Genomic DNA, 98,346 nt, shown 5'->3' on the forward strand with positions numbered 1-98,346 from the left:
TCTAACACACAAGGCACGCCCTGTTCAGCCGCACTCACGGCAATACGTTTACCTGTCGCTGGGGAACCGACAAACACCACTTTACGAATGTTGGCCTGCTTGATGGCCATTTGCCCAGCCGTGTGACCATAGCCAGCAATAACATTAATCAGTCCGCTTGGCACGCCAGCTTGATGAGCAAGTGCCGCCACTAAAATAGACGATACCGGAGTCAATTCAGAAGGTTTTAAAATCACAGCGTTACCCGCCGCAATGGCCGGAGCAAGTTGCCAACCACAGGTAAAGATAGGGGCATTCCATGGGGTAATTTGTAATACGGTGCCTAATGGTTCATAGGTTACATAATTCAGATGTGTGGTAGGAACCGGAATCACTTCCCCATGAAGTTTGTCGGCCCAGCCAGCATAATATTCAAACATCTCGGCGACTTTAAGCACTTCCACCTTGGCATCACGAATAGGTTTGTTGGAAGAATAACATTCGACTAGGGCCAGATTGTCCAATTGCTCGCGAATTTTGTATCCGATGCGATACATAATTTGACCACGAGCTTGCGCAGTCATCGCCCACCATGTTTTTTTGGCCTCACTGGCGGCCGCATCCGCAGCTTTTATAATGGCCTCATCGGCATCTGGATACTGTAAGCGCTCACTGCCGTCATGGGCGTTGTAAATAGTGATGCTTCCCCCTGAGCCAAAGACAAATTCTCCATTCACCAAGCTGGGAATGCTGTCTGTTTCAGGCCAGTACTGTTGAATAATGCTCTGATATTCGGTTTTCATGTATAAAAAGCCCTTTAGCTAAATAAATCAGGGTTGGTGTATTGTGTAATGCAGCAAAAATCTTGAGTATCGGCAATCTGCTCATGGCTGTTTTGCCATAATGTGGCTGTTTGTTTGGTCATCGGCAGATCAAGCTGTAAGTCAGCAGCAAGGCTCGCTGCCAAACCTATGTCTTTTCTCATCAGCCCCATGGTAAATCCTGAGTTGTAAGCTTTGTTCATCACCCAGTTAGGAAACATGGCTTGGCTGGCGCCACTGCGACCAGAACCCGCATTAATGGCTTGCAATACTTTTTCAGGATCCACTCCGGCTTTTTCTGCCAAGGTTAATGCTTCGGCGGTGGTAATAAGGTGGGCGGCCGCGAGCATGTTATTGGCAATTTTGGCAATGTTTCCAGCACCCACGTCCCCCACATGCACCCTGACACTGCTCATGGCTTCTAATACAGGCAGCACAGACTGATAAAGCGTTTCGTTACCGCCAATAACCATACTCATGGTGCCAGCAGCAGCACCGGCTGGACCTCCCGAAACTGGCGCATCTAAAAAGCCAATGTTTCGCAAGGCGAAAGCCTCTGCCACCAAACGACTGGTTTCAGGCACAGACGTCGTGGTATCAATCACCACGCTGTCTGGTGCTAATAATTGGGCTAATCCCTGTTCCCCAAGACAGACGGCTTCAACATGTTCTGCTTTGGGTAAAGACAAAATCACCACAGAGCTCTTGTTGGCCAGATCTTGTAATCCACTAACACTTTGCATGCCTTGCGCTGTTGCTTTCTGACGGGCTTGTTCTGACAGGTCAAAGCCGATCACGGTGAAGCCTTTTTTCACCAGTGTCGCACCCATGTTGCAACCCATGTTGCCTAGACCAATAATGCCAATAATTTGACTCATGTTAATCCTATTAACGATTGAGATAATTTAATGAGACAGCCTTGGAGGCTCTTTTAAACCTCCAAGTCACATTGCTTATAGCACCATTTAGACACCTAATAAGGCGTTAGCAACCATCACAGAACCCACGTAGGTTCCGGTAAAGACCAGAATGGAAATGATGGCTATTTTGAAGCCAGAACGTTTAAATAAATCGACTTCCATTTTGGTAATAGCCAGTGCTGCATACGCTAGAATTGGTGTCACCATTGCCAAAAAACTGATATTTTTAAGCTCTGTCAAAATGATTTCGGACACTGGCGAAATAGGGATGGTGACTAAAACACTCACTAAAGAAACCCAGGCGACGGCAGGAAAGCCGATAGGAATCAATTTCGCCAATATCAAACCAAAGATCACCATGACATAAATAATGAGCATGGCGGGTAGGGTTTTGATAGGGTCGATACCTGTTCCAGCCCAGTTACTGATCAGGCTGACCACTGAAATAACAGCCAAGGCAATCAGATTCTCCCGAAACGTTAATTGTGTTTCTGGCTGGTTTTCAACGCTATTATCAATATTAGAATTCATCTTACTCCGCCCCTTTTATTGTCAGGTTATTGTTTTTTTCACCCGATAATTTCTTGTAAAACCATTCCGAAAAAGGCAATGCAATAAAGATCGCAACATACAATCCCGTCGCATTAGTCAATAGATTACTCGCTCCTGCAAACGCCAGCAGTTCGTCTTTCATTTCAGGATAAGCTGAAGCCAAGGTACCAGAGCAAGCGGCGGTCATACTGCCACTGCCAACACCACAGGCCATGGCCAATGCTTTCGGATCAAACCACCCTGTTGTTGCCAGAAAACCGGCCATTAATGAGAAATAAATCGTCCCGAACATGGTGCCCATGACATAGACTCCCATGACGCCAATCCCTTCGTGACTTTTGAGGCCGTAACGATCTGAGATCAAAGCAATGTTCGGTTCACGGGCAATAGAGTAAGTCGCGCCAATGGCTTCACGTCCCATTTTGAACACCAGAACCGCAATCGGCATGGCGATCAACATGGTGCCGAGATTGCCCAATTCTTGGAGTATCATCGCCGCACCCGCTTCCGCTATTTTAGGAAGCGCTGGGCCAATTAAGGTTCCAAACTTGGCAATAAACGGCAAAATACCAATGACAATTAGTGGCGCGGCAATCGACGCGTTTTTCTTGGTCAGGATTTTTGCTGAAAACTTGGTAATGTTTGGGTTCACAAACAAACACAAGGCAAAAGCATAAAACAGGGGTAAAAAAAGCAGTTTTGCATTAGCGATGGGAATGCTCTGAATTCCAATCCATTCAGATAGAACAGAAATAACAACCACAATTAAATGCAGTCGCCAATTCAACAGCAAACTCAGTGGGGAGGATGGGTTCTTCATTCAAGGCTCCAAGGTAAGTAAATGGCCTTTTTATGGAACGCCTTTATATGTTGCTTTGGTATTTTTAGATGTTGCCTTTCTGGCAACACCAATATCATTGAAGCACTAAAATAATATCCGCCGCCCTCTTCTTAATAAGCACCCAATAAGAGCGTCTTCGCTTCAAAATTGGGCATGCTATTTTATTTTGTTGTATTTTCACCAATATGCACTCTGAAAGATCGCACTATTTTTGTACGTCGAGTGAAAAATCACACAAAATTTCAATACTAGAAGGAATAAAGACCCCCTTATTGATAAAGAATAAACTCTATTAATACAAAAACTTATTCCAAAAGAATCTAAGAAACGACATGTCAGTTCAGACATTAAATAGAGTATGCCATTCCTAGGAGGGGACGCTCACTTCAAGCTTAGGGTTTCTCGTTTACATGGTGATTATGGCTCATTCGCCATGTCGATTCTTTCTTGTATGGGTGGATGTGTACTGAATAAGCTCTCAAACCAGGTTTCCTTATGATGGCGTACGTGCGCTTCTCCTAGCACTTGCATCGCTTCGATAAACCCATTTGACGATCCTGCAAGTTGTTTGAGGCTTTGTATTGCAAAGTCATCCGCTTCTTTTTCCATCTCGCGAGAGAAAGCACTATTCACTACGCCTGTTCCTAAGCCAATAAAAGATTCATTAAGGGTTTCTAAGTCATTTAATATTAATGACGTCAATATCGTTGTATAAAATGACTGCATCAGAGCCCTTGTGTTGTGTCGAAAAATCACATGGCCTGTTTCATGTAATAATACAGCCTGTATAGCTTGCTGATTGGACAGCATTTTCTTCACCAGTGAATCTGTCATCACAATAGTGCGATTACTTAATGTAAACGCATTATTTTGAAATATCTCAGAACGTCGAAAAAGTAACTTGAAAGACGCTTGATGTGGTACATTCAATTTTTTTAAATTATCGTGCCAGGCCTTTTTAATCTCATTTTGCATCACTTTTGATAAATTCGACTCGGACAAATCCACTCTTTCAAGCAAAAAAAGGGTTTTATCCCCCACCAATTCATCTATTGAGACAGGAATAAAGGGCGTTGTTACACGAGAAAGTAGAGTCGGACCGTATAAGTATAATGATGCGATAATAATGGGAAGAGTTATCACACATAGTACAAGAGCCTTATAGCGATTCTCAATCCATTCCAGCCACTTACCTTTTCGATATGAGTGACTCCATTCTAGTAAGGCGGTTTTGGACGATATATCGGGGTTGAAGACTGAACCATCTTCGAACTGAAATGAAATAGGCAATCCCATAATATTTGGGGACAAGGTAAAATCACCCTGCTGATATTCTTTGGATATATCAGCTTCGGAACATTCTAGATAAATGACGCCTTTTTCTCTGCAAGATAATAATGCTGCATAGGCTTTACTTTGCCGGGGCAGAAAAAATGCCCCGGCAAAGATTAAAGGTTGATCCATTAAAAGGAGTTCTCAGCAATGCCCAAGTCAAAAAGGTCATTTAACTCTTCTCCTAATGCACTGGCATCTGATTTGGCGTTACTCACAATATCTTCAATACCAACTTCAATCTGATATTGTGTGTTTTCACACATATAACGTCTTTGTCTCATTACCGCAATAGGGGCACCTAGACCCAACGTGAATACAACAATCAAAAAGTTTGTCATCACTAAAACAAACATACCTGTTATGGAGACTGTCGTATCAAATTTTGCAACATTAGGTAAGGTTATATTGTGTGTGAGTTGCTTCCATAGAAGAGCAGAAGTCACAATATTGGCTAACATAAAGCCTCCTGCCATAATGAAAATCAATAACCAAATCCTACCTTCTATACCAGCCCCACTACTCATTACAGATATAGCCAGAATAATAACCGGTATTATAATGGCAGCAGCAAGACCAAAAACCTTGTAAAATTCAACTGTCTTAAAATGAGATTTGAAATTAATTTTTCCATATTGCTTATTGTCAAACAAATACTCAAACTGTTTTTTTATCACCAAAGGCAGCGCCAAATACAAGGTAAACACACTCAAGACGGGATAAATAATAAAGGTTAAAAGGCCCCCTTTCTTCTGTCCAGAAAAGTCAAATCTAACATTTCGATAACTCATCATTCGATTAGAGAATTTCAAGTTTTGCACTATAATCCACGGGAGGAAGCACAATAGAACAACAGAAAAAAGCAATATCGTTTCTGGAAAAAAAAATGTAATAGAAAAATATATAAGCAATAGAATAAAGGCGATTATACGACTCTTCAATATTTTTATCGGATCTCCATGGTAACCAAAAGCATGTCCATCAACACGAGTATGGCCATAAAGGTACTGTTTATTACGTACCATCGCCCATGGACTATAAATACCTAATGTTATTACGGTTAAAAAAAAGTTAACTAAACAAAGACGAAAGTATTCACCATTTTTTCCAGAAAACTCAACCTCACGAAAAGTTTTATTCACTACACCATTTCCTTATATGTCTAAAATTCGTTAATTAATTGATATTTTAGTCAAAATAACTCAAATATCAATTAATTAACAAGATGAATAATTGAGTCTTCTATGTGGAATCGTTTGCTATAGACTAATGTTATACAAAGTACTTGAGGGAAATTTGAATAAGTCATGATCATCTGTTTCTATAAAAAACGCAGGAGAAAGACGTATATGGATGCCCGTCATTAAAGCAACACTGGAGTCGTCATACGAGTTAAAAACTATCTAGAAGCTTTTGCCCCTTCCTCAGTATCTTCCAAATTTAAAATATTGAAAATGTTGTCTTCCAGCCAAGACACCAATTCAATCACATGATCCGCCACCTGTAAGCCAGTCGGCGTCAGGTTGTATTCCACTTTTGGAGGCACAACGGGATAAGACGTGCGTTGCACAAAGTTATCCTGCTCAAGGGTTTGCAGAGTCTGCGCCAGCATCTTCTCACTGACCCCTTCAATCGTCCGGCGTAGATCACTGAAACGGTGTCGTTCACCATCTTTTAGCACCATAAAAATCAATACCGCCCAACGGCTGGTAACGTGTTTTAAGATTTCTCTGGATGGACACTTGTTGGATAAAACATTACCACGGGTAAACTCAATGACTTTGCCCCCTTCTGTTTGTACTTTAAAACCACTCATACTTACCTACTTGCATGTACTTACTAAAAGTTTGTTTATTGTATTGTAATGGTATTTTTTCTGTAGTCCAAATGGAATGTGTTGCTAGGACGAAAAGGCATTCTTAAAGGCGTCAAATAACCATTGTGAAGCAGGACCAGGCTCAACACCTTTTTTGAACACCAAATCCACGGGGACAGACCAAGGTTTGTGGTCAAACGCCGCGTCCATTTTTACCCATCGACCTTGTGCAATCTTCGACTGAACCAGAGATACTGGCACATACGCCCAACCAATTTGGCGCTCTATGAGCTGCAGTACCGCATAATAGCTGGAGCACCACCACACATTGGGGGTCATGCTAATCAAAATTTGTGACTCTTGTTTTGCAAGACCACGTACTGAAATTTGTCGATATGGCGCCAAATCAGACTCTGATTGAATAGACTGTGACGCCAAGGGATAATCCGCATGACAAACCGGGATAAAGTCCACGCCACCCACGTAACAAAAATCGATTTGTTTATTGATATCGACTTCCGAGAACATGATGCCCAAATCAGAGTCACCGTTCGCCACCGCTTCCGTAATGTCTACCGAGGCCATAGACAACACGTCCAGTTGCACAAAAGGAAATGCCTCAGCGAACGCCTCTAAAACATCAACAACTTGAGCTTCCAATAGCGCATCATCTACCGCAAGGGTTAGTGCACTTTCTTCATGACGAATGATGGATTCAGCGATTTTTTCAAACTCATGGGATTGTGCTAATAACGCTTTGGCGCTCCTGACTAAACGCTCACCTTCAGGGGTCAATCGAGGGCTGCGAAAAGAGCGATCAAACAATTCGACGCCTAAATCCAATTCCAAGTTACTGATGCCGTGACTGACCGCAGACTGCACCTTGCCCAATTTCCTTGCACACGCGGAAAAGGAGCCTAGCTCTGCAGACAACACCAGCATGTTTATTTGTTCTAGATTTAACATATGAATAATTTCTATAGTTACTAACTTTTAATCATCTTAGTTGTTGATAGTATGCACGGCAAATAGTCTCTGTTTTGAGGGAGCATTGTCATGAGTTGGTTGTATTTATTATTAGCAGGTTTTACCGAAATCGGCTGGCCAATCGGCCTAAAAATTGCGCAGTCAAGTGAATCACGTTTGTTAGGCATCAGCATTGCGGTGGTCTTTTTGTTAATTAGCGGCAGTTTGCTGTGGATGGCCCAAAAAGACATCCCTATGGGAACGGCTTATGCCGTCTGGACAGGCATTGGTGCGGCGGGGACTTTTTTGGTTGGGGTCTGGTTTTATGGTGACCCGACGTCATTAATGCGTTACATGGGCGTGCTCTTGATCATCCTTGGAGTGGCCTTACTTAAGTTCGCCGCTTGAGCGTATAATGACGACTTTGCGCTCGCAATCAGCAACATTAAGGACATCCATGAAAACAATAAAACAATTAATGAGGCATGATGCTTGGTTCTTGTTACTGTTTATTTTTCTGATTGCCTTGTGTTTACGCGGTCCCGTCACCGGTTTACCGCCTTTGCTGGATCGCATCAGTCAACAACTGCAATTAAACAGTTCACAATCTGGGCTATTAGTTAGTATTCCCCTATTAGCTTTTGCCGTATTTGCACCTGTTGCATCATGGCTGACGCGCTTTTTTCGCATCGAAAAAATTCTCGCCACTGGCGTGGGATTGATCGCTCTTGGCATGTTGATCCGCGCCATGGGTTCTATTAGTAGTCTCTATTTGGGCGCACTTTTGATTGGCGCAGGCATTGCCATTGGGAATGTGCTGTTACCAAGTTTATTAAAACGCGAATTTCCTCAGTTCGTTGTACAACTGACCGCCATTTACGTGTTGATGATGGGCGTCGGCGGTTTTGTCATGTCGAGCTTTGCTGTGCCGTTAAGCGACGTCGCTAATCAGGCTCAACTCCCCTTCAGTGGATGGTCTTTTGCCTTAGCATGTCAGACTGTGATTATCTTGCCCGCGATACTGGTTTGGTTCTGTTGCCGTATCACGCAACATCATCAGCCTAAAAACACCCGAGGCGAAACCAACGGCAGCCTATGGCGCCGCCTGTCATCATGGCAGGTAGCGGGTTTTCTGGCGGTCAATTCTTTGTTTAATTATATTGTGGTGGCGTGGATTCCTGCCATTTTGGTCAGCCATGGTTATACCGACACCACGGCAGGCTTGTATCAAGGCTATTTACAATTAGCCGGCGCTTTGCCTTCGCTTATTTTGGCACCCTTTATTCAGTATTTGGGCAGTCACAGACGTTTATGTCTGTTTGCTACCAGCCTAACGGTCATCAGCATTCTAGGCTGGCTCTATGTGCCAACGTTATCTGGTTTTTGGTCATTGAGCTACGGCTTTGGCATCAGCATGGGGTTTATTTTGGGGTTGTCTTTCATTGGCATGAGAACCGATACACCAAAACAAGCAGCGAGTTTATCCGGCATGTCGCAATTATTCGGTTACACCTTAGCGGCTCTAGGACCGGTTCTGATTGGTGCTTTGTATGACTGGCAACAATCATGGCATCCACCCCTGTATGTGCTCTTAATGATTGGTTTGATTTGGATGACCTTGGGGTGGTTTGCTAGCCCTAAAACCTTGTCTAGCAAGGCTTAAGTTTTAGGAATGGCTTGCTCAACAAGCCGTTACAGAGCGTTATCAAGTGCAGGCTGTTGGTTACGCCAGCTAGAAATTTTCTCTAATGCCATGTTGAGCTAAACGGTTATTTTTCGATCTGCAAAGGGATAATAATCTGAAAACGGGTTCCCACACCCAATTCAGACTCTAGGTTTAGTCGTCCCGCCATCAGTTTATAAACCCATTGATGCACCAGATATAAGCCGAGTCCATTGTGTTGTCGGTCTCGCCCAGTGGTTTTAAAAGGATCAAACACCGTACCTAAGATCTCGGTGGCGATACCAAAGCCATCATCTTGCACCACCAGCTCTAAGTCTGTTCCAACTCGATGGGCGGTAATGCGAATCTGACCGGCTTCCTTTTCATGAAACGCATATTCCAACGCATTATCGATAAGATTTTGAACAATTTGCGACATCACTCCTGGATATCCCTGCATTTCGATACGCTCAGGGCATTCTGACATAACAGCCACTTTCGGACGCTTTGTCAGACGTGGCCGATACGTAAACAGTAAATCATCCAGTACATCATTGAAGAAAAAAGGCTGAACATCTTGAACAGCACGGTCCGACGCAATTCGTTTAAAGTTTGATACCGCCTCTAACGCCCGCTGCAGATTTTTCTCGGCAATGCTTAATGAGACTTCCATTCTCTCGACATTGTCAGCCGTCATTTGTGCTTGATCGATTAGTTGTCGACTCGACGAGAGTGCCAACTTTACGCCACCTAGCGGCGTATGAATTTCATGGGCTAACCCTGACACCATCATACCCAACGAGGATAATTTACTGGTTTCAACCAATTCATCCTGCAACTCCACTAGCCTTTTATTCATGTCGTGCAGTTTTTGGTTGGCTTGTTCCGTTTGACGCTTTTCGCGCTTGAGCTGTTTTAACAGTCGCTTACTGGTAAATTGTGCTTGCAAATGGCGCCAGCCCCACCAAGCTAACAAGAAATAAACGATGCTAGCTAACAACACAACACCACTCTTCAACATGAAATGCCAACGCGCAAACATTGTCGGCTCGGAATGGGCAACAAGGTAAATGAAAGGCACATCTCTTGGCTGTAAACTGTCCTCTTCATCTAAATAAAAACGCATAAAGCTCCATAAACGCCCTTGCCCCCAATAGCGTTTTAAATCAACGGCTTCCGACTTGATGCTGCGCCACACATCAGGAAACCGACTTGACATCCGAACGCCTTGCTCGGTCGGCCGTAACACATGTCCCCACTCTAATGATTGATCATCCGACATGAGCCAACCGCCTTGTTTATCAAGCACTTCTAAATGCACTAAGTCGCTATTCAACTGTTTGAGCCGATCAAACATATTAGCCAAATTATAATTCACCACAAGCAACCCCGAATCACGACCAGAGATACGCACCACACCACGTACGGTCGGCTGAAAAGGCCGAACCACTTCTCCGTTATCAACATTGAGGTCCAGTGGGGAAACATAAACGTCATCTGGTTTAATTGGCGCTTGTTTGATGTAAGGTCGGCCTTGTTTATTCTGCAGTTGAGCCTCTGACACACGGGACACGATGCCTTCTTGTGAATTTACCCTGACCTGTTCCATACCATCTGCGGACATCCAACGAACCTGAGAGATTAATTCAGAGGTCGCGGCAAATAACCGAAATTCATTAGCGATTGCGGCCTTCCAATCGTATTCGTTTGAGAGTTCACTTTGTAGCTTCAGGCGAGCAATAACACTATTACGAAGCAACAGTGTGCTCTTTTTGATGTGCCCCACTTCACGACTAAAAGCACTGCTGCTTCTGGTCAACAACTCTGTTTCGCTCCAGACCAATTGGCTTTCTTTTTGTTGCCAAAAAAATCGATAGCTGATCACACTAATAGAAACCACCACCAGCAATAACAATACTAAAGCCGCCATTAATTGCTGCGTTTCCGTCAGCCATTTTTGCCGAATTGACGGTGGTTTTTCTGTCATGGTTTCACCCAAACCATCACCTCAGACAAAGGCATAGGCTTAGCAAACAAGTATCCTTGCCCATGTTCACAGCCCAACGTCAACAAGTGCGCTTTCTGTTGTTCTGTCTCAATGCCTTCGGCAATCACATCCAAGCCTAGAGAGTGACCCAGTTCGATAATCATTTTTAATATTTTCCAGTCTTTTTCTGAGTCCTCCATTCGCCAAACAAAACTGTGGTCAATCTTGATGGTAGAGACAGATAAGGTCGACAAATAAGTCAATGACGAATATCCCGTGCCAAAATCATCGATATTCACCCTCACCCCAATCTCTTTCAAGGTATCAAGGTGACGATTAATGGTGGTTTTTTCTTTAATAAATTGAGATTCCGTAATTTCCAATTCAATTAAATTATTATCAATATTTTCTTCGCGTAAAATAGCGGAAAATTGTTCAAAATAATTCGGACGGGAAATTTCATTCCCCGCTACGTTTACCGAGATCGGCACACTTATACCAATGCTTTTCAGTTCATTAATGGCTTTACAAGTTTTACGCAAAATTTGTCGATCCAATTTGTCGACTAAACCACAGCTTTCCGCCAAGGCAATGAACTGCTCTGGTGAGACAAAATTACCACTTTTATTTTTCCAGCGAGCCAAGGCCTCAAAACCAATCAAGGTCTGATCAAGCAAAGCTACCTTTGGCTGAAAATAGACATCAATGTCATCCTGTAAAATAACCTCTCGAAGCTCTTTCAGGAGCTCATATCGACCAAACATGGCAGATGCCAACTCTTCCGAGAAAGCTAAGAAAGACACCCCTTCATACTTCGCACGTTCCAGGGTACTTTTACCGACACTCACTAACTGTTCAGCTTCGTAATTCGGGAAATCGGCAAAATTCACCAAACTAATGGTTAAATCTAAAGAATGAATGGCGTCTTCCACCGTCACACTGGGGTGAATCACCTGCTCTAAATTGGCCTCGTGATAGTCTTTACTGTCATAAATCACCATCACAATCGTATCCCGCTCAAATAACGCCACATCCACCGAGTTATCAAAGAAGTCACATAAATATTCGTACAAAGATAAGGTCAGTTGATCACAATATTTTGTGCCCAACACCGACTCGGTGTAAGCCAAATCCTCCACATGCAGCATTAACAGCTTGGCCTTTTCTCGCTCCCAAGCAAACATGTGCCGAATTTCACGCACTAACCAGCTCTTATTGTGTATCCCCGAGATGGGTTCAATGTAAGCCAACTCAGACAACTTGCTGTTTAATGCAACATTGCGAAAACCGACGCTGATGTTTTCGCACAACACTTGCAACAAATTAACCTCATTGATGGTTAAATTTCGGTTAAATTTGACGATGACTATGTAATCCCGGCCTTCAAACTCTTTGTTTGAAAAATACAGCACTGAAAAGCCGTCTAAGAAAGCGTGTTTCTTAGTCAAGCTCGTTTGACATGCCGCTTCGATTAAGGTCTCATCTTTAATGGCTGTCGATGCCAATTGATGAACATAGGACGAATACTCTCCGTTCGCAGCCACAATAAGCGCATCTTCAATTTTTTCGTGTTCAGAGTTAACAAAGCAAGCCATACCACCCTGAACAATTTTTAGCAGACGGCTGATTTCTTCTAATATGGCGCGGGCATACTCCAACATGTCTTTTTTTGAAGACAAGCGCTGACACGAAAACAGCAAAAGCCGCATACTGTGACGGGCTTCTTGCATGACTAACAAATGCTCCCAAGTACGGATAGTACTCACAACGATGGTCTGCAAGTGCACCTGAGTGAGGTCAGACTTACACCAGCAATCCTCTATGTCGTATTGACCGATTAGATTATCGGTTGGCTTCATGCCGGGGTGGCCCGTTAACAACACAATGCGCACCAGGTCATTACCAATCACTTCCCGGATCGTGCCGACTAACCCCAGACCGGCTTGATCTGTTTCCATCGAAAGATCCAGGAAAATCAACGCAATATCCGGATTTTTCGCAATAACTACCGCCGCCTCGCTAGCCGACGACGCCTTCAAAAATTCAACCCTTTTACCATCATATTGGAGGGTACTTAGGCTGTTCATTAACGCCATTTGATAATCCGCATCATCTTCGACGGATAACACTTTGCAAACTTCTTTGGGAATGGGCATTAACATTGTCGAGTCAAAATGAGAGGGGGAATCCATTGCCTTGCTTCCTTAGAACTTGATTAGCTTCGCTATAACACTTTTTTGAAGCTTAGTCTCATTTTTATTTTTTTCCTTATAAATCCTCAGTTTCTCGTCATAAAAGCCAGAATAAAGACCGCTCTAATGAACGCGTCTGGCCATTTTTAATGGTCAAGTCTAAGTCACTTTGAGAAGTAATCCCCTACCCTTCCTACAGCAAAACTGTGGTATACTAAACGGCTCACATTTGATTATTGTTGGCGGATTTAAAAAGATCTCATGGGCGAACACAAAGGCAACTTATTTATCTTATCGGCTCCGTCAGGAGCAGGTAAATCATCCTTATATAAAGCCTTGTTAAAACAAGACGATAAGGTTCGAATCTCGATTTCCCATACGACTCGTGCAGCACGAGAAGGTGAAGAGCATGGGCGAGAGTACTACTTCACCGATGTTGAGGCCTTTTTAGACATGATCGCTGAAGACGCTTTTTTTGAGCACGCACAAGTCTTCGATAATTATTACGGTACATCGAAAGCGTCGATTTTCGATAGGCTGGAACAGGGTCTAGACGTCATTCTAGAAATCGATTGGCAAGGCGCTCGACAAGTTCGCCACTTGTACCCAAATGCCATTGGTATCTTTATTTTGCCGCCATCTCTCGCAGCACTTGAAGAACGTTTAAAAGGTCGTGCAACGGACTCAGAAGACGTTATTCAACGCCGTATGGCAAAAGCCGTTGATGAAATGTCTCACTATCATGAATATGACTTTGTCATCGTCAATGATGATTTTGACAGCGCCTTAACTGAAATGGCGGCCATTTTTGCCGCCATGCGTGCTAAAACCCCGAAAATACAAGAAAAATATGGCAATCTCATCAATGATCTCTTGTCTTTATGAGAAGCCGTTAAGTAAAATTACCCTTGGATAAACAGATAAACTAAACACAGAGGTCAAAATGGCTCGAGTTACCGTAGAAGATTGCTTAGAAAATGTTGATAACCGCTTTGAACTAGTCATGGTGGCATCGAAACGTGCCCGCCAACTAGCAACAGGTGGCGAAGACGCTCAAGTCGCTTTAGAAGGCGATAAGTTTACGGTTGTTGCTTTGCGTGAAATCGCTGAAGATCTAATCAACGCCAAAAATGTAGACTTGCAACAACGTCCAGTTCACGAGTTTTAAGCTCTATGAATGGTATCGCTCATAACTCAACAGTCGCACCTCTTATTTGCCTTTGTGAGGTGAGCGATGAATACCATTGAAGGATTAGCACAAGGGTTAAGCCAATACTTACCCTACGAGCAAGTTGCCAAAGTTAAGCGAGCGTATTATTACGCTGAGCAAGCCCACGATGGGCAAAAGCGAAAAAGTGGCGAGCCTTATGTCACACATCCGCTTGCCGTAGCCAAAATTTTGTCCGAACTGCGGATGGATTGTGATGGTTTATCAGCGGCACTTTTGCACGATGTGATTGAAGACACAGGCATTAGCCGAGAAGCACTGGCTGCGCAATTTGGCGAAGAAGTTGCTAGCTTGGTGGATGGCGTGAGCAAATTGACTCACCTTGAGTTCAACAACCAGCTCGAAAAACAAGCTCACAACTTTCAAAAAATGGCCATGGCCATGGCAGATGACATTCGTGTCATTTTGGTCAAACTGGCCGACCGCTTGCACAACATGCGCACTCTTGATGCCATGCCAGCCCATAAGAAACGTCGCATTGCGAAAGAAACCTTAGACATTTATGCGCCCATCGCAAACCGACTGGGCATGTATAATGTCAGAGTCGATCTTGAATCCTTAGCGTTTCAGGCGTATTACCCAATGCGGGCGCAAATGCTGCAACGTGCTATCCACAAAAAGTACGGCCAACAGCGCATTAAAGACACGCAAAAACTGGAAGACACCATTCGGTCTGAATTGGCAGCAGACTACATTGAAGCCAAAATCAGCGTGCGTGAGAAACACATTTACAGCATTTATCAGAAAATGGATAAAAAACGTCGTTCCCTCGACGAGATTATGGACGTCATGGGCGTACGCATCGTCACTGATCGTCATGACAGCTGTTATCGCATTTTAGGCGTCATTCACGCGTTATTTAAGCCAATCGAAGGTCGCTTTAAAGACTACATTGCCGTCCCTAAATCCAATGGCTATCAATCCTTGCATACCACAGTACTAGGCACCAATGGCATTCCAATGGAAATCCAAATCCGTACCGAAGAAATGGATTTGGTTGCCAACAATGGTATTGCCGCCCATTGGGCTTATAAGGTCAATGGCACTTCTTCAGCGCCAAGCAATCATGATAGAGCGACAAAGTGGGTAAAAAGTCTGCTGGAAATCCAACAAAAAACGCGCAACCCAGTCGAGTTCGTTGATAATGTTAAGAGCGATCTTTTCCCAGACGAAGTGTATGTCTTCACGCCAAACGGTCAAATCATTGAGTTGCCTTCTGGCGCTACTCCGGTTGACTTTGCTTATGGCGTACACACAGAAATTGGTAATTCTTGTATTTCATGTCGCATTAACCGCCGTTTGGCACCACTTAGTACTCAGCTGGAAAGTGGTCAGACGGTGGAAATCATCACAGCGAAAAACGCCCAGCCGAATGTGGCCTGGCTGAGCTTTGCGATTACAGGTAAAGCACGAACCAATATCCGCCATTACTTGAAAGACAAACAAAGAGAAAATGCCATCTCGATTGGCCATCGTTTATTGACTCGCTCTTTGAACGCCTTCCAGAGCAATATTGAAGAACTGACCCAAGAGCAAATTGGACTCGTGCTTCAAAATCATCAGCTCGACAGCCTGGATGATTTACTAGAATCCATCGGTAAAGGTCGACACGTAGGTTACCTAGTGGCTCGTGAGCTCTTCCCGAACATTGATGAAGAGTCTCTAATTACGCCGAAATCCTTCAAGGTCAATGGCTCTGAAGGCATGCTAATTTCCTATGCAAAATGTTGTGCGCCCATACCGGGTGATCCTATTGTGGGTTATGTTCAAGTAGATAAAGGCATTGTCATTCACCATCTTAATTGCCCCAATGTACAAGATCATTTATCCAGCCCTGAACGCTTTATTCATATGTCTTGGGGTAAAGAGATCGAAGAAGAGCTGCACATCAGCTTGATTGTTACCTACATCAATGAACGCGGCGCCGTTGCTAAGATCGCCAGTTCCATCAGCGATACCGACTTCCAAGTGTCAAATTTAGACATCATTGAACGAGGTCGAGTCAGCCGATTACGCCTTAACATCACCATTTCAAGTCGTGTTGGTTTAGCGGATGTGATGCGTCGAATCAAAGCCGTTCGCTGTGTTGAAAAAGTGTCACGAGAGACCATCGTTGGGCGTTAAATACGCCTAACCTTTCTTTAGTTATAAAGGATACTACTATGTCAAAACACGTTATTCACACTGAAAACGCCCCGGCCGCTATTGGCCCATACTCGCAAGCCGTTCGTGCTGGCAACACAGTTTACCTATCAGGTCAGATTCCTTTGGTTCCAGAAACCATGGAAGTCATCAGTGAAGACATCGTTGAGCAAACCACTCAGGTTTTCAAAAACCTAAGTGCGGTATGCGAAGCGGCTGGCGGCTCTTTGGAAAAGGTTGTGAAGTTCAACATCTTCATGACCGACTTGAACAACTTTGCAACCGTCAACGACGTTATGACGCAATTTGTTAAAGAACCTTACCCGGCTCGCGCAGCCATGGGGGTTCGCGCTCTACCAAAAGGCGTGCAAGTGGAAATTGAAGGCATCATGGTGCTGGAAGACTAAGCTCTTCTGAGCATAAAAAAGAGGCATTTTGCCTCTTTTTTATGCCAATACATTGCTCTCTATCCCTCAAGACTCTGTTGAAAATCGATCAGTAGTTTGCGATAACCAGCAACATAACTTGGGTAAGCAAGTTGCCAGCCTTGATTACGTAAATAGTCCGCCAGAATGCGTTTACCTGACTGTGGCGCTAAGCCTTCTTGTAGGTTAGCTTTGATCGCTACTTTAAGGCTAGTCGCAAGCCAAAGCTTTACTTCCCACATAGACACGGGCGTTTGATCCGTCACAATCACATGAGCAGGCATATCTTGGTCTGTGAGTATCAGCTCTGCCAGCAGCAATAAGGCCGCGACCACATCATCACGATGCACGCGATTCGTCCAACTGTTAGCCCCCCATGCTTGCTCCTTCATCACCTTCTTCATTAACGCAAAACGACTAGGCCCATAAATACCAGAGCATCTTGCTGATACGCAGGTGAATGTCTGCTGTAACAAGGTTTCCGTTTCTATTAATACCTTGGCAGTGACTGAATTTGGCTGAGCGGGACTTTGTTCATCAATCCATTCACCCTGGTTTTGACCGTAAACACTGGTGCTGGAAACAAACACAAGCTTTACTGGACTTATCGAATGTTGATAGCGACGCACTAACACTTGTGCGGTTTCATAATACGCTTGCCGATAGCCCGCTTCACTTCGCTCATTTGGCGTCATGATTAAGAATATCAGCGCCACGTCTGGCAAAACATCATCAGACAATTCTCGCAAGTCTCCCGTAATGCCTTCAACGCCTTCAGGAAACTCAGTACCACTTCGACGGATGCCCGTTACTTGATGACCCTGTGACACTAAATCCTTGGCCAGACCCGTTCCAAGATCACCGCAACCTGCAATCAGTACTTTTGCCATTGAGTCTCTCCTAACAATGTATTGGTCTAGTTTATTGATCTATTAACAGCTTGCCTTAGTTTGCAAAGGTGATGATAGTAAGGAACTGAACACCACAAAATGTCCGTAACAAAAATGAACGAGTATACTTTATTAAATCATGTATTATCATAGTTATTAGTAATAATGGCCTATCAGGCAAGGTGCACCATGACATTAACGGAATTAAAATACATTGTAATGTTGGCTGAAGAAAAGCACTTCGGTCGTGCGGCTGATCGTTGTTATGTTTCACAACCAACTCTGAGCGTCGCCGTTAAGAAACTGGAAGAAGAGCTCGGTACAGCCATCTTTGAACGCAGTAAAAGCTCCGTATACATCACCCCAGTAGGCGAACAAATCATCACTCAAGCCAAGCGAGTGTTGGATCAAGCGAACATGATCAAAGAGTTAGCCAATGCAGGCAAGAACCAGCTGACCGGGCCACTTAAAGTCGGTGCAATTTACACCATCGCACCCTATTTGTTTCCAGTGATGATCCCATCCTTGAGACATATCACGTCTGGTATGCCGCTTATCATAGAAGAAGATCTGACCGAAAACCTGCGCCCTAAACTTCGCAATGGCGAACTGGATGCCATTATCGTCGCCTTGCCTTTCCAGGAGCCAGACGTCGTGACTCAACCTATTTATGAGGAAGAGTTCGTAGTCCTCATGCCGAAAAACCATTCTTGGACACAATTAGACAGCATTAATACCGATCAGCTCTCTAGCGACAACCTTCTCTTGCTGGGTAAAGGGCACTGTTTTAGCGAACAAGTATTAGAAGCCTGCCCCCTTTTAACGGACAATGACGTCAATAATGGCCGTACTGTGGTAAATGGCAGTTCATTAGAAACTATTCGTTATATGGTGTCCTCTGGGCTTGGGGTGACGGTATTGCCAAAATCGGCCGTGACCAACATTGACCACACTATGCTGGCAGTACGACCCTTTGCTGACCCGGTTCCAAAGCGAACAGTTGCCTTAGCGTGGCGCGCCAGCTTTCCTCGCCCTAAAGCCATTGAGTCGGTCAGTCAGTCCATTCGCGACGCCTGCAAACAACTCGATTTATAAGCAGTATAGTAAGATGATAGATGGATTAGACACACAGGATGTCCGAGAATTAAAAGGCGTGGGAGAGGCAATGGCGGAGAAACTCGCTAAAATGCATCTTCATACCGTACAGGATTTGCTCTTCCATCTTCCCATTCGCTATCAAGATAGGACCCGGATTGTGCCCATTGGGCAACTTGGGTTTGGTGACGAAGCGGTCATTGAAGGCCAAGTCATAAGCTGCGAAGTCAAAATGGGCAAGAGGCGCAGTTTATTATGTCGCCTCAAAGATCACTCTGGCAGTGTCTGTCTCCGCTTCTTTCACTTTTCAGCCGCGCAAAAAAAGCAGCTGGAATCCGGTAATCGAGTACGCTGTTTTGGCGAAATTCGTCGTGGGAGTGCCGGTTTTGAAATGTACCACCCTGAATATAAACTGATTGAAGAGAATGCCGCGCCTCTAGAATCGTCTCAACTAACGCCTATTTACCCACTGACGGAAGGTTTGACCCAAACCAAAATTCGGCAACTATGTGAACAAGCATTAGAGCGGCTTACACCTTACAACTTGCAAGAATGGTTACCTGACGAGCTGCGTAACCAATTTAGTTTACCTTCTCTGAATGAGGCCATTCAATTTCTGCATCATCCGTCACGAGATGCAGATCTGGAATCGCTCAAGCAAGGACATCATCCTGCACAATATCGATTGTCGTTCGAAGAGTTAATGGCACATCAGTTATCTTTAATTGGTAAGCGGGTAAAAGCCAAACAAGACAAGAGTGTCAAAGTCTCCGAGGCTGGGGCGCTTAGCGAACAACTGTTAGCACAATTACCTTTCACGCCCACTCAAGCCCAGCAGCGCGTATTCAGTGAAATCCTTAAGGATTTATCGACGGGGCACCCCATGCTACGTCTTGTACAAGGCGACGTGGGGTCAGGTAAAACACTCGTAGCAGCCCTAGCGGCGGCGGCTGTAGTGCAAGCCGGTTACCAAGTGGCCGTGATGGCGCCAACTGAAATTCTTGCTGAGCAACATTATGCGAACTTCACTCAGTGGTTTCAGCCACTCGGCTTACAGGTCGCTTGGATGACCGGCAAACTCAAGGGCAAAACCCGAGAACAAGAGCTCAAGCTCATTGCCTCAGGGCAAGCACAGATTGTGGTCGGTACCCACGCGTTATTTCAAGAAACCGTTGAGTTTGACCGTTTAGCGCTGGCCATCATAGATGAACAGCATAGATTCGGGGTACATCAACGCATGGCCTTGCGAGAAAAAGGCATGAAACAAGGCGTTCAGCCTCACCAGCTCATCATGACAGCGACGCCCATTCCTCGGACACTGGCCATGTCAGCTTATGCCGATTTGGATTGTTCTATTATCGATGAACTCCCGCCTGGTCGCACGCCCGTCAACACCATAGTCGTGTCGGATCAACGTCGCCAAGAAGTGATTGAACGAGTAAAAAGCGCCTGTCAGGAGGGCAAACAGGCTTACTGGGTATGTACTTTAATTGAAGAGTCCGAAGCCCTACAATGCCAAGCCGCCGAAGATACTGCTTTGCTATTGCAAGAGCAGTTGTTTGGTTTGCGCATTGGTCTAGTTCATGGTCGCTTAAAAGCACAAGAAAAAGCCGATATTATGGCGCAATTTAAAGCAGGCGAAATTCAACTGCTCGTCGCCACCACCGTTATTGAAGTGGGTGTGGACGTACCAAATGCCAGCTTGATGGTTATTGAAAATCCAGAACGCCTCGGTTTGGCTCAGCTGCATCAATTGCGAGGCCGTGTTGGACGAGGACAAGCTGCCAGTCATTGCGTCCTGCTCTACAAAGCCCCTCTTGGACAACAGGGTAAAGCACGCTTATCGACTATGAGAGAAACCAGTGATGGTTTCAAAATCGCGGAAAAGGATTTAGAGCTAAGAGGGCCAGGAGAGCTTTTAGGCACCCGACAAACAGGTTTATGGGAGTTCAAAGTAGCCGATTTGCAGAGAGATAAAGCCTTGTTAGACGATGTGCAACGTGCCGCAGGATTATTGCATCAGAACTTCCCTGATCACATACCACCTTTATTAAGCAGATGGCTGCCGAATCATGACCAATATTTAAATGTCTGACGTTTAAGGGATATTGACGACCGTGGTGCTCTTCACTTCTTCCATCGCCACATAAGTTCGAGACTCACGCACATGAGGTAAGGTCAGCAAGGTTTCACCCAGTAACAATCGATAAGAGTCCATATTCGATACACGTGCTTTCAATAAATATTCAAAATCCCCTGCAATCAAGTGACACTCTAAAATTTCTGGGATTTCAGAAACAGCGGTTTTGAATTCATTAAAGCCTTCAGGGGAAGTGGTTTTCAGTCTGATCTCAACAAACACCAATAAACCCGCATCCACTTTTTTCGGATTGACCAGAGCGCAATAGCCAGTAATATAGCCATTTCGCTCCAATCGACGAACACGTTCCAAGCAAGGAGTCGCACTCAAACCAACACGACTCGCCAACTCCACATTGGATAAACGACCGTTTATTTGTAACTCACGTAGAATTTTTTTGTCCAATCGATCAAGTGGTTTTGTTGAGTTATCCATTTGATATGGATCTCCTTACTAAACATCTAAGAATCGCTAAGTTTACCATGTAGAGGGTAATTTTGGGAAAGCGCTTTATCCATTATATTTTGTATGGACTTTGTTTTCACAAAAAAAGCACCAAAACAAAGCGTCGAACATATGCACGCACAAATATGGACTAAAGAATTATCAATACGCCCTAAAAAAGAGCAAAATGAAAAACATCCTAAAGCTTAACGTCTTGTTTTATTTAAACTAAATATTATCTAACTAAATTAGACCATCTTCTTCAACTAGACCATTTATCGTCAAACAAAGTGCAATAAATAAGTACATTAAGCCATGTTTTTAATATTTTATTCTTGACTATGACCCAAAAGAGTAATTCTATAGGGGCATGTGATGATCCTTTAGAGGAATCGTCTGCATATGTAAGACAACAAGAATAATTGAATGTTGGCATCAACTTTGCTTCTAAAACCATAGATTTCAAATTGAATCTATCGAAATTCTGCAAAATTACAACATACATATAAAATCGCCTGGGAGGCTCAATATAATGAAATCCAATGTAGGTAAATTACTGTCTACTGCTGCTATTGCTGCAACAATCAGCACTGGTGCAGCCGCTGCTACCTTAGATGACGTAAAAGCAAAAGGCTTCATCCAATGTGGTGTGAGCCAAGGTGTTCCTGGTTTCTCTAATGCAGATGTAAACGGTAACTGGACAGGTATCGACGTTGATGCTTGTCGCGCTACTGCTGCTGCCATCTTTGGTGATGCACAAGCCGTTAAATTCACTCCTCTTTCTGCAAAAGAACGTTTCACTGCCCTTCAGTCTGGCGAGATTGACATGCTGTCTCGTAACACGACTTGGACTTACACTCGTGATACGTCTCTAGGTCTAGATTTTACTGCGGTAAACTTCTATGACGGTCAAGGTTTCATGGCTCGTAAAGATCTAGGCGTTGAATCTGCTCTGGATCTTGACGGTGCAACCGTTTGTACTGAACAAGGTACAACCACTGAATTGAACATGGCGGATTTCTTCCGTAAGCATAAAATGAACTATGTTCCTGTTATCGTACAGAAAGCGGACGAAGCACTAGCAGCATACGCTTCTGGTCGTTGTGACGTTTTCACAACAGATAAATCAGGTCTTGCGGCTCACCGTTCTAAACTTGCGGATCCAAGCGCTCACGTTATCCTTGCAGAAACGATCTCTAAAGAGCCTCTAGGTCCTGTTGTTCGTCACGGCGACAACCAATGGAAAGACATCGTAACTTGGGCTATGTTCGTTCAGGTAAACGCTGAAGAAATGGGCATCAGCTCTAAAAACGTTGCTAAAATCAAGTCTGAGTCAAACGATCCAGGTATCCGTCGTCTACTAGGCGCTGAAGGTAACATGGGTGAGTCTCTAGGACTTGGGGCTGATTGGGCTTACAACATCATCGCTGAAGTAGGTAACTACGGTGAAGTGTTTGAGCGTAACGTAGGGCCAAATACACCTGTCGGTCTTCCACGTGGTATTAACAATCTATGGACTGAAGGTGGTGTTATGTACGCGCCACCAGTACGTTAATACCTAAAGCGACTTGCTTCGGGTATTTATCCAGCGACTCATAGGAGTCGCTGGATTTCTCCCCCCTTCCTTACACATCTGACGAGCATTTCAACTGCCTGAAACAAGATGAGCGATAAAAATAGTTCAAGTATTAAAAATTTTTTGAATGATGCAGGCAATCGAGCCCTCATTTTTCAAGTTGTGCTTCTAGCCGTGGTGGTTTTCGTAGGTTATTACTTATTTACTAACTTACAAGCCAACCTGGCAAATCAAGGTATTTCGACTGGTTTTGCATTTTTAAATCAACCAGCTGGATTTCCCGTTCTTATTCACCTAATTGAGTATACCGAGGCCAACACCTACGGAAGAGCATTTGTTGTTGCTCTGATTAATACCGTTGTAATCTCTTTAATGGGGATCGCGTTGGCGACTATTATTGGTGTTGTGATGGGCTTAGCCCGTCTTTCTAATAACTGGTTGGTCGCACGATTAGCAACAGTTTACGTTGAAACATTACGTAATATCCCTTTATTGCTACAAATGTTTTTCTGGTATTTTGCGGTTCTAGCAACCTTGCCTATACCTAAGAACAGCATCATTTTTGGTGATTTCTTCTTAAACAAACGTGGTATCTATTCTCCCAACCCAATCACCCAAGACGGGTTTGGCATTGTGATCGCAGGTTTTATCCTATCCATCATTGCATCCATTGCTTTGGTTGTTTGGGCTAAAAAGCGTCAAACCAGAACAGGACTCTGGTTTCCAGCTTATTGGGCGTCTTTCGGCACCATCATAGGAATTACCTTCCTAGCATTAGTGGTTTCTGGATTCCCTATTGAGTTTGACCTGCCACAAAAGAGTCGTTTTAACGTCACAGGGGGCATGGTTCTTCCACCCGAGTTTGTGGCGGTATTAGTGGCACTGTCTACTTATACAGGCGCCTTCATTGCTGAGATCGTTCGTGCAGGCATATTGTCCGTAAACTGGGGACAAACCGAAGCGGCGCGTTCTTTAGGCCTAAAAGACAGCCTAACGCAGCGCTTAATTGTCTTGCCTCAAGCATTGCGAGTGATTATTCCACCTCTTACTAGCCAATTTCTAAACTTAGCGAAAAACTCATCATTGGGTGCGGCTATCGCTTACCCTGAATTGGTAGCTGTTGTTATGGGTACGACGCTGAACCAAACAGGTCAAGCCATTGAGAACATCGGTCTATGTATGTTGGTTTACGGTACATTGAGCTTATCTATCTCAATGTTTATGAACTGGTATAACAAAAAAATGTCACTAATAGAGCGCTAGGAGGAAGAACATGGCTATTGAATTCAAACCATCACCAAGCCTTCCACCACCAGTGAATTCTGTTGGTGCGGTGGCGTGGGTTCGTCACAATTTATTGTCGTCCCCACTGAACGTATTTTTAACCCTGTTTAGCTTTTATATTTTATATTTGCTGATCCCACCCGTTATCGAATGGGGCATTGTCGGAGCAACCTTTTCGGGTGCATCAAAAGCCGACTGTACTGGTGACGGTGCTTGCTGGGCATTCGTTGGGGTCTATTTTGAACAGTTTATGTATGGACTGTACCCATCAGAAGAAACATGGCGCATTAACTTAACCTTGATTCTATTGGTGATTCTATTAGGTACATACGCTGTTAAAACAGTGAATAAACTATACTTATCCCTAGTGATTTTGGTGGTTTATCCTGTTATTGCTTACTTCCTGTTTTCAGGTGGCGTATTTGGTCTAGAAGTCGTTGAAACGTCTTTGTGGGGTGGCTTGTTCTTAACCACTCTGTTAGGCGTCGTCGGCATTGTGGCTTCCTTTCCTCTTGGGGTTTTGTTGGCGCTTGGTCGTCAATCCAAAATGCCAATAGCAAAGTCGGTTTGTATCGTCTTCATTGAAACGATTCGAGCGGTGCCGCTGATTACCATCCTGTTTATGGCATCCGTAATGATTCCTCTGTTCTTGCCTGAAGGTATGAACTTCAACAAGTTATTACGAGTTCTGATCGGTATTACCTTGTTCTCAGCAGCCTATATGGCCGAAGTTATTCGTGGTGGCTTACAAGCTATCCCGAAAGGTCAATATGAAGCCGCTGATGCGATGGGATTAACTTACTGGCAGTCGATGATCTTGGTCATCTTGCCGCAAGCATTAAAATTAGTCATTCCAGGAATCGTCAACACATTCATTGGTTTATTTAAAGACACCACACTGGTTTACATTGTGGGAATGTTTGATCTACTCGGTCGTATCCAAGCCGCAACTCATGATGCTAACTGGCTCGGAATGACCATTGAAGGATATGCCTTTGCCGGTTTTATTTATTGGGCTGCATGTTTTGGCATGTCTCGCTACAGTATGAGAATCGAGCGTAAATTAGAAACTGGGCACAAGCGAAATTAGTTAAGAATTTGAGGTCTTTATAATGACAAATACCAATATGGCCCGTGCCCAACTAGCGCAGGGCGAAGAAGCAATTATCGAGTTTAATGATGTTAATAAATGGTACGGTGACTTTCACGTACTAAAAAACATCAACTTCAGCATAAAGAAAGGCGAGCGTATCGTTGTTTGTGGGCCTTCTGGTTCAGGCAAGTCCACCATGACACGTTGCATAAACCGCTTGGAAGAACACCAGAAAGGTACGATTCTAGTCGATGGCGTCGAAATGAACGACAACTTGAAGAACATCGAAGCGATCCGTAAGGACGTTGGTATGGTGTTCCAACACTTCAATTTGTTCCCGCATTTGAGCATTCTAGAGAACCTAACCTTGGCACCAATCTGGGTTCGTAAAATGCCGAAGAAACAAGCCGAAGAAATGGCCATGCATTACTTGGAACGTGTGAAAATCGCTAACCAAGCCTTAAAGTATCCAGGCCAGCTTTCTGGTGGTCAGCAACAACGTGTAGCGATTGCACGTGGCTTGTGCATGCAACCACGTATCATGTTGTTTGATGAACCCACTTCAGCACTTGATCCAGAAATGATCAAAGAAGTATTGGACGTTATGGTTCAGTTAGCAGAAGAAGGCATGACCATGGTTTGTGTTACTCACGAAATGGGCTTCGCGAAAACCGTTGCTGACCGAGTGGTATTCATGGACGCGGGTGAAATTGTTGAAGCCAACAAACCAAACGAGTTCTTTGACAATCCACAGCATGATCGTACTCAGATGTTCTTAAGCCAGATTTTGAATCACTGATTCGATATTTGTCTTTAAAATCTGTTATATTTGAAAAGCCCCTGTAATAGGGGCTTTTTTAGTTTATTAATTCTTGTTCTAACAGAGAAAAATATGGAAATATCAGCCGAACAACAGCCCTATAAGCGACTGCGAGTGGTACACCTAGCAGACCATACAGGCCGTTTGCAGGTAATTTTTCCTGAACAACATATGTTAGACATTGCCGCGGTTTCTCGAATTACCAAGCGACGCTTCGAACCCATCACTAACTTCAATAGTGAGGGTGACCCACTGATCAAACCCAATAGTGTGTCGAGCATCATAGAATCCAGCCTATTAGCCGAACCTAAAGTACTGATCCGATTAAAGTCGGACGGCCCGTATCATGACATCAGCTCAGATGAATTGAAAACCATGTTTAGCGGTCCGTTAAATCGCTTCGAAGACATTTCTCTAGACATCGACAAGATCAAACGACCAACCGATAACCATGAAAATGATGAAGAACAAATACTAGAAGCTCTTGGCCGTTTTCAATCGATTCGCCTCAAACAACGTCTTGAAGAAACATTAGAAATTCCGCCGTTACCCGCCTCTTCACATCGTATTATTCGTTTGTCTGCGGATCAAACCGCTGGCACGGATGAATTGTGCGAGGTGATTGCACTGGACCCAAGTTTAGCGGCGCAGGTTATCAGTTGGGCTTCCTCTCCTTATTATGGCGCTCCTGGAACGATTGAGTCAGTCGAAGACGCCATCATTCGAGTGTTGGGGTTTGATATGGTGATGAACCTAGCATTGGGCTTATCTATGGGTAATGCCTTCCACGCACCCGACAATGGCCCAAGACATTATGAAAATTTTTGGCTGGATTCGGTTTCCAATGCCGTATTAATGGAAACCTTAGTAAAAGCCATGCCCAATGAAAAACGTCCTAAACTTGGCCATGCTTATCTTTCCGGACTTTTGCAAAACTTCGGTTATTTGGCCATCAGTAGCATTTTACCACCACATTTCTCAATCTTATCTCGATATTATGAAGCCAATGCTCACTTACCCAGCGAACTGATCGAAATGCAAATCCTACATTTCACCAAAGAGCAGCTAGGTTCTTGGCTATTACGTTATTGGAGCTTACCAGACAACATTTGGACAGCCATTCGCTACAGTAAAAAGCCACACTATTATGGTGAGCATGCTACTTTAGCCAAACTTCTCTATGTTTCTCACCAACTTCGTAATGGCTTGGATATAGATCTCTCGGTATTGGTCGAAGTGGGCTTAGACATAGAACAGGCTGAGGCTTGCCGAGAACAGATGTACCAGTCTTCTCATGAGTTGCATAAAATGGTCTCCCTTATCAATACAATGAATGCCTAACACGTTATGACTCGTCTTAACGCGCTTGTTACCAAGCAATTTGACTACCGTTGGCAACCCGCTCATTGTGTTAGTAAAACCAAAGTACCTAAATATTTATGGCATTGGCTGACCACAGATAAGTCATTAACCAGTAAATTACAGTGCATTGGCCAACTCAGTGTTGAGGTGATTGAGGATAAGTGGGGCACGGCCAGCCTCCGAGAAAGGTGCAAGCTCAAATTAAAGCCAAGAGAAGCAGTACGCGTCCGAACAGTCCTATTAAAGTTGGATGGACAAACCGTCATCTACGCTCGATCCATTATTCCCGCCCGCTCATTACTCGGACACTGGCGTCAAGTACCTCATTTAAAGAACAAACCATTAGGCGGTTACCTTTTCCAGCATCGCACCCTCACCCGCAGCCCGATTGAAATCACGGAATTACCTGCGGCTATGTTCCCAGATCAACCTCATTGTGTTTGGGCAAGACGCTCCGTATTTCATCAATACGGTGCTGGGATCTTGGTAAATGAAGCGATCTTTGACACAATCTCTCATTTCAAATCGCCCTTTGGATTGCTATGAACAAGCTAAAAGATTACGCCGAACTCACCCGCTTTAATCGCCCGATCGGATCATTACTCTTAATGTGGCCTACCTTATGGGCTCTTTGGCTCGCGGCGGATGGTCAGCCGGACTGGTCTCTGTTGGTGATTTTCGTCTTAGGGGTATTTAGCATGCGATCAGCAGGCTGCGTAATCAATGATTATGCGGATCGAAAAGTGGATGGCCATGTTGATCGAACAAAGAACCGCCCGCTTCCCTCTGGTCGAGTATCAGAGAAAGAAGCCCTAGCTCTGTTTGCTGGCTTATCCATGCTCAGCTTCTTTTTGGTGTTATTAACGGACCTGCAAACCATATTACTGTCATTCGTCGGTTTGGGGTTAGCGGCTCTGTACCCATTTATGAAACGCTATACCCATCTGCCTCAACTTTTTCTCGGTCTTGCCTTTTCTTGGGCCATTCCTATGGCTTACAGTGCTCAAGGGGGCAGTTTAAGCGACCCGATTCTATGGATGCTGTTTCTCGCAAATTGCTTCTGGACCATCGCTTATGACACTTACTATGCAATGACAGACCGACCTGACGACTTAAAAGTCGGCATCAAATCTACCGCTATCCTTTTCGGTCAGTCCGACCTCATGGTCATTGTGTGTTTACAAGCTTTAACCTTATCCCTTTTGACATGGATCGGCTTCTTCGCCACACTAGGCTGGCCCTATTTTCTGGCTTTGTCTATTTGTATCTGGTTGTTTTATAAGCAATACCAACAAGCGAAGGACAGAGACAGGCAAGCTTGTTTTCGCTCTTTTCTCGAAAATAACCGCATTGGCTGCTGTGTCTTTATCGGTTTAGTTATCAGCTATTTTGCTTAATATGTGGCAAACTTATGACAGTTTAACTAAATTGTCATAATTGCTCGCTTTAATAAAAACCGTTCCTGAGATGAGGGTAGATCCTGTGACCGGTAAAAAAGTTTTAATTATTGATGATGAATCTTCCATTCGCGAGATGATTGCGATTGCCTTAGAGATGGCTGGCTATGAGTACATGGAAGCCGAAAATATTCAGCAAGCTCACGAAATTATCGTGGACCATCGACCAGATTTGATCTTGGTTGATTGGATGATGCCTGGTGGTAGTGGTATCGAGTTAACTCGCCGCATCAAGAAAGACAGCACGACAGCCGAAATTCCGGTTATCATGCTGACGGCCAAAAGCGAAGAAGACAACAAAATTCAAGGCTTAGAAGTCGGGGCGGATGACTACATCACCAAACCTTTTTCGCCGCGCGAACTCGTTGCTCGTCTCAAAGCGGTATTACGCCGAGCCACACCACAAGGCATAGATGAACCAATCGAAGTGGAAGGCCTCACTCTGGACCCAATTAGCCAACGAGTCACCATTGGTGCCCGTCCGCTAGACATGGGACCAACAGAATATCGTTTACTCAAGTTTTTAATGACTCACCAAGAACGAGCCTATTCAAGAGCACAGCTGTTGGATCAAGTATGGGGAGGCAATGTGTATGTCGAAGAACGTACCGTTGATGTACACATTCGTCGTCTGCGCAAGGCCATTGGCGACACTCATGACTTCTTGATTCAAACCGTGCGAGGCACAGGCTACCGTTTCTCAGCAAAAAGGTCAGTATGAAAACCATTTGGCGGAACACCATCCTTTCTTGGTTAGCAGGTTTTGCTGCCTGTGCCGTGATTGGCTATATTCTTGGTCATTTTTTGGGTGTTCTGCTGCTGTATACCTTAGGGACCTTGTACTGGCAGTTATACCAACTTTATCAATTCCATAACTGGCTACGTCATTCAGGACGTGCCGCTCCACCAGAATCGAGTGGTATCTGGGGAGAAGTCTTTGATGCTGTATACCGCCTGCAAAAGAAGCAGAGAAAATCCAAACGTCGTATGCGACAAGCTTTAACTCGGATTGAAAGCTCCACCAGTGCGCTCAAAGAAGGCGTGATTATGGCGGATAACCAAGGTAACCTCGAATGGTGGAACAACTCAGCGGCTCATTTCTTGGGTTTAATGCGACCTGTTGACCGTGGGCAGGTCATTACTAACATCGTTCGTAGTCCAGAATTCTTCCGCTATTTTACGCAAAAGCGTTTTGGTGAACCTCTGGTCATTAAGTCTCCAGCAAAAGACGGTGTCTATTTAGAAGTTCAAACCACCTTATATGATAAAAACGATCACCTCATCTTCGTTCGTGATGTGACTCGTCTACACCTATTAGAACAGATGCGTAAAGACTTTGTTGCCAATGCCTCCCATGAGCTTAAAACGCCTCTAACGGTGATTAAAGGCTATGTTGAAACCTTAGACATGTTTAAAGACAACCTGCCCAAAAGCATGCAAAAAGGCATAGTAAACATGGCTGAGCAATCTGTCCGGATGGAACAGCTCATCGAAGATTTGTTGCTGTTATCCCGCCTTGAGAGCGATGACAAGCGCGAAGAAAATCAATGGCATCGTGTATCGGACATCGTAGAGTCGATTCTGAAAACCACCACAGCCATCATGACCGACCAACACAAGTTGGCCACTTATATATCAGAAGACGCCAGAATTTATGGCTCTTATAAAGAGTTATACAGTGCTTTTTCCAACTTAATTGTGAATGCCGTCAAGTATTCACCTGACGGCGGTGAAATCAATATTAAGTGGGAATCCAGTGAACTGAATGGCATTTTTTCAGTAAAAGATCAGGGGTTGGGCATTGATCCAAGACACGTCCCTCGACTCACTGAGCGTTTTTTCCGTGTTGATAAAGGACGAGGTTCAAAAACGGGGGGCACTGGCTTAGGACTTGCCATCGTTAAACACGTTCTCTTGCATCACGAAGCCAAGCTACAGATTCGCAGCCTGCCTGGCACTGGCAGTACCTTCTCGTGTCACTTTCCTGCCAGTCGAGTGCGCAAAGACGCCGTCAGTCAATCCACCAGCACCCTCACCGAATAAAAAAAGGCGCAACAACTATGTTGAGCGCCTTCTTTAAAGTGATGCCTTTTATAACAGGACACGGAATCACAAAACGTCAGCTATAGAGAGTCAAACAAGCTCTTGATGAAGGCTTCTTTTTCCGCGTCTTGATCAATTAAACGCAAGCCTACCGTTAAAAACGTCGAATCATGTTTCTTTTCTGTCGTCGCCACAGATTGCACATAATAATTCAGGCGATTTATGGTGTTTTTATGTTCTAAATCCAACACCGCTTGCCCTAACACCTGTGGTACTACGTCATCACTCTTAATCAGCATAGAGGCTTCTTGCTTACTGAATTGAATCACCATGCAACGAAACTGCTTGTTTTCAAAACGCACTAAGGTTGGAATTTTAACGTCCTTAACACTGACTTCCGGTTCACTAGGATTCACTATCTTAGGTGTTTGCGCCGCTTTAGCCGCGCCGCTTCCTCCCCCCATCAAAACATCGATGGAGGCCGCCGCAATTCCCTGTGGCGAACCACTCGCTGCTCTGGGTTTTTGCGCCGTCAGTTTGCCCGCCAACTTGTGTTTCTTGGCCGCACCTAACACCTTATTAACCAGCTGTTCACCCGAAAAAGGTTTACCCAAATAATCCGTGACGCCAGCTTGTACGGCTTCTACCACATGGTCTTTGTCGCCCCGACTGGTAATCATTACAAAGGGGACATCGTCTTTTTGATACTTGGGCTGCTCGCGGCACCATTTTAACAACTCAACGCCTGTCATTTCAGGCATTTCCCAATCGCATAGCACCATATCAAACTGAACTTTGTTCATTAATTGCTGAGCCTTACGGCCATTTACAGCGTCTTCAATCTCAACGGCTGGAAACTGCTTACGTAATGTTCTGCGAATTAAATCTCGTGTGAACGAGGCATCGTCCACGACTAATATTTTAAGCGACATTATTTCATTCCATTATGAGAGTTTAACAACGCAGAGAAATCTCCATTCTCTACCCTAAAGATGGATACCCATAATAAAGTCGCTGCCACTACAGCTATTGGCATCACAAACAAATTAAACAGTGGAATGGTCAAAGACACCATCACTATGCCACCAAACGTCCAACACAATAGTGGCTGAGTCCTAAGGGCCATTCGCATCTCGTAAAACGACACCTTGTTATTATCAAAAGCATAGTCCATATATTGCAGAGCCAGCATCCAAGCGGAAAACAATAACAGCAAAAATGGTGCAATAACATTAACTAATGGGATGAAAGACAGCACCAGAAGAAGTAAGAAACGCGGTACAAAATACAGCACCTTTTGCATTTCCCGTTGCAAACTACGACCAATCACCGCCAAAATCACACTGGCGCTTAAGCTTTCATCAAACACTTTTCCTGTGGTCTTTTCTTCTACTTTTTCCGCTAAAAAAGCCATAAATGGGGCCGCTAATATATTGACTCCTATCGAAAAACTATAGAACAGCAATACCGCGATAATCGCCCCAAAAATTAAGTCTATCAGCCAGCTAATAAAAGACATCCAATCCGGCAAATACCCCATTACCCAATTGAGTATGTCTTGAAAATAACTAAATGCCACCATGTAAATAAGCCCAATCAACAAAAAATTGGCTAATAACGGCGCCAAAATAAACAGCCTTAATTCTTTTGAAGCAATCAATGGCAAGGCCTTCAAAAAAGCACCCGCTGCTTTAAATGGTTGTGTAATCACAATAAATTAAACCCTATCAATCTTTCCTAACAAATCCGTTTGAGAATATCACGAGGCCCTTCACGTCTCCACATTTACTAGACGTATAAGGCAATACGGAATTTCGATTGTGCCCTTTTGTTAATTCATGAACTATGGAAGCTTCAGGGCGAATCTGAATCGTGCAATTCAAGCGCCTCACAATAACAGAGCACATCAAACAGCTCACCAACAAAGGGAACGATATGACTATCTCAAAAACGCTCATCGCCAGTGCCGTATTAACCGCCTCTATTAGCGCATTCCAAGTACAGGCCGCAGACGTACCTGCAGGTGTTGTCTTAGCAGACAAACAAGAATTGGTTCGTGGTGGTGGTTCAGAGCCTGCCACACTTGACCCACAGAAAATTGAAGGCACACCAGGCTCGATTCGTTCAAGAGACCTGTTTGAAGGTCTGTATAACCAAGACGGTGATGGCAATCAAATACCTGGTGTCGCGACAAGTTACGATGTAAACGCGGACAACACACAATACACTTTCCACCTTCGTAAAGACGCAAAATGGTCTAATGGCGACCCTGTTACCGCAGAAGATTTCGTTTACGCTTTCACTCGCGCAGTCGACCCAAAACTGGCTTCACCATACGCTTGGTTCATGGAAATCCCCTCCATTGTGAATGCCTCTAAAATCATTGCCGGTGAAGCGGATCCATCCAGTTTGGGCGTCAAAGCCATTGATGATTATACTTTCCAAGTGACGCTAGAACGCCCTGTGCCATACTTTGTGAAAATGACGTCTCACCAAACTATGTTCCCTGTGCCGAAAAAAGTAGTTGAAAAATGGGGTGATGATTGGATCAAACCAGAACACCTTGTGTCCAACGGTGCGTACAAAATGAACGAGTGGGTTGTCAATGAAAAGATGGTTTTCTCTCGTAACACCAACTATTGGAACGATGAAAAAACCGTTATCGATAAGGTTACTTATTTGCCTATTGAATCACCAAATGCTGAGCTCAAGCGTTTTCAAGCTGGTCAGATGGACCTAAGCTACGAGCTGCCAAACGATCACTTCAAGCAATTGAAGCGTGAGATTCCTGATCAAGTGGTCATCACACCTTATTTGGGTACCTACTACTATCAGTTTAATACCACCAAAGCGCCTTACAACGACGTACGCGTCCGTAAAGCCCTATCTTATGCTATCGACCGTGATGTGATTACCAAATACGTCACAGGCGTTGGTGAAATCCCTGCGTATTCATTCACCCCAGAAGTGGTCAATGACTTTAACCCTGCTACACCGGATTACGCGACTTGGACTCAGAAACAGCGTAATCAAAAAGCGCAAGCCTTGCTAGAAGAAGCAGGCTTCGATAAGAGCAACCCTCTGTCCTTCAAACTACTGTACAACACCAACGAAAACCATAAGAAAATCGCCATTGCGATTGCCTCAATGTGGAAGAAAACCTTAGGGGTGAAAGTCACTTTAGAAAACCAAGAGTGGAAAACCTACCTAGAAACCAAAAAGCATCAGCAGTTTGATGTGGCCCGTGCTGGTTGGATTGGTGATTACAATGAAGCATCAACCATGCTCGACCTTCTAACAACCACTCATGGTAATAACGACGGTAAGTACAGCAATGCAAACTACGACAAACTGCTACACGATGCTCGTACCATGCAAGACCCTGCGCCAAACTACAACAAGGCGGAAGAGATTGCGATCGAGCAAGACATGGCGGTAGCACCCATTTACCAGTACGTGAACAAACGTCTTGTAAAACCTTATGTGGGTGGCTATGCACCTAACCCAGAAGATAACGTATACGCGCGTGATATGTACATCATCAAACATTAAGACACTCGTTTAATTCCGCGTTGTCTGTTGAAACCCATGCCCAACGACACACTGTCGTTGGGCATCTTTTGAACTCTCTACAGGTTCCAAATATTAGCCGTCTGTTGGCGAGTCTAATAATCCGGTAATAACTATGTTTACATTTATCTCAAAGCGCATGTTAGAAGCGATTCCAACCTTATTGGTATTGATCACGATATCCTTCTTCCTGATGCACGCCGCTCCCGGCAGCCCCTTTTCCAGTGAACGCACTCTTCCTCCCGAAGTGTTAGCAAACATCAACGCTAAATACCATTTAGATGAACCCGTCATTAATCAGTATTTCTATTACCTAGGCGGTTTATTGCAAGGGGATTTGGGACCCTCTTTTCGTTATAAAGATTTCACCATTAACGAGTTAATTGCACAAAGCTTTCCCGTCTCCGCAGAAATAGGCATCTGGTCGTTTCTGGTTGCTCTGATACTTGGGGTAGGTTGCGGCATTATCGCCGCCTTAAGACAAAATTCATGGGTAGATTACTCAGTCATGGCGTTTGCCAACCTTGGTATTGTGTTGCCAAATTTTGTTTTGGCTCCACTGTGTATCCTATTTTTCTCTATTTATAACCATTGGTTACCGGCTGGTGGCTGGAATGGTGGGGCATGGCCTTACCTGATCATGCCAGTGATCGCCATGTCCACCAGCTATATCGCACAAATCGCCCGTATTACTCGCGGCAGTATGATTGAAACCATGCATTCGAATTTCATTCGCACAGCACACGCTAAGGGCTTGCCAAAGCATCGCATCATTTTCCAACATGCTCTACGCCCTACCATGCTGCCAGTTATCTCCTACCTGGGCCCTGCTTTCGTCGGTATTGTCACCGGCTCGGTGATTGTGGATGTGTACTTTGGCACCGGCGGTATCGGCCAACATTTCATTAATGGCGCACTAAATCGCGATTACTCCATGGTCATGGGCGTCACCATTTTAGTGGGCACATTGACCATATTGTTCAATGCGGTTGTTGATATTTTATACGCTGTTATTGACCCTAAAATTCGTTATTAAGGCCAACCGAATATGATAACTACACAAGATAAAATCCAGGCCGTTGAACAGTTCGCCGAACAAGTCACGGAAATTGAAGGTCGAAGCTTATGGCAAGACGCACGTCGACGCTTTTTTTCTAACCATGCGGCAGTCACTAGCTTAATCTTATTGACCCTCATTACCGCCGTGGCATTACTTGGCCCGTTATTCAGTCAATGGAATTACGATGATATTGACTGGGAAGCCTTATCCGACATCTCAGTGCTTGGCCGTCCGAACATTGAAAACGGCCATTACTTTGGCACAGATACCTTAGGCCGTGACATTTTTGTTCGAACCTTACAAGGTGGGCAAATTTCCTTACTCGTCGGCATCATGGGCAGTGCGGTAGCCATTGTCATTGGCACACTTTATGGTGCAGCATCAGGCTACATAGGCGGTCGTGTTGATAGCGTCATGATGCGTTTTTTAGAAATCCTTAACTCCTTTCCCTTTATGTTTTTCGTCATCATCTTGATGACCCTGTTTGGTCGACACATTTTCCTCATCTTCATTGCCATTGGCGCAATTTCATGGCTCGACATGGCAAGGATTGTACGCGGACAAACCCTGAGTCTGAAAAACAAAGAATACATTGAAGCGGCTTATGCCTGCGGAGTCTCAACACCTAAAATCATTTTGCGACACATAGTGCCAAATGTATTGGGCATAGTCGTGGTTTACGCCACCCTGTTGGTGCCGAATATGATTTTGCTTGAATCCTTTATCAGCTTCCTTGGTTTGGGTGTACAGGAACCCATGACCAGTTGGGGTGCCCTAATCTCAGAAGGCGCTCAGAACATGGAAATTGCAGTTTGGCAGTTGGCTTGGCCATTAGCCTTTCTTGTCGTGACATTGTTTTGCTTTAACTTCCTCGGCGACGGCTTACGAGACGCGCTTGATCCTAAAGACCGCTAAGGAGGCAATATGAATTTATTAGAAGTCGATAATTTACAAGTAAACTTTAAAACACCCGATGGCTTTGTCACGGCAGTCAATAATTTAAACTTCAATCTGGCTCAAGGGGAAACCTTAGGGATCGTTGGTGAATCTGGATCAGGCAAAAGCCAAACCGCTTTTGCTTTAATGGGGCTACTGGCCAAAAATGGGGTCATTGAAGGCCAGGCACGCTTTGAGGGACAAAACATTTTGTCCCTCAGCGATCAGCAAATGAATCGGATTCGATCAAAGGAAATCGCCATGATTTTCCAAGATCCGATGACGTCTCTCAACCCCTACATGAAAGTCGGCAAACAGCTGATGGAAGTCTTGATGCTCCACAAGGGGATGTCTAAGGCAGAAGCGTTTGAAGCCTCCGTTCAAATGCTCGATGCGGTGAAAATGCCAGAAGCTCGAAAACGTATGAACATGTACCCTCATGAGTTCTCAGGGGGCATGCGCCAGCGAGTCATGATTGCCATGGCCTTGCTCTGCCAACCGAAATTACTGATTGCCGATGAACCCACAACGGCGTTGGACGTGACGGTACAAGCACAAATTTTAACCCTATTAAACGAGCTGAAAAAGGACTTCAACACCGCCATCGTCATGATCACCCATGATCTAGGCGTGGTTGCTGGGCTGTGTGATAAGGTGTTGGTCATGTACGCCGGTCAAACGATGGAATATGGCTCAACGGAAGATGTTTTCTATCAACCGACTCACCCTTATACCAAAGGCTTATTACAAGCCATCCCAAGATTGGATACCGAAGGTGAAATACTGACGACCATTCCTGGTAACCCTCCCAACCTTCTGAACTTACCTTCTGGCTGCCCGTTCCATTCTCGCTGTGAATTTGCAGAAGAGCGTTGTATTAAAGAGGCTCCCACATTGGAAGAGTATCAAGTCGGAAAATTAAGAGCCTGTCATAAATCAGTCGATTGGGGAATGGCATCATGAGCTTACAAACGAACAAAACACCCTTAATGGAAGTCAGCGATTTAAAAGTCCATTTTGCCATTAAATCGGATAATGCTTGGCCTTGGAGCAAAGCCAAGGCCCTAAAAGCCGTTGATGGTGTCAATTTATCCATTTTTGAAGGGGAAACCCTTGGCGTCGTTGGCGAGTCGGGGTGCGGTAAATCCACCCTAGCAAGAGCGTTATTACGCCTTGTTCCAATTACACAGGGCAATGTAGTGTGGCTAGGTCAGGACCTCACGGAACTGGATAAAAAGCAAATGCGTAATAAACGCCAAGAGCTACAGATGATCTTTCAAGACCCTCTGGCATCGCTGGATCCTCGTATGACCGTTGGGGATATCATTGCAGAACCTTTGCATACCTTTCAACCACATCTATCAAAACAACAGGTGAAGGATCAAGTTCGTCAAATGATGGCCCGTGTTGGCTTACTCCCGAACGTCATTAATCGTTATCCCCATGAATTTTCTGGTGGCCAGTGTCAGCGTATCGGCATTGCTCGAGCGCTCATTCTAAAACCCAAATTGGTGGTCTGTGACGAACCCGTTTCGGCACTGGATGTATCCATTCAAGCGCAAGTGGTTAACCTATTAAAAGAACTGCAAAAAGAGATGGGCCTGTCACTGGTGTTTATTGCCCATGATTTGAGTGTGGTGAAACACATTTCAGATCGAGTCTTGGTGATGTACCTCGGCAATGCCGTTGAGCTGGCAGACAAAAAGTCTTTATACGATAACCCTCAACACCCTTATACCAAGGCGTTGTTATCTGCTGTGCCAGTGCCAGATCCAAAACTAGAACGTAGTAAAAACATCCAACTGCTGACAGGAGATTTGCCCTCCCCCATCAGTCCACCATCAGGCTGTGTCTTCCGCACCCGTTGCCCTCATGCCAATGAACAATGTTCGGAACACAAACCACAGTTGCACTTCATTGCGGATGGCAGCCAACATCAAGCCGCCTGCTCTAGGCTGTTGGAATTAGCTTAAAAACTGTTCAATACTGGTTACCATGGAAGGTGGCCAAGTTCCTCCAACCCTCAAAAACCATGACTCGAACTGGCTTTTAAATGGCATTCTTGATAAGTTGATCATTGTGTTAATCATTTTCACTTAATGTCACTTTTCACCTGTTCGTAAGAGGCCAAACATGAACTCAGTCATCTCCACACTTCTGATTTTCGTTGGCCTTACCTCCTTACCAAGCTTAGCTTTAGAACAACCTAGTCAGAGAGTCATATTAACGGTCGAGGGCAATCTGGAAAACGCCAATACCAAACAAGCGGCCAACTTCGATCTGTCCATGTTAGAAGCCTTACCACAATACTCTGTCACCACGAAAAATCCTTGGACAAAAGGCGTTCATTCTTACCGAGGTTTTTCAGCAGTCGACTTGATGGAAAAACTCAAGGCAAAAGGGACAATACTAGAAGTCACCGCGCTTAATAAATACATAACCAAAGTCCCTGTTGACGACTTCCAAACCAACGGTGCCATCTTCGCTACCCATCGTGACGGGGAACCTATGAGTGTGCGTAATCTTGGCCCCATCATGGTCATTTACCCATTTGATCAAAATCCAGATTTAAAGTCCGAAGTTTACTATGGTCGCTCCATTTGGCAGATCAGACACATCAAAATCGCTCCATTAGCTGAGTAAGGAAGCTTACAATGTTAAAGGGACATGGTTGGTTATCACAATTCAAACAAAGGATGATGTACGGTTTTATCATTCTGATCATTATCATTACCATCGCGCTCTTCGGCATCATTACTTACACCAGCGACAGCGCCAAAGAAAATAGCCGACGAGTATTTGAAAGTGCGCTCTGGAACACCTTACAATTACAAGTACAGACCTACCGCCTGCTTAATTATCTGGTTCTTTTGAAAGCGCCAGACTTACCACTCAATGGCCAAGCTTATTTCGAATACGATTTGCTCATGAGCCGCATCGACTTACTCAGAGATGGGGAAGTTGGTACCCTAGTTAGGGAGTTTGAAGGCGGGCGAACCACGCGGCTATTAAACATCATGAACGGTGAACTGGAACTGCTTAGCTTTCATATCAGCAAGTTGGAAGAAGATGACTTAAGTTACTTACCCAGCCTCATTGACCGCATACAAAAACTGGACCCTCAATTAAATGAGTTTGTTGGCTTGGTGAATAACGGCAGTAATGCCTTCATCAATAGGCAGCATCAGATCCAACAGACCAAGCTTCATTACATTCAGCTGTTATCCATTGCCTTATTGGCCTGCTTACTCTGCTTGTGCTTTTTTATGGCGAAAAGCTTTTCACAATTGAGGTTTGCTCACGCACGCAACAAACAACTCAAAGCTGACATGCAAAATTCACGCAGTGACAAAGCGGATTTATTAGGCTTTATTAACCAGCAAGTCCGTCCTCCTATCAATGCCATATTGGGCACTGCAAAAACACTCAATCAGTCATCTCATAGTGTTCCTGAACCTTTAACCAAACACATTGAAGAATCCGGTCAGCAATTATTACATACCATCGAAATGCTCTCTGACTTGTCTCTCTTAGAAGCGCAAAAGCTCAGCCTCCAACCCTCAACGAATGAGTTGAAAACACAAATGGAAGTCTTTCTTGAGTTAACAGAAGCACAAATGTCCCGAAAAAACCTAGCCTGTGCCTTATACATTGATTCAGCATTACCTGACTCTGTGCACCTAGATTTTGGCCGCTTCAAAGAGATTGTCTTAGCCTTGTTACAAAATGCGATTGCTCATTGCCCTGCAGGCAGCATCAGTATTCAATTGCGACCTTCGGCCTTAGCAGCACCAACCGTCCTGCTGCCAGACGGTACCTACGAAACACGCGTTATGCAGTTGGCTATACGAGACACCGGCTTAGGAATGCCTCTCAACCTTCAGCAAAGTCTGCGAGTTAACCCCAATTTACCAAACCAAGCAGACAGTCCAGATGCCAATACAGTCGGTTTAAATCTGGCCTTATGCCACCAGCTCATCTATTTGATGAAAGGCGAAATGCACTTTTCCTGTGTCGAGAATGAAGGCTGTGAATTCTGGGTCGATTTGCCTTTTTATGTGCCGGCAGAGCAAGAGCATCCAACGGACATTGTGCCAATCACAAAAACGTCTCAACCTCAAAAAACAGCACTGATTCTTGAACAAGACATGAACCTAGCCAAAATCATTGAGTTACAGCTAACCAGCTTTAACATCAAGGTTAGCCTAGTCCAAGAGGAAGATGGACACAGTCCATTGGATCAATTCGACCTCATCCTATTGGGACAATTTTCAGGTTTCGACAGTCATTTAGAAGAACGTCTACTAGACTGCTTAAAGGCTGGTACAACTCTGTGGAGTTATCAAACGGCAGAGTTTAAAAATTCCTCTCTAGACTGTAAAGCACTCACATTTCCTCTGACACAAAGGAAGCTATTACCTCTGATTGAGGCTTTATTTTTAGGTCAAACAAAACAGAAGGACAACAAATGATAGACAAGGCCTACTTGGACTCCCTGACAGAGTTGCTGGGGAAAAGTACCGTCGATCAGATTCGTCTAGAATATGTGCAAGACAGTACCAATAAGTTAAATCAATTAATGAGTGCGTGGGGAAATCGAGATTTCGAAGAACTACAACAACTCAGCCACTCCCTGAAATCGGCCAGTCTAAACATGGCCGCCAAGCAATTTGCCCAGCAATGTGAAATCATTGAGAAATCCGCTAAGAAAGAAGACGAAACGCCTATCCAAACGGTTATTGAAAGCCTGTCAGACCTCCATAGAGAGACCTTAATGGCTCTGTCTGGTTATTTTTCGATGCTCAAATAGCATCGACTACGACATTCACTAACGGCTGATTCACTGACGACTAACTATATGGACCACTGAATTTTAGTTGCCTGTAAAAAAGTCGCCAGCAGTGTTTGAATGCCAATCTGATCGACTTCAGAAAAACGATTCACCTTAGGGCTGTCAATATCAAACACCCCTAGCAGAGCATCACCGACAATCAGAGGCACGACCAGTTCAGACGCTGACGCGACATCACAGGCAATGTGACCTTCAAATTCATGTACATTGGCAATTCGTTGGGTTGTAGCTGTCATCGCGGCTTTACCACACACACCTCGCCCAAAAGGAATGCGTGTACAAGCCACTTTGCCAACATACGGACCAAGAACTAATTCGTTTTTACGCGCAAAATAAAAGCCCGCCCAATTCAAGTCGTCAAGCGTTTGCATAATAAACGCCGAAAACTGTGCAGAATTGCATATGAAATCTGTCTCACCAGCCAATAAAGCGGCTAACTGCTCATTAAGGCTTTGATAATAACATTCTGAGGATTCAGAGAAGGGAGTATCTGGGGTAAACATCTGCGCCCAACCAATCAAAAAGAAAAGCAGATGGTAGCAAATGCCGCCGCAGAGCTAAATGTTCTAGAAGAGATAAACTCTGGTCCCCGTGACAGGGAACCAGAGTCACGCAGACTTAAGCGTCTTTTACTTCACCCGCCAAGTCATTCACATTGACGTGACGAACATCGACTCCTTTCACCATAAAGATCAAATGCTGACAGGTATGACGGGCATGGTCGCCAATGCGCTCAAGAGAGCGAAGCACCCAAATAACATTGATCACACGAGAAATACTGCGCGGATCTTCCATCATATAAGTTACCAAAGAACGCAACGCCGTGTTGTATTCTTGGTCAACCGCACGGTCTTGTTTGGCCACCTTAATGGCCGTATCGATATCAAGACGCGCATACGCATCCAATGCATCGTGAATCATTCGCGACACCATTTGACCAATACGATTAATCTCCACGTAACCTCGTGGTGACTCGCCTTCGTTGATCAAATTTAGGGTCAAATTGGCAATTTTCTTCGCTTCATCACCCATACGCTCCAATTCACTAACGGCCTTACTGATCGATAAAATCATGCGTAAGTCCGATGCCGCAGGTTGACGCTTAGCCAATATGCGTGTGCACTCTTCATCAATCAATCCATCCAACTGATTCACGGTTGCATCTTTGTCTTTAACGTCTTCCGCCAGCGAGCCATTGGAGTCCAACAAGGCTTGAATCGAATCTTGAACCTGATTTTCTACCACACCACCCATAGTCAAAAAATGCTGGCGAAGCTGTTCAAGTTCATTATTAAACTGCTGAGAAATATGATCTGTAGTTAATTCTTGCATGATAAATCCTCCACCTAGCCGTAGCGTCCTGTGATGTAATCTTCCGTTTGTTGCTTACTTGGGTTAGTAAACAGCGTATTGGTATCACCAAACTCAATCAAATCGCCCAAGTACATAAATGCAGTGTAATCCGATACACGCGCCGCTTGTTGCATGTTGTGCGTTACGATGGCGATGGTGAAGTCATTTTTCAATTCATGAATCAACTCTTCTATCTTCAAGGTTGAGATAGGGTCCAAAGCCGAGGCAGGCTCATCCAACAAGAGTACTTCAGGTTTCACAGCGACAGTACGGGCAATCACCAAACGTTGCTGCTGACCACCAGACATGCCCAATGCACTTTCGTGCAAACGATCTTTTACTTCGTCCCACAGCGCCGCTGAGCGCAATGCCCATTCAACCGTTTCATCCAATACACGCTTTTTGTTAATGCCTTGAATACGAAGACCATATGCCACATTCTCATAAATGCTTTTTGGGAATGGGTTTGGCTTTTGGAATACCATACCAACACGACGGCGCAATTCCGCGACATCCGTACCTTTCGCATAAATATTTTGATCGTGTAGATTAATCTCACCAGTAATACGGCAGCTGTCTACTAGATCATTCATGCGGTTGAAACAACGCAACAAGGTGGATTTACCACACCCTGAAGGTCCGATGAAAGCGGTCACTTTCTTCTCAGGGATGATCATATCAATCCCTTTTAAAGCTTCTTTTTCACCGTAGAAAAGGTGCAAGTCATTCACCGAAAGACAAACTGATTCATCTTCAATACGCAAAGCCTGTTGGCTGCGTTGCATCGCTGAAATATCAATTGAGTGTGTTTTTACGTCGCTCATAATAATCTCTTCTCCGCCGCTTACATTTCCAGCGATTTGTATTTTTCACGTAGGTGGTTACGAATAGTTACTGCTGCTAAGTTCAACAGTGCAATCACCACTACCAACAATAGGGCCGTTGCGTACACTAATGGACGTGCCGCTTCCACGTTCGGGCTTTGGAAACCCACATCATAAATGTGGAAACCAAGGTGCATAAATTTCTGATCCAAATGGATGTATGGGTAATTACCGTCTAAAGGTAATGACGGTGCCAGTTTCACCACACCAACCAACATCAATGGTGCCACTTCACCCGCTGCACGAGCCACGGCCAAGATTACCCCAGTCATAATCGCTGGGCTGGCCATTGGCAAAATAACACGCCATAAGGTTTCGGCTTTCGTCGCGCCTAAAGCCAAACTGCCTTCACGCACATTACGTGGAATACGTGACAAACCTTCTTCTGTTGCCACAATGACCACAGGTACCGTTAACAGCGCCAACGTAATGGATGCCCACATCAGGCCACCCGTGCCAAAGGTTGGCGAAGGCAAGGCTTCAGGGAAAAAGGCTTGGTCAATGCCAGACCCTAGGAAGTAGATAAAGAAGCCCAGACCGAAAACACCATATACAATCGATGGTACACCCGCCAAATTGTTTACCGCGATTCGAATAATACGAGTCAGCACACCTTGCTTTGCATATTCTCGCAAGTAAACCGCCGCGACAACACCAAATGGTGTCACTAATACTGTCATCAACAATACCATCATCACCGTACCGAAGATCGCGGGGAAAACGCCCCCTTCGGTATTGGCTTCACGTGGCTCCGCCGACAAGAACTCACCTAGCTTAGCAAAGTAAAATGCCATCTTCTGACCGAAGTTCATTGCATTCGCACGGTAAGCTCGAACAATTTTCGCAACGGGAAGCTCATGAACCGTTCCGTCCATTGCTTGGACCACAAAGCTGTCACGATTAATTTTCGCGTACAGATCAATCAAGCTTTGTTGCAGCTGCTTGTACTCTTCGTCATATTGGCTTCGCTCGGCGGCCAAGTCTGCCACAGCGGCAGGTGTAAGCTCACCGTTCAATTCCAAACGACGCTGCTCTAAACGAATACGCTCTAGGCCGTAGTTAATCTTACCTATGTCGCCTTTTTCGATTTCATGAATCTCATCGAAAATCTCTGTCGCACGATCAATACTGCTTTCAAATGCGGCCCAAGTTGCTAACGCGGACTCAGTGGGTGTCATATCATTGGTTTCAGACACCACCTGGCCATCTTGTTTCACTGACTTCAAATAGCCGTACAAGTTACCCCATTCATGACGCTCAGCCGTGAACAACATCTCTGGGCGCGTTACCTCGGTTAGGTACTCATCGATCACCCAACGGAAGTCAGACCCATAAATGTCACGGTTACCTGTTTTCATCAAGGTACGTTGCATGAGTTTATGATGATCGGGAATATCAATGCCCGCTTCACGCAATTGAGCGGCAGGCACCTCAACGCTTTCAACACGTTCTGCGACTATGTTGTAAGCTTGGTTGCCCGGCAACTCATAATGCGCTTCCACCACATCGGCAGGCCAGAAGTGGCCAAGGCCACGCACCGCAATCAATAACAACAAGCCAATCACCATAATAACGGAAATGGCTACTGCGCCCGCATTAAGCCAAACCCAAGGATCTCCGGATTTAACCCATTCAGATACGGACTTTTTCTTCATTTTCATATCAGTACTCATTATAGCGACCCGTATTTTTTGCGTAGGTGCTGACGCACGGTTTCAGCGACTGTGTTCACCACAAAGGTAAAGATAAAGAGCACAAACGCCGCCAAGAACAAGATACGATAGTGTGAGCTACCCACCTCAGATTCCGGTACTTCCACTGCTAAGTTCGCTGCCAAAGTACGCATACCCTCAAAGATATTCATGTCCATAATTGGGGTATTACCCGTTGCCATTAGTACGATCATCGTTTCACCAACAGCACGACCCATACCTATCATTACGGCAGAAAAAATACCTGGGCTGGCGGTTGGTAGCACCACTCGAACCATGGTCTGCCAGTAAGTTGCACCCAAGGCCAAAGACCCTTGGGTCAACGCTTTTGGTACGCTGAAGATCGCATCTTCAGTAATCGAGAAAATAGTCGGGATAACCGCGAAGCCCATTGCGAAACCCACCACCAAGGCATTACGTTGGTCGAAGGTAATACCAAGGTCATTGGTAATCCAACCTCGAATATTGCCATCAAAGAAGCTCAACTCAATTGCAGGACTCAATGCCAAACAGCCCCAAGCTAGGAAGACAATGACAGGAATCAGCAACAATGGCTGCCAACCCTCAGGAACTAACCAACGAATGGCTTGAGGTAAACGTGACCAAAGGTAAGCGAATAGCAAAATACCCAAAGGTAACACCACCAGCACACTAAAGGTCGCGGCAAGATTTTCTTCCAAGAAAGGCGCAAAGAACAAACCGGCTAAGAAGCCCAAGATAACGGTTGGCAAAGCTTCCATCAGCTCGATTATAGGTTTGACCTTACGACGCAAGGCTGGCGCCATGAAATAGGCAGTATAGATAGCACCACAAATGGCCAATGGCACCGCCATTAACATGGCGTAAAACGCCGCCTTTAGTGTTCCAAAGGCCAAAGGCATCAAACTGTATTTGGGTTCGAAGTCGTTATTGGCCGCCGAAGACTGCCAAGTATAGGTTGGCTCTTGATAGCCTTCATACCAAACCTTGCCCCAAATGGACGACCAAGAGACTTCTGGGTGCTCATTATCGACATAAAAAAAGTGCAAACCTTTACCGTCTTCCAGTAATAAGCCATTTGCACGTGGCGCAAAGCTGATCAATTTCGCCGTCCCATCGCTCAATTTCTCGTCGATTACCTGACGAGTAGAGGTGGCGTTGTATATTGCTACTATTCCACGATCATCTAGCGTGGCAAAACCTTTACGGCGTTGCTCCATGGCGACATTCACTAGCGCTACTGGTTGTTTAATATCGCGGATAAAGGTCAGCTTTTCTTCATTCGTGTCATTGTTACGAACATTAAACCATTGACTCACGCGACCAGTTGAGTCTGCCACCATGATAGATGACTGACCTAGCAAGTAGCTCATTGATACCAATTTGGCATCATCTTCAAATAGAGCAATATTGTCTTTCAGAGCAATATTATCAAAGTCACGTAAGTCAAATTCACTTAGTTGACCTAAGCGCGTTGCGACATAAAGATAACGCTGATTGCCACTAATAAGCATGCTCGTAACATCAGCAACAAAGGGCAAGGCTCCGCTTTGCTCGCTTAGCTCAACTTCTTCAGAAATAAAATTAACTTCTTTCGTTACCTTAGTAATCGCACTCTTAGCATCTCCAATGGCTGCCAAGATGAAACTGTCATCACCGTCTCTAAAAGACAACTGGCGAATCGGAAAATCAGCAACATCAATCGCGTCTTTACCATATGGGTATTCGACGGCAGGGGTAATTTTACGTTTGCCATCTGGATAGGTAATTCGATAAACATGTTTCGAAATGATGACTTTACCGTCTTCGTAAGCAAAAGCCAGCAAATGACTGGTATCAGATTCCACTGCAAAAGCCGTTACTTTTTCAGAACGAGGGTTTTCGACGGTTTTAATAACGCTGCCGTCGGCCACTGAAAAGAACACTATGCTGCCATTACTGGCAACGCGCATACCAACTTCAGCTTGTTCTTCCGTGGTCAAATAGACGCTTTCACCTTGATCCGCCGCGGGTAAACTATAGTTCGCTTCTGGTTCAATGGATGCGCTTGAGAACAAAGGCGCAACCTCATAAAGTAAGTAGAAGCAGATCAAAAGAACAGCGAGAATGACACTGCTGCCTCCGACTGCGATACCCATTCCAGCCATACGGTCTTTCAGGGCGCGAATTTTACGATGACGCTTTAATGCTGGTGTATCAAAATCCAGCTCCGGCATCTGATGGTCAGTTGATTTAGTCATCCGCATTCATCTTTTTGTGTGACATTTTTGTGACAGCTTATAAAACAGAGAAAAGTAGGAGAGCGTTTCTGCCCTCCTACTTTTTATTCTCATTTCGTAAGCTCGTTATCGCGACAGCTTACTTAATACCTAGTGTTTTTAGGTACTTGTTGGCAACATTCGCAGGTAGTGGAACGTAGCCGTCTTTTACAACCACTTGTTGTCCCATTTTAGAAAGTACCATTTTCACAAACTCACGCTCAAGTGGAGCAAGTGGCTTGTTCGGTGCTTTGTTTACGTAAACGTATAGGAAGCGAGACAGTGGGTATTTACCTGTCGCGGCATTCTCAACCGTTGCAGGTATAAAAGTACCACCTTCTTTCTTCGTCAAAGGTACAGCACGTACTGAAGAGGTTTTGTAACCGATACCAGAGTAACCAATACCGTTAAGAGACGTTGAAACAGACTGAACAACAGAAGCCGAACCAGGCTGCTCGTTTACGCTGTTTTTATAATCGCCTTTGAAAAGAGCGTGCTTCTTAAAGTAACCGTAAGTACCAGATACTGAGTTACGGCCAAAGATTTGAATATCACGGTTTGCCCAAGCACCCGTTAGACCAGCTTTGCCCCAGTTAGTGATGTCTTCTTTGTGTCCACCTTTACGAGTAGAAGAAAAAATCGCATCGACTTCAGGAAGAGACAAACCTTTAATTGGGTTATCTTTATGTACGAAAACCGCTAGTGCATCGATAGCAACTGGAATCGCTGTTGGCTTGTAACCGTATTTCTTTTCAAATGCCGCTACTTCTTTGTCTTTCATTTTACGAGACATAGGACCGAAGTTAGACGTACCTTCTGTCAAAGCTGGTGGCGCAGTTGAAGAACCAGCTGCTTGAATTTGGATGTTAACATTTGGGTATAGGCGCTTGTAATCCTCAGCCCACAATGTCATCAAGTTTGCCAATGTGTCAGAACCAACGCTTGAAATGTTACCAGAAACGCCACTTGCTTTACTGTAAGACATCAAATTTGCATCAACATCTGCAACAGCGTTAACGGAAACGCCCATTGCTGCTGTTATTGCTAGACCTGCAACTAGTTTTTTCATCACATAAACCTCAGTGGTTGTAATCAAAATATTTATGAGCAACTGCCCATAGCTCGTTCGATGCTGTTCACTATAAAAGGCAAATATGACAAAAATGTTAAAGAATGAAATATTTCAAAATTTTTCACGACAAACCGTCAATAACCATTAAGGACTCAATGAAAAAAAGCATAGTCCAGTTTTTGATAAACTCAATCGACACTAAACCACTCACTTTATATTGAGTATTCCTCATTCCTAGACGTAAAAAGACCGTTCATATTCCAAAGCGATACGTTATCCAATAGACTAACTGTCGGATTTTTCCTGTGGGGGAAGCATCCGACAATAATGATTAAAAACTGTGGGTACTTTAATGTTTAACAAACTAATCTGCTTGGCTGAGGCCATTTCCCAATACACGGGGAAATGCGTTGCTTGGCTCACATTAATGATGATGCTACTGACTTGCCTCATCGTGCTACTACGCTATGGTTTTGGTATTGGCTCCATTGCATTGCAAGAATCGGTTCTCTATTTTCATGCTCTGGTCTTTATGTTGGGCGCGGCTTATACCTTTAAAGAAGACGAACACGTTCGAGTGGACGTATTTTACCGCGACTTCTCTGAGACAAAGAAAGCTTGGGTCAATCTTATTGGCGGGCTTTTCTTCCTGTTGCCTTTTACCTTATATACCGCTTACTTGAGCTTGGACTATGTTGGCGCCTCTTGGCGAGTATTCGAAACCTCCCAAGAACCCGGTGGCTTACCTTTCGTTTATCTGCTTAAAACACTGATTCCTTTAATGATGGTTAGCCTCATCATTCAAGGCATGGCCGATATTTTAAAAAATCTTGGCGTTATTACTGCCGCCCGCTCTGCTCAGAGGACTTAACCCATGGCTGAATTTTTACCTTTATGGCTGTTTGCTGGCGTCTGTGTCTGCTTATTATTTGGCTACCCAGTGGCTTTTTCTCTCGGCGGTACCGCCTTAATCTTCGCTGCTGTTGGTTCGTTATTTGGCACGTTCGATGGTGTCTTCCTAGAAGCCTTACCAAACCGTTTGTTCGGCATTGTCCGTAACGAAACCCTCATCGCCGTGCCCTTGTTTGTGTTAATGGGCGTGTTACTGGAAAAATCCAAACTTGCTGAACGACTTTTGGAATCCATGGCCATGCTGTTTGGCTCCATGCGTGGTGGCTTGGGTATTTCCGTTATTCTTGTGGGCATGCTGTTAGCCGCCAGTACAGGCATTGTAGGGGCTACCGTGGTCACCATGGGGATGATTTCATTACCTACCATGTTACGCCGTGGTTATGACCCAGCGCTTGCAACCGGTACCATTTGTGCAACCGGCACACTCGGACAAATCATTCCACCGTCTATTGCCTTAGTGCTACTAGGCGACGTAATGTCCAACGCCTTTCAAAAGGCCCAGCTTGAGATGGGCATTTTCTCACCTAAAACCATTTCGGTCGGCGACTTATTTGTTGGAGCCTTGATTCCAGGCCTCATTCTCGTGGTGTTCTATATCTTGTACGTCATCATTGTCGCTTGGCTACAACCTCATAAAGCACCAGCGGTGCCACGTGAAGAATTGCACAGTGGTTCAAATGAGCCATTAGTACTGCAACTGTTCAAAGGCTTATTACCCCCTCTCATTCTTATTTTTGCTGTGTTGGGCTCCATCCTAACCGGCGTAGCAACACCGACTGAAGCCGCAGGCGTTGGTGCCCTAGGCGCAGCACTACTGGCTTGGGCGAGTGGTAAATTGAGTCTTAAAACACTAAAAGAAGCAGTGCATTCCACCACCAAAGTCACCTGCATGGTCTTTATGATCTTGATTGGTGCCTCGTTATTTTCATTGGTATTCCGAGGCTTTGGCGGCGAAGAACTCATTCAAGACTTCTTCTCTCAACTGCCTGGTGGTGTTGTTGGTGCCATGATTGTGGTGATGTTATTGATGTTCTTCCTAGGCTTCATCCTAGACTTCATCGAAATCACCTTTGTTGTTGTGCCGATCGTTGCCCCTGTGTTGTTAGCCATGGGGCTCGATCCTGTATGGCTTGGTATTATGATGGCCATTAACCTACAAACGTCTTTCTTAACACCGCCATTTGGTTTTGCACTCTTCTATTTACGTGGTGTTGCGCCACCAGAAGTGAAAACACAATCCATTTACAAAGGGGTATTGCCGTTTATCATCATCCAGCTTGTTGTCTTGCTGATGCTGTCAATCTGGCCAGACCTTGCTACTTGGTTACCTGAACAAGTCTACGCAGACTGAGGATAGTTTTATGAAAGCAATGCAAATTCAAGAATATGGTCCTGCCAGCGCTCTTGCTTTGACAGAGGCTCAACAACCCACTCTAGCGGCCGACCAGATTTTGGTGAAAGTCGGTGCTGCAGGCGTGAACCCTGTCGATACCTACATTCGTTCAGGCACCAATAATTACACTGCAAATTTCCCTCATACTCCTGGATCTGATGGGGCTGGCATAATCTCAGCAGTCGGTAATGAGGTAACTGAATTTACGGTAGGACAACGAGTTTACTTTAGCCGTAATTTAAGCGGTTCTTCGGCAGAATACTGTGTCTGCGCAACGACACATACCTACCCATTAGCGGATGCATTGAGTTTCGAAGAAGGCGCGTGTGTTGGCATTCCTTATACCACGGCACATCGCGCTTTGTTTGGTCGAGCCAATGGGAAAACTGGGGATAAGGTGCTAGTACACGGTGCCACAGGTGCGGTTGGTCTCGCTACTGTTCAGCTGGCCCTTTCAGCTGGTATGGAAGTCGTCGCCAGTGCCGGTAGTCAAGCTGGTGTCGACTTACTGCGTGCGCAGGGTGTCGAAACCGTTATTATGCACAATGAAACTGACCATTTAGCGCCTTTTCAGTCTTTGCCAACCGGGTTTGATGTCATCATTGAAATGCTGGCCAACCATAACCTTGATCAAGATCTGAAAGCCCTCACCTTCGGTGGTCGCGTCGCTGTGGTCGGTAATCGAGGCACAGTCGAAATTAACCCTCGTGATTTGATGGCTCGAGATGCCGCCGTTTTTGGTGTCGCGTTAGCAAACGTCAAACCAGCCGAATTGGCATTGATTGCTAAAGCGCTCAAACCTTTGTTTGAAAAAGGTGTGCTGAAGCCTGTGATTCGTCAAACCTATGAGTTAACCGCGTTAGCGCAAGCCCATGAAGATGTTCTCAAGTCGGGCGCATTGGGGAACCTTGTCATTCGAATAGACTGATTTTGCTGACGCAAACACCATAACGGCGTGATCAATTGATCACGCCGTTTTTATTTTTTGTCGTTTTTCCGACGGAAAAGGGTAAAAAAATACGCCATCTCCCAAAAAAAACCCTCTGTCAAAGCCAATCCAACAGGGCTATACTTCCTTTTTTTACTTTAACCCTATAGGTGAATTTTGACCTCATCTGAATCCGATGTATTTAGCCTCCCAAATGAAGCGAATGCCCATGATCATGATTACCATCAATTGGTGATTGTGCTAGACGGCAATACGGACTTCGATATTCAGGGAAAAGGCAAAGAGTTGCATTCAGGCGAAGGCTGTATTTTACCCTCAGCCAATTCACATGCTTTCGCAGGTCTGGGTGAAAACCGCATCATGGTTGTTAACCTGCCGATACCACCACAAAAAAGCATTACCGATGAAGAGTACGAAATCGTCTCTCGTATTTTTGATCAAGCCGCCTATTTTGAACTCAGCCCACGTCTACAAATTCTGGCCTCAGCCTTATCAGGAGAATTACAACAGTACCCGGATGACCCAATTTTAGCCCGTGCCTGTGGTAATACCTTACTCAGCGCAATCCGCCATCAGGTAAACAGCAAAGATGTGCGTACCCGTGGCAACCAGTTAGACATAGACAAACTGGACCAATTTATCGAGCTTAACCTCTCTCGCAAAGTACACATTGATCAACTGGCTAATTTTTGTTTCCTCAGTGTCAGCCAATTCCACGAACGCTTTAAAGATCGAACTGGCATGACGCCTCATCAATATTTGATGCGTAAACGCTTAGAACGCGCCCAAACCTTATTACAAGAAGGCTTTCCACCGATTCAAGTGGCTGAAATGTGTGGTTTCTCTAGTCAAAGTGCGATGACTAATATTTTTTCACAAACTCTCGGCATCACACCACTGCGCTATCAAAAGCAATTCAGCGTTCGATAATAGACAAACTGTCTTTTTCTTCTATCTTTAAGAAAGTGACAGGCAGGTTTCTTTTCTCCTTTATTTCCCTCATAAAAAACCGAACTTGTAGGCAACATACCCTATCGTCGCCCATGAGCCGGATTTTCTTATAAAAAAAAACGACTTTTTCGAAAGACAGTTTCCCCCTTCTGTCACTAAAGTGTGCCCATTATCCAGACATGCGCTTTGCTGACTTAGACCAACAAACCTAACGTAAAGCGTAATGTGCTCTATCACAATGTGCGGCCGTCAAAATAATACGAGATTTATTGCTGCCCGCGGGAGAAAACAACCATGTTTAAAGCGATTGAGGTATTACAACCTAACTTCATTCAAAAGCCACTCAATGAGTTGTGGCAGCTCATATCCCCTCTTTATAAAGCGGACGAAGAAAGCTGGTTAAAAGAACTTTTGCCTTTGGCGAAACCAACGCAAACAGAGCTTGCAAGCCATACTGATACGGCTTCTAAGCTGATCGCGGAAGTGCGTAAAGATGACGACAGTATGTCCATGATAGATGCACTACTATTGGAATACAGTCTGGATACGAAAGAAGGTATTTTGTTGATGTGCCTTGCCGAAGCATTGATGCGTGTGCCTGATAAAGAAACCGCCGACGCTTTCATCAAAGACAGATTAAGCGTGGCGGACTGGGCCTCTCACGCGCAGAATTCAGATTCCTTTTTTGTCAATGCGTCAACCTGGGGACTGCTGCTCACCGGTAAAATCGTCACTATGGACGAACGCCAAGACGGTACGCCTGCAAACCTTGTTAATCGCATGGTTAACCGGGTTTCTGAGCCAGTGATTCGTAAAGCCATGAACCAAGCCATGAAAATCATGGGACATCAGTTCGTACTAGGTCGCAGCATCAAAGAAGCCCTATCTCGCGGTAAAGGCTATCGCGATAAAGGCTATACCTATTCTTTCGATATGTTGGGCGAAGCGGCTTTAACCGCTGACGATGCCCAAAAATACTTACGTTCATACGAACAAGCTGTTGAATCCGTTGGTCAAGACACTTACAACAAAGGTCATCGCCCAACCATCTCGATTAAACTATCGGCCCTTCACCCTCGTTATGAAGTGGGTAACGAAGAGCGAGTGATGAGCGAACTGTTTGAAAGCGTCAAAGGCTTAATCGCCAAAGCTCGCTCACTTAACGTCGGCATCACCATAGACGCAGAAGAAGCGGACCGTTTAGAACTCTCTCTACATTTATTCGAAAAGCTGTACCGTGATAACGTTTCACAAGGTTGGGGGCTATTTGGATTGGTGGTTCAGGCTTACTCCAAACGCGCTCTCCCCATACTCGCTTGGCTCGCTGCTTTAGCCAAAGAGCAAGGTGATCGCATTCCAGTACGTTTAGTAAAAGGAGCTTATTGGGACTCTGAAATCAAACTTTGCCAACAACGTGGCATTAACGGTTACCCAGTATACACCCGTAAAGAAGCCACCGATGTTTCCTACCTTGCTTGTGCGCACTTCCTATTGAGTGAACACACTCGTGCGAACATTTTCCCACAGTTTGCCAGCCATAACGCGCATACCATTGCGACCATCAGTTGCTTGGCCAAGCAACTTGGCGCCAAAAATGACGAATTCGAATTCCAACGTCTACACGGTATGGGCGATGCACTATACAACCACTTAATCAAAGAAAATGATCTGTGTGTGCGTATTTATGCCCCAGTAGGAAGCCATAAAGACTTGCTACCTTACCTAGTGCGTCGCTTACTGGAAAATGGCGCAAACAGCTCTTTCGTACACCGCTTGATTGATGCCAGTTATCCAATCGAAGACCTAGTACATCATCCAGTAACAACACTAGAAAGTCGTCAGTCTCTAGCCAACCCTCACATTAATTTGCCTAGCAAATTGTTTGCGGATCGAAAAAACTCGTTTGGACCAAACATTGAGATTGAATCGGAGTGGCGACCTTTCAAAGCGCAAATCGATACCTTTATGGGACAAGATACGCAATGGCGAGCTTACCCAATTGTCGGTGGTGAAAAAGTCAAAACGGATCAGACTCACGCCATCAAAAGTCCATACGACCACAGTCAAGCCGTTGGTGACATTGATTGGGCAGACCAAACAACGGTGGCTAAAGCCATTGGTTTAGCGCAAGCCGCCTTCCCTGCCTGGTCTGCACGACCCACCTCAGAACGAGCTGATTGCCTAGACAAGATGGCCGACCTCATGGAAGAGAATTACCCAGAATTGATGGCGCTTTGTCATCGTGAAGCGGGTAAAACCATTCAGGACAGCATTGACGAAGTCCGTGAAGCCGTAGACTTCTGTCGCTACTATGCGCAACAAGCCCGCAGCCATTTTGCTGAACCACACAAGTACACTGACTTCCTTGGCCAAGATAAACGGGCGCAATGGAAAGGCCATGGTGTGTTTACTTGCATCAGCCCTTGGAACTTCCCATTGGCCATCTTCACAGGCCAAGTGGTAGCGGCGCTCGTAGTCGGTAACACAGTCATTGCTAAACCTGCAGAACAAACCAGTTTAATCGCGGTACGTGCAATCGAATTGCTGCATCAAGCTGGCGTGCCAGGCAATGTTTTACACCTGTTACCAGGTGACGGTGCCAGCGTAGGTGCCCCTTTAACTAATGATCAACGCATTGCTGGATTGGCTTTCACAGGCTCTACTGGTACCGCGCAATTGATCAACCGCACCCTAGCAGCACGTAATGTTCCACCTGTGCCTGTGATTGCTGAGACCGGCGGTCAAAATGCCATGATCATTGACTCTACCTCTTTGCCAGAGCAAGTGGTACGCGATGCAGTACGTTCGGCCTTTGCTTCAGCTGGTCAGCGTTGTTCTGCTTTACGTGTGATGTTTGTTCAAAAAGACATTGCCGATCGCGTGATTCCTATGATCAAAGGCGCTATGCAAGAACAAAGCGTTGGCTTGCCTTACCTGCACAGTACCGATGTGGGCCCTGTGATTGATCAAAAAGCACAGACCATGTTGCTTGAGCACATTAAACACATGACCAAGGTTGGCAAACTGATCGCACAAGCGGAATTACCGGACCTTACTAACAAGGGCACCTTTGTGCCACCAACGGCCTTTGAAATCGACAGCATTGACCAACTAACCGATGAAAAATTCGGCCCTATTTTGCATGTCGTACGCTACCAAGCACGCGATCTGAACACCATCATCGACACCATCAACCAATCTGGTTTTGGATTGACCATGGGCGTACACAGTCGTAACGAAACCACGTGTGCTCGAATTGCGAATCGTGCTCGTGTCGGCAACCTCTACATCAACCGTGACCAAGTCGGTGCCGTCGTTGGTGTACAACCCTTTGGCGGCCAAGGCTTATCTGGTACTGGACCAAAAGCCGGTGGACCTCACTATCTTCAACGTTTCGCGACAGAACAAGACCTTTAAGGGAGACAGACATGACAATCGTAAAACCTATTCAAATTCAGGTCGCGCAAGCTGTGTTGGAAAAATGGGATATGTTAGGCGTTCATGGCCGTGCGGAAAAATTGCTGCAAAGCCTATATACCTTTACCGTTGAACAAAAACAAATGGCCACATGGCAGATCGAAAATGCCCGCAAAGAAATCGCTGAAACACGCAGCATGCCAGGACCAACTGGTGAAAGTAACGAACTTTCCAACCAAGGACGAGGTGCTTTCCTGTGCTATTCCGAGATAACGTCTGATAAGGCTAACGTTGGCTTGGTTGGACAAATTTTCACGGCGCTAATCGCTGGCAATACCGTTATTACGGTTGGTTCAGAAGGTCAACAAATCATGGATTATATTGTGCCTTTTGTCCCTGAAGGGGTCATTCAGAACATTGCAGAGTCCGCTAAAGATTCGCTCATTGAAGCTGACGATTTAGCTGGTGTGGCCGTGTTGTGTGAACCATCACACACCATGGAATTAAACCAAACGCTCGCCGCCAAATCTGGGCTTATTTGCCAGTTAGTTGCAGAGACAGATAGTGAAAAGCTGTCTACCATCGCCAAGCCACATTACATACTACGCTTCGTGACAGAACGCACCGTGTCGAACAACACCACAGCGGTTGGTGGTAATGCGACCCTATTAGAACTGGGCAGCATGAACGACTAATCCTCGATCTAATAGAAATACGCTATAAGAGGCTTCCTTGGTAACAAAAAAGCCTCTTTTTTTATCCGCTTTTATTCACCTTTAATAGATAACAAGGCGCTTTCCCATGCCTTGATAAAACGTCGGCGTTTTGAATCATCAAGATACACCATCAAGGCCGGTCCTAAAGGAATTGGGTGAAAGTTAATACTCTGATCCCGTAAAGCGTTGATGTTTGGATTCAACGCCATCAATTCACTCTTCGAGGCGAGAACTTGTTGTCCTTCTGTTGAAATTAAAAAGCTTAAAAATCGCTGCGCATTAGAGGCATGTTTTGCTTGCTTTGAAATATAAGCAACGCGGCTAACCACCAAAGCATAGTCTTGCGGGATCACCACTCCAATACGACTATCTTGCTTTTCTCTAGCCAGAGAATATGAGCCTAGCATGTTGTAACCAAAGATTAATTTTCCAGAAGATATATCATCTAAAAGCTTTGCCGTACGACCATAAACCTGAGTATGAGCTCGTCCTAAGCTTTCTTGTAAACGACCACTGATACTAGAGGTAACCTCATCTTGAGTGGCAACAAAGTAACCTAACCCAGAACGGCGAGCATCATAGGATCCAACTTTATGAGCAAAAAAGTCATCATCATTACGCATCGCTTCCGCTAAGGACTCATGGGTGAGAGGAATGAGCTTATTTTTAAACGTTGCTTTGTTATAAACAAACACAATAGGCTCATAGGTGAAACCAATTGCCTCATTACGCCAATTAGCCCAACTAGGTAAATCATTAACAGCTGAATCCATAATAGGCTGAGCATAACCGTCATTAACCAAATGAACCTGTAAATCCATTGCCGAACTAATCACCACATCAGGTTGTTCTCGCAAAGACTTGGCTTTTATTGCGTGATAAAGATCTTGTGTATCAAACTCACGATAAACCACCTTGATATCCGGATATTTATCTTTAAAAGCCACGAGCACCGGAGAGATAGCTCTCAAATCCGTAGCGCTATAGATATCTAATCGCCCGACTTCCTGTAATGAGGTTTCTGCCAGACTCTTTGTATAAGGCACCATAATGATAAGAGCTAAAAAACATAATCGATTAATCATGCACTACTCCCCACCAATAAATGGATTCTGGCTCTGAGCCCTCCTATGGGGCTATCCTCCAAGAAAAAATCACCGCCATGAGCATCAGCCACGCTGGCAACAATCGACAAGCCAAGACCAGAACCATTAACACTATCTGATAGTCGTTCAAAGCGAACCAGCACCTTCTCTCTTAACGACTTAGGAATGCCAACACCAGCATCATCAACGATAATGTCTACCCGCCCTTTATTATTATGCAAACTTAACTCAATTTGATTATCTTCAGGACCATAAAGAACAGCATTATCCAAAAGATTACGAACCGCCTCTCTTAAACTAATGGAATCGCCCATAAACAACGGAATGTCTCCGTCAGATTGGTAGGAGAAATCAATAGAACGATGGGCATTATCACGCACGCATTCCGTTAATAACTGCTTCATTTCTGTTTCTATATTTACTTTTTTTGTGATTTTTGTATCCCCTCTATGAACCACCATTGCATGGGCAAGCAGCTGATTAGTTAAGCGCGTGAGACGTACATGCTCTTCTCGTATTCGATGTAAATGCTCAGGTAACTCCTCTAAATTGCGACTTTGACTCGCAATATCTAACTGCGCCTGAGTTGAACTTTGCACTGTACGAATTTGATGACTCGCATCCGCAATAAATGTCTTCATAGAATTTAGGTTAGCAAGTAATTGTTTTTGGTAGTTGTTGATCGCTTTTACCAAAGGAGCAACTTCTTGAATGGGAGTTGCCTCCATTTGCTCAGCCAATAAAGGCGAGTATGAAGCAAGACTTTTTGAAATAGAGCTGAGGGGTTCAAGTGCTCGATTAATGGCGAACCAAAGCACTAACATGACAAACACCATAATGCCAAAAAGCACGACCAGACTGCGATAAAGAATGTCATTCATCATCTCATAACGCGCTTTTAATGTTTGTGCTAAAACCACCGTTACCCAACCAGAGACAGCCGGTTCCGAAAGCCTCTTACGGCGAATAACGACTCTTACATCTTCCGCTAAATAATGATCATTATAAAAGGATAAAGGAGTCGCCATAGCCTTGATTTTTTTGGGTATGGGCATGTTTTCATAACCGGTAATAAGCTCCCCCTTGATGCCTAATACCTGATAAAACACCTTATCTTTATTCGCTAACTGCATCATTTCAAAAGCCGCATAAGGCAAATCTAGATCCACCTGATCACCATAAACATGTAAACCTTCCATGATCGATAAACTGGCACTATTTAACAAGCGATCATAGGAATAATCCGCTGCTTGGCGAGCATAATGCCAAACACCTATGCTTAAAATAATAAAAATAGAAAGCAATAATAACGAGGTGCGAGTTAGCATTCGTAAACGCAGGGAGTAACTTTTCTCAATCATCAACATGAGCAAGATACCCCAAACCACGAATGGTTTTGATAATGAGTGACGAACCATCCAAATGCTTTCTTAAACGGGTCAGGGTTTGCTCTATGGCATTGGGCGTATAAGCTTCATCATAATGATAAAGTCGATTGGAGATATCATCCTTAGTTAAAACTCGATCTAGGTTATGCAAAAACAGATCTAATAATTGCCTTTCTCTAGGTCGTAAATCCAGCAGTTTACCTTCCACAAAAGCTGAATGAGTGGCTAGGTTGTAGTGTAGATTTCCACACTGTACTTCATTACTCACCTCCCCCCTCTCACGTCGATAAAGCGCTCGACAACGGGCAGCTAACTCACGAAAATCAAAAGGTTTTGCTAAATAATCGTCAGCGCCAAAATCCAATGAACTGACTCTATCATCCACCTCAGTTCGAGCCGTTAACATCAAAACAGAAAGACGATTTCCACTGGCCCTTAAACTCTGCAACAGCTGAAAACCACTTTTTCCTGGTAAATTAATATCCAAAATCAACAAATCGAAATCCGCAAACGACAAGCTATTTTCAGCTTGTTCAACAGAGTTAACCCAATCAATAGGCTCCCCTAAATTGCGAAAATAGACCTGAATAGACTCGGCTAACCCCTGATTATCTTCAATCAATAACATACGCATGTCGGGTACCTTATTTATTCTTTCCTTGTCAGCTTGGTGTCAGTTAAGAAGTGTAAGTTTGTTCTTCACTGTACTAGCAAGTACAGAAAAATAACAAAAAATAATTGGAGTACAAAATATGACTAAATCTATCCGAGCGTTATTACTCGCAAGCGGTCTATCTATCGCCCTTAGCGCAAGTGCTTTTGAAGCAAATAAACCCACTTGTATTGCTCCTGCCAAACCTGGCGGTGGATTTGATTTAACCTGTCGAATTATTGCGAGTGGATTTACTGATGCAGGCCTTACCAAAGTTCCTATGGCGGTTACGTTTATGCCTGGTGGCGTTGGTGCTGTGGCTTACAACTACATTAATTCTAGCAACCCTGATGATCCGAATAAGTTAGTTGCGTTCAGCTCTGGCTCATTACTTAACATAGCACAAGGGAAATTCGGTAAAAATCTTGATGAAAACAATGCTCGTTGGGTAGGCACTGCTGGGGTGGATTATGGTGCCATTTTAGTAAAAGCCGATGCGCCATGGAATACCTTGGGCGAACTGGTCAATGACATCAAAATAGACCCAAGCAAATTCGTTTTTGGTGCAGGTGGTGGTGTCGGCAGCCAAGACTGGATGAAGGCCGCGATTATCATGAAGTCTTCAGGTATCGATCCGAAGAAAATGCGTTATGTTGCCTATGAAGGCGGTGGTGAAGCGCTAGCCGCACTGTTAGGAGGGCATATTAAGGTGTTCCCTGGCGATGTTGGTGAAATGGAAGGTTTGGTGAATTCAGGCAAAGTCAAAGTTCTTGCCATTATGTCTCCAGAGCGTTTAAAAGGTAAATTCTCTCAGTACCCTACCGCCATTGAGCAAGGTTTTAATGCCGAATGGACCATTCTTCGTGGTTACTATTTAGGGCCAAAAGTATCAGATGACGCTTACCATTATTGGGCAGAGCAATTCCAGAAAGCTTACCAAAATCCTGCTTTCGATAAGGCTGTTATCAAGAAAGGCTTAGTCCCTTTGCATCTATCTGGTATGACATTAAACAGCTACATAAAAGAGCGTGTAGTCTACATGCGTGGTCTCGCCGTTGAAGCTGGTTTGATCAAGCAATAGGACGATAATATGTTTGACCGCATTTTTGCGGGTGCATTATTGGTACTGTCTGGGCTTATTGCCTGGACAGCTTTCCATTTCGATGTCCCGTTTCAGTATGAACCTCTAGGGCCAAAAGCCTTCCCTATTATCTTATCTATTGTTTTAGCTACATCTTGTGTTTGGATGATAGTAAAACCCGACAAAAACTCTTGGTATCCAACCAAAGAAATTCTAATCAAAATAGTCATTGGTCTTATGATAATGGTGTTGTATGCAACTCTATTTGATGAAATGGGCTTTATCATTTCCACAACCATAGTAGGTGCCATTTTTAGCTGGTTATTTGGTGAAAAGCCTCTTAGAGCCTTCTTGTATGCCCTAGCCCTAAGCTTAATCAGCTATTTCTTATTAGCCGATTTAATGGAGCTTAATGTCCCAACCGGCTTACTTTTCGGAGACTTATAATGGACGTTTTACATTACTTATCAATAGGCTTCTCTGTCGCTCTAACACCGCTTAATTTAGGCTTGGTTTTAGCTGGATGTTTTATCGGCACACTAATTGGTTCATTACCTGGTATAGGGCCAATCAATGGCGTAGCCATTTTGTTGCCATTAGCCTATTCCATTGGTTTACCACCAGAGTCTGCCTTGATTTTATTGGCAGGTGTTTATTATGGCGCAGAATATGGCGGCCGAATTTCAAGTATTTTGCTCAATGTTCCAGGGGACGCAGGCGCAATCATGACAACATTAGATGGTTACCCTATGGCCAAACATGGCGAAGGTGGTCGAGCACTTGCTTTATCGGCCGTTTCGTCTTTCTTTGGTAGCATGGGAGCCTTACTGTTAATGGTCATTTTTGCACCTCTACTCAGCAAATTAGCAATTCAGTTCGGTCCTTCTGAATATGTTTGGTTGATGCTTTTTGCCTTCACTTGCTTAGCAACCATGGTGGGTAAACGCCCAATCAAAACCGTCGTTGGTGTGGTCATTGGCCTGCTTTTCGCGACGATTGGGATTGATTCTGGCACTGGTATTTTACGCTTCACTATGGGGATCCCAAATTTATTCGACGGTGTGGATTTTCTGGTTGTTGTGATTGGTATGTTCGCCATCAGCGAAGTGCTCATCTTATTAGAAAGCTGGGCACGCAATGATTTGAAACTTACCCCTGTTGGAAAAAGTTTTATTAGCTTTTCAGACATCATAGCTGTGAAATGGGTGATCTTCCGCTCAACACTGTCAGGTTTTTTAATCGGTGTGTTGCCAGGAACTGGGGCATCTATTGCCAGTGCGGTTGCCTACGGTACTGAAAAACGTTTTGCAGAAGGTAAAGACGAGCATTTTGGTACCGGTGATATTCGTGGCCTTGCTGCACCAGAAGCCGCAAACAATGCATCAGCAGCAGGCTCTATGGTGCCTATGCTAACCTTAGGGATTCCTGGCAGCGGCACAACAGCCATCCTGTTAGGTGCCTTATTAATGTTTAACATCACCCCTGGTCCTCTATTGTTTGAACAACAGCCCAATATTGCATGGGGTCTGATCGCTTCTATGTTCATTGGTAACATCGCTTTATTGGTAATGAACTTGCCACTAATTGGCTTGTTTGTTCGACTACTGTCTATCAAGCAGTCTTACCTTGTACCTATTATTGTGATGCTAACCTTCGTCGGGATCTATTCCATTCATGGTGATACATTCGATCTATTCTTCATGATTGTATTAGGTCTTTTTGCCTTCATCTTACGCAAATTAGGCTTTTCTTTAGCTCCCATTATTTTGGGATTAGTATTAGGGGAAGTGTTAGAAGAAAACTTACGAAGAGCCTTGTCTATCAGTGGCGGTGATTGGTCTATCTTATTAAATAGCATCATGACTTATGTCTTAGCTTTTGCAACCGTTGCCGCACTTACGGCACCAAGAATACTAAAAGCTTTTAAACATTAAGTTTTACTAGATTCGTCACTAAAAAAACCTTCATGATCAATCTGACCATGAAGGTTTTTTTTATTTCATAATACTCAGCATAAAGTATTAATTAAGCTATTAAAATTCAACTAGTTAAGCTCACGAGCATTAATATAAGCTCGTTCAGAGACTTGGTGCCACGCTCTTACTTTACGGTTAAAGGCACTAAAAGAGTCATACACTTTTTGACTCATAGGGTCTGCCGCCGCGACTTCTTCTAATGTTTCAATGGACGCTTTCTTTAAAGCGGATAAAACTTCATCTGGAAAGCGCTTCAAAATAACCTGATGATCGTTTACTAAGGTTTCTAACGCTGCATTATTTCGCGCGGTAAATTCATCCAACATCACCGCATTGGCCTGACGAGTTGCCGCCCGGACAATCAATTGCAGGTCTTTCGGCAAAGCGTCAAATGCCTCTTTGTTATACAAGGCTTCCATAGTAGAACCCGGTTCATGCCAACCAGGGAAATAGTTATATTTTGCAGCCTTATATAAACCAAATGCTAAATCATTGTACGGACCCACCCACTCTGTTGCGTCAATTGCCCCCGTCTGTAAGGAAGTAAATATTTCCCCACCAGGCAAATTGACCGGAATTCCGCCCACCTTCTTCAAAACTTCCCCGCCCAAACCGGGTAAGCGCATTTTTAGTCCCTTAAAATCCTCCAATGAATTGATTTCTTTGTTGAACCAACCACCCATTTGTACACCAGTGTTACCCGCTGCCATTGGAATTAGATTAAAGGGGGCGTAAATTTCTTCCCACAACGGCAAACCACCGCCATAGTGAAGCCATGAATTCATTTCTTGTGCAGTAAAGCCAAACGGTACCGCGGAGAAAAATTGTGAAGCTGGTACTTTTCCTTTCCAATAAAAGGCACCGCCGTGTCCCATCTGAGCGGTACCACGAGATACCGCATCAAACACTTCTAATGCCGGAACCAACTCACCTGCGGCATATACTTTTACGGTTAAACGCCCGTTAGACATCTCCGTAATACTTTTTGCCAAGCCTTCCGCACCCGTCCCCAAACCGGGGAAGTTTTTCGGCCAAGTCGTCACCATTTTCCAGTGAATGACGTCTACTTTTGATTCTGACTTAACGGTTTTTTTAGCCTCTTCAGAACCACCACAAGCGACCAATATCACGCTTGTTGCGGCAATTAATAAGCCTCTAACTAAGTTTTTTGCTACGTCCATTTATAAAACCTTTTTATTCTGTTTAACCTTTAAATATTACATTGCGTATGACGACCATGAGTGAATGAAAACGTCCCCAAAGAAAAAGCTCTGTTATCTTGGATAACAGAGCTTTCATACCTTCATCTAAACGATTTACATCATCAGAATAGTTTAATCAATCTCACGAGCATTGATGTAAGCACGTTCAGATACTTCGTGCCATGCTCTTACTTTGCTGCCAAAGTCTTTGAAGGAGTCGTAAACTTTCTTACTCAACGGATCCGCTGCAGCCACTTCTTCTAGAGTTTCCGCCGATGCTTTCTTCAAGGCAGACAGCACGTCTTCAGGGAAGGGTTTCAAAGAAACGTTGTGGTCATTCACCAAGGTTTGCAACGCAGAGTTGTTCAAGGCGGTGAATTCATCCAACATTTCTGCATTTGCTTGGCGAGTTGCCGCACGGACAATCAACTGCAGATCTGTCGGCAATGCTTCGAACGCTTCTTTGTTGTAAATAGCTTCCATAGTGGAACCTGGCTCATGCCAACCTGGGTAGTAATAGTATTTCGCCGCTTTGTACAAACCAAAGGCTAAATCATTGTATGGACCAACAAATTCGGTCGCATCAATGGCACCTGTTTGCAATGAAGTGAAGATTTCGCCACCAGGCAAGTTAACTGGAATACCACCAACTTTCTTCAAGACTTCACCACCCAAACCAGGGATACGCATTTTCAGGCCTTGAAAGTCATCCAGTGAATTGATTTCTTTGTTGAACCACCCACCCATTTGTACACCTGTGTTACCTGCGGCCATTGGGATTAGATTAAAAGGTGCATAAACTTCTTCCCACAGGGCCAAACCGCCACCATGGTGAATCCAAGAGTTGATTTCTTGCGCGGTGAAACCAAAGGGAACCGCTGTAAAGAACTGTGCCGCAGGGGCTTTACCTTTCCAGTAGTACGCTGCGCCATGACCCATTTGCGCCGTACCACGAGACACAGCATCAAACACTTCTAGTGCTGGCACCAATTCACCTGCCGCATAGACTTTAATGTTGATACGGCCATTGGACATTTCATTAATGCTTTTCGCTAGGTTTTCAGCACCCGTTCCCAGACCAGGGAAATTTTTCGGCCAAGTTGTGACCATTTTCCAGTTAATCACTTCCGCTTTGGTTTCCGTTTTCGCGGTTTCTTCCGCTTTTTCAGAACCACCACAGGCCACTAAAGTAGCCGTTGTTAAGCCGAGCAATGCCAGTTTGCTCCAGGTTTTTATTTTACTCATTCGTTATCCCTCAAGAGGCTAGTTTCACTTATTTTTATAAGACTTAGCTTTGAAAATATTCTATATGTGCAACTCTAATCACACTCTTGAGCGTCTGTAGCTCGCTCAAGAATAGACACATTTTTTGCACTAAGTGATTGGGATAGTATGAATTGCTGAGCCAGCCCTCAAGATCTTTTTGTTATTTATTGAGGATTTAGATGATTTTTTCGACATAAAACAAAAAAACGCCTTCCTCAATAGAGAAAAGCGTTTTTGTTTATTGCTTCGCTTGTTGGCGAAAAACGCCAGCCTAAATCAATATTTATTCAGCAGCACGAGCATTAATAAACGCTCGCTCAGACACATCGTGCCAAGCGCTGACAGAACCTAAAAAGGTTTTAAAGGAATCATACACCTTCTGGCTTTGTGGATCCTGTGCTGCAACTTCCGCGATTGTTTCATAAGACGCTTTTTTAAGCGCTGACAATAAATCTGCTGGATAAGCTTTTAACACCACATGATGTTCATTAATCAAGGTTTGCAAAGCGGCATTATTACGCGCCGTGAATTCATTGATCATGTCCAAGTTAGCTTGTTTAACCGCTGTGCGAGCGATTGCTTGCAAGTCTTCAGGAAGGGCTTCAAAGGCGTCTTTATTGAAAATTGCTTCTACTGCAGAGCCTGGCTCATGCCAACCTGGATAGTAGTAGTATTTAGCCGCTTTATACAAACCAAAAGCTAGGTCGTTATAGGGTCCAACCCATTCAGTGGCATCGATGGTCCCCGTTTGCAGTGCCGTAAAGACTTCACCACCAGGCAAGTTAACTGGCATGGCACCGACCTTCTTCAAGACTTCGCCTCCTAAGCCAGGCATGCGCATTTTCAAGCCCTGAAAGTCCGCCAGAGAATTGATCTCTTTATTAAACCAGCCGCCCATTTGCACACCAGGATTGCCGGCCGCCATTGGAATCAAGTTGAATGGTGCATATAACTCATCCCACAATTCTTGACCGCCACCGTAGGCCACCCAAGAATTGAATTCTTGTGCGGTTAAACCAAAAGGTACCGTGGTAAAGAACTGCGCCGCTGGCACTTTGCCTTTCCAGTAATAAGAAGCGCCATGACCCATTTGTGCTGTACCACGAGATACCGCATCAAACACTTCTAATGCAGGTACTAATTCACCCGCCGCATAGACTTTGATGTCCAATCGACCATTCGACATCAGCTTAATGTTGTCAGCCAGTGCTTGTGCACCTGTGCCCAAACCTGGGTAGTTTTTTGGCCAAGTGGTGACCATTTTCCAATGAATGGTCTCCGCTTTCTGTTCTGCTTGCGCTGTGTCTTCTGCTTTTTCAGAGCCGCCACAAGCGACTAAAAGAAGGGCGAATAAACCAGCGAACGCTAATTTGCCCATTACCATTAATTTACGCATTATTTTCCCTTAGGAAGCCAGTTACTTAATTATGATGAGATGCTGTCTGTGACATGTCAGTGCGATAAAACGATCGCCAAACATTGAGATAGGTTAAATCAATTGTGCACCCTAAATGCAGTCATCGATTGTATTTTTTATTATAAGATCAGACAGAAAAATGCCCTTTTCATGCAAAAAACACGAAAAGGGCGACAGATAATAAGAAGTGTAGGAATTTTGCTCAACCTTTTTTGAGTAAAAAGTCAGAATTAAAGCAAATTCACTAAAACTGAGTAGAATAGTGCCAAGAGACACGTTGTCCCGTCTCAGCCGATTGCTCAGCCAAACACAGTAAATAGATCAACTGACAAGCTTGTGTCATGGACACAGGCGCATCCGCTTGTCCCAAAATAGCTTGTCTTAATTGAGCGTAAAACGCTGCGTATTGTCCCGCTGTCGAGGCTTCCGCTATGGTTTCAATATCATCCTGAGTATGCGCGATGAAACGCGTGTTCTTCTGTTGTTGAGCCTGTGAGGGAAAATCTTCTTGCCAAGGCATTTGACCGGCTTTCAAAGCGTCCTCTTGTGGGTCTAAACCAAAACATTGCCAACTGCCTTTGCTAAACCTCGCATTAAAGCGACGCATGTCACCCGCTTCAAATGGGGTTGAGGCCAAGCGAACCCTTTTATCCTCATAACCCAATTCAACTTCGAACCAATCATGGGTTTGACTCGCCTCACGCAAGCTATCAATGCTGGCATGCAACCATTTTGGAGGACCAAACAGAAACAAGGCCTGATCCAATAAATGCGGTCCCAAATCCCAAAAAATGCCCGTCCCCACACCAGGTTGTTCACGCCAACGGGATTGAGGAAATGGACGAAAACGATCAAAACGAGAATCTAGATGCTTTAATTCACCCAGTTCACCACTGTCAATAAGGGACTTTAAGCGCAATAAATCCCCATCAAAACGACGATTCTGATACACACAGAATACCAAACCTTTTTGTTTAGAAAGGGTACAGAGAGACTCTATTTGCTCAACACTAGTGACAGATGGTTTTTCCAATAATACATGCTTGCCATTTTCCATAGCCTGTTTGGCTTGATCAAAGTGCAACAGATTCGGTGTCGTAATCACCACTAAATCCACATCTGACGCCGTAAAGACGTCTTCTGCCGCGGTTACAACCGTCACTTCTGGCCAAGCAGCTTTTACATCGGCCACTTTGGCACTGCAGACAGAGACTAAAGACATGTACGGATCGTTTGTCACAAAAGGGGCATGAAATACCTGTCCAGACAAACCGTAACCAATTAAGCCTACTCGAATCATCACGACTCTCCCTTACTTTTATTTTTGTTATGCCATTAAGTTTACAGGGGTTAGAAAAGGTTTGCTGAATTGAACAGTGAAGAAAGGAATGAGCAAAGCATACTCATTCCTAATAAAAAGTATCAGGTTAACAATGCTACATCATCACTTTTTATCTAATTGCCGCTTTTCCCATTCAGGGCCAAACCAATTCATGTGACCAAATGCATCTAAGCCACGAATAGCTAAGCTAACACCAAGGCCAAGCATGGGCCAAACCGCCCACATATAAGCTGTACTAGTAAAAATATTAATAGCAAACAACAGACAAATAATGACACCATATCGAATCGCACGCTTATAAAAGTGAGTCATTTTATTCACTCTTATTTGAGCGATTTTTTCTTCCAAATTTTCGGATTGTTCATTTTGATGCTCAGTCTGAATGGTCATTTCCTTTTCTCCTTGAAGATAGTTTATGGACACATCAAAAACGGCAGCTAAGGATTTTAATGACTCTAAACCGGGAGGATTTCCCTTTTCAATTCTCTGAATAGTACGAACACTTAATCCAGATAACTGTGAAAGCTGATCTTGGGACCAACCTCTTTGCAATCTAAGTGTTTTTACTATCATATTTAAATCCCGCTCAACGTTTTTCATCAGACTAAATACTCATTCAAAAAAATGTCACGACATTTAGGCGACAAAAAGGTGACAGTTGTTTATTTTCAATAAGTTACATTACTTCCAATTTGGCGAAAGACAATACCAACCACTTACTGCCTTCGCCATCAAAGTTAACCTGTACACGAGCTTGTGGTCCTTGACCTTCGTAGTTCACCACTAAACCTTCACCAAATACCGGATGTTTTACACGATCGCCCATGCTGACATTCACTTCTGGTGCTTGATAACGGTTTAATACGCTACTGTTTTGCAGCTTCTCTTTCTCTGATTGGTAATCAGGACGCTGTAAGGAAACTGGGCGACTGACCTGAGATCGTAAACGCACTTCTTGCAAACATTCCGGAGGTATTTCCTTAATGAAACGAGAAGGACTGTTAAAGGATTCACTGCCGAACAAGCGACGAGATTCAGCATAAGTAATGTAAAGCTTTTCCATCGCTCGGGTAACACCAACGTAGCACAAGCGACGTTCTTCTTCTAAACGACCAGGCTCTTCAAATGACATCTTACTTGGGAAGACGTTTTCTTCTACACCCGTTAAGAATACCAAAGGAAACTCCAAACCTTTTGCCGAGTGCAAAGTCATTAGCTGCACCGCATCTTGATATTCGTCCGCCTGCTGATCACCTGCATCCAATACCGCTTGATCTAAAAAGGCCATCAGAGGCGAGCTAAACTCTTCGTCTTCGTCATTCCAACTAAAACCACCAGCGGCTCCCACCAGTTCTTTTAAGTTTTCAATGCGCGCTTCGCCTTTTTCACCCTTTTCCTTTTCGTGGAAAGGGATGAGACCCGCTTCCTCTATAATCTGTTCGAAAATATCATTGAGATTCAAATCTGGCTGCTGGACGGTCGTGCTTAAACCTTCAATCAGATGCAGGAAGGTTTTGATGGCATTGGTCGCTCGGGCTGGCATCAGAGACTGTCGCACCACTTCTTGCGCGGCTTGCCACATAGAACAACCTTGGTCACGAGCGATTTCTCTTAAGGTACCAATACTGCGTTCACCAATACCACGAGGGGGGACATTCACCACTCGTTCCATGGCACCATCGTCATTCGGATCCAGCGCTAAACGAGCATAGGCCAAGGCATTTTTAATTTCTAGACGGTCGTAGAATCTGTGCCCACCATAAATACGATAAGCAATCTGTTCCCTTACAAGGCATTCTTCAATCACACGAGATTGAGCATTGGAACGATATAGAATCGCCATGTCCGTGAGCGATGTCCCTTTATCTCGCCATTCTTTAATGATGCCCAAAATGAAGCGCGCCTCATCTTGCTCATTAAAACCAGCGTAGACAGAAATTGGCTCTCCTTCACCGCTGTCGGTCCACAGCTCTTTGCCTAATCGATCATCATTGTGTTGAATCAGACCATTGGCCGCGTTCAGGATATGACCAGTGGAACGGTAGTTTTGCTCCAAACGAATGGTCTGAACATCATCAAAGTGTTTACTAAAGTTATGGATATTTTCGATCTTCGCGCCTCGCCAGCCATAGATAGACTGATCGTCATCCCCAACAGCGGTGATCGTACCTTGATCGCCAACCATGACGCGTAACCAAGCATATTGAATGGTATTGGTGTCTTGAAATTCGTCCACCAGCACATGACGGAATCGCTCTTGATAATGACGCAATAGCGCTGGCGTACTGAGCATCAATTCGTGAGCACGCAACAGCAACTCACCAAAATCCAATAATCCGCCTCGTTCACAAGCTTCTTCATAATGATAATAGAGTTCGCGCATGCCCTTTGTGAAAGGGTCATGACTGTCTGGCACATGAGCGGCACGACGACCCTCGTCTTTTTGTCCGTTAATAAACCACGCCACTTGTTTGGGTGGCCAACGAGTATCATCAATGCTTAATTCTCGCATGATTCGCTTAATCAACCGCAGTTGATCATCGCTGTCCATGATCTGAAAGTTTTCTTTCAAGCCCGCATCACGCCAATGAGCCCGTAACAAACGGTGTGCTAGTCCGTGAAAGGTTCCCACCCACATGCCTTGCGGTGGTACCCCTACCAGCTCTTCAATCCGCCCTTGCATTTCACGAGCCGCTTTATTGGTAAAGGTCACCGCCATTAAACTGTATGGAGAAAGTTCATAAGCGTGCATCAGCCAAGCGATGCGATGTACTAATACTCGAGTTTTTCCTGATCCAGCCCCAGCTAACACCAAGCTATTTTGCAATGGTGCCGCAACGGCTTCGCGTTGCTTGTCATTCAATGAATCCAGGATAAAAGAAACGTCCATTACCGTCCGCCGTGATTAAATTAATGTGTTTGTCATAAAAAACGCGTAAAAAATAGATTGATTTTTGACCGATTTACGTTTTTTATAAAGCTGTAAATAAGTTGTCTGTCTATTTTGACTTTTTTCAACGATCGATGACAGTGCTCTGTGCATTTCTACGTCATCGAAAGGCTAGAAAGGGGGTTACGATGAGCAATTTGTCTGAAACACTAACGGAAGTGAAGACGGATATCCTTCACGCTTCGATTAGTTTGGAGAATGAAAAAAAACAGCGAAATCAAAAAGATGATGCCGCTAGAATGCTGAAAGCCAGACGTGCTATTGAACAGCATTTAGAGCAAAAGCGCTTGTATCATGATATTTCTAATGGTTGGGACGACTGAATTAGTCACCACTCTCACCTAACATATCTAGCCCTAGCCTAATCCAGGCACAGCGTGCTAGACGTTTTCAACCAAGCCGATTTAGGACTTGGAGCAGCCTGCTTTACCATAAAAAACCAAACTCTAACGCTAAATGACATTTTGATACAGTAATTCCCCCTGCTTTTTGACCCCATTTATAGCGGTTACTCATATCTTCGAGTACCATATGTCTGATTTTCAATATCTTCTAATCCATAATAAAAAAGAAAATAACCCTCTTGGGGAGTTAACATGTTTGAACATATCCAAGCTGCTCCAGCGGACCCAATTTTAGGTCTGAACGACGCTTACAAAAAAGATCCCAACCCAAACAAAATTAACCTTGGTGTTGGAGTGTACAAGGATGAACTAGGCCATACGCCTATTCTAAAGGCTGTAAAGCAAGCAGAAGAGCGTTTGTTGCTCCAGGAAAAATCAAAAAACTACTTAAGTATTGAAGGTAGACCCAACTACCGCAGTGCCGTACAAACCTTATTGTTTGGTAAAGATCACCAGATTATTAGCAAGCAACTTGCTCAGACTGCCCATACTCCTGGCGGTACTGGTGCCCTTCGCGTTGCGGCTGAATTTATTAAAAAGCATCTTCCTGAAGCGACGATTTGGGTCAGCAATCCAACATGGGCAAACCACCAATCCGTTTTCCAATCCGTTGGCTTAGAAGTCGGCAGCTACTCGTATTACAACGCCGACAGTAAAACATTAGACTTTGAAGCCATGTTAGCCAGCTTATCGCAAGTACCTGAAGGCGATGTGGTGTTATTTCATGGCTGTTGTCACAACCCAACCGGCATAGATCCAACACCTGAACAATGGTACCAGTTAGCAAAACTATGCAGTAAGCAAGGCTTCTTAGCACTGTTTGACTTTGCTTACCAAGGTTTCGGACAAAGTTTAAATGACGATGCTCAAGGCCTAAGAACCTTCTTGGACCATGTACCGGAGATGTTGATTGCCAGTTCCTTTTCTAAGAACTTTGGTTTATACAATGAACGTGTTGGAGCGTTAACCATTGTTTGTGAAACCAGCGATCAAGCCGAGTCGGCTTTCACTCAGATCAAGCGTTGTATTCGCACCAATTACTCTAACCCCCCTTCTCATGGTTCAGCAGTCGTGGCCGAAATTTTAAACGATGCTGAGCTATATGCTTTATGGGAAAGCGAACTGGACACCATGCGCACACGTATTCACGAAATGCGCAGCCTTTTTGTGAATACCTTAAGAGCAAAAGGCGTCAATCAGGATTTCTCTTTCATTTCGCAGCAACAAGGCATGTTCTCGTTCTCCGGCCTAACGCCAGATCAAGTGGCTCAATTGCGTAATGAATTTGGCATTTACATCGTCGGTTCAGGGCGTATCAATGTCGCAGGTATGACTCACGACAACATGGCACCGCTTTGTGAAGCCATTGCGAGCGTGATAAAAGGTTAAGTCTTTTATCACGCTAAAAAGCGGTGATGAGGGATTCCGCCTGATCACCGCTTTTTTGTTTCTCTTGTGACCCATATTTGCTAACTTGAGCCATTCTTTCGGAACAAAGGCGTAAAATGGGGAGACCAACATGACCGCCACTCTTATTTATTGTTATGACCCTATGTGCAGCTGGTGTTGGGGCTTTCGTCCAACGTGGAGCAAACTGCAGAAGTCATTGCAAGGCTTGGTCGACACAAATCAAATCACCATTCAGCCCATGCTAGGTGGCTTGGCAGTGGATTCAGATCAACCCATGCCCGATGCCATGCGACATAAGTTAGAAGACACTTGGCAGCAGATTCAATCCAGTTTGGGAACCGAGTTTAATTTCGATTTTTGGCGCAACGCACAACCAAGGCGTTCAACCTATCCAGCTTGTCGCGCCTGTTACGTGGCGCGAGACGTTGGGCTTGAAGAAGAAATGTATCATGCCATTCAGCAGGCATATTATTTAGAGGCTAAAAACCCCTCTAATCTGAATACCTTAATCGAATGTGCTGAACACATAGGATTAAAAGCAGATGGGTTTCAGAAAGCCATGATGCATGTAGAAAAAGAACGCTTGCTGGAAGCGGAAATAGAGCAAGCAAGGCACTTAAACCTAAACTCTTTTCCATCTCTGGCTCTGCTGAAAGGCGATCAATTAATTTCCATTCCGTTGGACTATCAAGACCACCTCAGCATGCTAGCACAGATAAAAAAGGCGCTGTCATAGCGCCTTAATATCAAATGCCATTAACCAAAATCATGATTAATTAAATCCAACATAGGATTGTATAGTGGTTCTGGTGTTTTTCTTTCTTCATCTTCTGCACTCTTATTCTGAGACGTCTTAACCTCTGCATGCTCTGATGCTTGATCATCTGTTGCTTCGACAAGGTCTGCAGTAGACAAGTCTTCTTTATCCAAGGCTTCCTGTGGTGTTGCTGGGGTTGTTTCAACATTCGTGTCAGAAACCACTTCAGAAGACGCTAAGTCAGACACCAATAAGTAGTCTTTTAAACGACTGACTAAAGGCTCAACATCAGCCACAGTCACATTCAATGCAAGCCAATGAGCTGCGTCTTGCTCTGGGCTCAATAAATCTCCAGGGACAATGGCATGACGAAAGCTCGCAATCAGAGTCGGCATGGTCTCTTTATTGACAGGCTTGGCTAAACGCATCCACAGTGCCATACCACCTTTACTGGTAACCAGACTGATCTGGTCTCCTAGTTGCTCATCCAAATAAGCTTTAAGTCGTTCAGAATTCGCCCAAACGTCCCTTGCTCGACGCATAACAGACGCTTTACTATTGATCTTAAGCATGTCGCTGAGGCAAGCCTGCTGCACATCATTCAAGGCCATGTCGGCCGCCAAAAAAGCCCCGTCCAATAGTTCGTGATGACGACCCGGTAAACACCAAGCCATTGTCATCTCAGAGGCCTTGTTCTCGACACCGCCAATGTAAACAATGTGATCAGATTGATCTAACGACTTATAAGTCAGCAATGGCCCACTGCGATAAGCCAAATGTGAACACAAGTCCCATTCAATAACCGGTAACTGTGTTTCTTCGATAATGGCCAGCCAACGTCGCAAGCTCAAATTGCTGATTAATTGCCCCGTCGGGAAAGAAAATTGCCCAGGCAGCACAATCAGACGAATCGGCTCCTCTCTCAAGCAACGAATCGCCAAATCCAGGTCAACACCTCGATCCCCAGCGGTGATGGTAATCACTCGCCGTCCTAGACTTTGTAGTGTGCTCGTCAGCCTAGGATCACAAGGGGTTATCACCAACACAGAATCGCCTTTCTCTGTCAGTGTTTGAATGCTTTGAGTCAACATTGCCAATGGGGAACGCCCTAACCAAAGCTGGGAAGCTCTTGATTTAATCCCCATGTCTTTCAAATAGTCATTCACCACTTCTCTGACCGCCAAATGCCCCTTGCCCAATACAGGCAGAGCGCTGTCTTCTTGTTTGGCAGAGGCTTGACCATAACCACTCGCTTGATCGACTAGGGCACCATGATGCGCTAAGCATGCCCAAGCAGATTTCGTCTCTTGGCCTTCTAAAACATATTGAGACTCTCCGGCAAGCAATAAAGCAGGTTTTACATCACTTCGATGACAAACAAAATAACCAGATTTAGGACGTGACTCGATCCAACCGTCTTTCACTAACAATTCATAGCCATGAATCACGGTATTCAAACTTAGCTCAAGCTGCTTAGACAAAGCACGCAGTGACGGCATTTTGTCACCAGGGCTCAGTACGTCTTGCGACACTTGCTCCAAAAACCAGTCCACGACACCTTTATATAGAAAATCCGCCACCGCTTTGTACCTTCTTAAGCTAATTTGTTTATAACTGTTATCAATCATTATCCCTGTCTAAAAAAAACGCAAGTAAAAGGCCATTATTTCCTGATTTTTATAGCGGTTAAGGTACAATTTCTCTGCTTTTCTTTTTCTCTCGACTTGCTTGAAGTAACGAATTTATGGCCTTTGATCCTTTATCTCTTCGATCTCAATTCCCTATCTTGACCCAACAAGCCAACGGTAACCCGTTAATCTATTTGGATAATGCCGCGACCACACAAAAACCGCTCAGCGTCATCAATGGCATTCAAGAATATTACTTAACCGCCAATGCCAATGTTCACCGTGGTGCACACTTCCTAAGTGACCGCGCTACCAATCAATTCGAGCTGGCGAGAAAACAAGTAGCAGACTTTATTAAAGCCCCACAAGACAGCCATATTATTTGGACTAAAGGAACCACCGAATCCATCAACCTAGTGGCGTATGGCTTGGAGCACTTGATACAACAAGGGGACGAGATACTCATTACCAGTCTTGAACATCACGCTAATCTAGTTCCCTGGCAACAACTGGCTTTTCGAACGGGAGCACGTTTACGTGTATTACCATTAACATCAGATGCCCAGTGGCAAGAAGAATTTGCCCATTACTTTACTGAACGCACTAAGATCTTCGCAGCGACTCAAGTCTCCAACGCCATTGGTGTACAGACTCCTCTCATTAAAATGCTGCAACACGCCCAAAAACAAGGAGCATTTACGTTAATTGATGGCGCTCAAGCCGTGGCTCATTATCCAGTAAATGTGGCGGAACTGGATTGTGATTTTTACGTCTTTTCAGGCCATAAAATGTACGGTCCTACAGGCATCGGCGTATTGTATGGTAAGCATCACGCGTTAGAAGTATTAATGCCTTACCAAACTGGCGGTGAGATGGTCTCTCATGTGTCTTATCAAGCGACAGAGTTCAACGTATTACCCTATCGTTTAGAAGCAGGGACACCACACATTGAAGGCGCGATTGGCCTTGCTTTAGCCTGTGAATTCTTGACTCAACAAGACAGAGAAGCATTGCTCACATGGGAGCAAGCCCTAACCAATCTGGTTTACCTTCGCCTGCAAAAAGAAGCCAATTTGGAAATCTATTCACCTGAAACCAACAGTACATTAATCTCATTATCTGTACCTAATAGCCACATTATGGATTTAAATCAATATTTAGACAGTCAAGGCATTGGGGTTCGAGCAGGAAGCCACTGCGCTCATCCTTTGATGGCACAACTGGGCGTCACAGGCACCTTACGAGCTTCCTTTGCTTGTTATAATACCCTTGATGAAGCGGAACGCTTTTGTGACGTATTGCTTAACGCCATAGACTTATTAAACGATGAGTAACCAGTGATGATGGATTATTTAGACATAAAACAACAGCTACAAGCTTGTCGTAGCAAAGAAGACACCTTCAAGACCTTAGTCACCTTAAGTAAAAGTTTATCTCGCTTATCAGCCGAAGAAAAAACCGAGGAGCATAAGGTCAAAGGCTGCGAGAGCAGCGTTTGGTTGATAGTCGAAGAACGTCAAGGCCTTCGCTATTTCAAAGCAGACAGTGACGCCAAACTGATGCGCGGTGTCCTCCTAGCCATATTAAGTTTGGTCGATGGAAAAAACACCAATGATCTACAAAAAATGGATTTAACTCATCAACTAACCGAGCTTAACTTAAGCAGCTACCTGACCAGTTCACGAAGCAATGGGGTTTTAGGAATTTTAAAACGCATTCAAGCTTAATCTGTCTTTAACACTTAGCCAGTTTTGCCAACACTCGTGACACAGCCACAAAACCAAAGGTCGCGGTGACTACTGTACTGGCACCAAAGCCAGTATCACAATTCATCTTGGTTTCTGTATCCCCTTTTTGACGAGACTCACACACTGTTCCATCAGTCTGTGGGTATTTGAGCTGCTCAAGAGAGTAGACACACTCAATCTCGAAGCGGCGTTTAGTATTACGAGGAAAGTTATAATGGCGGCGCAGAAAGTTTCTGAGCTTTGCTGCCAGTGGGTCTTGTTCCGTACGGGACAGATCGGCAATCTGGATCTGTGTTGGGTCAAGTTGGCCACCAGCGCCACCAACCGTGATGATTTTTTGCTTATTACGCTTACACCAAGCCACCAGAGCGGCTTTAGGCTTGAGGCTATCGATCGCATCAATAACGTAATCAAATGGCTCAGAGAGCAGTTCAGAGAGATTTTCAGGGGTAATGAAGTCTTCAACACACGTTACTTGGCAAGCAGGGTTAATCAATTGAATGCGTTCTTTCATCGCTTCGACTTTCGCCTTACCAATGTTGCCATCCAATGCATGAATTTGGCGATTGGTGTTGGTGACACACACATCGTCCATGTCGATCAAAGTAATACAACCAATACCTGAGCGAGCGAGTGCTTCAGCGGCCCAAGAACCCACACCGCCAATACCAATCACACACACGTGGGCCTGCTGAAATGTTTCGTAAGCTTGGTTACCGTATAATCGGCGAATGCCTCCAAACCTTTGATCATCTGTCACTTTTCTCTCCATACAGGACAATTTGCCTGCGCATATTGGTCATTCAGTGTATTCTTAACGCCATTCGTAAACGATTTAGGTAAACCTTTTATCATGAGTCAAGACGCTTTCGAGCAGCTGGGTTTAACGTCTAGGGAAACTCAGCTGTATCAAACTTTATTAAAGCTCGGCCCTTCTTCAATCCGTGATATTGCAGAGCACAGTGGTGTCAATCGCGGCAGTGCTTATGAATCCTTAAAGCAGTTGCAAAGCAAGGGAGTTGTAAGCTATTTCCCCAAAGGCAAGCGGCGCTTTTTTTCCGCTGAAAGCCCAGATATTTTACTCGACCTTGCAGAAGAAAAACGCCAACGATTAGACAAAACCATCGAATCGTTGAAAAACACCATTATCCCAAATTTACATCAACAACAGCCAGATTATCATCAAACAAATGTACGTTATTATGAAGGAGATGATGGTATTGAGTGGGTATTAAGGGACATTTTAAACGTGGTATCGGATCAAGACCATAAAGAATATTGTGTCTTTTCATCCAAGCCCATAAGACCGTATTTGTACCGCCCTTTTCCAAATTATACTAAGCAGCGAATTAAGCTTGGTATCAATGTAAAGGTGATTGCCTTAGGGGATGGAGGTGAAGATGCTGAACTGTCCGAACGTAAATGGATTAAAACAGAAGGCGCAGTTGACGCCAGTTACATCGCCATTTATCCACCCAAATGTGCCATTATTTCTTTGGCCAGTAACAACTTTCCATCGGCTGTCGTACTGGAGTCACAAGACATCGCCAAAGCTCAACAGATCATTTTCGATACTTTGTGGAAAATGCTTTAGGGTTAAACACAGAACTTTCGTTTTGCTCACAAGCCCCATTTAAAGGCATAAAAAAAGCAGCCCCAAGGCTGCTTTTTTTGACGCTTACTCAACCGTTTCGCTTATTTGTGCTCACGGAACTGTTGAAGTGTACGCAGACGAGCAACGGCTTCCGCCAACTCAGCTGTCGCACGAGTGTAGTCAACATCAGGTTTTTGATTCGCTAAAAGCTCTTTGGCATGTGCCTGAGCTTTTAGTGCTGCCTCTTCGTCCAGATCATTGGCACGAGTGGCGGTGTTAGCCAAAACAGTAACGCGGTGTGGCTGAACTTCTAAAAAGCCGCCAGACACAAAGATAAACTCTTCATCACCGTTTTCTTTAACCACACGAACAGGACCTGGTTGCAGAGTCGTCAACAATGGCGCGTGACCAGGCATAATGCCTAGATCGCCATAGCTGCCTGCAGCCACAAGAGACTGAACCGTACCGGAAAAGATCTCTTGCTCAGCGCTTACGATATCGCAGTGTACTGTGATAGCCATAAGTTGCCTCTCTTAATCATGCTTAGCAAAAGTGCTCAAACAGCACTCTTGCTAGGCGTAATGGTTAAAGTTTCTTAGCTTTCTCGACCGCTTCGTCGATGCTACCAATCATATAGAAGGCTTGCTCTGGAAGCTCATCGTACTCACCATCAAGAATGCCTTTAAAACCACGAATGGTTTCTTTCAAAGAAACATACTTACCTGGTGCGCCAGTGAAGACTTCCGCTACGAAGAAAGGCTGAGACAAGAAACGTTGGATTTTACGAGAACGGTTAACCGTTTGCTTATCTTCTTCAGATAACTCGTCCATACCCAAAATTGCAATGATGTCTTTTAGCTCTTTATAGCGTTGCAATACCATTTGAACACCACGTGCTACGTCATAATGCTCTTGACCAATAACCAATGGGTCAAGCTGACGAGAAGTAGAGTCTAGAGGGTCAATCGCTGGGTAAATACCCAAAGCAGCGATATCACGAGACAATACAACAGTCGCGTCCAAGTGAGAGAAAGTCGTCGCTGGAGACGGGTCAGTCAAGTCATCGGCTGGTACGTATACCGCTTGTACCGATGTGATAGAACCTGTCTTAGTTGACGTAATACGCTCTTGTAGTACACCCATCTCTTCAGCAAGAGTTGGCTGGTAACCTACCGCAGATGGCATACGACCTAGCAATGCAGATACCTCAGTACCGGCAAGCGTGTAACGGTAGATGTTATCTACGAAGAAAAGTACGTCACGACCTTCATCACGGAATTTCTCCGCCATGGTCAAACCAGTCAAAGCAACACGTAAACGGTTACCTGGTGGCTCATTCATTTGGCCGTATACTAGAGATACTTTATCGATTACGTTCGAATCCGTCATCTCATGGTAGAAGTCGTTACCCTCACGAGTACGCTCACCAACACCAGCAAATACTGAGTAACCGCTGTGCTCGATCGCGATGTTACGGATAAGTTCCATCATGTTTACGGTTTTACCAACACCGGCACCACCAAACAGACCAACTTTACCACCCTTAGCAAAAGGACATACAAGGTCGATAACCTTGATACCCGTCTCTAGCAATTCATTGCCAGACGCTTGCTCATCGTAAGAAGGAGCTGAACGGTGGATAGACCAACGTGCTTCTTCGCCGATTGGGCCTTTTTCATCAATTGGGTTACCTAGAACGTCCATAATACGTCCTAGTGTTTGAGTACCAACAGGGACAGAAACAGGTTGGCCAGTATTGGTTACTACCAAACCACGCTTCATGCCATCAGTGGAACCCATGGCGATGGTACGAACAACACCGTCGCCTAGTTGTTGTTGAACTTCCAACACCAACTCTTTTCCCTCGATTGTGAGGGCGTCGTATACTTTTGGCACATTATCACGTGGGAATTCCACGTCGATAACCGCACCGATAATCTGTACGATTTGTCCGCTACTCATGTTCGGATCCTCTTAATACCTAATACCTTAAACCGCTGCCGCGCCGCTGACTATCTCAGAAATTTCCTGAGTAATCGCTGCTTGACGAGCCTTGTTGTACACCAGCTGTAATTCATCAATGATATCACCAGCGTTGTCCGTTGCATTTTTCATCGCAAGCATACGAGCTGCTTGTTCACATGCAATGTTCTCAACCACTGATTGATACACTTGAGATTCAATATAGCGAACCAATAACTCGTTCAAAATTTCAACGGCTTCAGGCTCATAGATGTAATCCCAGTGGTGCTGTAACTCTGTATTCTCTTCCGCTTTTAATGGTAAAAGCTGTTCAACTGTTGGCTTCTGAGTCATGGTATTCACGAACTCGTTAGAGACCACAAACAATTGATCAATTCGACCATCATCAAATGCGTCTAACATGACCTTCACACTACCAACTAAATCGTCGGCTTTAGGTGCATCACCTAAACCTGTGTAGGCGGCTGTTACATTTCCGCCGTAGTTGCGAAAGAATGAAACGGCTTTTGAGCCAATAGCACAGATGTCAATTTCAACACCTGAATCAGCAAACTGTTTCATATCTTTGATAGCCGCTTTAAACACGTTTACGTTTAAGCCACCACACAAACCACGATCAGAAGAGATTACGATATAACCAACACGCTTCGCCTCACGCTCGGTAAGGTAACGGTGTTTATACTCAGGATTCGCGTTGGCCAAATGACCAACAACTTGGCGAATTCGTTCCGCATACGGACGAGAAGCGGCCATACGATCCTGAGCTTTACGCGTCTTACTAGCGGCCACTTTTTCCATGGCACGAGTAATTTTACGCGTATTGTTAATGCTCGAAATCTGAGTACGTATCTCTTTTCCGACTGCCATAATAGAACTGCCCTTGTGAGAATGTTATTTCACAAACTGCAAGAAGATGGTGACAAGATCAAAGACTTGTCACCAACAACATTACCAAGTTTGTGTCGCTTTAAACTTCTCGATTGCCGCTTTAAATGTCGCTTCAATCTCGCCGTTAAAATTACCTGTTTTGTTAATGTCAGCCATTAGATCAGCGTGTTCGCTGTTCATGTAGCTCAACAAAGAACTTTCAAAACCGGCAATCTTGCTTGTTTCAACATCTTCAAGGTAGCCATCATTAGCAGCGTAAAGAACAACACCCATATCAGCAACAGGCATTGGAGAGAACTGCTTCTGTTTCATCAGTTCAGTTACCTGCTTACCGTGTTCTAACTGCTTACGAGTTGCTTCGTCTAGGTCAGATGCGAACTGAGCGAACGCCGCCAATTCACGATACTGAGCCAAAGCAAGACGAATACCGCCACCAAGTTTCTTAACGATCTTAGTTTGCGCTGCACCACCTACACGAGAAACGGAAATACCGGCGTTCATCGCTGGACGAATACCAGAGTTGAACAAACTCGTTTCAAGGAAAATCTGACCATCTGTGATGGAGATTACGTTAGTTGGTACGAACGCAGATACGTCACCACCTTGTGTCTCGATGATAGGCAAAGCAGTCAAAGATCCAGTTTGGCCTTTTACTTCACCGTTAGTGAACTTCTCAACATAGTCTGCACTAACACGAGAAGCACGCTCAAGAAGACGAGAGTGAAGATAGAAAACATCACCTGGGTAAGCTTCACGACCTGGTGGACGACGAAGTAGCAAAGAGATTTGACGGTAAGCCCAAGCTTGCTTGGTCAAATCATCATAAATGATCAATGCATCTTCACCGCGGTCACGGAAGTATTCACCCATTGAACAACCGGTGTATGGCGCAAGGAACAGCATAGACGCAGGATCAGAAGCACCAGCTGCAACCACAGTGGTGTATTCCATCGCGCCAGCTTCTTCAAGCTTACGTACAACGTTTGCAATAGTAGATTGTTTTTGACCAATCGCGACGTACACACATTTAATGCCACTGTGTTTCTGAGCAATAATGGTGTCGATCGCCAAAGCCGTTTTACCAACCTGACGGTCACCGATGATCAACTCACGTTGACCACGACCTACCGGTACCATGGCATCAATTGCCTTGTAACCCGTTTGGATTGGTTGATCAACTGACTGACGGTCGATTACGCCAGGCGCAACTTTCTCGACTTTGTCAGTTAGTTTTGCGTCAACTGCGCCTTTGCCGTCAATAGGATTACCTAAAGCGTCAACTACGCGGCCTAGCAATTCAGGTCCTACTGGAACTTCTAAAATACGACCTGTACATTTTACTTTTTGACCTTCAACTAGGTCTTGGTAGTTACCCAATACAACCGCACCTACAGAGTCACGCTCTAGGTTCAAGGCCATACCGTAAACACCACCAGGGAATTCAATCATTTCCCCGTACATAACATCTGCCAGACCGTGGATCAGAACGATACCGTCTGCCACGCTGACAATTGTGCCCTCATTCTGGGCATCAGAAGAAACATCGAGGTTCTCGATGCGCTTCTTGATAATCTCGCTGATCTCAGATGGATTCAGTTGCTGCATGCTAAATTCCTCAACCCTGGTTTCGACTTAACGGAACACTAGGAGTTTATCGCCTCGGACAGTTTCGCTAATTTACCGCGTACTGAACCGTCGATGATTAAGTCACCGGTACGGATAACCACGCCACCAATTAGGCTTACGTCTGTTTCACTGGTTAAGTTGACAGTACGGTCCAACTTTTTACTCAATGAATCCGCTAATGCTTGTGTTTGTTCTGCTGATAAATCAAAAGCAGTTGTAAATTCAACATTTACGGCTTTCTCATAATTCAGTTTAAACAAAACAAAAAGTTCTGAAATAGCTGGAAGAAGCGCTAAACGCTTGTTCTCAGCAAGGGCTAGCAAAAATGCTTTTCCTTGCTCTGTTGCTACTTCTGCACAAACATCGGCTAGAGCGTTTGCCTTTTCTTCCGCACTAAAAGCGGGATTTTCAAGTGCTTGATGAAGCTTAGGTTCGGTTGTCACAGCAGCCAATATGCCAAGCATATCCGCCCATTGTGCAATCTGGCCTTGCTCTTTCGCTACTTCAAAAGCCGCTTTGGCATACGGTCGCGCGACTGTTTTTAATTCAGCCATTAGACCCTCGCTTAAAGCTCTTTGGCGAGCTGTTCAACGATCTCGCTATGTGCTTTTTCGTCAATGGTGGCTCCCAAAATTTTCTCGGCGCCGGCAAATGCTAGAGCAGAAACCTGAGCACGCAATGCTTCTTTAGCACGCAATGCATCTTGCTCTATTTCAGCTTGAGCCGCTTCACGCAGACGTTTACCGTCAGCGATTACTTGCTCTTTTGCCTCGTCGATCATTTGGTTCGCACGTTTGTTGGCTTGTTCAATAATCTCGGCCGCGTTCTCTTTGCTGTCACGTAAAATCTTATCGGCTTGTTCTTGAGCCAATTCAAGATCACGTGAGGCACGATTCGCTGCTTCCAAACCGTCTGCAATTTTCTTGCTACGCTCTTCAAGCGCAGCAATCACTGGTGGCCACACAAATTTCATGCAGAACCAGACGAAAATGGCAAACGAGATAGCTTGGCCTACAAGTGTGAGATTTAAATTCACGCTAATACCCTCGCTTTTAGTCGTTTAAAATTTATTTCTGCAAAGTTTTGCAGAATATTAACCAGCGACCAAAGCAACAAAAGGATTCGCGAACGTGAAGAAAAGTGCAATACCAACACCGATCATAGTTACGGCATCTAGAAGACCCGCTACGATGAACATTTTAACTTGTAGCATTGGAACCATCTCTGGTTGACGCGCAGCGCCTTCCAAGAATTTTCCACCTAAGATACCGAAACCAATCGCAGTACCTAGGGCACCTAGACCGATCAGAAGGGCTACAGCAATCGCAGTAAGACCAACTACAGTTTCCATTTTAACTCCTACATTTTCACAGTTTTAGATTTAAAAAATTATTACTTTAAGAACACACTTTTAGTGATCTTCGTGCGCCATACTCAGGTAGACGATAGTCAACATCATAAAGATGAAAGCTTGAAGCACGATGACCAAAATATGGAAGATTGCCCATGGAACAGAGAGCGCCCATTGTAGACCCCATGGTAAAAGAGCAATCAGAATGAAGATCAATTCACCAGCATACAAGTTACCAAATAGTCGTAGTGCTAGTGATACTGGCTTCGCAAGTAGACCAACGCCTTCCAACAAGAAGTTAAAAGGAATCATCCACTTACCAAATGGTTGCAAGGTTAATTCGCCAACAAAGCCACTGATCCCTTTTACTTTAATACTGTAAAAAACAATCAATACGAAGACAGACAAAGACATACCTAGAGTGGCATTCAAGTCGGTTGTTGGTACAAATTTAAAGTAGACATAATGCGGATCCGCACCAAATACATTCACCCCGATAAACTGAGCAACAGCCGGTAAGAAATCCACCGGAACCAAGTCCATCAAGTTCAACAAGAATACCCACACAAAGATGGTTAACGCCAAAGGCGCTATCACTTTACTCTTTCCGTGGAAGGTTTCTTTAACACTGCCATCTACGAACTCAACCATTAGTTCTACAAAATTTTGTAGACCTGTTGGTGTATCGGTCGACGCCTTTTTCGCTGCGATACGGAACAACCATAAAAACAATAGACCCAAAGCAGCCGAAACGGCCAATGTGTCTAAATGGATGGCCCAAAATCCCATCTCAGCGGCTTCTTTCGCACTATGAGCAAATCCCCATGTCCCATCAGGGTGTTGACCAAAGGTCAAGTTCTGAAGGTGGTGCTTTATATAAGATGCAGCACTTGGACTTTCAATCCCCATACTAATACCCACACTCTCTCAATGATTAAAATTCTTTTTATGCCCACAAATTTTATGCGTTTCGCAATAAAATAGGGCTGAGCCAGTGACTCAATATAGCGATCCCAAAACCTGCGAAAAAAGCCCCCGCAGACAAGGGTTTTATCAGTAGAAAAACCAGCGACAACAAACACACTGTCATAGCCAATTTACTTGCTTCTCCACGATAAAATGTTCTGACCATTTCTTTCGCCGGCTGCGTGCCTTTTTTACCAAACATCCGCCATGCCATAAACATGCTCGGGATAATGCTGGACAGAGCCCCCAGAATAAAAGAGTACCCATACAAACCACCGGCAATAAAAAAAATTCCCAGCGCAGTAAAAATAGAAAGAAATACTTGTAACAGCAAGAAACGCAACACCGCTTTCTTTTTTGCGCTAAGGATTTCACTAGCGCGACGCGGTTTTTGATTCCCCATTTCTAAACTCTCTATATCGCACTACAAAAGTGCAACCAATGTGGCGATTTATAAAATTCGAGGCATTATAGGGGTAATAGCGACGGGGTTCAACTTAAAGTGATCGGCTAAATCACTTTAAAAGGCTCAGATTTTGAATACAAAAATACACATTCCCAGAAACTCATCCCTTTTGCTCTAATAACTCGCTAATTAAGAGCTCCAAGTGTTCAGGGTTACGATACTCAATGACTAACTTGCCTTTTCCTTTCGCACTTGGCTGAATTTTTACCGCGGCATTGATTTTTTGGCTAATACGCTCAGCTTCTGCACTCAAATCAGGCAGAGTAGGCTTACTTTCAGTCGAGTTATCACTACTGACCTGATAATTCTTAGCCAATCTTTCCGTTTCTCGAACCGACAAAGATTTCGTCACCACCTGTGACGCAGCCTGAATTTGTTTATCGTGCTCTAATGGTAACAAAGCACGAGCATGACCCATTTCAATATCACCATGCTCCAACAGGCGTCTAACCTCTGGCGTCAAACCAAGTAAACGCAATAGATTAGCGACCGCAGAACGAGACTTACCGACAGTATCCGCGACTTCTTGTTGCGTTAAATGGAAATCTTCAACCAATCGCTGTAAAGCCAAGGCTTCTTCTACTGGGTTTAAGTCTTCACGTTGAATGTTTTCAATCAACGCCAGCACCACCGCATCAGCGTCTTCCACATGACGCACAATCACTGGCACTTGCTCTAAACCGGCTAATTTCGCCGCACGCCAGCGACGCTCACCAGCAATAATTTCATATTGATCTGTCCCGCCACCACTGATTGGACGTACCACAATAGGCTGCATAATGCCTTGAGTGCGAATGGAAGCCGCAAGATCTTCAAGTTGCGCGGTATTCATGTCACGACGAGGTTGGAACTTACCCTTAGACAGCCAATCAACAGGTAAATAAGTCAGCCCTTTAATCTGATCTTCTGCCGAGTCATTATCTATGTCTTTGGTCACACTCGTTTGAGGTGCCAATAACGCATCTAAACCTCGACCTAGGCCTCTTTTTTTCATCGTCATTTCATTAACCTTAATTGCAATTAAAGCAGGTATGATTTCAACCTAATTACGCCGCTCGTTTACGAATAAATTCACCAGCGAGCGCCAAATACGCGATGGCACCACGAGACTGCTTTTCATAATGCAGTACTGGTAGACCATAGCTGGGTGACTCAGCCAATCGAATGTTTCTTGGGATCACAGTGTCATACACCTTATTACCAAAGTATTTATGCAACTGTACCGACACATCATGAGTCAAACTAGGACGGGGATCATACATGGTTCGTAGGATACCTTCGACCTCTAAAGAAGGGTTTAATGCTTGGGTAATGCGCTCTATGGTTTGCAACAATGCTGTTAACCCCTCAAGCGCATAATATTCACACTGCACCGGAATCAACACCCCTTGTGATGCAGCCAAGGCATTAACAGTCAGCATATTCAAGGCTGGCGGACAATCCAACAAGATGTAGTCAAAGTCATTGTCCACTTCGTAAAGGCCAGCTCGCAAGCGAGTTTCCTTGCTGGGCAAATCCAACAGAGCTACCTCCGCACCAGTCAAGTCTCCGTTCGCAGGCAACACCCAGTAATCACCAGGTGAGCATTTTTTCATAACGTCTTTCACGCCATGGGAGCCCACCAGCACATCATAGACACTGGTGTCTAATTCTTCTTTGATGAGGCCACTGCCTGTTGTCGCGTTTCCTTGTGGATCCAAATCAATAAGTAGTACTCGACGCTTCATAGCCGTCAGAGAGGCAGCCAAATTGACACATGTTGTCGTCTTGCCTACGCCACCTTTTTGATTCGTCACTGCGATGATTCTAGCCATGCTTTATCCTTTACGCGCCATTACAACCATATGGCGCTCTGCCTGAACACTTGGCACGGAAAGAGGATCTATCGAAAGTACTTCTACCTCTTTCGGCAGTGCCGCTATTTCCTCATTAGGGAATACACCCTTCATAGCTAAAAAGTTACCCGATTGTTTGGGTAGAGGCAAAGTCCAATTGATCATGTCTTCTATTGAAGCAAAGGCTCGAGAAATAACATGATCGTATTCACCCTGATGCGGATGTTTTTCAACTCGCTCATTAGCTACCGTGACATTCGCAACGTCTAATTCCATTTTAACTTGGGTCAAAAAACGGGTTTTTTTGCCATTACTGTCTAACAAAGTGAATGCTTTGTCAGGATAACATATAGCAAGCACCATACCAGGTAAACCAGGTCCGGTTCCCACATCGATGATTTTTTCACCTTGGATGTAGGGTAAGGTCGCTAAACTGTCGAACAAATGCAAAGAAATCATTTGTTCGACATCACGAATAGCGGTCAAGTTATAGGCTTTATTCCATTTTTCCAACATTGCAAGGTAACTTACAAGGCGTTGAATAGTGTCATCGGATAAAGCAGCGCCCATTTGTTGGGCGCCTTTTTGGATGGTATCAAAGTGCGTCACAATCGATCCGTTTAAATTGGCAAATTTCGACTGCTGATTTTAGGCACTTTTCTTAGCAATGGCACGCTTTTTCAAATGAATTAACAATAAGGACACCGCAGCAGGCGTCACACCTTGAATTCTAGAGGCAGCAGCAAGACTTTCGGGGCGCGCTTCGTTCAATTTTTGTTTGATCTCATTCGATAAACCTTCCATTTGACTGTAATCCAGATCCGCCGGCAATGGCGTATTTTCTTGGCGACGTAAACGCTCAATGTCTTCCGCCTGACGAGCAATATAACCGGCGTATTTGACGGTAATTTGAACTTGCTCAGAGACTTGTTCATCAACACTCTGCTCAGGACTATTTTTTAGATTCGCAATGTCCTGATAGACAATTCCTGGACGTTTTAACAAATCCAACAAGTTGTATTCATGACTAATCGGCGTCTCCAACTTAGGATTAATGGCCTCTGCTTCCACAGAGTTCGGCACAATCCAGCTGGATTTTAAACGCTGAGTTTCTTGTTCAATGGCTTCACGTTTATGACAAAATGCCGCCCAACGCTCATCTGAAACCAAACCAAGTTCACGACCTTTTTCGGTTAAACGCATGTCTGCATTGTCTTCACGTAGAATAAGACGATATTCCGCACGGCTGGTGAACATACGATACGGTTCTTTGGTGCCCATGGTAATCAAATCATCAACCAAAACCCCAAGATAAGCTTCATCTCGTCGAGGTGTCCAAGGGTCTTTTTCTTGTGCTAATAACGCTGCATTGGCCCCAGCTAGCAAACCCTGGGCCCCTGCTTCTTCATAGCCTGTGGTGCCATTAATTTGACCGGCAAAAAACAGCCCTGACATGTGCTTGGTTTCAAGTGAGTATTTCAATCCTTGTGGATTAAAGTAATCGTACTCGATGGCATAACCTGGTCGCGTTATATGAGCATTTTCCATGCCTTTCATTGAACGAACCAACTCAATTTGTACGTCAAATGGCAGTGACGTCGAAATCCCATTAGGATACAACTCATGAGTTGTTAAACCTTCAGGCTCAATGAAAATTTGATGCGAATTTTTATCCGCAAAGCGCACAATTTTATCTTCAATTGACGGACAATAACGTGGTCCAACCCCTTCAATCACACCTGTGTACATAGGTGAACGATCCATGCCACTACGAATAATATCGTGAGTACGTTCGTTCGTATGCGTAATGAAACACTCAATTTGACGAGGGTGTAGATCTCGACTCCCCATGTAAGACATAACCGGCGTAATGTCATCGCCTGGTTGAGGCTGCATTTGGGTAAAATCAACAGATCGAGCGTCAATTCTAGGTGGCGTTCCTGTTTTAAGTCGATCCACTTGGAAAGGTAAAGCTCGCAGTTTTTCAGCTAAACCGATGGAAGGAGGATCACCCGCCCGACCACCAGCATGATTTTGTAGACCAATATGGATCACACCACCAAGAAATGTTCCTGCGGTTAACACAACCGTTTTACTGTTAAAACGAATGCCTGTTTGGGTGATGACGCCACGGGCTGCACCCTCTTCAACAATAAGATCTTCAACCGATTGTTGAAACAACCAAAGGTTTTCTTGATTTTCAAGTTGGTGACGAATGGCCGCTTTATACAAGATACGATCGGCTTGGGCACGAGTCGCTCGCACTGCCGGACCTTTGCGGGAATTTAACGTTCGAAATTGGATGCCTGCTTGGTCTGTCGCCAGTGCCATTGCACCGTCTAAAGCATCAATTTCCTTGACTAAGTGGGACTTCCCAATACCACCAATGGCAGGGTTACAGGACATTTGTCCTAAAGTTTCAATGTTGTGTGAAAGCAGAAGGGTTTTCACCCCCATACGAGCAGCAGCCAAAGCGGCTTCAGTGCCAGCATGTCCGCCACCCACCACAATCACATCAAAGCGGCTTGGGAAATCCACGGGAACCTCGATATTACTAGTAAGTAGAACAAATGAATAAAAAACGATCAATTTCGGATAAGGGCGCTTAGTATAAAGGCTAATTTTTAAAAAGAAAGAGATGCACGACGGCTTTATCCGGTCATCAATATTATTAAATAAAGAAGTATATATAGTGTTTTTTATTAATGTTATGTCTATATAGCAAGCCAAAATCTGTTTATAAATAATAAAAATCCATAAATTTCATGATGTTATGAACATAACAACTTGTTTAAATAGGGTTCTTTTTCCTGTTATGTGGATAACCCATTCTTGTGCATAAGTAAGGGAGTTATACAGAAGGGATTTTATATTCCTTTTTTGTTAAAAACTGTGCAAAACTTCTTTTCAACCTATCACCAAAGTTATCAACAGTCCTTTTAAAGATGAAATTTTCAATTAACTTTATGATTTATATAAAAAAAATGTATTTTTATGCGGCTTTTTTAGAAAAAATAAAAGAAAACAATCCACAGAAATAAATTGAAAATAAAGTCATAATCTTTGTTAGAACACTTTTTTACTGTTGATAAATACAGTGAATTCGTCTGATCGTCTTCGCTCTTTATTCACATTTGAATTTTATAGACGACTAGTCTATTTTAATGACATTGAATTAATAGGTTGGTGTCATGGTTGAACTGAATACAAGACGGCCTCGTGGTCGACCCAAGAGTGAATCGTCCGTTTTGGAAGATAGCAAATTGGCGTTACTGCGTGCTGGTATGGCCATGTTGACGGAAAAAGGCTTTACGGTCAGTGGCATTGAACCCATTCTTAAGTCTGTTGGGGTGCCAAAAGGTTCTTTTTATCATTACTTTTCTAACAAAGAAGCGTTTGGCTTAGAAGTATTAAAGGCTTATCAGCAATATTTTGAGAGTAAGCTTGATTATTTTCTGCTGAATGAGGAAATACCTTATCAACAGCGGCTTGTGCAATTTTCACAAGATGCTTGTGATGGCATGGCTCGTCATCACTTTAAACGAGGTTGTTTGGTGGGAAATCTTGAACAAGAGTCAGTGCTCTTATCTGAGTCTTTTAACCAGCAAATTCAAGCTTGTTATCAGAGTTGGCAAGACAAGTTAGCTCAGTATTTACTGGCCGGAAAAGAGAGCGGGGTATTAATGTTTAAAGACGATGCCAGTCAATTGGCACAAATTTTTTGGTTGGGCTGGGAAGGAGCCGTTCATAGAGCTCGATTGTTAAAATCGTGTCAGCCATTAGAAAGCTACATGACGTTTTATCTAGCAAACATTTTGACGTCAGAATAATTGGTGAGTGAACCAGATGAATGTCATCTGGTTTTTTTAACTATTTAATTAGACGACTGGTCTAAAAGGAGTAATACATGTTTAAAAGCCTTATTATCGAACAGACAGAATCAGGTCAGCAGCAATGTACATTGACAAATTTAACTGATGACCAGCTGCCCAATGGTGATGTATTGGTAGAGGTGCTCTACAGCACATTGAATTATAAAGATGCTTTGGCCATTACCGGAAAAGGTCGTATTGCACGCAGTTACCCAATGGTCCCTGGCATTGATCTAGTTGGGCGTGTCGTCAATTCTGATAGTGATGGTTTTCAACCAGGTGAGTTGGTGTTGCTTAATGGCTTTGGTGTGGGTGAAGCGCATTGGGGCGGATTATCTCAAAAAGCCCGACTTAAGAGTGATTGGTTGATTCCACTACCTGAAAAGATGACGCCACAGCAGGCTATGATGGTAGGAACGGCGGGATATACCGCCATGTTGTCAGTCCTCGCGCTACAAAAACAAGGTGTCGTACCAGAGTCAGGTGACATTTTAGTAACGGGTGCAAACGGTGGCGTGGGAAGTTTTGCCATTCGTTTATTAAGCCGTCTTGGTTACCGAGTGGTGGCTTCCACGGGGCGAATGAGTCAAGAAACTTATCTGAAATCGTTAGGGGCTGCTGAGATTATTGATCGAGCGAGCTTATCGGAAAGTGGCAAACCCTTACAAAAAGAGCGCTGGGCTGGTGTGGTGGATTGTGTTGGTAGTCATACCTTAGCCAATGCCTGTGCTTCTACCCAATATGGTGGAGTTGTGACCGCGTGTGGTTTAGCTCAAGGGATGGATTTACCGGCGTCAGTGGCCCCCTTTATTCTTCGTGGTGTGAGTTTAATTGGCATAGACAGTGTTATGCGTCCTATTGCTGATCGCTTAGAAGCTTGGAAAATCTTGAGTGAATTACTGGAAGACAGTGATTACCAAGAGATTTGTGAAGAAATTTCGTTAGACGAAGCCATTGAAACGGCCTATAAATTGCTTGATGGAAAAGTACGTGGTCGTGTGTTGGTGAATCTGACCGAAGACTAATATGTCATCTTGCTGAATTACAAGGATAGCTATGAAAGTCATAATTGCACCGGATTCCTTCAAAGAAAGTCTCACGGCAATGCAGGTTGCCAATGCCATAGAAATGGGTTTTCGGCAAATTTTTCCTCAAGCCGAATACATCAAATTACCCATGGCGGATGGCGGTGAGGGAACCGTGCAATCTATGGTGGATGCGACACAGGGAGAAATGGTTTTTCTTGAAGTGACAGGGCCTTTGGGTGAAAAAGTTGAAGCACATTATGGCATTTTAGGTAGTACTGATGAGCAATTAACGACAACAGCGGTTATTGAAATGGCGTCTGCGTCAGGCTTGCATTTGGTGCCTCGTGATCAGCGGGACCCTTACATTACGACGAGTTATGGTACTGGCGAACTGATCAAAGATGCGTTGGATCGCGGCATCAAGCACATTATTCTTGGTTTAGGTGGCAGTGCAACCAATGATGCTGGTTTAGGCATGGCACAAGCTTTGGGCATGCATTTTTTGGATGCCGCTGGTAAACCCCTAGGTGCCGGTGGTTTGGCTTTGATGGATCTAGAGACGGTGGATGTCAGTCAAGGTCACCCTAAATTGGCGCAATGTCAGATAGAAGTCGCTTGTGATGTGACCAATCCCTTGTGTGGGGATAATGGCGCATCGGCGATTTTTGGTCCACAAAAAGGCGCTACCCAAGATATGATTAATAAATTGGATACGGCGCTCGGTCATTTTGCTGATGTGATGGTCAAATCGGGCTTTGCTGATCAACGAGATGTCCCTGGTGTTGGCGCGGCGGGTGGTATGGGGTTTGCCATGAGAAGTCTGTTAAACGCGGAATTAAAACCAGGCATCGACATTGTTATGGACAGCGTGGGGTTTGCAAACAAAATCAAAGACGCGGATTTGGTGATCACCGGTGAAGGTCGAATCGATGGCCAAACGGTGTTCGGTAAGACGCCTATGGGGGTCTTACAGCAGGCCAACATGGCTGATGTGCCGGTTATTGGCATTGCGGGTTGTTTTGGTGAGGAGGCTGAGGTGATATTGGCACACGGAATGAAGGCCATTTTCCCGATTATTCCTGGATTGGCGGAGTTAGACCAAGTGCTAGCGGACGCTGAGCGCAATGTGACCGCCACAGCGCGTAATGTGGCGGCATGTCTGCAATTAGATAAAATGGTCTAGTACTATTTACCGATACAGAAAGAGCCAAAAATGCGGCCGAGTAAATCATCACTGGTGAAAGCACCAGTGATTTCGCTCAGCGCTTGTTGTGCCTCTTTTAAATCTTCGGCCAATAACTCCCCTGCCCCATAACCGTGTAATTGCTCATTACCCGCTTCGAGGAAACGATTGGCTTTGTTTAAAGCTTCTATGTGGCGACGACGAGCAATAAAGCCGCCCTCAGTCGTGCTATCAAAGCCCATCACGGTTTTTAAATGGTCTGTTAGGTGCTGAATCCCATCGCCAGTTTTGGCTGATAACGAGATCACAGGTACGCCTTGGTGATCCTCTAAACCAATCTGATCCTTTGTTAAATCCACTTTATTACGAATCACGGTAATGGCATTTTGGTTGCCCAGTTTGGCCATAAATTCTGGCCAAATTTCCTTTGGGTCTTTACTGTCGATAGATTGGCTATCTACCATCATCAAAATACGGTCGGCTTTTTGAATCTCATCCCAAGCTCGTTGAATGCCGATGCGCTCCACTTCATCTGGGCTGTCTCGTAAGCCGGCTGTATCGATAATGTGCAAAGGCATGCCATCTAGGTGAATGTGTTCACGCAACACATCGCGAGTGGTACCTTCAATATTGGTGACGATGGCGGACTCTTTACCGGATAAGGCATTGAGCAAACTGGATTTGCCAGCATTAGGTCGACCTGCAATGACCACGTTCATACCTTCGCGAATTAAAGCGCCTTGATTGGCTTCTTTCAGGACATCAGCAAGTTTTGTCTGGATTTCATCTAATTCACTGGCAACCTTGCCATCGCCGATAAAATCAATTTCTTCTTCGGGAAAATCAATGGCCGCCTCAACGTAAATTCGCAAGTGAATTAACGCCTCAACTAATTCATCCACGCGCTTAGAGAAAGCACCTTGTAAGGAGCGTAAAGCACATTTTGCAGCTTGTTCCGAGGTACTGTCGATTAAATCGGCAATGGCTTCCGCTTGCGTTAAATCCATTTTATCGTTCATGAAAGCACGTTCAGAAAATTCTCCTGGACGTGCTAATCGTGCGCCTAAACTCACGCAATGGCTTAGTAACATGTCCATAATCACCGGGCCACCATGGCCTTGCAGTTCAAACACATCTTCGCCCGTAAAGGAGTTTGGCCCTGGGAAGTAAATGGCTAAGCCCATATCGAGCTGTTCGCCATCAGCTTGTTTAAAAGGCACATAATGGGCATAACGTGGTGTAGGCTCAAAACCAATAATCTGTTTGGCAATGGCAAGGCTTCTGGGACCAGATAAACGAATAATCCCAACGCCACCTCGGCCTGGCGCGGTAGCTTGAGCGGCAATCGTGTCTTGGTCGGTGACGTATTGGAAATCGGTCATAATAGTGCTCGATACAGAATAAAGGGTTAACGATATTGTCTGCTAGACAGTGAAGTAAGACAATCTAAACGTAAAAAAGGCCTCCATTCGGAAGCCTTTTTAGTGCATCAGAAAGTCATTTCTAACCTAGTCTTCTCTTTCGATACGTTTAGTGATGACGTACTGTTGAAGGATAGACAAGGTGTTGTTGGTCACCCAGTAAAGAACCAAACCAGCCGGGAACCATAAGAAGAAGATCGAAAATGCCACTGGCATAATCTTCATAATTCTTGCTTGCATTGGATCTGGTGGTGTTGGGTTCAGAGCTTGCTGAACAAACATACTGATGCCCATCAAAATTGGCAAAATAAAGAATGGGTCCATCACAGATAAGTCGTCAATCCAAAGGATGAATGGCGCCTGACGTAATTCAACCGATTCCATTAATACCCAGTACAAGGCAAGGAACACAGGCATTTGTACCAAGATTGGTAGACAGCCACCCAATGGATTGATTTTCTCTTTCTTATACAGCTCCATCATGGCTTGCGACATTTTCTGACGATCGTCGCCATGTTTGTCTTTCAATTTGGCAATTTCAGGGCCAAATTTACGCATTTTAGCCATGGAACGATAACTGGTCGCAGACAACTTAAAGAAGATGGCTTTCACACACACCACCACAAGAATAATGGCGACACCCCAGTTGATCACAAAAGACTGGATCAAGGTCAGAAGCCAAAACAGTGGTTTTGCAAGCCACCATAACCAACCGTAATCAACGGTTAAGTCTAGGTTTTCTGCGGTTGCCTCAAGTTGTCCTTGTAACTTAGGACCAACATAAAAAGTTGAGCTCATAGTACCTTGTTTGCCGGCTGGAATTTCAACAGCTGAGCCGGTAAAACCAATGATGTTATAACCATTGTTAGTACGTGCTTGTAAGGTCACTTTTTGACCCTGTTCAGGGATCCAAGCTGAGACAAAATAATGCTGTAGTAACGCAACCCAACCTTGAGTAGTGGTCACTTTAACGGGTTCTTCTTCCATATCTGAGAAAGAAACCTTGCTGTATTTGGTTTCTTCGTCAGAAATGGCACCACCTAAGTAAGGTTGTAAGCCCATGCTGGTCGCTTTACTTGGATCTGGTGAATTATCACGCTTGATCTGAGCAAATAAATTACCACGCCAAGTATTGGCTGAGGTGTTATCCACTGTGATGAGCTGACGAATACGGTACGTCCCTTTCATAAAGCGGAAGGTTTTTGTGTATTTGACACCGTTTTTATCGGTGTAATACAGGTTCACATCCAGTGAGTCCTTGCCATCGGCTAATTGATAAGAGGTTTGTTCAGACTGGTATACTGGACGACCTTCTGTTGAGGCGTCTGGCCCATTTCGTCCAATTAACCCTGTCTGTGTGACATAGGTTCTTTCTGGACCATCTTCGAGGATAACAAATGGATCAGGTTGCCCTAATTCTTTTTTGTATTCCAATAAAGCGGCTTCAACTAAATCCCCTCCAACTGGGTTGATGGCCACCCGCAATGTATCTGTGGTGACTTCAATCAACTTTCCTGGAGCAATGGTGCTGATGCTTTGAGGAATTTCGCTGCTTGCTTCCGCGTTGTTTTGAGTTGCTAGAGGCAAATCATCATTTAATTGAGAGTTTGTCTCATTTTGAGATTGAGTGCTTTGAGCCACACTTTGGGTCGATTGTTGACCGTAATCTTGGTTCCACTGTAAAAACAGTAGGTAACCACTGATAAAAAGCGCGCCCCATAAAAAGTAACGTCTGAAATCCATGGTATTCAACTAATTTGTTTGGTTAGACAAAAGTAGGTTCACTGAACCTTTAGAAAAATCACGCGCTATTAAACCAGCCTTTGGCAGTTTTTTCAGCCTATTTCTGCTTAGAATGCGAGCGTTTTTTCATTTGGGAAGGGTTTTTCGCTTTTTTAGCCAATTGTGACCAAGCCTTATCAAGTCGTGGTCTTAACGTTTCATTGTCAATTTCTTTAATGCCATTGCGTGCTAAGAAGACAATGTCTAATCCGGCAAGAGGCAGTTTATGATGACGAAAAGATTCTCGTACCAAGCGCTTGATACGGTTTCGACCTACGGCGGTTTTATCGGTTTTTTTAGACACAATAAGACCTAATCTAGCGTGGTCATCATCACGTTTGTAAGCCAATAAAAGAAATTCGCCAGCAAAGACTTTTGCAGAAGTGTCGTTAAAAACGGATTGATAATCCCCGGCATTCAGGAGCCTGACTTGCCGGGGAAAACAATAATCGGTCATCAGCGTGTTTATGCGCTTAGAGCCTTACGGCCGCGAGCACGACGACGAGCGATAACTTGACGTCCGCCTTTAGTTGCCATGCGGGCACGGAAACCGTGGTTACGTTTGCGTTTCAATACGCTAGGTTGAAAAGTTCTTTTCATTTTAGTTTCTCTCACTGAAGCAGTGTTTCAGTTTTGAGGGTTAGCGGTCGCCAAGCCTCAGCATTTGATTGTCAAATCAGGGCGCGGATTTTAGAGCCTTTCCATAGTAAGTTCAATGCTTTGCTGGTTTTTTATTGCTAAAAATTTAACCACAAAAGCATTAAAGTGGTTATGCACAGCTTAGTACAGCTAAAGTGGATAAGATTTTTAGAAAATCTTATTTTTATGCACAAAATAAAAGTTTTAATAAATAAAATTTTTATAAAACATACGCTTAAAATTACTTTTTTCTGTGTAAAAGGTAAAAATAATCTTTTATTTATATGTGTATAACTAGGTGTT

Annotated in this window: 91 protein-coding genes (1 of these 91 only partly in view); 43 read left to right on the plus strand and 48 right to left on the minus strand. The window is 44.4% G+C overall.

Annotated features, from left to right (window positions below):
• The 8 genes from MAR181_RS17550 to MAR181_RS17585 form a co-directional block, all read right to left on the minus strand.
• Positions 1–782: the 5' portion of an aldehyde dehydrogenase family protein gene (locus MAR181_RS17550; RefSeq protein ID WP_013797936.1), read on the minus strand. Its footprint begins 733 nt before the window's first position; the window shows 782 of its 1,515 coding nt (coding positions 1–782); it begins with the start codon at positions 780–782; its stop codon lies off the left edge, out of view.
• Positions 783–796: 14 nt separating this feature from the next.
• Positions 797–1,678, minus strand: coding sequence for an NAD(P)-dependent oxidoreductase (locus MAR181_RS17555; RefSeq protein WP_013797937.1), 882 nt, complete (start codon positions 1,676–1,678; stop codon positions 797–799).
• An 87-nt stretch (positions 1,679–1,765) separates the two neighbouring features.
• Positions 1,766–2,251 (minus strand): hypothetical protein, encoded by a 486-nt coding sequence (locus MAR181_RS17560; protein ID WP_013797938.1) that lies wholly within the window; start codon positions 2,249–2,251, stop codon positions 1,766–1,768.
• Position 2,252: 1 nt separating this feature from the next.
• Positions 2,253–3,092, minus strand: a complete 840-nt coding sequence (locus MAR181_RS17565; protein WP_013797939.1) for a DUF3100 domain-containing protein — start codon at positions 3,090–3,092, stop codon at positions 2,253–2,255.
• A 438-nt stretch (positions 3,093–3,530) separates the two neighbouring features.
• Positions 3,531–4,577, minus strand: a complete 1,047-nt coding sequence (locus MAR181_RS17570) for a M48 family metallopeptidase (RefSeq protein ID WP_013797940.1) — start codon at positions 4,575–4,577, stop codon at positions 3,531–3,533.
• A complete protein-coding gene (locus MAR181_RS17575; protein WP_013797941.1) occupies positions 4,577–5,587 on the minus strand; it encodes a YjgN family protein in 1,011 nt (336 codons plus the stop codon). The genes MAR181_RS17570 and MAR181_RS17575 overlap by 1 nt, the downstream gene beginning before the upstream one ends.
• Positions 5,588–5,844: 257 nt before the next feature.
• On the minus strand, positions 5,845–6,261 hold the full coding sequence (locus MAR181_RS17580; protein ID WP_013797942.1) for a winged helix-turn-helix transcriptional regulator: 417 nt from the start codon (positions 6,259–6,261) through the stop codon (positions 5,845–5,847).
• Positions 6,262–6,345: 84 nt separating this feature from the next.
• The gene (locus tag MAR181_RS17585; RefSeq protein ID WP_013797943.1) at positions 6,346–7,227 is read right to left on the minus strand and encodes a LysR family transcriptional regulator; all 882 of its coding nucleotides are present in this window, start codon (positions 7,225–7,227) and stop codon (positions 6,346–6,348) included.
• A gap of 90 nt (positions 7,228–7,317) precedes the next feature.
• Here MAR181_RS17585 and MAR181_RS17590 point away from each other — a divergent pair, with 90 nt between their 5' ends.
• Positions 7,318–7,635 (plus strand): DMT family transporter, encoded by a 318-nt coding sequence (locus MAR181_RS17590; RefSeq protein ID WP_013797944.1) that lies wholly within the window; start codon positions 7,318–7,320, stop codon positions 7,633–7,635.
• 49 nt (positions 7,636–7,684) lie between these two features.
• Positions 7,685–8,890 (plus strand): MFS transporter, encoded by a 1,206-nt coding sequence (locus MAR181_RS17595; RefSeq protein WP_013797945.1) that lies wholly within the window; start codon positions 7,685–7,687, stop codon positions 8,888–8,890.
• A 106-nt stretch (positions 8,891–8,996) separates the two neighbouring features.
• Here the strand turns inward: MAR181_RS17595 and MAR181_RS17600 are convergent, their stop codons facing one another.
• Positions 8,997–10,877 carry a sensor histidine kinase gene (locus tag MAR181_RS17600; RefSeq protein WP_245546184.1) on the minus strand — a complete coding sequence of 627 codons (1,881 nt, stop codon included), beginning with the start codon at positions 10,875–10,877 and terminating at the stop codon, positions 8,997–8,999.
• Positions 10,874–13,069 carry an EAL domain-containing protein gene (locus MAR181_RS17605; protein ID WP_013797947.1) on the minus strand — a complete coding sequence of 732 codons (2,196 nt, stop codon included), beginning with the start codon at positions 13,067–13,069 and terminating at the stop codon, positions 10,874–10,876. The genes MAR181_RS17600 and MAR181_RS17605 overlap by 4 nt, the downstream gene beginning before the upstream one ends.
• 261 nt (positions 13,070–13,330) lie before the next feature.
• On the opposite strand from MAR181_RS17605, the gene gmk reads away from it, so the two are divergent.
• From gmk to MAR181_RS17625, 4 genes are all read left to right on the plus strand, one after another.
• Positions 13,331–13,954 carry a guanylate kinase gene (gene gmk, locus MAR181_RS17610; RefSeq protein WP_013797948.1) on the plus strand — a complete coding sequence of 208 codons (624 nt, stop codon included), beginning with the start codon at positions 13,331–13,333 and terminating at the stop codon, positions 13,952–13,954.
• Between the two features lie 58 nt (positions 13,955–14,012).
• Positions 14,013–14,237 (plus strand): DNA-directed RNA polymerase subunit omega, encoded by a 225-nt coding sequence (gene rpoZ / locus MAR181_RS17615; protein ID WP_013797949.1) that lies wholly within the window; start codon positions 14,013–14,015, stop codon positions 14,235–14,237.
• Positions 14,238–14,303: 66 nt separating this feature from the next.
• A complete protein-coding gene (locus MAR181_RS17620; RefSeq protein ID WP_013797950.1) occupies positions 14,304–16,421 on the plus strand; it encodes a RelA/SpoT family protein in 2,118 nt (705 codons plus the stop codon).
• A gap of 38 nt (positions 16,422–16,459) precedes the next feature.
• Positions 16,460–16,846: a RidA family protein gene (locus MAR181_RS17625; protein WP_013797951.1), complete on the plus strand. Its 387-nt coding sequence runs from the start codon at positions 16,460–16,462 to the stop codon at positions 16,844–16,846.
• A 59-nt stretch (positions 16,847–16,905) separates the two neighbouring features.
• Here MAR181_RS17625 and MAR181_RS17630 read toward each other — a convergent pair whose 3' ends face one another.
• Positions 16,906–17,754 (minus strand): NAD-dependent epimerase/dehydratase family protein, encoded by an 849-nt coding sequence (locus MAR181_RS17630; RefSeq protein ID WP_013797952.1) that lies wholly within the window; start codon positions 17,752–17,754, stop codon positions 16,906–16,908.
• Between the two features lie 189 nt (positions 17,755–17,943).
• Between MAR181_RS17630 and MAR181_RS17635 the strand changes: the two genes are divergently transcribed.
• Complete coding sequence (locus MAR181_RS17635; protein WP_013797953.1) at positions 17,944–18,849, plus strand: hydrogen peroxide-inducible genes activator; 906 nt, start codon at positions 17,944–17,946, stop codon at positions 18,847–18,849.
• 13 nt (positions 18,850–18,862) lie between these two features.
• Positions 18,863–20,944 (plus strand): ATP-dependent DNA helicase RecG, encoded by a 2,082-nt coding sequence (recG, locus tag MAR181_RS17640; protein ID WP_013797954.1) that lies wholly within the window; start codon positions 18,863–18,865, stop codon positions 20,942–20,944.
• A gap of 3 nt (positions 20,945–20,947) precedes the next feature.
• On the opposite strand, the gene lrp is transcribed toward recG, so the two are convergent.
• Complete coding sequence (lrp, locus tag MAR181_RS17645; protein WP_013797955.1) at positions 20,948–21,424, minus strand: leucine-responsive transcriptional regulator Lrp; 477 nt, start codon at positions 21,422–21,424, stop codon at positions 20,948–20,950.
• A gap of 541 nt (positions 21,425–21,965) precedes the next feature.
• Between lrp and MAR181_RS17650 the strand changes: the two genes are divergently transcribed.
• The 9 genes from MAR181_RS17650 (at position 21,966) to phoR (ending at position 31,068) form a co-directional block, all read left to right on the plus strand.
• A complete protein-coding gene (locus tag MAR181_RS17650) occupies positions 21,966–22,988 on the plus strand; it encodes an amino acid ABC transporter substrate-binding protein (RefSeq protein ID WP_013797956.1) in 1,023 nt (340 codons plus the stop codon).
• A gap of 108 nt (positions 22,989–23,096) precedes the next feature.
• A complete protein-coding gene (locus MAR181_RS17655; RefSeq protein ID WP_013797957.1) occupies positions 23,097–24,272 on the plus strand; it encodes an amino acid ABC transporter permease in 1,176 nt (391 codons plus the stop codon).
• A 10-nt stretch (positions 24,273–24,282) separates the two neighbouring features.
• Positions 24,283–25,383 (plus strand): amino acid ABC transporter permease, encoded by a 1,101-nt coding sequence (locus MAR181_RS17660; RefSeq protein WP_013797958.1) that lies wholly within the window; start codon positions 24,283–24,285, stop codon positions 25,381–25,383.
• A gap of 22 nt (positions 25,384–25,405) precedes the next feature.
• The gene (locus MAR181_RS17665; RefSeq protein ID WP_013797959.1) at positions 25,406–26,185 is read left to right on the plus strand and encodes an amino acid ABC transporter ATP-binding protein; all 780 of its coding nucleotides are present in this window, start codon (positions 25,406–25,408) and stop codon (positions 26,183–26,185) included.
• A 93-nt stretch (positions 26,186–26,278) separates the two neighbouring features.
• A complete protein-coding gene (locus MAR181_RS17670; RefSeq protein ID WP_013797960.1) occupies positions 26,279–27,547 on the plus strand; it encodes an HDOD domain-containing protein in 1,269 nt (422 codons plus the stop codon).
• 6 nt (positions 27,548–27,553) lie between these two features.
• Positions 27,554–28,114, plus strand: coding sequence for a chorismate--pyruvate lyase family protein (locus MAR181_RS17675; protein WP_013797961.1), 561 nt, complete (start codon positions 27,554–27,556; stop codon positions 28,112–28,114).
• Positions 28,111–28,965 (plus strand): 4-hydroxybenzoate octaprenyltransferase, encoded by an 855-nt coding sequence (ubiA, locus tag MAR181_RS17680; RefSeq protein ID WP_013797962.1) that lies wholly within the window; start codon positions 28,111–28,113, stop codon positions 28,963–28,965. Before MAR181_RS17675 ends, ubiA begins: the two co-directional genes overlap by 4 nt.
• Before the next feature lie 85 nt (positions 28,966–29,050).
• A complete protein-coding gene (gene phoB / locus MAR181_RS17685; RefSeq protein ID WP_013797963.1) occupies positions 29,051–29,746 on the plus strand; it encodes a phosphate regulon transcriptional regulator PhoB in 696 nt (231 codons plus the stop codon).
• The gene (gene phoR, locus MAR181_RS17690) at positions 29,743–31,068 is read left to right on the plus strand and encodes a phosphate regulon sensor histidine kinase PhoR (protein WP_013797964.1); all 1,326 of its coding nucleotides are present in this window, start codon (positions 29,743–29,745) and stop codon (positions 31,066–31,068) included. The genes phoB and phoR overlap by 4 nt, the downstream gene beginning before the upstream one ends.
• A gap of 80 nt (positions 31,069–31,148) precedes the next feature.
• Here phoR and MAR181_RS17695 read toward each other — a convergent pair whose 3' ends face one another.
• Together MAR181_RS17695 and cysZ are read right to left on the minus strand one after the other, a co-directional pair.
• Positions 31,149–32,000 (minus strand): response regulator, encoded by an 852-nt coding sequence (locus MAR181_RS17695; RefSeq protein WP_013797965.1) that lies wholly within the window; start codon positions 31,998–32,000, stop codon positions 31,149–31,151.
• Entirely contained in the window at positions 32,000–32,779 is a 780-nt protein-coding gene (cysZ, locus tag MAR181_RS17700) for a sulfate transporter CysZ (RefSeq protein ID WP_013797966.1), read from the minus strand. Before cysZ ends, MAR181_RS17695 begins: the two co-directional genes overlap by 1 nt.
• Positions 32,780–33,003: 224 nt before the next feature.
• Here cysZ and MAR181_RS17705 point away from each other — a divergent pair, with 224 nt between their 5' ends.
• From MAR181_RS17705 to MAR181_RS17740, 8 genes are all read left to right on the plus strand, one after another.
• The gene (locus MAR181_RS17705; protein ID WP_013797967.1) at positions 33,004–34,620 is read left to right on the plus strand and encodes an ABC transporter substrate-binding protein; all 1,617 of its coding nucleotides are present in this window, start codon (positions 33,004–33,006) and stop codon (positions 34,618–34,620) included.
• Positions 34,621–34,753: 133 nt separating this feature from the next.
• A complete protein-coding gene (gene oppB / locus MAR181_RS17710; RefSeq protein ID WP_013797968.1) occupies positions 34,754–35,674 on the plus strand; it encodes an oligopeptide ABC transporter permease OppB in 921 nt (306 codons plus the stop codon).
• 12 nt (positions 35,675–35,686) lie between these two features.
• Positions 35,687–36,613 carry an oligopeptide ABC transporter permease OppC gene (oppC, locus tag MAR181_RS17715; RefSeq protein ID WP_013797969.1) on the plus strand — a complete coding sequence of 309 codons (927 nt, stop codon included), beginning with the start codon at positions 35,687–35,689 and terminating at the stop codon, positions 36,611–36,613.
• A gap of 9 nt (positions 36,614–36,622) precedes the next feature.
• Positions 36,623–37,597, plus strand: coding sequence for an oligopeptide ABC transporter ATP-binding protein OppD (gene oppD / locus MAR181_RS17720; protein WP_013797970.1), 975 nt, complete (start codon positions 36,623–36,625; stop codon positions 37,595–37,597).
• Entirely contained in the window at positions 37,594–38,607 is a 1,014-nt protein-coding gene (oppF, locus tag MAR181_RS17725; RefSeq protein WP_013797971.1) for a murein tripeptide/oligopeptide ABC transporter ATP binding protein OppF, read from the plus strand. Before oppD ends, oppF begins: the two co-directional genes overlap by 4 nt.
• A 160-nt stretch (positions 38,608–38,767) precedes the next feature.
• Positions 38,768–39,277: a putative pterin-binding protein gene (locus MAR181_RS17730; protein WP_013797972.1), complete on the plus strand. Its 510-nt coding sequence runs from the start codon at positions 38,768–38,770 to the stop codon at positions 39,275–39,277.
• A gap of 11 nt (positions 39,278–39,288) precedes the next feature.
• Positions 39,289–41,106: a sensor histidine kinase gene (locus MAR181_RS17735; RefSeq protein WP_013797973.1), complete on the plus strand. Its 1,818-nt coding sequence runs from the start codon at positions 39,289–39,291 to the stop codon at positions 41,104–41,106.
• Positions 41,103–41,444, plus strand: coding sequence for an Hpt domain-containing protein (locus MAR181_RS17740; protein WP_013797974.1), 342 nt, complete (start codon positions 41,103–41,105; stop codon positions 41,442–41,444). Before MAR181_RS17735 ends, MAR181_RS17740 begins: the two co-directional genes overlap by 4 nt.
• 44 nt (positions 41,445–41,488) lie before the next feature.
• Here the strand turns inward: MAR181_RS17740 and MAR181_RS17745 are convergent, their stop codons facing one another.
• From MAR181_RS17745 to MAR181_RS17770, 6 genes are all read right to left on the minus strand, one after another.
• Entirely contained in the window at positions 41,489–41,989 is a 501-nt protein-coding gene (locus MAR181_RS17745) for a GAF domain-containing protein (protein ID WP_013797975.1), read from the minus strand.
• A 115-nt stretch (positions 41,990–42,104) separates the two neighbouring features.
• Positions 42,105–42,818 (minus strand): phosphate signaling complex protein PhoU, encoded by a 714-nt coding sequence (gene phoU / locus MAR181_RS17750; RefSeq protein WP_013797976.1) that lies wholly within the window; start codon positions 42,816–42,818, stop codon positions 42,105–42,107.
• Between the two features lie 14 nt (positions 42,819–42,832).
• On the minus strand, positions 42,833–43,663 hold the full coding sequence (pstB, locus tag MAR181_RS17755) for a phosphate ABC transporter ATP-binding protein PstB (protein ID WP_013797977.1): 831 nt from the start codon (positions 43,661–43,663) through the stop codon (positions 42,833–42,835).
• Between the two features lie 20 nt (positions 43,664–43,683).
• Positions 43,684–45,384 (minus strand): phosphate ABC transporter permease PstA, encoded by a 1,701-nt coding sequence (gene pstA, locus MAR181_RS17760; protein WP_013797978.1) that lies wholly within the window; start codon positions 45,382–45,384, stop codon positions 43,684–43,686.
• Positions 45,385–45,395: 11 nt separating this feature from the next.
• Positions 45,396–47,654 carry an ABC transporter permease subunit gene (locus tag MAR181_RS17765; protein ID WP_013797979.1) on the minus strand — a complete coding sequence of 753 codons (2,259 nt, stop codon included), beginning with the start codon at positions 47,652–47,654 and terminating at the stop codon, positions 45,396–45,398.
• A 118-nt stretch (positions 47,655–47,772) separates the two neighbouring features.
• Positions 47,773–48,741 (minus strand): PstS family phosphate ABC transporter substrate-binding protein, encoded by a 969-nt coding sequence (locus MAR181_RS17770; RefSeq protein WP_013797980.1) that lies wholly within the window; start codon positions 48,739–48,741, stop codon positions 47,773–47,775.
• 355 nt (positions 48,742–49,096) lie between these two features.
• Between MAR181_RS17770 and MAR181_RS17775 the strand changes: the two genes are divergently transcribed.
• The 6 genes from MAR181_RS17775 (at position 49,097) to MAR181_RS17800 (ending at position 57,061) form a co-directional block, all read left to right on the plus strand.
• Entirely contained in the window at positions 49,097–49,615 is a 519-nt protein-coding gene (locus tag MAR181_RS17775) for a TRAP transporter small permease subunit (RefSeq protein ID WP_013797981.1), read from the plus strand.
• A 3-nt stretch (positions 49,616–49,618) separates the two neighbouring features.
• On the plus strand, positions 49,619–51,007 hold the full coding sequence (locus MAR181_RS17780; RefSeq protein ID WP_013797982.1) for a TRAP transporter large permease: 1,389 nt from the start codon (positions 49,619–49,621) through the stop codon (positions 51,005–51,007).
• Positions 51,008–51,017: 10 nt separating this feature from the next.
• Positions 51,018–51,977, plus strand: a complete 960-nt coding sequence (locus MAR181_RS17785; protein WP_013797983.1) for an NADPH:quinone reductase — start codon at positions 51,018–51,020, stop codon at positions 51,975–51,977.
• 177 nt (positions 51,978–52,154) lie between these two features.
• Complete coding sequence (locus MAR181_RS17790; protein WP_013797984.1) at positions 52,155–52,928, plus strand: helix-turn-helix domain-containing protein; 774 nt, start codon at positions 52,155–52,157, stop codon at positions 52,926–52,928.
• 315 nt (positions 52,929–53,243) lie between these two features.
• The gene (putA, locus tag MAR181_RS17795; RefSeq protein WP_013797985.1) at positions 53,244–56,366 is read left to right on the plus strand and encodes a bifunctional proline dehydrogenase/L-glutamate gamma-semialdehyde dehydrogenase PutA; all 3,123 of its coding nucleotides are present in this window, start codon (positions 53,244–53,246) and stop codon (positions 56,364–56,366) included.
• An 11-nt stretch (positions 56,367–56,377) separates the two neighbouring features.
• Entirely contained in the window at positions 56,378–57,061 is a 684-nt protein-coding gene (locus tag MAR181_RS17800; protein WP_013797986.1) for a 1-pyrroline-5-carboxylate dehydrogenase, read from the plus strand.
• A 71-nt stretch (positions 57,062–57,132) separates the two neighbouring features.
• Here the strand turns inward: MAR181_RS17800 and MAR181_RS17805 are convergent, their stop codons facing one another.
• Genes MAR181_RS17805 through MAR181_RS17815 form a run of 3 tightly spaced genes read right to left on the minus strand, consistent with a single transcriptional unit; the run spans position 57,133 to position 60,210 of the window.
• Positions 57,133–58,167, minus strand: coding sequence for an ABC transporter substrate-binding protein (locus MAR181_RS17805; protein WP_013797987.1), 1,035 nt, complete (start codon positions 58,165–58,167; stop codon positions 57,133–57,135).
• Entirely contained in the window at positions 58,164–59,555 is a 1,392-nt protein-coding gene (locus MAR181_RS17810; protein WP_013797988.1) for a sensor histidine kinase, read from the minus strand. The genes MAR181_RS17805 and MAR181_RS17810 overlap by 4 nt, the downstream gene beginning before the upstream one ends.
• Positions 59,542–60,210, minus strand: a complete 669-nt coding sequence (locus tag MAR181_RS17815) for a response regulator transcription factor (RefSeq protein WP_013797989.1) — start codon at positions 60,208–60,210, stop codon at positions 59,542–59,544. The genes MAR181_RS17810 and MAR181_RS17815 overlap by 14 nt, the downstream gene beginning before the upstream one ends.
• Before the next feature lie 118 nt (positions 60,211–60,328).
• Between MAR181_RS17815 and MAR181_RS17820 the strand changes: the two genes are divergently transcribed.
• Genes MAR181_RS17820 through MAR181_RS17830 form a run of 3 tightly spaced genes read left to right on the plus strand, consistent with a single transcriptional unit; the run spans position 60,329 to position 63,243 of the window.
• Complete coding sequence (locus MAR181_RS17820) at positions 60,329–61,309, plus strand: Bug family tripartite tricarboxylate transporter substrate binding protein (RefSeq protein ID WP_013797990.1); 981 nt, start codon at positions 60,329–60,331, stop codon at positions 61,307–61,309.
• A gap of 9 nt (positions 61,310–61,318) precedes the next feature.
• Positions 61,319–61,756 carry a tripartite tricarboxylate transporter TctB family protein gene (locus tag MAR181_RS17825; RefSeq protein WP_013797991.1) on the plus strand — a complete coding sequence of 146 codons (438 nt, stop codon included), beginning with the start codon at positions 61,319–61,321 and terminating at the stop codon, positions 61,754–61,756.
• The gene (locus MAR181_RS17830; protein ID WP_013797992.1) at positions 61,756–63,243 is read left to right on the plus strand and encodes a tripartite tricarboxylate transporter permease; all 1,488 of its coding nucleotides are present in this window, start codon (positions 61,756–61,758) and stop codon (positions 63,241–63,243) included. Before MAR181_RS17825 ends, MAR181_RS17830 begins: the two co-directional genes overlap by 1 nt.
• 110 nt (positions 63,244–63,353) lie before the next feature.
• Here MAR181_RS17830 and MAR181_RS17835 read toward each other — a convergent pair whose 3' ends face one another.
• The 6 genes from MAR181_RS17835 to uvrD all read right to left on the minus strand — a co-directional run bounded on the left by MAR181_RS17835 (position 63,354) and on the right by uvrD (position 71,402).
• Positions 63,354–64,466 (minus strand): TRAP transporter substrate-binding protein, encoded by a 1,113-nt coding sequence (locus MAR181_RS17835; RefSeq protein ID WP_013797993.1) that lies wholly within the window; start codon positions 64,464–64,466, stop codon positions 63,354–63,356.
• A gap of 153 nt (positions 64,467–64,619) precedes the next feature.
• A complete protein-coding gene (locus tag MAR181_RS17840) occupies positions 64,620–65,732 on the minus strand; it encodes a TRAP transporter substrate-binding protein (RefSeq protein ID WP_013797994.1) in 1,113 nt (370 codons plus the stop codon).
• Positions 65,733–66,036: 304 nt separating this feature from the next.
• Positions 66,037–67,149 carry a TRAP transporter substrate-binding protein gene (locus MAR181_RS17845; RefSeq protein ID WP_013797995.1) on the minus strand — a complete coding sequence of 371 codons (1,113 nt, stop codon included), beginning with the start codon at positions 67,147–67,149 and terminating at the stop codon, positions 66,037–66,039.
• A gap of 265 nt (positions 67,150–67,414) precedes the next feature.
• Positions 67,415–68,470, minus strand: a complete 1,056-nt coding sequence (locus MAR181_RS17850; RefSeq protein ID WP_013797996.1) for a Gfo/Idh/MocA family oxidoreductase — start codon at positions 68,468–68,470, stop codon at positions 67,415–67,417.
• 144 nt (positions 68,471–68,614) lie between these two features.
• A complete protein-coding gene (locus MAR181_RS17855) occupies positions 68,615–69,112 on the minus strand; it encodes a helix-turn-helix domain-containing protein (protein ID WP_013797997.1) in 498 nt (165 codons plus the stop codon).
• A 76-nt stretch (positions 69,113–69,188) separates the two neighbouring features.
• A complete protein-coding gene (gene uvrD, locus MAR181_RS17860; RefSeq protein WP_013797998.1) occupies positions 69,189–71,402 on the minus strand; it encodes a DNA helicase II in 2,214 nt (737 codons plus the stop codon).
• A gap of 188 nt (positions 71,403–71,590) precedes the next feature.
• Between uvrD and MAR181_RS17865 the strand changes: the two genes are divergently transcribed.
• From MAR181_RS17865 to MAR181_RS17875, 3 genes are all read left to right on the plus strand, one after another.
• On the plus strand, positions 71,591–71,785 hold the full coding sequence (locus MAR181_RS17865) for a PA3496 family putative envelope integrity protein (RefSeq protein ID WP_013797999.1): 195 nt from the start codon (positions 71,591–71,593) through the stop codon (positions 71,783–71,785).
• 273 nt (positions 71,786–72,058) lie between these two features.
• Positions 72,059–73,255, plus strand: a complete 1,197-nt coding sequence (locus MAR181_RS17870) for an amino acid aminotransferase (RefSeq protein ID WP_013798000.1) — start codon at positions 72,059–72,061, stop codon at positions 73,253–73,255.
• A gap of 130 nt (positions 73,256–73,385) precedes the next feature.
• Positions 73,386–74,012 carry a DsbA family protein gene (locus MAR181_RS17875; RefSeq protein WP_013798001.1) on the plus strand — a complete coding sequence of 209 codons (627 nt, stop codon included), beginning with the start codon at positions 73,386–73,388 and terminating at the stop codon, positions 74,010–74,012.
• Between the two features lie 20 nt (positions 74,013–74,032).
• On the opposite strand, the gene MAR181_RS17880 is transcribed toward MAR181_RS17875, so the two are convergent.
• Positions 74,033–75,661: an aminotransferase-like domain-containing protein gene (locus tag MAR181_RS17880; protein ID WP_013798002.1), complete on the minus strand. Its 1,629-nt coding sequence runs from the start codon at positions 75,659–75,661 to the stop codon at positions 74,033–74,035.
• Between the two features lie 116 nt (positions 75,662–75,777).
• Here MAR181_RS17880 and MAR181_RS17885 point away from each other — a divergent pair, with 116 nt between their 5' ends.
• The gene (locus tag MAR181_RS17885; RefSeq protein ID WP_013798003.1) at positions 75,778–76,995 is read left to right on the plus strand and encodes an aminotransferase class V-fold PLP-dependent enzyme; all 1,218 of its coding nucleotides are present in this window, start codon (positions 75,778–75,780) and stop codon (positions 76,993–76,995) included.
• A gap of 6 nt (positions 76,996–77,001) precedes the next feature.
• On the plus strand, positions 77,002–77,388 hold the full coding sequence (locus tag MAR181_RS17890) for a SufE family protein (protein ID WP_013798004.1): 387 nt from the start codon (positions 77,002–77,004) through the stop codon (positions 77,386–77,388).
• A gap of 7 nt (positions 77,389–77,395) precedes the next feature.
• On the opposite strand, the gene tcdA is transcribed toward MAR181_RS17890, so the two are convergent.
• On the minus strand, positions 77,396–78,169 hold the full coding sequence (gene tcdA / locus MAR181_RS17895) for a tRNA cyclic N6-threonylcarbamoyladenosine(37) synthase TcdA (RefSeq protein WP_013798005.1): 774 nt from the start codon (positions 78,167–78,169) through the stop codon (positions 77,396–77,398).
• A gap of 93 nt (positions 78,170–78,262) precedes the next feature.
• Here tcdA and MAR181_RS17900 point away from each other — a divergent pair, with 93 nt between their 5' ends.
• Entirely contained in the window at positions 78,263–79,003 is a 741-nt protein-coding gene (locus MAR181_RS17900) for a TrmB family transcriptional regulator (protein WP_013798006.1), read from the plus strand.
• A gap of 101 nt (positions 79,004–79,104) precedes the next feature.
• On the opposite strand, the gene MAR181_RS17905 is transcribed toward MAR181_RS17900, so the two are convergent.
• From MAR181_RS17905 to mnmG, 13 genes are all read right to left on the minus strand, one after another.
• Positions 79,105–79,524: a F0F1 ATP synthase subunit epsilon gene (locus tag MAR181_RS17905; RefSeq protein ID WP_013798007.1), complete on the minus strand. Its 420-nt coding sequence runs from the start codon at positions 79,522–79,524 to the stop codon at positions 79,105–79,107.
• 64 nt (positions 79,525–79,588) lie between these two features.
• A complete protein-coding gene (gene atpD / locus MAR181_RS17910) occupies positions 79,589–80,965 on the minus strand; it encodes a F0F1 ATP synthase subunit beta (protein ID WP_013798008.1) in 1,377 nt (458 codons plus the stop codon).
• A 27-nt stretch (positions 80,966–80,992) separates the two neighbouring features.
• Complete coding sequence (gene atpG, locus MAR181_RS17915; RefSeq protein ID WP_013798009.1) at positions 80,993–81,853, minus strand: F0F1 ATP synthase subunit gamma; 861 nt, start codon at positions 81,851–81,853, stop codon at positions 80,993–80,995.
• Between the two features lie 81 nt (positions 81,854–81,934).
• On the minus strand, positions 81,935–83,479 hold the full coding sequence (gene atpA, locus MAR181_RS17920; RefSeq protein WP_013798010.1) for a F0F1 ATP synthase subunit alpha: 1,545 nt from the start codon (positions 83,477–83,479) through the stop codon (positions 81,935–81,937).
• Positions 83,480–83,517: 38 nt separating this feature from the next.
• The gene (locus MAR181_RS17925) at positions 83,518–84,054 is read right to left on the minus strand and encodes a F0F1 ATP synthase subunit delta (protein WP_013798011.1); all 537 of its coding nucleotides are present in this window, start codon (positions 84,052–84,054) and stop codon (positions 83,518–83,520) included.
• A gap of 11 nt (positions 84,055–84,065) precedes the next feature.
• Positions 84,066–84,536 carry a F0F1 ATP synthase subunit B gene (locus MAR181_RS17930; protein ID WP_013798012.1) on the minus strand — a complete coding sequence of 157 codons (471 nt, stop codon included), beginning with the start codon at positions 84,534–84,536 and terminating at the stop codon, positions 84,066–84,068.
• Positions 84,537–84,593: 57 nt separating this feature from the next.
• The gene (atpE, locus tag MAR181_RS17935; RefSeq protein WP_012072127.1) at positions 84,594–84,851 is read right to left on the minus strand and encodes a F0F1 ATP synthase subunit C; all 258 of its coding nucleotides are present in this window, start codon (positions 84,849–84,851) and stop codon (positions 84,594–84,596) included.
• Between the two features lie 60 nt (positions 84,852–84,911).
• Complete coding sequence (atpB, locus tag MAR181_RS17940) at positions 84,912–85,760, minus strand: F0F1 ATP synthase subunit A (RefSeq protein ID WP_013798013.1); 849 nt, start codon at positions 85,758–85,760, stop codon at positions 84,912–84,914.
• Positions 85,761–85,812: 52 nt separating this feature from the next.
• Positions 85,813–86,220 carry an ATP synthase subunit I gene (locus tag MAR181_RS17945; RefSeq protein ID WP_013798014.1) on the minus strand — a complete coding sequence of 136 codons (408 nt, stop codon included), beginning with the start codon at positions 86,218–86,220 and terminating at the stop codon, positions 85,813–85,815.
• 163 nt (positions 86,221–86,383) lie between these two features.
• The gene (locus MAR181_RS17950) at positions 86,384–87,283 is read right to left on the minus strand and encodes a ParB/RepB/Spo0J family partition protein (protein WP_013798015.1); all 900 of its coding nucleotides are present in this window, start codon (positions 87,281–87,283) and stop codon (positions 86,384–86,386) included.
• 46 nt (positions 87,284–87,329) lie between these two features.
• Positions 87,330–88,097, minus strand: a complete 768-nt coding sequence (locus tag MAR181_RS17955; protein ID WP_013798016.1) for a ParA family protein — start codon at positions 88,095–88,097, stop codon at positions 87,330–87,332.
• Positions 88,098–88,100: 3 nt separating this feature from the next.
• Complete coding sequence (gene rsmG / locus MAR181_RS17960) at positions 88,101–88,727, minus strand: 16S rRNA (guanine(527)-N(7))-methyltransferase RsmG (protein WP_013798017.1); 627 nt, start codon at positions 88,725–88,727, stop codon at positions 88,101–88,103.
• A gap of 39 nt (positions 88,728–88,766) precedes the next feature.
• Complete coding sequence (gene mnmG / locus MAR181_RS17965; protein WP_013798018.1) at positions 88,767–90,656, minus strand: tRNA uridine-5-carboxymethylaminomethyl(34) synthesis enzyme MnmG; 1,890 nt, start codon at positions 90,654–90,656, stop codon at positions 88,767–88,769.
• 653 nt (positions 90,657–91,309) lie between these two features.
• Between mnmG and acuR the strand changes: the two genes are divergently transcribed.
• The 3 genes from acuR (at position 91,310) to MAR181_RS17980 (ending at position 94,201) form a co-directional block, all read left to right on the plus strand.
• Positions 91,310–91,948, plus strand: a complete 639-nt coding sequence (gene acuR / locus MAR181_RS17970; RefSeq protein WP_013798019.1) for an acrylate utilization transcriptional regulator AcuR — start codon at positions 91,310–91,312, stop codon at positions 91,946–91,948.
• A 77-nt stretch (positions 91,949–92,025) separates the two neighbouring features.
• Positions 92,026–93,015, plus strand: a complete 990-nt coding sequence (acuI, locus tag MAR181_RS17975; protein WP_013798020.1) for an acrylyl-CoA reductase (NADPH) — start codon at positions 92,026–92,028, stop codon at positions 93,013–93,015.
• A 31-nt stretch (positions 93,016–93,046) separates the two neighbouring features.
• The gene (locus MAR181_RS17980; protein WP_013798021.1) at positions 93,047–94,201 is read left to right on the plus strand and encodes a glycerate kinase; all 1,155 of its coding nucleotides are present in this window, start codon (positions 93,047–93,049) and stop codon (positions 94,199–94,201) included.
• A gap of 2 nt (positions 94,202–94,203) precedes the next feature.
• On the opposite strand, the gene mnmE is transcribed toward MAR181_RS17980, so the two are convergent.
• From mnmE to rpmH, 4 genes are all read right to left on the minus strand, one after another.
• Positions 94,204–95,583 carry a tRNA uridine-5-carboxymethylaminomethyl(34) synthesis GTPase MnmE gene (gene mnmE, locus MAR181_RS17985; RefSeq protein WP_013798022.1) on the minus strand — a complete coding sequence of 460 codons (1,380 nt, stop codon included), beginning with the start codon at positions 95,581–95,583 and terminating at the stop codon, positions 94,204–94,206.
• Between the two features lie 126 nt (positions 95,584–95,709).
• Positions 95,710–97,365, minus strand: a complete 1,656-nt coding sequence (yidC, locus tag MAR181_RS17990) for a membrane protein insertase YidC (protein ID WP_013798023.1) — start codon at positions 97,363–97,365, stop codon at positions 95,710–95,712.
• Between the two features lie 97 nt (positions 97,366–97,462).
• The gene (gene rnpA, locus MAR181_RS17995; protein WP_013798024.1) at positions 97,463–97,861 is read right to left on the minus strand and encodes a ribonuclease P protein component; all 399 of its coding nucleotides are present in this window, start codon (positions 97,859–97,861) and stop codon (positions 97,463–97,465) included.
• Positions 97,862–97,869: 8 nt separating this feature from the next.
• The gene (gene rpmH / locus MAR181_RS18290; RefSeq protein ID WP_013663328.1) at positions 97,870–98,004 is read right to left on the minus strand and encodes a 50S ribosomal protein L34; all 135 of its coding nucleotides are present in this window, start codon (positions 98,002–98,004) and stop codon (positions 97,870–97,872) included.
• Between the last annotated feature and the right edge of the window lie 342 nt (positions 98,005–98,346).

Source organism: Marinomonas posidonica IVIA-Po-181 (assembly GCF_000214215.1).
In the GTDB taxonomy this organism is placed as follows: domain Bacteria; phylum Pseudomonadota; class Gammaproteobacteria; order Pseudomonadales; family Marinomonadaceae; genus Marinomonas; species Marinomonas posidonica.

Excerpts from the sequence above, each read along its gene's own strand:
- MAR181_RS17555 (WP_013797937.1), bottom strand. The coding sequence starts at position 1,678 with ATGAGTCAAATTATTGGCATTATTGGTCTAGGCAACATGGGTTGCAAC.
- MAR181_RS17560 (WP_013797938.1), bottom strand. The coding sequence starts at position 2,251 with ATGAATTCTAATATTGATAATAGCGTTGAAAACCAGCCAGAAACACAA.
- MAR181_RS17565 (WP_013797939.1), bottom strand. The coding sequence starts at position 3,092 with ATGAAGAACCCATCCTCCCCACTGAGTTTGCTGTTGAATTGGCGACTG.
- MAR181_RS17570 (WP_013797940.1), bottom strand. The coding sequence starts at position 4,577 with ATGGATCAACCTTTAATCTTTGCCGGGGCATTTTTTCTGCCCCGGCAA.
- MAR181_RS17580 (WP_013797942.1), bottom strand. The coding sequence starts at position 6,261 with ATGAGTGGTTTTAAAGTACAAACAGAAGGGGGCAAAGTCATTGAGTTT.
- MAR181_RS17585 (WP_013797943.1), bottom strand. The coding sequence starts at position 7,227 with ATGTTAAATCTAGAACAAATAAACATGCTGGTGTTGTCTGCAGAGCTA.
- MAR181_RS17590 (WP_013797944.1), top strand. The coding sequence starts at position 7,318 with ATGAGTTGGTTGTATTTATTATTAGCAGGTTTTACCGAAATCGGCTGG.
- MAR181_RS17595 (WP_013797945.1), top strand. The coding sequence starts at position 7,685 with ATGAAAACAATAAAACAATTAATGAGGCATGATGCTTGGTTCTTGTTA.
- MAR181_RS17600 (WP_245546184.1), bottom strand. The coding sequence starts at position 10,877 with ATGACAGAAAAACCACCGTCAATTCGGCAAAAATGGCTGACGGAAACG.
- MAR181_RS17605 (WP_013797947.1), bottom strand. The coding sequence starts at position 13,069 with ATGGATTCCCCCTCTCATTTTGACTCGACAATGTTAATGCCCATTCCC.
- gmk (WP_013797948.1), top strand. The coding sequence starts at position 13,331 with ATGGGCGAACACAAAGGCAACTTATTTATCTTATCGGCTCCGTCAGGA.
- rpoZ (WP_013797949.1), top strand. The coding sequence starts at position 14,013 with ATGGCTCGAGTTACCGTAGAAGATTGCTTAGAAAATGTTGATAACCGC.
- MAR181_RS17620 (WP_013797950.1), top strand. The coding sequence starts at position 14,304 with ATGAATACCATTGAAGGATTAGCACAAGGGTTAAGCCAATACTTACCC.
- MAR181_RS17625 (WP_013797951.1), top strand. The coding sequence starts at position 16,460 with ATGTCAAAACACGTTATTCACACTGAAAACGCCCCGGCCGCTATTGGC.
- MAR181_RS17630 (WP_013797952.1), bottom strand. The coding sequence starts at position 17,754 with ATGGCAAAAGTACTGATTGCAGGTTGCGGTGATCTTGGAACGGGTCTG.
- MAR181_RS17635 (WP_013797953.1), top strand. The coding sequence starts at position 17,944 with ATGACATTAACGGAATTAAAATACATTGTAATGTTGGCTGAAGAAAAG.
- recG (WP_013797954.1), top strand. The coding sequence starts at position 18,863 with ATGATAGATGGATTAGACACACAGGATGTCCGAGAATTAAAAGGCGTG.
- lrp (WP_013797955.1), bottom strand. The coding sequence starts at position 21,424 with ATGGATAACTCAACAAAACCACTTGATCGATTGGACAAAAAAATTCTA.
- MAR181_RS17650 (WP_013797956.1), top strand. The coding sequence starts at position 21,966 with ATGAAATCCAATGTAGGTAAATTACTGTCTACTGCTGCTATTGCTGCA.
- MAR181_RS17655 (WP_013797957.1), top strand. The coding sequence starts at position 23,097 with ATGAGCGATAAAAATAGTTCAAGTATTAAAAATTTTTTGAATGATGCA.
- MAR181_RS17660 (WP_013797958.1), top strand. The coding sequence starts at position 24,283 with ATGGCTATTGAATTCAAACCATCACCAAGCCTTCCACCACCAGTGAAT.
- MAR181_RS17665 (WP_013797959.1), top strand. The coding sequence starts at position 25,406 with ATGACAAATACCAATATGGCCCGTGCCCAACTAGCGCAGGGCGAAGAA.
- MAR181_RS17670 (WP_013797960.1), top strand. The coding sequence starts at position 26,279 with ATGGAAATATCAGCCGAACAACAGCCCTATAAGCGACTGCGAGTGGTA.
- MAR181_RS17675 (WP_013797961.1), top strand. The coding sequence starts at position 27,554 with ATGACTCGTCTTAACGCGCTTGTTACCAAGCAATTTGACTACCGTTGG.
- ubiA (WP_013797962.1), top strand. The coding sequence starts at position 28,111 with ATGAACAAGCTAAAAGATTACGCCGAACTCACCCGCTTTAATCGCCCG.
- phoR (WP_013797964.1), top strand. The coding sequence starts at position 29,743 with ATGAAAACCATTTGGCGGAACACCATCCTTTCTTGGTTAGCAGGTTTT.
- MAR181_RS17695 (WP_013797965.1), bottom strand. The coding sequence starts at position 32,000 with ATGTCGCTTAAAATATTAGTCGTGGACGATGCCTCGTTCACACGAGAT.
- MAR181_RS17705 (WP_013797967.1), top strand. The coding sequence starts at position 33,004 with ATGACTATCTCAAAAACGCTCATCGCCAGTGCCGTATTAACCGCCTCT.
- oppB (WP_013797968.1), top strand. The coding sequence starts at position 34,754 with ATGTTTACATTTATCTCAAAGCGCATGTTAGAAGCGATTCCAACCTTA.
- oppC (WP_013797969.1), top strand. The coding sequence starts at position 35,687 with ATGATAACTACACAAGATAAAATCCAGGCCGTTGAACAGTTCGCCGAA.
- oppD (WP_013797970.1), top strand. The coding sequence starts at position 36,623 with ATGAATTTATTAGAAGTCGATAATTTACAAGTAAACTTTAAAACACCC.
- oppF (WP_013797971.1), top strand. The coding sequence starts at position 37,594 with ATGAGCTTACAAACGAACAAAACACCCTTAATGGAAGTCAGCGATTTA.
- MAR181_RS17730 (WP_013797972.1), top strand. The coding sequence starts at position 38,768 with ATGAACTCAGTCATCTCCACACTTCTGATTTTCGTTGGCCTTACCTCC.
- MAR181_RS17735 (WP_013797973.1), top strand. The coding sequence starts at position 39,289 with ATGTTAAAGGGACATGGTTGGTTATCACAATTCAAACAAAGGATGATG.
- MAR181_RS17740 (WP_013797974.1), top strand. The coding sequence starts at position 41,103 with ATGATAGACAAGGCCTACTTGGACTCCCTGACAGAGTTGCTGGGGAAA.
- MAR181_RS17745 (WP_013797975.1), bottom strand. The coding sequence starts at position 41,989 with ATGTTTACCCCAGATACTCCCTTCTCTGAATCCTCAGAATGTTATTAT.
- phoU (WP_013797976.1), bottom strand. The coding sequence starts at position 42,818 with ATGCAAGAATTAACTACAGATCATATTTCTCAGCAGTTTAATAATGAA.
- pstB (WP_013797977.1), bottom strand. The coding sequence starts at position 43,663 with ATGAGCGACGTAAAAACACACTCAATTGATATTTCAGCGATGCAACGC.
- pstA (WP_013797978.1), bottom strand. The coding sequence starts at position 45,384 with ATGAAAATGAAGAAAAAGTCCGTATCTGAATGGGTTAAATCCGGAGAT.
- MAR181_RS17765 (WP_013797979.1), bottom strand. The coding sequence starts at position 47,654 with ATGACTAAATCAACTGACCATCAGATGCCGGAGCTGGATTTTGATACA.
- MAR181_RS17770 (WP_013797980.1), bottom strand. The coding sequence starts at position 48,741 with ATGAAAAAACTAGTTGCAGGTCTAGCAATAACAGCAGCAATGGGCGTT.
- MAR181_RS17775 (WP_013797981.1), top strand. The coding sequence starts at position 49,097 with ATGTTTAACAAACTAATCTGCTTGGCTGAGGCCATTTCCCAATACACG.
- MAR181_RS17780 (WP_013797982.1), top strand. The coding sequence starts at position 49,619 with ATGGCTGAATTTTTACCTTTATGGCTGTTTGCTGGCGTCTGTGTCTGC.
- MAR181_RS17785 (WP_013797983.1), top strand. The coding sequence starts at position 51,018 with ATGAAAGCAATGCAAATTCAAGAATATGGTCCTGCCAGCGCTCTTGCT.
- putA (WP_013797985.1), top strand. The coding sequence starts at position 53,244 with ATGTTTAAAGCGATTGAGGTATTACAACCTAACTTCATTCAAAAGCCA.
- MAR181_RS17800 (WP_013797986.1), top strand. The coding sequence starts at position 56,378 with ATGACAATCGTAAAACCTATTCAAATTCAGGTCGCGCAAGCTGTGTTG.
- MAR181_RS17805 (WP_013797987.1), bottom strand. The coding sequence starts at position 58,167 with ATGATTAATCGATTATGTTTTTTAGCTCTTATCATTATGGTGCCTTAT.
- MAR181_RS17810 (WP_013797988.1), bottom strand. The coding sequence starts at position 59,555 with ATGTTGATGATTGAGAAAAGTTACTCCCTGCGTTTACGAATGCTAACT.
- MAR181_RS17815 (WP_013797989.1), bottom strand. The coding sequence starts at position 60,210 with ATGCGTATGTTATTGATTGAAGATAATCAGGGGTTAGCCGAGTCTATT.
- MAR181_RS17820 (WP_013797990.1), top strand. The coding sequence starts at position 60,329 with ATGACTAAATCTATCCGAGCGTTATTACTCGCAAGCGGTCTATCTATC.
- MAR181_RS17825 (WP_013797991.1), top strand. The coding sequence starts at position 61,319 with ATGTTTGACCGCATTTTTGCGGGTGCATTATTGGTACTGTCTGGGCTT.
- MAR181_RS17830 (WP_013797992.1), top strand. The coding sequence starts at position 61,756 with ATGGACGTTTTACATTACTTATCAATAGGCTTCTCTGTCGCTCTAACA.
- MAR181_RS17835 (WP_013797993.1), bottom strand. The coding sequence starts at position 64,466 with ATGGACGTAGCAAAAAACTTAGTTAGAGGCTTATTAATTGCCGCAACA.
- MAR181_RS17840 (WP_013797994.1), bottom strand. The coding sequence starts at position 65,732 with ATGAGTAAAATAAAAACCTGGAGCAAACTGGCATTGCTCGGCTTAACA.
- MAR181_RS17845 (WP_013797995.1), bottom strand. The coding sequence starts at position 67,149 with ATGCGTAAATTAATGGTAATGGGCAAATTAGCGTTCGCTGGTTTATTC.
- MAR181_RS17850 (WP_013797996.1), bottom strand. The coding sequence starts at position 68,470 with ATGATTCGAGTAGGCTTAATTGGTTACGGTTTGTCTGGACAGGTATTT.
- MAR181_RS17855 (WP_013797997.1), bottom strand. The coding sequence starts at position 69,112 with ATGAAAAACGTTGAGCGGGATTTAAATATGATAGTAAAAACACTTAGA.
- uvrD (WP_013797998.1), bottom strand. The coding sequence starts at position 71,402 with ATGGACGTTTCTTTTATCCTGGATTCATTGAATGACAAGCAACGCGAA.
- MAR181_RS17865 (WP_013797999.1), top strand. The coding sequence starts at position 71,591 with ATGAGCAATTTGTCTGAAACACTAACGGAAGTGAAGACGGATATCCTT.
- MAR181_RS17870 (WP_013798000.1), top strand. The coding sequence starts at position 72,059 with ATGTTTGAACATATCCAAGCTGCTCCAGCGGACCCAATTTTAGGTCTG.
- MAR181_RS17875 (WP_013798001.1), top strand. The coding sequence starts at position 73,386 with ATGACCGCCACTCTTATTTATTGTTATGACCCTATGTGCAGCTGGTGT.
- MAR181_RS17880 (WP_013798002.1), bottom strand. The coding sequence starts at position 75,661 with ATGATTGATAACAGTTATAAACAAATTAGCTTAAGAAGGTACAAAGCG.
- MAR181_RS17885 (WP_013798003.1), top strand. The coding sequence starts at position 75,778 with ATGGCCTTTGATCCTTTATCTCTTCGATCTCAATTCCCTATCTTGACC.
- MAR181_RS17890 (WP_013798004.1), top strand. The coding sequence starts at position 77,002 with ATGATGGATTATTTAGACATAAAACAACAGCTACAAGCTTGTCGTAGC.
- MAR181_RS17900 (WP_013798006.1), top strand. The coding sequence starts at position 78,263 with ATGAGTCAAGACGCTTTCGAGCAGCTGGGTTTAACGTCTAGGGAAACT.
- MAR181_RS17905 (WP_013798007.1), bottom strand. The coding sequence starts at position 79,524 with ATGGCTATCACAGTACACTGCGATATCGTAAGCGCTGAGCAAGAGATC.
- atpD (WP_013798008.1), bottom strand. The coding sequence starts at position 80,965 with ATGAGTAGCGGACAAATCGTACAGATTATCGGTGCGGTTATCGACGTG.
- atpG (WP_013798009.1), bottom strand. The coding sequence starts at position 81,853 with ATGGCAGTCGGAAAAGAGATACGTACTCAGATTTCGAGCATTAACAAT.
- atpA (WP_013798010.1), bottom strand. The coding sequence starts at position 83,479 with ATGCAGCAACTGAATCCATCTGAGATCAGCGAGATTATCAAGAAGCGC.
- MAR181_RS17925 (WP_013798011.1), bottom strand. The coding sequence starts at position 84,054 with ATGGCTGAATTAAAAACAGTCGCGCGACCGTATGCCAAAGCGGCTTTT.
- atpE (WP_012072127.1), bottom strand. The coding sequence starts at position 84,851 with ATGGAAACTGTAGTTGGTCTTACTGCGATTGCTGTAGCCCTTCTGATC.
- atpB (WP_013798013.1), bottom strand. The coding sequence starts at position 85,760 with ATGGGGATTGAAAGTCCAAGTGCTGCATCTTATATAAAGCACCACCTT.
- MAR181_RS17945 (WP_013798014.1), bottom strand. The coding sequence starts at position 86,220 with ATGGGGAATCAAAAACCGCGTCGCGCTAGTGAAATCCTTAGCGCAAAA.
- MAR181_RS17950 (WP_013798015.1), bottom strand. The coding sequence starts at position 87,283 with ATGACGATGAAAAAAAGAGGCCTAGGTCGAGGTTTAGATGCGTTATTG.
- MAR181_RS17955 (WP_013798016.1), bottom strand. The coding sequence starts at position 88,097 with ATGGCTAGAATCATCGCAGTGACGAATCAAAAAGGTGGCGTAGGCAAG.
- acuR (WP_013798019.1), top strand. The coding sequence starts at position 91,310 with ATGGTTGAACTGAATACAAGACGGCCTCGTGGTCGACCCAAGAGTGAA.
- acuI (WP_013798020.1), top strand. The coding sequence starts at position 92,026 with ATGTTTAAAAGCCTTATTATCGAACAGACAGAATCAGGTCAGCAGCAA.
- MAR181_RS17980 (WP_013798021.1), top strand. The coding sequence starts at position 93,047 with ATGAAAGTCATAATTGCACCGGATTCCTTCAAAGAAAGTCTCACGGCA.
- mnmE (WP_013798022.1), bottom strand. The coding sequence starts at position 95,583 with ATGACCGATTTCCAATACGTCACCGACCAAGACACGATTGCCGCTCAA.
- yidC (WP_013798023.1), bottom strand. The coding sequence starts at position 97,365 with ATGGATTTCAGACGTTACTTTTTATGGGGCGCGCTTTTTATCAGTGGT.
- rnpA (WP_013798024.1), bottom strand. The coding sequence starts at position 97,861 with ATGACCGATTATTGTTTTCCCCGGCAAGTCAGGCTCCTGAATGCCGGG.
- rpmH (WP_013663328.1), bottom strand. The coding sequence starts at position 98,004 with ATGAAAAGAACTTTTCAACCTAGCGTATTGAAACGCAAACGTAACCAC.